The 109,355-nt window shown below is 37.3% G+C and carries 91 protein-coding genes and 1 pseudogene (1 of these 92 only partly in view); 45 read left to right on the forward strand and 47 right to left on the reverse strand.

Translation table 11 applies throughout. The annotated features are described in order from the left end of the window. Nucleotides 1-635: the start of a nucleobase:cation symporter-2 family protein gene (locus SP041_RS04170; protein WP_025564337.1), read on the reverse strand. It extends 802 nt beyond the left edge of the window; the window shows 635 of its 1,437 coding nt (coding positions 1-635); its start codon is at nucleotides 633-635; its stop codon lies beyond the left edge, outside the window. 366 nt (nucleotides 636-1,001) lie between these two features. Between SP041_RS04170 and SP041_RS04175 the strand changes: the two genes are divergently transcribed. Both SP041_RS04175 and puuE read left to right on the forward strand, forming a co-directional pair. After that, nucleotides 1,002-1,328 carry an aspartate/glutamate racemase family protein gene (locus SP041_RS04175; RefSeq protein WP_025564339.1) on the forward strand — a complete coding sequence of 109 codons (327 nt, stop codon included), beginning with the start codon at nucleotides 1,002-1,004 and terminating at the stop codon, nucleotides 1,326-1,328. Between the two features lie 75 nt (nucleotides 1,329-1,403). Further along, nucleotides 1,404-2,336, forward strand: a complete 933-nt coding sequence (puuE, locus tag SP041_RS04180) for an allantoinase PuuE (RefSeq protein WP_025564340.1) — start codon at nucleotides 1,404-1,406, stop codon at nucleotides 2,334-2,336. Nucleotides 2,337-2,486: 150 nt separating this feature from the next. Here the strand turns inward: puuE and SP041_RS04185 are convergent, their stop codons facing one another. From SP041_RS04185 to SP041_RS04210, 6 genes are read right to left on the reverse strand one after another with little or no spacing between them, the layout of a single operon-like run. After that, nucleotides 2,487-3,716, reverse strand: a complete 1,230-nt coding sequence (locus SP041_RS04185) for an allantoate amidohydrolase (protein WP_025564343.1) — start codon at nucleotides 3,714-3,716, stop codon at nucleotides 2,487-2,489. A gap of 11 nt (nucleotides 3,717-3,727) precedes the next feature. Further along, entirely contained in the window at nucleotides 3,728-4,960 is a 1,233-nt protein-coding gene (locus tag SP041_RS04190) for an alanine--glyoxylate aminotransferase family protein (protein ID WP_025564345.1), read from the reverse strand. Next, nucleotides 4,950-6,527 (reverse strand): gamma-glutamyltransferase family protein, encoded by a 1,578-nt coding sequence (locus SP041_RS04195; protein ID WP_025564346.1) that lies wholly within the window; start codon nucleotides 6,525-6,527, stop codon nucleotides 4,950-4,952. Before SP041_RS04195 ends, SP041_RS04190 begins: the two co-directional genes overlap by 11 nt. 3 nt (nucleotides 6,528-6,530) lie before the next feature. Beyond that, nucleotides 6,531-7,721 (reverse strand): amidase, encoded by a 1,191-nt coding sequence (locus SP041_RS04200; RefSeq protein WP_025564348.1) that lies wholly within the window; start codon nucleotides 7,719-7,721, stop codon nucleotides 6,531-6,533. A gap of 51 nt (nucleotides 7,722-7,772) precedes the next feature. Further along, the gene (locus tag SP041_RS04205) at nucleotides 7,773-8,777 is read right to left on the reverse strand and encodes a bile acid:sodium symporter family protein (RefSeq protein WP_240791418.1); all 1,005 of its coding nucleotides are present in this window, start codon (nucleotides 8,775-8,777) and stop codon (nucleotides 7,773-7,775) included. A gap of 41 nt (nucleotides 8,778-8,818) precedes the next feature. Next, nucleotides 8,819-9,637 carry a MurR/RpiR family transcriptional regulator gene (locus SP041_RS04210; RefSeq protein ID WP_025564353.1) on the reverse strand — a complete coding sequence of 273 codons (819 nt, stop codon included), beginning with the start codon at nucleotides 9,635-9,637 and terminating at the stop codon, nucleotides 8,819-8,821. 520 nt (nucleotides 9,638-10,157) lie between these two features. Here SP041_RS04210 and SP041_RS04215 point away from each other — a divergent pair. From SP041_RS04215 to SP041_RS04240, 6 genes are all read left to right on the forward strand, one after another. Further along, nucleotides 10,158-11,678 (forward strand): carbon-nitrogen hydrolase family protein, encoded by a 1,521-nt coding sequence (locus SP041_RS04215; RefSeq protein ID WP_025564355.1) that lies wholly within the window; start codon nucleotides 10,158-10,160, stop codon nucleotides 11,676-11,678. A gap of 1,138 nt (nucleotides 11,679-12,816) precedes the next feature. Next, nucleotides 12,817-13,872 carry an OmpA family protein gene (locus SP041_RS04220; RefSeq protein WP_025565021.1) on the forward strand — a complete coding sequence of 352 codons (1,056 nt, stop codon included), beginning with the start codon at nucleotides 12,817-12,819 and terminating at the stop codon, nucleotides 13,870-13,872. Nucleotides 13,873-14,292: 420 nt separating this feature from the next. Further along, on the forward strand, nucleotides 14,293-16,191 hold the full coding sequence (locus tag SP041_RS04225; protein ID WP_025565022.1) for a CHASE domain-containing protein: 1,899 nt from the start codon (nucleotides 14,293-14,295) through the stop codon (nucleotides 16,189-16,191). 33 nt (nucleotides 16,192-16,224) lie between these two features. After that, nucleotides 16,225-16,650 (forward strand): response regulator, encoded by a 426-nt coding sequence (locus SP041_RS04230; protein WP_025565024.1) that lies wholly within the window; start codon nucleotides 16,225-16,227, stop codon nucleotides 16,648-16,650. A 189-nt stretch (nucleotides 16,651-16,839) separates the two neighbouring features. Then, complete coding sequence (locus SP041_RS04235; protein WP_025565025.1) at nucleotides 16,840-19,437, forward strand: bifunctional diguanylate cyclase/phosphodiesterase; 2,598 nt, start codon at nucleotides 16,840-16,842, stop codon at nucleotides 19,435-19,437. A 69-nt stretch (nucleotides 19,438-19,506) separates the two neighbouring features. Beyond that, nucleotides 19,507-22,566 carry a CheR family methyltransferase gene (locus SP041_RS04240; RefSeq protein ID WP_025565026.1) on the forward strand — a complete coding sequence of 1,020 codons (3,060 nt, stop codon included), beginning with the start codon at nucleotides 19,507-19,509 and terminating at the stop codon, nucleotides 22,564-22,566. 294 nt (nucleotides 22,567-22,860) lie between these two features. On the opposite strand, the gene SP041_RS04245 is transcribed toward SP041_RS04240, so the two are convergent. Beyond that, a complete protein-coding gene (locus tag SP041_RS04245; protein WP_025565027.1) occupies nucleotides 22,861-24,687 on the reverse strand; it encodes a bifunctional diguanylate cyclase/phosphodiesterase in 1,827 nt (608 codons plus the stop codon). Nucleotides 24,688-24,702: 15 nt separating this feature from the next. Beyond that, nucleotides 24,703-25,812: an FIST C-terminal domain-containing protein gene (locus SP041_RS04250; RefSeq protein WP_205961163.1), complete on the reverse strand. Its 1,110-nt coding sequence runs from the start codon at nucleotides 25,810-25,812 to the stop codon at nucleotides 24,703-24,705. Between the two features lie 655 nt (nucleotides 25,813-26,467). On the opposite strand from SP041_RS04250, the gene SP041_RS04255 reads away from it, so the two are divergent. Continuing rightward, nucleotides 26,468-27,655: a potassium/proton antiporter gene (locus SP041_RS04255; RefSeq protein WP_025565029.1), complete on the forward strand. Its 1,188-nt coding sequence runs from the start codon at nucleotides 26,468-26,470 to the stop codon at nucleotides 27,653-27,655. A gap of 220 nt (nucleotides 27,656-27,875) precedes the next feature. Here SP041_RS04255 and SP041_RS04260 read toward each other — a convergent pair whose 3' ends face one another. The 7 genes from SP041_RS04260 to SP041_RS04290 all read right to left on the reverse strand — a co-directional run bounded on the left by SP041_RS04260 (nucleotide 27,876) and on the right by SP041_RS04290 (nucleotide 35,644). Then, nucleotides 27,876-29,369, reverse strand: a complete 1,494-nt coding sequence (locus SP041_RS04260; RefSeq protein ID WP_037049518.1) for a tripartite tricarboxylate transporter permease — start codon at nucleotides 29,367-29,369, stop codon at nucleotides 27,876-27,878. A 9-nt stretch (nucleotides 29,370-29,378) separates the two neighbouring features. Continuing rightward, complete coding sequence (locus SP041_RS04265) at nucleotides 29,379-29,825, reverse strand: tripartite tricarboxylate transporter TctB family protein (RefSeq protein WP_025565030.1); 447 nt, start codon at nucleotides 29,823-29,825, stop codon at nucleotides 29,379-29,381. A 100-nt stretch (nucleotides 29,826-29,925) separates the two neighbouring features. Continuing rightward, nucleotides 29,926-30,852 (reverse strand): tripartite tricarboxylate transporter substrate binding protein, encoded by a 927-nt coding sequence (locus tag SP041_RS04270; protein ID WP_025565031.1) that lies wholly within the window; start codon nucleotides 30,850-30,852, stop codon nucleotides 29,926-29,928. Nucleotides 30,853-31,281: 429 nt separating this feature from the next. Further along, entirely contained in the window at nucleotides 31,282-32,718 is a 1,437-nt protein-coding gene (locus SP041_RS04275) for a HAMP domain-containing sensor histidine kinase (protein ID WP_025565032.1), read from the reverse strand. Continuing rightward, nucleotides 32,718-33,392, reverse strand: a complete 675-nt coding sequence (locus tag SP041_RS04280) for a response regulator transcription factor (protein WP_025565033.1) — start codon at nucleotides 33,390-33,392, stop codon at nucleotides 32,718-32,720. The genes SP041_RS04275 and SP041_RS04280 overlap by 1 nt, the downstream gene beginning before the upstream one ends. Nucleotides 33,393-33,485: 93 nt before the next feature. Continuing rightward, a complete protein-coding gene (locus SP041_RS04285) occupies nucleotides 33,486-35,123 on the reverse strand; it encodes a phosphoethanolamine--lipid A transferase (protein WP_025565034.1) in 1,638 nt (545 codons plus the stop codon). A gap of 236 nt (nucleotides 35,124-35,359) precedes the next feature. After that, nucleotides 35,360-35,644, reverse strand: coding sequence for a YrhK family protein (locus SP041_RS04290; RefSeq protein WP_025565035.1), 285 nt, complete (start codon nucleotides 35,642-35,644; stop codon nucleotides 35,360-35,362). Nucleotides 35,645-35,946: 302 nt separating this feature from the next. On the opposite strand from SP041_RS04290, the gene SP041_RS04295 reads away from it, so the two are divergent. From SP041_RS04295 to SP041_RS04315, 5 genes are all read left to right on the forward strand, one after another. Beyond that, nucleotides 35,947-36,279, forward strand: coding sequence for a hypothetical protein (locus SP041_RS04295; protein ID WP_025565036.1), 333 nt, complete (start codon nucleotides 35,947-35,949; stop codon nucleotides 36,277-36,279). Nucleotides 36,280-36,373: 94 nt separating this feature from the next. Further along, nucleotides 36,374-37,633, forward strand: a complete 1,260-nt coding sequence (locus SP041_RS04300) for a TolC family protein (protein WP_025565037.1) — start codon at nucleotides 36,374-36,376, stop codon at nucleotides 37,631-37,633. A 10-nt stretch (nucleotides 37,634-37,643) separates the two neighbouring features. Then, entirely contained in the window at nucleotides 37,644-39,299 is a 1,656-nt protein-coding gene (locus SP041_RS04305) for an efflux RND transporter periplasmic adaptor subunit (RefSeq protein ID WP_025565038.1), read from the forward strand. Continuing rightward, entirely contained in the window at nucleotides 39,296-42,427 is a 3,132-nt protein-coding gene (locus SP041_RS04310) for an efflux RND transporter permease subunit (protein ID WP_025565039.1), read from the forward strand. Before SP041_RS04305 ends, SP041_RS04310 begins: the two co-directional genes overlap by 4 nt. A gap of 121 nt (nucleotides 42,428-42,548) precedes the next feature. Further along, nucleotides 42,549-43,052: a cytochrome b562 gene (locus SP041_RS04315; protein WP_025565040.1), complete on the forward strand. Its 504-nt coding sequence runs from the start codon at nucleotides 42,549-42,551 to the stop codon at nucleotides 43,050-43,052. A gap of 46 nt (nucleotides 43,053-43,098) precedes the next feature. On the opposite strand, the gene SP041_RS04320 is transcribed toward SP041_RS04315, so the two are convergent. The 4 genes from SP041_RS04320 to rimK form a co-directional block, all read right to left on the reverse strand. After that, nucleotides 43,099-44,007: a GGDEF domain-containing protein gene (locus tag SP041_RS04320; protein ID WP_025565042.1), complete on the reverse strand. Its 909-nt coding sequence runs from the start codon at nucleotides 44,005-44,007 to the stop codon at nucleotides 43,099-43,101. Between the two features lie 235 nt (nucleotides 44,008-44,242). Then, on the reverse strand, nucleotides 44,243-44,674 hold the full coding sequence (locus SP041_RS04325) for an ATP-dependent zinc protease (protein WP_137297431.1): 432 nt from the start codon (nucleotides 44,672-44,674) through the stop codon (nucleotides 44,243-44,245). A gap of 2 nt (nucleotides 44,675-44,676) precedes the next feature. Next, complete coding sequence (locus SP041_RS04330; RefSeq protein WP_137297432.1) at nucleotides 44,677-45,723, reverse strand: succinylglutamate desuccinylase/aspartoacylase family protein; 1,047 nt, start codon at nucleotides 45,721-45,723, stop codon at nucleotides 44,677-44,679. A 4-nt stretch (nucleotides 45,724-45,727) separates the two neighbouring features. Beyond that, on the reverse strand, nucleotides 45,728-46,633 hold the full coding sequence (rimK, locus tag SP041_RS04335; RefSeq protein WP_137297433.1) for a 30S ribosomal protein S6--L-glutamate ligase: 906 nt from the start codon (nucleotides 46,631-46,633) through the stop codon (nucleotides 45,728-45,730). Nucleotides 46,634-46,881: 248 nt separating this feature from the next. Here rimK and SP041_RS04340 point away from each other — a divergent pair, with 248 nt between their 5' ends. Then, nucleotides 46,882-47,730 carry a LysR family transcriptional regulator gene (locus SP041_RS04340; RefSeq protein ID WP_137297434.1) on the forward strand — a complete coding sequence of 283 codons (849 nt, stop codon included), beginning with the start codon at nucleotides 46,882-46,884 and terminating at the stop codon, nucleotides 47,728-47,730. 113 nt (nucleotides 47,731-47,843) lie between these two features. Here SP041_RS04340 and SP041_RS04345 read toward each other — a convergent pair whose 3' ends face one another. From SP041_RS04345 to SP041_RS04360, 4 genes are all read right to left on the reverse strand, one after another. Further along, nucleotides 47,844-49,190 (reverse strand): magnesium transporter, encoded by a 1,347-nt coding sequence (locus tag SP041_RS04345; protein ID WP_137297435.1) that lies wholly within the window; start codon nucleotides 49,188-49,190, stop codon nucleotides 47,844-47,846. Nucleotides 49,191-49,337: 147 nt separating this feature from the next. Next, a complete protein-coding gene (locus SP041_RS04350) occupies nucleotides 49,338-50,198 on the reverse strand; it encodes a mechanosensitive ion channel family protein (protein ID WP_137297436.1) in 861 nt (286 codons plus the stop codon). A 388-nt stretch (nucleotides 50,199-50,586) separates the two neighbouring features. Continuing rightward, nucleotides 50,587-51,444, reverse strand: coding sequence for a mechanosensitive ion channel domain-containing protein (locus SP041_RS04355; RefSeq protein WP_025565384.1), 858 nt, complete (start codon nucleotides 51,442-51,444; stop codon nucleotides 50,587-50,589). A gap of 286 nt (nucleotides 51,445-51,730) precedes the next feature. Then, nucleotides 51,731-52,786 carry a CNNM domain-containing protein gene (locus tag SP041_RS04360; protein ID WP_025565385.1) on the reverse strand — a complete coding sequence of 352 codons (1,056 nt, stop codon included), beginning with the start codon at nucleotides 52,784-52,786 and terminating at the stop codon, nucleotides 51,731-51,733. 195 nt (nucleotides 52,787-52,981) lie between these two features. Here SP041_RS04360 and SP041_RS04365 point away from each other — a divergent pair, with 195 nt between their 5' ends. Further along, entirely contained in the window at nucleotides 52,982-53,950 is a 969-nt protein-coding gene (locus SP041_RS04365; protein WP_025565386.1) for a magnesium transporter CorA family protein, read from the forward strand. Between the two features lie 290 nt (nucleotides 53,951-54,240). Then, on the forward strand, nucleotides 54,241-55,095 hold the full coding sequence (locus tag SP041_RS04370; RefSeq protein ID WP_025565387.1) for a universal stress protein: 855 nt from the start codon (nucleotides 54,241-54,243) through the stop codon (nucleotides 55,093-55,095). Nucleotides 55,096-55,219: 124 nt separating this feature from the next. Here the strand turns inward: SP041_RS04370 and SP041_RS04375 are convergent, their stop codons facing one another. After that, nucleotides 55,220-55,837, reverse strand: a complete 618-nt coding sequence (locus tag SP041_RS04375) for a LysE family translocator (protein WP_025565388.1) — start codon at nucleotides 55,835-55,837, stop codon at nucleotides 55,220-55,222. 7 nt (nucleotides 55,838-55,844) lie between these two features. After that, entirely contained in the window at nucleotides 55,845-56,177 is a 333-nt protein-coding gene (locus tag SP041_RS04380) for a hypothetical protein (protein ID WP_025565389.1), read from the reverse strand. Nucleotides 56,178-56,717: 540 nt separating this feature from the next. On the opposite strand from SP041_RS04380, the gene kduD reads away from it, so the two are divergent. The 3 genes and pseudogenes from kduD (at nucleotide 56,718) to SP041_RS04395 (ending at nucleotide 58,361) form a co-directional block, all read left to right on the forward strand. Beyond that, on the forward strand, nucleotides 56,718-57,479 hold the full coding sequence (gene kduD, locus SP041_RS04385) for a 2-dehydro-3-deoxy-D-gluconate 5-dehydrogenase KduD (protein WP_025565390.1): 762 nt from the start codon (nucleotides 56,718-56,720) through the stop codon (nucleotides 57,477-57,479). Between the two features lie 95 nt (nucleotides 57,480-57,574). Continuing rightward, the gene (locus SP041_RS04390; RefSeq protein ID WP_081695414.1) at nucleotides 57,575-57,733 is read left to right on the forward strand and encodes a YgjV family protein; all 159 of its coding nucleotides are present in this window, start codon (nucleotides 57,575-57,577) and stop codon (nucleotides 57,731-57,733) included. A 199-nt stretch (nucleotides 57,734-57,932) separates the two neighbouring features. Further along, nucleotides 57,933-58,361: pseudogene (locus SP041_RS04395) on the forward strand (YgjV family protein). Between the two features lie 42 nt (nucleotides 58,362-58,403). Here SP041_RS04395 and SP041_RS04400 read toward each other — a convergent pair. The 5 genes from SP041_RS04400 to SP041_RS04420 form a co-directional block, all read right to left on the reverse strand. Beyond that, a complete protein-coding gene (locus tag SP041_RS04400) occupies nucleotides 58,404-59,327 on the reverse strand; it encodes an ABC transporter substrate-binding protein (RefSeq protein WP_025565357.1) in 924 nt (307 codons plus the stop codon). 76 nt (nucleotides 59,328-59,403) lie between these two features. Next, nucleotides 59,404-60,438 (reverse strand): iron ABC transporter permease, encoded by a 1,035-nt coding sequence (locus tag SP041_RS04405; RefSeq protein WP_137297437.1) that lies wholly within the window; start codon nucleotides 60,436-60,438, stop codon nucleotides 59,404-59,406. Beyond that, nucleotides 60,438-61,436 carry an iron ABC transporter permease gene (locus SP041_RS04410; protein ID WP_025565359.1) on the reverse strand — a complete coding sequence of 333 codons (999 nt, stop codon included), beginning with the start codon at nucleotides 61,434-61,436 and terminating at the stop codon, nucleotides 60,438-60,440. The genes SP041_RS04405 and SP041_RS04410 overlap by 1 nt, the downstream gene beginning before the upstream one ends. After that, on the reverse strand, nucleotides 61,433-62,296 hold the full coding sequence (locus tag SP041_RS04415; RefSeq protein ID WP_025565360.1) for an ABC transporter ATP-binding protein: 864 nt from the start codon (nucleotides 62,294-62,296) through the stop codon (nucleotides 61,433-61,435). Before SP041_RS04415 ends, SP041_RS04410 begins: the two co-directional genes overlap by 4 nt. Nucleotides 62,297-62,321: 25 nt before the next feature. Next, the gene (locus tag SP041_RS04420) at nucleotides 62,322-63,080 is read right to left on the reverse strand and encodes a siderophore ferric iron reductase (protein ID WP_025565362.1); all 759 of its coding nucleotides are present in this window, start codon (nucleotides 63,078-63,080) and stop codon (nucleotides 62,322-62,324) included. 492 nt (nucleotides 63,081-63,572) lie between these two features. Here SP041_RS04420 and SP041_RS04425 point away from each other — a divergent pair, with 492 nt between their 5' ends. After that, nucleotides 63,573-64,463 carry an EamA family transporter gene (locus SP041_RS04425; protein WP_025565363.1) on the forward strand — a complete coding sequence of 297 codons (891 nt, stop codon included), beginning with the start codon at nucleotides 63,573-63,575 and terminating at the stop codon, nucleotides 64,461-64,463. A 219-nt stretch (nucleotides 64,464-64,682) separates the two neighbouring features. Here the strand turns inward: SP041_RS04425 and SP041_RS04430 are convergent, their stop codons facing one another. Continuing rightward, entirely contained in the window at nucleotides 64,683-65,516 is an 834-nt protein-coding gene (locus SP041_RS04430) for a helix-turn-helix domain-containing protein (RefSeq protein WP_025565364.1), read from the reverse strand. Between the two features lie 280 nt (nucleotides 65,517-65,796). On the opposite strand from SP041_RS04430, the gene SP041_RS04435 reads away from it, so the two are divergent. From SP041_RS04435 to SP041_RS04450, 4 genes are all read left to right on the forward strand, one after another. Further along, complete coding sequence (locus tag SP041_RS04435) at nucleotides 65,797-66,936, forward strand: tyramine oxidase subunit B (RefSeq protein ID WP_025565365.1); 1,140 nt, start codon at nucleotides 65,797-65,799, stop codon at nucleotides 66,934-66,936. An 83-nt stretch (nucleotides 66,937-67,019) separates the two neighbouring features. Then, nucleotides 67,020-67,451: a RidA family protein gene (locus SP041_RS04440; protein ID WP_205961164.1), complete on the forward strand. Its 432-nt coding sequence runs from the start codon at nucleotides 67,020-67,022 to the stop codon at nucleotides 67,449-67,451. 35 nt (nucleotides 67,452-67,486) lie between these two features. Beyond that, on the forward strand, nucleotides 67,487-68,779 hold the full coding sequence (locus tag SP041_RS04445; RefSeq protein WP_025565367.1) for an FAD-binding oxidoreductase: 1,293 nt from the start codon (nucleotides 67,487-67,489) through the stop codon (nucleotides 68,777-68,779). Between the two features lie 38 nt (nucleotides 68,780-68,817). Beyond that, the gene (locus SP041_RS04450; RefSeq protein ID WP_037049774.1) at nucleotides 68,818-70,215 is read left to right on the forward strand and encodes an APC family permease; all 1,398 of its coding nucleotides are present in this window, start codon (nucleotides 68,818-68,820) and stop codon (nucleotides 70,213-70,215) included. Nucleotides 70,216-70,296: 81 nt separating this feature from the next. Here SP041_RS04450 and SP041_RS04455 read toward each other — a convergent pair whose 3' ends face one another. After that, a complete protein-coding gene (locus SP041_RS04455; protein ID WP_025565369.1) occupies nucleotides 70,297-71,781 on the reverse strand; it encodes a PLP-dependent aminotransferase family protein in 1,485 nt (494 codons plus the stop codon). Nucleotides 71,782-72,049: 268 nt separating this feature from the next. On the opposite strand from SP041_RS04455, the gene tauA reads away from it, so the two are divergent. From tauA to SP041_RS04470, 3 genes are read left to right on the forward strand one after another with little or no spacing between them, the layout of a single operon-like run. Beyond that, nucleotides 72,050-73,057: a taurine ABC transporter substrate-binding protein gene (gene tauA, locus SP041_RS04460; RefSeq protein WP_025565370.1), complete on the forward strand. Its 1,008-nt coding sequence runs from the start codon at nucleotides 72,050-72,052 to the stop codon at nucleotides 73,055-73,057. A gap of 49 nt (nucleotides 73,058-73,106) precedes the next feature. Continuing rightward, nucleotides 73,107-73,946, forward strand: a complete 840-nt coding sequence (locus SP041_RS04465; protein WP_025565371.1) for a taurine ABC transporter ATP-binding protein — start codon at nucleotides 73,107-73,109, stop codon at nucleotides 73,944-73,946. 9 nt (nucleotides 73,947-73,955) lie between these two features. Continuing rightward, entirely contained in the window at nucleotides 73,956-74,942 is a 987-nt protein-coding gene (locus SP041_RS04470; protein WP_025565372.1) for an ABC transporter permease subunit, read from the forward strand. 686 nt (nucleotides 74,943-75,628) lie between these two features. Here SP041_RS04470 and SP041_RS04475 read toward each other — a convergent pair. Beyond that, complete coding sequence (locus SP041_RS04475; protein ID WP_025565373.1) at nucleotides 75,629-76,366, reverse strand: sulfite exporter TauE/SafE family protein; 738 nt, start codon at nucleotides 76,364-76,366, stop codon at nucleotides 75,629-75,631. Between the two features lie 228 nt (nucleotides 76,367-76,594). Here SP041_RS04475 and SP041_RS04480 point away from each other — a divergent pair, with 228 nt between their 5' ends. Together SP041_RS04480 and SP041_RS04485 are read left to right on the forward strand one after the other, a co-directional pair. Further along, nucleotides 76,595-77,983, forward strand: coding sequence for an aminotransferase class III-fold pyridoxal phosphate-dependent enzyme (locus SP041_RS04480; RefSeq protein ID WP_025565375.1), 1,389 nt, complete (start codon nucleotides 76,595-76,597; stop codon nucleotides 77,981-77,983). A 190-nt stretch (nucleotides 77,984-78,173) separates the two neighbouring features. Further along, nucleotides 78,174-78,941 carry an SDR family NAD(P)-dependent oxidoreductase gene (locus SP041_RS04485; protein WP_025565376.1) on the forward strand — a complete coding sequence of 256 codons (768 nt, stop codon included), beginning with the start codon at nucleotides 78,174-78,176 and terminating at the stop codon, nucleotides 78,939-78,941. 165 nt (nucleotides 78,942-79,106) lie between these two features. Here SP041_RS04485 and lrp read toward each other — a convergent pair whose 3' ends face one another. Continuing rightward, nucleotides 79,107-79,571: a leucine-responsive transcriptional regulator Lrp gene (lrp, locus tag SP041_RS04490; RefSeq protein ID WP_025565378.1), complete on the reverse strand. Its 465-nt coding sequence runs from the start codon at nucleotides 79,569-79,571 to the stop codon at nucleotides 79,107-79,109. Nucleotides 79,572-79,865: 294 nt separating this feature from the next. Between lrp and ald the strand changes: the two genes are divergently transcribed. Beyond that, complete coding sequence (gene ald / locus SP041_RS04495) at nucleotides 79,866-80,999, forward strand: alanine dehydrogenase (RefSeq protein ID WP_025565379.1); 1,134 nt, start codon at nucleotides 79,866-79,868, stop codon at nucleotides 80,997-80,999. Nucleotides 81,000-81,193: 194 nt separating this feature from the next. Here ald and SP041_RS04500 read toward each other — a convergent pair whose 3' ends face one another. The 11 genes from SP041_RS04500 to SP041_RS04550 all read right to left on the reverse strand — a co-directional run bounded on the left by SP041_RS04500 (nucleotide 81,194) and on the right by SP041_RS04550 (nucleotide 95,929). Continuing rightward, complete coding sequence (locus tag SP041_RS04500; RefSeq protein WP_025565381.1) at nucleotides 81,194-82,177, reverse strand: MDR family oxidoreductase; 984 nt, start codon at nucleotides 82,175-82,177, stop codon at nucleotides 81,194-81,196. A gap of 102 nt (nucleotides 82,178-82,279) precedes the next feature. Next, nucleotides 82,280-82,912 (reverse strand): TetR/AcrR family transcriptional regulator, encoded by a 633-nt coding sequence (locus SP041_RS04505; RefSeq protein WP_025565382.1) that lies wholly within the window; start codon nucleotides 82,910-82,912, stop codon nucleotides 82,280-82,282. 544 nt (nucleotides 82,913-83,456) lie between these two features. Continuing rightward, on the reverse strand, nucleotides 83,457-85,550 hold the full coding sequence (locus SP041_RS04510; protein ID WP_025566109.1) for a bifunctional diguanylate cyclase/phosphodiesterase: 2,094 nt from the start codon (nucleotides 85,548-85,550) through the stop codon (nucleotides 83,457-83,459). 667 nt (nucleotides 85,551-86,217) lie between these two features. After that, nucleotides 86,218-86,556 carry a hypothetical protein gene (locus tag SP041_RS04515; protein WP_025566110.1) on the reverse strand — a complete coding sequence of 113 codons (339 nt, stop codon included), beginning with the start codon at nucleotides 86,554-86,556 and terminating at the stop codon, nucleotides 86,218-86,220. Nucleotides 86,557-86,885: 329 nt separating this feature from the next. After that, a complete protein-coding gene (locus SP041_RS04520) occupies nucleotides 86,886-87,281 on the reverse strand; it encodes a hypothetical protein (RefSeq protein WP_025566111.1) in 396 nt (131 codons plus the stop codon). Nucleotides 87,282-87,380: 99 nt separating this feature from the next. Then, nucleotides 87,381-87,749, reverse strand: coding sequence for a MazG nucleotide pyrophosphohydrolase domain-containing protein (locus tag SP041_RS04525; RefSeq protein ID WP_025566112.1), 369 nt, complete (start codon nucleotides 87,747-87,749; stop codon nucleotides 87,381-87,383). 119 nt (nucleotides 87,750-87,868) lie between these two features. Beyond that, a complete protein-coding gene (locus SP041_RS04530; RefSeq protein ID WP_025566113.1) occupies nucleotides 87,869-88,195 on the reverse strand; it encodes a hypothetical protein in 327 nt (108 codons plus the stop codon). A 707-nt stretch (nucleotides 88,196-88,902) separates the two neighbouring features. After that, nucleotides 88,903-89,280 (reverse strand): hypothetical protein, encoded by a 378-nt coding sequence (locus tag SP041_RS04535; protein WP_025566115.1) that lies wholly within the window; start codon nucleotides 89,278-89,280, stop codon nucleotides 88,903-88,905. 279 nt (nucleotides 89,281-89,559) lie between these two features. Then, nucleotides 89,560-90,732: a hypothetical protein gene (locus SP041_RS04540; protein WP_025566116.1), complete on the reverse strand. Its 1,173-nt coding sequence runs from the start codon at nucleotides 90,730-90,732 to the stop codon at nucleotides 89,560-89,562. Between the two features lie 954 nt (nucleotides 90,733-91,686). Further along, entirely contained in the window at nucleotides 91,687-92,574 is an 888-nt protein-coding gene (locus SP041_RS04545) for a response regulator transcription factor (RefSeq protein ID WP_025566118.1), read from the reverse strand. Next, the gene (locus SP041_RS04550) at nucleotides 92,564-95,929 is read right to left on the reverse strand and encodes an ATP-binding protein (protein WP_025566119.1); all 3,366 of its coding nucleotides are present in this window, start codon (nucleotides 95,927-95,929) and stop codon (nucleotides 92,564-92,566) included. Before SP041_RS04550 ends, SP041_RS04545 begins: the two co-directional genes overlap by 11 nt. A 260-nt stretch (nucleotides 95,930-96,189) precedes the next feature. Here SP041_RS04550 and urtA point away from each other — a divergent pair, with 260 nt between their 5' ends. From urtA to SP041_RS04615, 13 genes are all read left to right on the forward strand, one after another. After that, nucleotides 96,190-97,473 carry an urea ABC transporter substrate-binding protein gene (urtA, locus tag SP041_RS04555; protein ID WP_025566120.1) on the forward strand — a complete coding sequence of 428 codons (1,284 nt, stop codon included), beginning with the start codon at nucleotides 96,190-96,192 and terminating at the stop codon, nucleotides 97,471-97,473. Between the two features lie 212 nt (nucleotides 97,474-97,685). Continuing rightward, a complete protein-coding gene (gene urtB, locus SP041_RS04560) occupies nucleotides 97,686-99,365 on the forward strand; it encodes an urea ABC transporter permease subunit UrtB (RefSeq protein WP_025566121.1) in 1,680 nt (559 codons plus the stop codon). Next, complete coding sequence (gene urtC / locus SP041_RS04565; protein WP_025566122.1) at nucleotides 99,365-100,585, forward strand: urea ABC transporter permease subunit UrtC; 1,221 nt, start codon at nucleotides 99,365-99,367, stop codon at nucleotides 100,583-100,585. The genes urtB and urtC overlap by 1 nt, the downstream gene beginning before the upstream one ends. Further along, nucleotides 100,585-101,394, forward strand: coding sequence for an urea ABC transporter ATP-binding protein UrtD (urtD, locus tag SP041_RS04570; RefSeq protein ID WP_025566123.1), 810 nt, complete (start codon nucleotides 100,585-100,587; stop codon nucleotides 101,392-101,394). Before urtC ends, urtD begins: the two co-directional genes overlap by 1 nt. 2 nt (nucleotides 101,395-101,396) lie before the next feature. Continuing rightward, on the forward strand, nucleotides 101,397-102,092 hold the full coding sequence (urtE, locus tag SP041_RS04575) for an urea ABC transporter ATP-binding subunit UrtE (RefSeq protein WP_025566124.1): 696 nt from the start codon (nucleotides 101,397-101,399) through the stop codon (nucleotides 102,090-102,092). A gap of 50 nt (nucleotides 102,093-102,142) precedes the next feature. Then, on the forward strand, nucleotides 102,143-103,075 hold the full coding sequence (locus SP041_RS04580; RefSeq protein WP_025566125.1) for an urease accessory protein UreD: 933 nt from the start codon (nucleotides 102,143-102,145) through the stop codon (nucleotides 103,073-103,075). 64 nt (nucleotides 103,076-103,139) lie between these two features. Next, a complete protein-coding gene (gene ureA, locus SP041_RS04585; protein ID WP_025566126.1) occupies nucleotides 103,140-103,442 on the forward strand; it encodes an urease subunit gamma in 303 nt (100 codons plus the stop codon). Nucleotides 103,443-103,453: 11 nt separating this feature from the next. After that, nucleotides 103,454-103,795 (forward strand): urease subunit beta, encoded by a 342-nt coding sequence (locus tag SP041_RS04590; RefSeq protein WP_025566127.1) that lies wholly within the window; start codon nucleotides 103,454-103,456, stop codon nucleotides 103,793-103,795. Nucleotides 103,796-103,797: 2 nt separating this feature from the next. Further along, the gene (gene ureC / locus SP041_RS04595) at nucleotides 103,798-105,501 is read left to right on the forward strand and encodes an urease subunit alpha (RefSeq protein WP_137297438.1); all 1,704 of its coding nucleotides are present in this window, start codon (nucleotides 103,798-103,800) and stop codon (nucleotides 105,499-105,501) included. 14 nt (nucleotides 105,502-105,515) lie between these two features. Beyond that, complete coding sequence (ureE, locus tag SP041_RS04600; protein ID WP_025566128.1) at nucleotides 105,516-105,992, forward strand: urease accessory protein UreE; 477 nt, start codon at nucleotides 105,516-105,518, stop codon at nucleotides 105,990-105,992. After that, nucleotides 105,982-106,677 carry an urease accessory protein UreF gene (locus tag SP041_RS04605; RefSeq protein WP_025566129.1) on the forward strand — a complete coding sequence of 232 codons (696 nt, stop codon included), beginning with the start codon at nucleotides 105,982-105,984 and terminating at the stop codon, nucleotides 106,675-106,677. The genes ureE and SP041_RS04605 overlap by 11 nt, the downstream gene beginning before the upstream one ends. 56 nt (nucleotides 106,678-106,733) lie before the next feature. Further along, a complete protein-coding gene (ureG, locus tag SP041_RS04610) occupies nucleotides 106,734-107,345 on the forward strand; it encodes an urease accessory protein UreG (protein ID WP_025566130.1) in 612 nt (203 codons plus the stop codon). A gap of 38 nt (nucleotides 107,346-107,383) precedes the next feature. After that, the gene (locus SP041_RS04615) at nucleotides 107,384-107,566 is read left to right on the forward strand and encodes a hypothetical protein (RefSeq protein WP_025566131.1); all 183 of its coding nucleotides are present in this window, start codon (nucleotides 107,384-107,386) and stop codon (nucleotides 107,564-107,566) included. Nucleotides 107,567-107,793: 227 nt separating this feature from the next. Here the strand turns inward: SP041_RS04615 and SP041_RS04620 are convergent, their stop codons facing one another. Further along, nucleotides 107,794-108,105: a DUF2007 domain-containing protein gene (locus SP041_RS04620; protein ID WP_205961165.1), complete on the reverse strand. Its 312-nt coding sequence runs from the start codon at nucleotides 108,103-108,105 to the stop codon at nucleotides 107,794-107,796. 298 nt (nucleotides 108,106-108,403) lie between these two features. On the opposite strand from SP041_RS04620, the gene SP041_RS04625 reads away from it, so the two are divergent. After that, nucleotides 108,404-108,610 (forward strand): cold-shock protein, encoded by a 207-nt coding sequence (locus SP041_RS04625; protein WP_025566132.1) that lies wholly within the window; start codon nucleotides 108,404-108,406, stop codon nucleotides 108,608-108,610. Nucleotides 108,611-109,355 lie beyond the last annotated feature (745 nt).

Below are 109,355 nucleotides of genomic sequence, written 5' to 3' on the forward strand. Positions count from 1 at the left end.
ATAATTGAAGATAAACGTATCCATTGATTGCCATATTTATGTGCAGCAATAATGCTGACCATTACTAGGGCACCTAAAAATAGATTATCAAAACTCGCAAAAAGCTCTGGTTTATTGGTTAATAACCACTGCCCGCCAGCTAAGTCAGTAAAACCTACTTTGATTAAACTAATGCCGATAATAGTAATTACCGTGCCCGTTACTACTGGCGTAATAACGCGTTTTAATTTATCAACAAACTGACTCACAAAAATTTCTACAAAAGCACCTAGAACACAAACACCAAAAATTAGTGCTAGGATTTCATCTGGGCCACCGCCATTCGCTTTAGCAATAAAACCTGCTGCTAATACTGAACTTAAAAATGCAAAGCTAGTACCTTGAACACATATCATGCCTGCACCAATACCCATTGGTCTTTTAGCTTGAATGATAGTACCAACACCTGAAACCATTAATGCCATCGATATTAAATAAGGAATTTCATCACCTAAGCCAAGTACACCGCCAATGATAAGTGTTGGTGTGATAACACCAATAAAGCTCGCTAATACATGTTGTATCGCAGCAAAAAATGACTCTTTGTTCGATGGGTTATCATCAAGTTTATAGATTAACTCAGATTCATCACTCATGTGTATTTCCTTATTTTTTACTGAAACGATTGCGGCTATATTAATTATTTTTGCAACGATCGTGCCATTTAATGAGAAACAATAAATGTTCATTTAAAACATATAGTTATTGTTTTTTTAAAATAAATTTGGAAGAGTTGTAATTTAAGTTGATTCTTTATTGGTGCAGTACTCGCACTTTAAGTGCGCAATAAATGGGGTCTATGAATGGTGCTTTAAAATATATTTAAAGTATTTATATATAAAAATTTATGTTAATTGTTATATATAAAAATATAAGAGAATAGCCTATGCAACTTATTATGGTTTTCCAATGTAGAGATTGTTTTTTAGGCGATTAACATTCAGTTAATCGTCGTTTTGAGTGTGAAGTGTGCCACTGATATCGGAGTACTTGACCTTGAGGATACAAGCGAGGATATTTATCTTGAGCTTAAAAGTAAATGTGAAAAATCGATTAAAATTGATGGTGCAGAAGCGATTGTATTAGGTTGTGCTGGCATGTCTGATTTAGCCGTAAGACTGGCTGAAGAGCTACAAGTGCCTGTTATTGATGGTGTATCAGCGGCTGTAAAGCTTGCTGAGTCTTTGCATCAACTTAGTCTGAAAACATCCCAAATAGGTCAATACGGTTTGCCATTTAACAAAGCATTTCATGGTCGTTATCAGCACTGGGATAACAGTAAAAAATAATAAAAGCTGATAATTAATAATAGAGTAATTAATTAAAAAGCAAACTAATCAAAAAGTAAATAAGGATAGTTAACAATGAATAGTGATAACCCACGTGATTATATTGGTTATGGTCGCGATAATGTACCCGATGCTAACTGGCCTAATAAAGCAAAAATAGCCGTTCAGTTTGTACTGAATTATGAAGAGGGTGGAGAGAATTGTGTTTTACATGGTGATGCACATTCAGAAACATTTTTATCTGAAATAGCGGGAGCAGAAGCTTACCCTGAACGACATATGAGTATGGAGTCATTATATGAATATGGCTCAAGAGCAGGTGTGTGGCGTATTCTTAATGAGTTTAAATTACGTGGCTTACCATTAACTGTTTTTGGCATTGCCACTGCTTTAGAGCGTAACCCTGAAGTCACTAAAGCAATTATTGAAGACGGTCATGAAATTGCTTGTCATGGTTTAAAGTGGATCCATTATCAGCATATGCCAATTGAAGAAGAGCGTGAGCACATGCATCAGGCGTTAGATATTATTGAAAAACTAACGGGTACTCGTCCAACAGGTTGGTATACAGGTCGCGATTCTCCTAATACACGAACATTGGTTGGAGAGCAGCGCGGTTTAACTTACGATTCAGATTATTACGGCGATGATTTACCTTTTTGGTCACAAGTACCAAGCTGTGAAGATGGCGAAGATATGCGTCCGCATTTAGTCATTCCTTACACGCTAGATAATAACGACATGCGCTTTTCATCACCTTATGGTTTCAGCCATGGCGATGAATTTTTCCAGTATTTAAAAGACAGTTTCGACTGTCTTTATACTGAAGGAAGTGACAAACCTAAAATGATGTCAATTGGTTTACATTGCCGTGTTATTGGCAAACCAAGTCGTTTTATGGCGCTTAAAAAGTTCTTAGATTACGTACAGTCACATGATGATGTATGGATTGCACGCCGAGATGAGATTGCAAAACATTGGATAGAAAATCATCCTTACTCGGAGTGATTTTTAATTAATTCAAATAGCTTTTTGTTTGGTGTACTCACATAAAAACGGCGCTTAAATACATTATTTAAGCGCCGTTTTTGTCCGTTTTTTTGAACGTTATTTTAAAAGCTATTTTCAAGCACATTTACTGACTATTGTAATGCTTTTTTATACTGCTAGCTTTCTGATCATGTCAGTTAAACAGTCCAAAGCAACGGCAACGTCAGACTCAATCACTTGTTCTCTTGGGTTATGGCTGATGCCTTTTTCACAGCGAACAAATAACATGCCGATATCAGTAATATTGGTCATGACCATCGCATCATGTCCTGCGCCACTGGATAGAAAACACGGTTCTTTGTGAGTATATTGCTCAACGACTTCACCCCATTTCTGTTGTAAATCATCACTACATAAAACCGCTTCAGCTTGATACAGCTTTTCATGCTGTAAGGTTAGTTGACGCGCTTCAGCGATATCGCTTAATTGCTGTAATAGTAGTTTGCAGCAGTTTTCTAATGTTGATTGAGATTGACTGCGAATATCCACTGTGAAATGAACTTCACCTGCGATGACATTCACTGCACCAGGGAAAACATCACAACGGCCAACCGTTGCTACAATTTGATGTTCAAAGGCAAATTTTTCGATAGCACTGATCATTTGTGCTGCACCAGACATCGCATCTCGTCGCAAAGCTAAAGGCACTGTACCAGCATGGCCAGCCATCCCTTTAAGCTTGAATTGATAGCGTTTTGCACCGGCAATACCAGTCACGACGCCTACTGGTAAATCGAGATCTTCTAATACTGGGCCTTGTTCAATATGCACTTCTAAATAGGCTAGGGTATCTTCTTTGGTTTTTTGATCTTGACCTGCTAACGCTGGATCTAAACCAAAGTCACGCATCGCTTGGGCCATGCTAATACCTTGGCTATCTTGTATCGCTAACCAGTCTTGTTGAAAGCAACCTGCCACTGCACTTGAGCCAATTAATGTGGTGTTAAAGCGCGTTCCTTCTTCGTCGGCAAAAGCCACGATATCGACATGGAAGGGCAGTTCTTCACCAACTAATTGAAACATCGCTTCAATCGCTAATAATACCCCTAAGTTACCGTCATACTTACCTGCATTTGCTACGGTATCGCTGTGAGAGCCGATTAACAGTGTCGGTAATGTTGGGTTCGATGATACTTTTCGGCCCCATTGATTACCTACGCTGTCTTCCCACGTTTGTAGTCCAGCTTGTTGCATCCACTCTTCAATTTGTTGGTGCGCTAATTGATGCTCAGGTGTTAAATAAGCGCGAAGTAGACCGCCTTCCATTGCCGTGAAAGTAGCGAGGTGATCTGCCCACTGCATAATTTTAGTGGCTGCTTCATTACTATTTTGTGGCATGAATTCTCCTTTTAAACAGTGTAATACTGCATTGCAGTAGTCACTGCTTGACCCGGTTGAATATGTGCTTTGTATTTCAATAGAACAGATTCAAGTGCCGCTAAGGTTGTTAACACACATTCTTGTCGTGCGTTAAAGCCCATTGTGCCAATACGCCAAATTTTACCGTGTAATGGGCCGAACGAAGTACCGATCTCAATACCAAAACAAAGCAGTAATTCTTCACGCACTTTATCGCCATCGACTTCATCTGGGATATACACGCCAACCACGTTATTCATTTTGTATTGTTGATTACCGAATAGTTTTAAACCCATTGCTTTTAAGCCCATTGCCATCGCATCACCAGCTTGTTTATGGCGAGCAATTACATTTTCGCTGCCTTCTTCAAGATAAATACGAGCACATTCACGTGCTGCATATAACATGCTAGTCGCTTCAGTGTGGTGGTTTAAACGCTCTGGGCCCCAGTAATCCATGACCATTGCTAAATCAAAATAGTTAGATTGGATTCTTATATCGGCACCCGCTGTATGATGTTCTGCTTTAATGCCTGCTTCGACATGTTTACGGCGGTTAATCACTTCTGCACATTGATCGCTTAAGCTGATTGGCGCACTACCTGATGGGCCACCTAGACATTTTTGTAATCCAACAGAAACCGCATCTAAGTGCCATTCATCCATTTTTAATTCGTTGCCAGCTATAGAAGCGGTTGCATCACAGTAGAATAAAACGCCGTGACGTTGACAAATTTCGCCGATTTCAGCAAGAGGTTGGTTCATGGTGGTCGAAGTATCACCTTGTACCGTAGCTAATAGTTTTGGTTGGAACTCTTTGATCGCTTTTTCTACTAACTCTGGCGGGCAAACTTCACCCCATTCGATATCAATGGTTTTAACCACGGCACCAACACGTTGTGCAATTTCACATAACAAGTGACCAAAGCGTCCAATCACTGGGATTAACACTTTATCGCCTGGTTGTAGAATTGAAACTAATACTGCCTCGATGCCTGCTCGTGCAGTGCCATCAACCAACATAGTTTGTTTATTATTCGTCTCAAGCACACCACGATAAAGTGATTGCACTTGATTCATGTAACCTGTCATCACTGGGTCGTATTGACCGATTAAGGCAGATGAAATCGCTTGATGCACACGTGGATACGCGTTGATTGGGCCTGGTCCCATTAATAGACGAACAGGTGGGTTAAGCGTTTCAAATAAAGTCTTAGTTGTCATTGTTTTCTCCGAGTAAACTTTGCCCATCGCTACGTGGGTCGCTAGTTGCAACTACTTTCCCGTATTGATCGAGCATAATGGCACCAGCGTGCCCCATTAATTCATTGTTATCTGTCACTGTGGTGATGTCGTGACCAAGCGCTTTAAGTGTTGCGCCATGTTGTTGATAAAGCTGATTTTCTAAACGTAAATTATTGGTGCTGTCACCCCAAGTTCGACCTAATAACCAACGTGGAGAAGCCACTGCATCTGATAAATTCATCCCTTGATAGATATAACGGCTAAATAAGCAGGCTTGAGTTTGTGGTTGTCCTTCGCCACCCATTGAACCGTAAACGAGTCGACGGCCATCATTAAATTCAGCATAGGCAGGGTTTAGGGTATGGAATGGTTTTTTGCCTGCCGCAAGCACATTGTGATGGTTGGCATCTAACGTGAAGCTTTTACCGCGAATGTTCCAAGTAATACCACTCGTCGGTAGCACAACACCTGAACCAAACTCCCAATAAATACTTTGTATGAAACTGACCATGGTGCCGTATTGATCCGTTGCCCCCATCCACACGGTATCGCCTGGTTTAGCTAAATGTGGCCAAGGTAAGGCTTTTTGAAAAGAGATGTTCGCAGCACACTGTGTAATAACATCGTCGCTTAACCACTCTTGTAATGGTTTTTGTAAATAAGCAGGATCTGTAATTTGTTGGTCACGAATAATAAAAGCTTGTTTACTGGCTTCTACGAGTAAGTGAATATGTTCAACCTCAGAAGTGACTTGATCAACGAGACGATCGTAAATCGCTAAAATTAATAATGAAGCTAAGCCTTGAGTTGGTGCATCTAAGTTATACAAACTGCCTTTTGAAATATCGACGGTCAAGGGGGTTGATACTGTTGCTTGGTACTGATGAAAATCTTCTAAGGTTAATGGGCTACCTGCTTCAATTAGTTCATCGGCCATTTGTTGCGCTAGTTCACCACGATAGAAATCATCTAAACCTGCTTTTGCTAAGTGTTTAAAGGTATCTGCTAACGGTTGGTTAGTCAGTTTTTCGCCCACTTTTAATACTTCACCTTGATTCAAAAAACGTTCTGCAAAAGCGCTTAAATGGCTTAAACGAGAGAAGGTTTTGTCACTGGCATCGACTAGACTTTGCGTTATTTCAATACCTTTTTCAGCGGCATCAATAGCAGGTTGAAGTAGTGAGTTTAGTGTGTGATCACCTGAATTTAAGGTGAGTGCTTGTTGCCAACCCGCAATGGTACCTGCCATGGTTAATGCTGCATTACCGCCACTTTCTGGTAACTCATCTGCTTGTTGGCGATAGCTTTCAATATCTATATTCAATGCTGCTGCACCGCAAGCATCAATTGCGATTGGTTTTTCACCTGCTTTACAAATTAGCCAGAATCCATCACCACCAATACTGTTCATGTGTGGATATTGCACCGTTATCATTGCCGCCGCTGCAACCATTGCCTCACTAGCGGTTCCACCTGCGTCTAATATCGCTTGCCCAGCTTGTGCTGCTTTATAATGAGGTGCGGTAAATGAAGTTTGAAATGCCATTTGTTACTCTCCTTGCCATAAGCTAAGACCAGTTTCGATTAAATCTGCTTCTTTATCTGCAATACTCATTAACGAGAAACCACAAGGACCTTCCGTTAGACCTTGCATCGGTAGATGTAATTGTGGAAAACCAGCTAAACCTGCAATACTGGTCAATCCCATTAATTGTGAGCGATATTCAGCTAATTCATCGCCTACCATTGTCAATGCTGGTGGACCACCTGGTGTCGTCGGTAATATCCATAATCCGTGCATCTCATCAAATAGAGACAAGAGCTTTTGTTGGAATGTATGTTGTTGTGCTTTCGCTTCAATATATTGTTGCTGAGTGATGCTGCGAGCCCAAATGACGCGCTGCATAATAGAGGGGTCTAATGAATCGCCATGCTCTGTTAGCCAAGTATCGTGACCTTCAATAATTTCAAAGCCTTGGATAGTGCGGAATAATAAACTTAAGTCATTCAGAGTTTGTTCTGTATCGGCTAATAGGTTACAGCTTAATAATTCGATATTCGCTTCTACACACCACTGTTTGAGTCCACTTAACCTCTGTGGGCTAAGTTGATTTGCTAAGGTGCTATCAAGGTAAAGTGTTGTCGATTTTTGCCCTGGCTGTTTTTGCTCTGCCAATACGTTAAACACAGTGGATAATATGGTTAAGTCATGACTAAATATGCCTGCTGTATCAAAACTCTTTGCCAGTTCAAAAGTATTGTCTAAGGCTAATTTCCCAAGTGTCGGGCGCAAACCAAACAAACCACAATAACTCGCCGGAACACGTACCGAACCACCGGTATCAGTACCGATTGAGAAGTCAGCTTCACCGTTAGCAACGGCAACCGCGCTGCCACTTGACGACCCGCCGGGTAAACAACCAGGTGTAAGAGGGTTCACTGGCGTACCGTAATGAATATTTTGACCATTTAAGCTATAGGCTAATTCATCGGTTTGCACTCGCCCTACACAATTAGCTCCTTGCGCTAATAGTTTTTTAATTACACTTGCCGTTTGTTGTGCTGGCTCATGGCTTGTTAACCAAGCTGGGTTGCCAGCTCCTGTGGCATAACCTTTCACATCAAATAGGTCTTTAAATACAAATGTTAATTCACTAAGCACACCTTCAGCCGTTGCAGCTAAGTTACTTGGGCCTTGTATGCAATAAACACGAGTGTCTTTAGCGGTTGTTTCATTCATATTTAAAGTTCCTTTTATATAATATTATTGATATTTAGCGCGTCTAAATGACTAATTATTTGAAGCCGGGGTCACTTGTTCACTTTGTGCTGCATAGCGGCTAGCTAATATTGCACAATAGAAGATCTGAATTGGGTGATACAACATGATAGGTAACAAGATCATCCCAAGATCTGGGTTACTACCAAAAATAACAGTGGCCATTGGAATACCAGCAGCAAGGGTTTTTTTAGTTGCGCAGAAAACAACAGCGACTTCATCAGCTCGTTCGAATTTACTGCGGCGTGCTCCCCATTGAATAAGGTGCACCATACAGAGCAAGACAACGATACAAATAACGATTGAGGTAATCAGCATTTCTATTGTGAATGTGCTCCATATACCGTTTGCCACAGAATCACAAAAAGCGTTATAAACAATTAACAAGATGACGTATTTATCAACTTTACTAACTACTGATTTATGTTTTTGAGCAAACTTCAATAATAATGGGCGTGCTAATTGACCAAGAATCATTGGTAATAATAATAATTTTGAAATAGAAATAATCGACGCCATTAAGTCTAGCTCTACACCTTCAAATCCCATAAATGCTTGGATTAACAATGGCGTAATAAAGATACCCAAAATACTTGAAAGCGATGCGTTAAAGATGGCGCCAGGAACATTACCTTTACCGACACTGGTCATCGCCACTGAAGAGGAGATCGTACTTGGTAAAACAAATAGATAACAAAAACCAAACGCTAAAGCCGCTGGCATATAATTTAAGAAAATATCCCCAAAAATAACCCAAAGTAGTGGGTAAGCCACAAAGGTCGCTAGCTGGATATAAATATGCATGCGCCAGTTACTGATACCCGCTTTAATAGCAGAAGGTGATAGGCCTAAACCATGTAAGAAAAATACAATCGCGACGCCAATACCTGTTATTTTATCGAGATGAATTAACCCACCACTTTTTCCAACATCAGCACTAATAGCAGCTAACGCAATCGCTACGACCATACCCACTAAAAACCATTCTTTTTTAAGCTTACTTATCATATTTATCATCTATTTATTTACTCTTTCGATCCGTTTTATAATTTAATTAACTACTCTAACTCATTGAGTTTTGAGTAATTGACACTTATTTTGCTACTAACTTTAGTGGCGTTCCCTTTTAATACTTGATAAGTATTATTAACCAAATGAGAAATTAAACTCATTGGGACTGAATAACTATCGAGTGGTGTTTCATTATTCATGTGGCATATCAACAGGTGGCTCGCACTCGGTGCATATTTTTGCCCTGATTGATCAGTGATCAATAATGTTTTATTACCTTGTAACTGTTCAATCATTTTAGAAAAATGACTGACTCGTCGACGGATCCCTATCACAATCACAAAATCAGTGTCTTCAATAGCGGCTAAATCCTCCCCGATTGTTTGCCCGGGTAAAGGCAGTAGCTCTACGTTTCCGCGACATTGCATTAACTGTTGTCTAAAATGCATCGCTAGTGGATAACTATTGCGGTAACCAATAATTTTAATGCGCGGTGCGTTAGCGAGGCTATCAATAAGAGGACCAAGATCTGTGCTATTAATTTGCTCTCGTAAAAGTTCTAGCGCTTGAATCTCTTGATGAAAATCACAATTTTCCAATGACTTGGTTAATACCGGCTCACCGCTTTCTCGCACTTGTAAGAGTTCGTTACGTAATGACAAATGATCTGCATAACCTAAACGGCGAATAAAACGACTAACGCTGGTTTTAGAAACAGAACAAACTTCAGCTATTTCATTGGTTGACATGATCAATATTTTCTCTGGGTTAAGCAGTAAATAGTCAGCTAAACGACGACTATTCGCTGTTAATTCAGAATAATGATGATTAATACGATCGGTTAATGAGTGGCTATTGTGTGTCATTTCCCATTCCTTTTCCTTTCACTGTCGGTCCTTTTATTTTTTATATTATTTCAAAGACGTCAGAAAATTTACTGTGCTTCTGTTTCAGAGATAATGCTTTATGTCTTAGCTTATTTCTCATAAGTGATTTAGGTCGATACTTACTTAGTCAAAGCTGACTAGCATTTGAGATTATATATTTATACCGGTCAAAGTGAAACGATCGAAACTTTATTTGTTATTTTTGCAACGAACGTGCCATATTTTTTTTGGATAAAATTTTATATAAAACAATAGGTTATTTTTTTTAATTAAATGTTAGATAAATTTTTAACGTTATTTTTTCTTTCTTAGTGCAAAACATGCACTGTAAAAGAGCAGTCTATTTAAGCTTTTTCGTGAAGAGTAATGATTTATAGGGTGTTTATGTTTGGTTATATATACCGATAAGACTGTTCTTGTTTTTTATATTCTTATTCCTTGTAAACAAATGAAAAACTAAAATATACTCAGACCTTTATACTCACTGTAGGTTTTTTTAATGCAAAACATAGAGAATGTAGAATTATCATTTTTAAGTCTTGATGACTATCAAGAACTGAAAGCCGCCATGATTGACGCTTATACCAGCCTTGCAGACCCATATTGGGAAGAACACCAGATTGAAACCTTGATTAATAAGTTTCCCGAAGGACAAATCGTTATTAAAGTGAATGACCATATTGCTGGTTGCGCGCTGTCTATTCGAGTTGATTATGATGCTTTTGAAGAAGCGCATACTTATAACGAGATCACTGGTAACGATACGTTTAATACACATACTTCCTATGGCGATACGTTATACGGTATTGATGTTTTCATTAAAGCAGAGTTTCGTGGTTTAAGACTTGGACGACGTCTTTACGATTACCGTAAAGAGTTGTGTGAAAGATTAAATTTAAAAGGCATTACTTTCGGTGGACGTATTCCAAATTATCATAAATATGCCGATAAAATCTCGCCTAAAGAATACATTGAAAAAGTAAAACGCAAAGAGATCCACGATCCTGTTTTAAACTTTCAAATTTCTAACGACTTTCATCCTGCGAGAATTTTAAAGGGGTACCTTGAAGGTGATAATGGTTCTAATGATTATGCTGTATTGCTTAAATGGAGCAATATTTATTATGAGAAACCAAATAAAGAAACGGTTCCGACTAAGAAGTTAGTGCGTCTTGGCTTAATACAATGGCAAATGCGTTCATACAAAAATCTTGATGAGTTAATGGAGCAAGTTGAGTATTTCGTTGATGCTGTTGCTGGTTATCGTTCTGATTTTGCCTTATTCCCTGAATTCTTTAATGCCCCTTTAATGGCTGAAAATAACCATATCAGTGAACCTCAAGCGATTCGTGAGTTGGCGAAGCATACAGAGGTGATTGTACAAAAGTTTACTGACTTGGCGATCAGTTACAATATCAATATCATCACGGGCAGCATGCCTGAAATCGTTGATGATCGTTTATATAACGTTGGTTATTTATGTCGTAGAGATGGGACTAAAGAGCGCTTTGAAAAACTCCATGTAACACCTGATGAAGTTAAAGTGTGGGGAATGGAAGGTGGGACTCAACTCAAAGCCTTTGATACCGACTGTGGAAAAATTGGTGTATTGGTCTGTTATGACTCAGAATTTCCTGAGTTAAGCCGAATTTTGGCAGATGACGGAATGGATATTTTATTTGTGCCGTTCTTAACAGATACACAAAATGGTTATTCGCGTGTAAGAGCTTGCTCACAAGCAAGGGCGATTGAAAACGAATGTTATGTGGCGATTGCAGGCGGGGTAGGTAACTTACCTAAAGTGCATAATATGGACATACAATATGCACAGTCTGCTGTATTTACACCTTGTGATTTTGCTTTCCCTGCTAATGGCGTTAAAGCTGAAGCAACACCTAACACTGAAATGATATTGATTGCGGATGTCGATCTTTATTTATTAAAAGAGTTGCATCAGTTTGGTAGTGTGAAAAATCTGAAAGATAGACGAACTGATTTATTTGAATTAAGAAAACGTTAGTACTAATACCAAAAGAATTAATGAGGTGATCATTCTTGCTGGTTAAAATCACCCCTAACTGCGTTGTGATTTTTGAAGTGAGAACAACTATCTCCTACAACTCACGCCTTATTAGTGTTGATTTTTACTGCGCAATCTCTGATCACTTATTTAATTCCATTGGTATAAATTTGTATGAGGTGATGCTTATGTAAGTATGGACTCATATAAGAATAAGCGAGTTTATTTACTTTGGTATCAATAAATCAGCTCATATAAATTAGCTGCGCCTTTAAATTTAAATCAAAATAGTGAACAATATTTTGACATTATATTGTTTGCTATTATTGCTAATCCTCATAGGGTAAAACGATTTTTTGACTGTTATTCATAATATGTACATATTAATTCCCTTCAAAAAAAATTTATAAAAAAATAAACTTTATAACAAACGCTAACCTAACTCGATTTTTTAGTAAGTCGTGCTTGTAAATACCTTCCTCTAAAAATCAATGATATTTTGATACTGATTAAATGAGAGTATAAAAATATTTTTTTATTTCACAAAAAAACTGATATTAATCAATCTAATATCTAACTTTAAAATTATTTTAAATTCAATAGTGATCTTATCTAATCTCATTTACGTACTGGTTGTTAGATAATCTTATTGTTCTTTGGTAGCTGCCCTTTTATAGACTTTAATTTTAGTTACTTTAAAAATTCTAAGTAGAGATATAACAAAGTATTATACGTTTATTAAATTTGCTTTATAATAGACCGTTCTTAGAATTTTTATCCTATACTTGGGCATGCTAGTTATTTTATTTGTCATTATTTTTATATCGCATTAAATAATGAATAGTAAAATATTTATACCACTAGTGAGATGTTTTTATGTTTTACTTTGTTTTTAATTTGACTTTAAATTGGTTTTTTACTAATTAAGTTTATTAAATACATTGGTAATAAAGGACAGTTTTTTGAAGAACCTTTGGGAAGTGTTTATATTATTAACCTTTCCAACATTTAATTTGCAAATTAAATATCAGAATGATATTTTTTGCTAAAATTATTATTTTTTATTGCGTTTTTTAAGTGTTTATATATAAAGATAATCACTTTTTTACTCAATTAACTAATCAAATGGAATACCGATATGATGAAACATAAAACCTCACTTCTTGTTAGCACATTATTACTTACTCAGTTTTCTGCAGCTAATGCAGCTCAACCAGATGCTGAAATACTAGTAGGTAATGTTTACGGTGGTTTACACGGCGCTTACTTAGAAGCTGATAGCGATCGTTTAAACACTAGCTCATTTAACCGTGCAGGTGGTTACGGTGCTGAATTAGGTTACCGTCTTTCTGCTCCTGTAGAACTTCGTTTATCTTACACTCGCTTTGAAGCTGAACTTAAGCGTGGTAGTAATATTCAAGGTATTAATAAATACGGCTTAGATGCACTTTTCTTCCCTACAGAGAAAAACCTTTACCTATTAGGTGGTGTTAACGCTCTAGATTTTAGTGCTGATACTGAAGCTGCTCTTAATGTTGGTCTTGGTTATCGTCAATACTTCACTGACCAATTTGCTGGTTACGTTGAAGGTAAAGGAAACTTCCAATTTGATGGTAACTACGCTGATGCTATCGCTCAAGTAGGTATTGTTTACTTCTTTGATAAAAATGAAAAAGCGGTTCCAGTTAAACCACAACCAGTTGCTTATGTTGCACCAGTTGCAATTGATACTGATAAAGATGGCGTTGTTGATGGTAAAGACCAATGTGCGTCTACACCAATGAATGATAAAGTTGATGAAGTAGGTTGTACTATTTTTGAAAAAGAACGTCTTTCTTACCGTTTATTAGTTAACTTTGATAACAACAAAGCTGTTGTAAAATCTGAGTACTACTCTGAACTAGCTAAAGTTTCTGCTTTCCTTAAGCAATACCCACACGTAAACATTACTGTTGATGGTTATACTTCTGCAGTAGGTAAAGCTAGCTACAACCAAAAGCTATCGCAAAAACGTGCTAATGCAATCACTACTTTGTTAACATCTGAATACGGTGTTAACTCAAAACGTCTAACTGCTATTGGCCACGGCGAAACAAACTTACTTGATACAAGTAACACTGCTGCAGCAAGCCAAAAGAATCGTCGTATTGAAATCAATATCGAAGAAACTCGTAAAGTAGCTGTTGAACGTTAATATTACTTTATAATTTCCACACCCCTAATACGTTAGGGGTGTTTTTTTACTTAAAAAATCCATTATCAATATAACTATTATTTAATCGCCTTCTAAAGCTTTACTTTCCTTGTAAATTTTAAAAACTATCCCACACTAAGTAGACTTATTTTATTCAATTATTTTACAATATAAAAAATACATTTTTACATCAAATAAATATTTATATCATAACTATATTTACTTATTAATTAAAACTAGAATAAATAATATGAAAGAAATGATCGATAAATAAAAGTATACCGCTCTTATTAAAAATAATTATTTATATTAAAAGTGCATAGGTCATTTTCATTCGATATAACTTCTCTTTCATGTTGCCTTACCGTTAGTAATTGGCATGGTGGATATAAAAAATATGTACTTTAAAGGATTCTAAACGTGAACTCACTTTCCATTAAGTCTTTAATATTAGCGATTATTATAAGCTGTGTAGGTATTTTAAGTACTTATTCGATTTCGCTAAAAGTTGCGAGTCAATTAAAAACAGAAAGCTATTTAAAAATAGAAAATATTGCAGAGCAGATTTCTATTCGTTTTCAGGATGCAATTGATAAGTCAGTTAATGATTTACAAGGCCTACAAGCTTTTTATAGTGCAAATAAAGAACATCTATCTCAATATCAATTTAATCAGTACATGAAAGTGTTAAACATAAAGGAGCGTGATTATATTCAAGCACTTAGTTGGGTACCTTTAGTTAGAGGTAATGAGAGAGAGGAGTTTGAAGCATTATTAAAAATTCAAACGAAAAACTTTAGAATTACAGAGAAGACTGATGATGGCGGGTTGGCTGCTAGCCAAGTTAAACCTTATTACACACCCGTTTCTTATGTTAGCCCTTACAGTTTTAATAATAAAGCCATTGGATTTGATTTAAACAGTAATGATATTCGCCGCCGTTCTCTGGAGTTAGCTCGAAATAGTGGGAAGATGGTAACAACAGCCAAAATTCAATTGGTACAACAATCAGTTGATTCAGCTGGCATTTTAATTATTGCTCCTATTTATAAACAAGGTTTTCCTACTAATAGTATTGAGCAACGCATTGACGCTCTATTGGGTTATGCAACAGGAGTCTTCAGAATAGCAACCTTGATGGAAAAAGCCAAAGCACGTGCAGACACAGAGGGGTTAGAATTAACATTATTAGATATCAATAAAGAAAACGGTAGTTTGCTTTATGGGCAGGAAGATAATAAACATTTGTTTAGTTTTGATTTAACTATCCCTGACCGAAAATGGCAGTTAAACATAACATTGAATGACAATTTATTAAAAAGTATAGAGTCTCCTTCAGTTATTAAATGGATTTTAGCAAGTGGTATCATCATTAGTTTATTATTAGCATTTGCTGTTTACGCTTTACAAGTTGCTATCCTTAGAGCTAAAAATATAACGATTTTAAGTAATGAATTACAAGATCAAAATAATCGATTAGAAAAGAAGGTTGTTAATAGAACACAATCTTTAGCTGATAAAAATACAGAGCTGAAAGCGAATGTTGTTGAGTTAAAATCACAGAGAGTATTACTGTCTCGTTTAATGAAAGAAGCAGAAAGTGCTAAAATATTAGCAGAGCAACGTTCTATCGATCTTGCTCGTTCAAATAAAGATCTAGATGACTTTGCCTACGTCGCATCACATGATTTAAAAGCACCGTTACGTGGTATTGACCAGTTAGCAACGTGGGTGGTTGAAGATATCGAGGAGGGTAATTTAGAAGAAATACCTGATCACCTTAAAATGATGCGAAGTCGCATAGGACGCTTAGAAACATTATTAAGCGACTTGTTAATATACTCACAAGCTAATTATCAAAAAAATAGTTTCTCTGACATTAACACCCATGTGTTGGTGAATGATTTGTTTATGTTAGTGGCCCCATTAAATGGCTTTACTCTAACGATTCATGGTCAGCTACCTACGTTTTCAACATTCAGAGCTCCTTTTGAGCAGGTAGTAAGAAACTTATTAAGTAATGCTATTAAACATCATCATAAAGATGAAGGATGCATCGAGATCGGTTGTGTCGATGCTGGGTTATTTTACCGATTCAGTATTAAAGATGATGGGCCTGGTATTTCATTACAATACCAAGAAGACATATTCAAAATGTTTAAAACCTTAAGGCCTCGCGATGAGGCTGAAGGAAGCGGTATGGGACTTGCGTTGATCAAAAAAATTGTTGAACACTATTCAGGTCACGTCGACATAGAGTCTAATGAAGGTCAGGGTTGTACTTTTTATTTTACTTGGCCAAAAGAAATGAAAGAATAGCGCTATCATTAACAAAGACAGAGGTTAAACATAATGAGCAAAAATTATAATGAAGTCAGTATCTTGTTAGTAGAAGATGATGATGTTGATGCTAAAGCGGTTGAAAGAGGCTTTAAGAAGCTTAAGTTAGCCAACCCAATTGTCAGAACAAAAAATGGGTTAGAAGCCCTAGAGCTGTTGCGTGATCCAGATTCAGTACAACGCCCTTATCTCATTTTATTAGATCTGAATATGCCAATCATGGGCGGAATAGAGTTTCTAAAAATTATACGTCAAGATGAAGATTTAAAAAACACGATCATTTTTGTTCTCACTACATCATCAGCAGACGAAGACTTGGTCGCTGCATATAATGAAAATATAGCGGGATATATTGTTAAATCTGATGTGAAAGGTGGGTTCGATCGAGTGATTCAATTACTTGATTGTTATTGGCGAGTTGTGATGTTGCCTAAGTAATTTCTTTAGTCAATTTTGAATAATTTTTATAATAAAAATTATCATAAAAAATGAACTTTTTAATAATAAAACGGATCTAAAGTGGATCTATTCACCAATATGACTTTTAATTAAATCATCATGTAATTTTATTACAATATACTTTTCTGTTAAAGACATTAACAATCAACTTAATATTTTCGAGGTAGTGTGAAATCACAACAAATAAGCAAATCAGATAACTATATACTTGAACATTGTGTTGATAAGTTAGCAAGAATTAATAATTCAGACTATGCGTTAGGTTTTTTAGTTGACGGTGACTCATCACCTTATTTAATTAATGTTGACTCTCAAACGGTTTCAGCGCCTGAATTGCTATTTGAACCTATCAAAAATAAATTGAATAAAGATTTAATCGATTATTTTTCAGATAAGCCGTGTTTATTAAAAGATCTTTTTTGTTATGAAGGGCATGAAAGTGACTACGATGACTTATTGAATAATGAGTACATTGATAACTTACGTTATATCCCTATTGGTGAAGGTAGTGAGCTATATGCGATTGTTATTTTAATCAATATAGAGCTTTCGGTGCGTTCCAAAGATCTTATTGATGTGACTCCTTTTTTATTAGCCACTATTACCTTACTTAAAAATAAAAAACGCGCTACAAAAATGTTGCCAATTAAAGCGCGTAATGATCTCACATCAAAGAAGTTTCAAGATCAAGGTCAAAAGATCTTAGACTCTATGTTAAAAAATACATTCCACCCCGCGTTTCTTTTTAATGATGAATTTCAAGTTTTAAAGTCAAATCTGGCTGCTCATCGTTTATTTAATTCAAATTTAGAACGTGGTTGGCCAGTGATGGATAAATTGATTAACAGTACATTACCTGGTATTGCATTTCGTTTATTAACCTCGATCAGTAAAATGTCTTTTTTAGGGCATCTTGATAAACAACAATGGCAAAATGTTACGTTAGTTTTAAATTCATATCAGTCTGTTACGGTAGATATCCATTTGTTTGATATCGTTTACTTTGGCCGTCAATGTTTTGGTTTAATGATTAACGAAAAAACAGAAGTTGATGTTAATCATGAAGTATATAACGCAAGTTTACAGCGGTTTAATGCTTTAACGAGCGTTGTACCAATGGCTATATTACAAATGGATAAAGACTTTAATTGTTCGTATGTTAATAAAACCTGGGCTAAATATACCAATCAAAATACTCAACAATCTTTAGGTAAAGGGTGGTTATCATCTATAAAAACCTTAGATACTGATGAGATATTATCTGAAGTTATCCGAGCTATTTCTCACTCAAATAGCTTTAAAGGTGAAATTGAATTAACGACTGTTGCAGGGCAAGGGCTGTGGGTTTCCATGAACGCAGTTGGGTTGTTTAATGATCGCTTTGAGTTAACGGGGTTAATTTTGACCATGTCTGATATTTCGGATGAACGTTCAAACTCTCAAAAATTACAAAAAATGGCTAATTATGACCATTTAACTGGGTTATCTAATCGTGCCTTTTTTACTGATAGATTAACCTTAGCGTTAGCTCGAGTCCCACGTCATGGTATTACTGCTTTGATGTTTTTAGATTTAGACCGATTTAAAAATATTAATGATACATTAGGGCACCATGTTGGCGACATCGTTATTCAAGAAGTAGCGGAACGTTTAAAGTCAGTGGTTCGCGATGAAGATTCAATTGCACGATTAGGTGGTGATGAGTTCGCTATCATCTTTACCGATATTACAGCGGAGAACGTTGTTGCTCTCATTGCCAATAAAATAGTGAGCGCGATTAATTTACCTTTTACTATTGAAGGTAAAGTGATGGCTTTATCTTGTAGTATTGGTGTTTCAATTGCAACAGAGCATAACGTATCCCCTATCGATATATTAAGAAAAGCTGATTTAGCGTTATACAAAGCCAAAGATTTAGGGCGTAATCAATTTTGTTTTTATGATCCGATTCTTGAGAAGGATTTATCCCTTTTACATTACTTGACTGATGATCTAAACCACCCACAAAAAAGTGGATTTTTCTTTGTGTTCCAGCCTTTAATGAATGCAAGTAATGGCAGTGTGATGGGCTTTGAAGTATTAGCTCGATGGTCAAATTCAGAAATGGGAATGATAGGACCAGATATTTTTATTAAAACTATGGAAGAAAATGGCTTAATACAAGATTTTTCAGAATGGTTATTTTATGAAGTTATTCTGCAAGTTAAGTTGTGGGTTTCTGAAGGTTTATTGGTTGCACCACAAAAAGTCGCTATTAATTTATCGGTTAAACAATTGCACTTAATTGAGTTCGCCGATTCTGTACTTGCTCTGTTTAAAAAAGAAAAAATTGATCCGTCTTGGTTTACTCTTGAAGTCACTGAAACTGCTTTCATACAAGACCCTGCTATAGCAGGACAAAATTTACGAGCTTTAAAAAAAGCGGGTTTTTTAATTGCTCTTGATGATTTTGGTACAGGATATTCCTCACTGGGGTTATTACGCCAAATGCCGCTTAACTATATAAAAATAGATCGCAGTTTTATACAAGATATTTTACAAGATTCTGAAGCGGAAAAAATCGTCTTAGCTATTATTAGTTTAGGTCAAATGCTCGATTTAGGTTTAATTGCTGAGGGGGTCGAAGATATAGAAACAAAGGAGTGGTTAGTCGCTCAAGGTTGTATTTGTCACCAAGGTTATTATTTCCATAAACCTTTACTCATAAATAGAGCAAGTGAGCTGCTTAAAACTCATCAAAACATCGAATTTTTGCCAAATTTATAGTACTATTCGTCATTGAAAGTGCATTTTTCATAAAATTATTTAATTTAAATTATTCATAGTGAGAAACATGTGACCCAAACTGAAAAAAAAGAAAATTTAGCTCCTTCACATGTTGTTGGTATTGGTACTTCAGCAGGTGGTTTAGAAGCATTACAAGATTTTTTTGGTAATTTACCAAGTGATACTGGTGCGACTTACATTGTTGTTCAACACCTTTCTCCTGACTATAAAAGCATGATGTCTGAATTATTAATAAAATTTACTGATATGCCTATTTTCGAAGTGACAGACAGTATTACTATTGAAGCTAATGCAATCTATTTAATGCCGCCTCGTAAAAATATGTTGATTACTGAAGGTAAGTTATTGCTCTCAGAGCAAATGCCCGATCGGTTACCGCACTTATCAATTGATGTGTTTTTACGTTCTTTAGCAGAAGACCAACAGCATAAAGGTATTGGTATTGTTTTATCCGGTACTGGAACAGATGGCACCCGTGGTATTCGTGCAATGAAAGAAGCTGGCGGATTAGTCGTCATACAAAAACCTGATTCAGCTAAATTTGATGGTATGCCTACAAGCGCATATCAAACAGGTTTAGCTGATATGGTGTTACGTCCAAGTGAAATGGGGAAAAGCTTAGTTAATTTTATGAATCATCCTTCAATAAAAGGGGACTTACCTGTTAGCTCTTTTATTGCTTCTGATGGTGATAATGATGCATTAGCAGAAATTTTTAAAATATTAAAAAACCAATCCTCTATTAATTTTGCACAATATAAACCCTCAACCGTTTCGCGTCGAATTGAAAGGCGTTTAGGCATCAATCAATTAAAAACATTAGATGCTTATTTACGTTTGCTTAATAACTCGCCTCGTGAAGTGTCTATTTTAAGCAAAGAGTTATTAATTAACGTGACTCGTTTTTTCAGAGACGATGAAGCATTTGATAAATTAACTACAGTCGCGATACACAAAGTACTAACCTCTGGTAATGGCACCGATCCTATTCGTCTTTGGATTGCAGGTTGCTCATCCGGTGAAGAGGCTTATTCAATTGCAATACTTTTTGATGAAGCAAAAGAAAAATATCAAATAGATAGACGCGTAAAAATATTTGCAACCGATGTCGATGAAGATGCTATTGCTGAAGCAAGCACAGGTGTGTATGCCGCTGAAATTGTTCAAGATATATCAAAAGAGAGAATAGATAACTATTTTGAACGTACTGGTAATGCTTATGTTGTATCGGCTAAATTACGTAAAATGGTTATTTTTGCCCAACATAATATGATTGAAGATCCACCGTTTTCAAATATTAACTTATTAAGTTGCCGAAATGCATTAATTTACTTTCAACATACTGCACAACAAAAAGTGTTCTTATCTTTTTATTTTGCATTACAACAACATGGGTTTTTATTTTTAGGTAACTCCGAATCTTTGGGAGAAATGGCAGCACATTTTGAAGTTGTTGATGAACGCACTCGTATTTTTCAAAAGGCCAGTGCTGCAAGGTTACCGATGAAGCAACCATCATCTATTAAACAGAATATTATTAGTCCTATGGTTTCAACGGTTTCATCGACAAGTGGTCACCCTAGTCGAATGGTTATTAATAATAAATATAATACGGTAATGGAACGCCTTATTGAACACTACGCACCAGATAGTATTGTCTTGAATGATAGTTTTGATGCGGTACATGTGTATGGTGATGTGACTCGTTACACTAAAGGTTTAGGGCGAGGTAAGGTAAGCATCAACATTAAAGATATGATTTGTAATGACTTGGCTATTGCTGTGTCTACTGCATTATATCGTAGTGAGAAAAATGAAGAAGATGTCTTTTATAGTGATGTCGCTTGCACATTTGATGGTGTCGCTACGTTTATTGACCTTGCTGTATTTATGGTTAAACAAAGTGACCATCAAACTTCTCCTCGTTCGTATATCCTTCAATTCATTATTCATGAAGAAGGAGAAATGGTTAAGAAATCTCCTAAATCAATTACCTTTGACGGAGGCGAACAGTCGCTTCAACGTATTTACGATTTAGAGCAAGAGTTAATTAAGAAACAAGAGCATTTGCAAGTTACGGTCGAAGAGTTAGAAACAACAAACGAAGAGTTACAATCGGCAAATGAAGAATTAATGTCTTCAAATGAAGAATTACAAAGTACCAATGAAGAATTACAGTCCGTTAATGAAGAGTTATATACCGTCAATAGCGAGTATCAAGAAAAAATAACTCAGCTAACTGAAGCTAATACGGATTTAGATAATGTTATTAATTCTACCAATATAGGTATTATTTTCTTAGATGAGCATTTAACTATTCGTAAATATACGCCTCATTCCGCTAATTATATTAATTTACGTACATCAGATATTGGACGTCCTATTCACCATATTTCTCATGAACTAGATTACAGTAATTTCTTGACTGAAATAGAGAAAGTCAGTACGAAAGGTGAAATTATAGAGCAAGATATTTTAACTAAGTCAGGTGAAGCTGCTTTAATCCGTATGGCGCCTTACACTACTAATGATGATATGTCGGCTTCTCAACAAGGGGTATTAATCACCATTACTAATATTTCTCAATTAAAGTTTGTTGAAAATGCATTAATGAAAGCACAAGAGCAGTTTAAAACGTTATTACTTAATCGTTCTAAACGCTTACATCATCGTATAGAAATGAATCAACATGTTACCGTGATGGTTGTTGATGATGATGCCATTGATCGCTTACGAGTACAAAGGTACTTCAAAGAGTCTGAAGATCGCTCATATACGATTGTAGAAGCTAAAACATTAGAAGAAGCAATAGAACTGGCTGGAAGAATGAAAGTTGATGTGTGCTTATTAGATTATCAATTAGGTGCGAATACTGCTGAAGACTTTGTTAAAGCAATGAAAGATAAAAATGTAGATACGCCTATTATATTATTATCTGGTCAAAATGAATCGATAATGGATAAAGAGTTTTTATCAAATGAAATTATTGATGTGATTAGTAAAGACGATTTATCAAAACCGTTATTAATTCGTAGTATTGACTATGTGTTAGAGCGTAAAGAAATTAAAGATATTGTACAAAAATTTGAAGTGCCGAAAGATAAATGAATTTAATTCATTAATTGAGTTCTATTAATTTAATATTAGGTTTAATACTTTTGTAAGTAGATTCAAAAAAAGCGATGAGATTATTCTCATCGCTTTTTTTATGTGTAATACCAATGACAATAAACAGCTTATTTATTTTACTTGGCAGATTCAACCTTGAAGTGCATAACAGCCCACTTCCTCGTTGTAAATTTCGTAAAGGGAACAGCCATTTACGCCTTGAATTGAACTATTTTTACAGCGAAAAATTTAGATAACATATTTAATCTCTTAGGTTTAATAAAGGGAGTTGGATTATGGTTCGAAACACTGGACTAGCTTATTAAAAGTTAAAGGGCGACTAAAATAGAACCCTTGATATTGATAACACCCTAAAGCGATTAAAGAGTCTAGCTCTTGTTTCGTTTCTACTCCTTCTGCAATCACTTCCATATTTAAACTGTTTGCCAGCTTTATCACCATATTTGCAATGGCTTGGTTACTTGGATCTTTATGGATATCAGTGACAAACGAACGATCAATTTTAAGCAGACTAGCGGGTAAGCGTTTTAAATAAGCGAGAGAGGAATAACCAGTACCAAAATCATCAATGGCGCATTCAACACCGACGTCATGCAGTTTTTCTAAACATGCGATTGATAATTCTATATCGCTCATCATCATACTTTCTGTTATCTCTATTTTTAAATTCAAAGGAGATATTTGATTCTTTTTGATGGCTAAAATTATCGTATCGGCAAAATCATGCTTCGCTAATTGTTTCGCACTGATATTAATCGACACTTGTTTAAAGGAGCTTGGTAAAGGAAGTTGTTGTAATTTTTTAATATCTTCACATGCTTGTTGTAAGACGTAACTACTGATCTGCATAATCAGATCACTTTCTTCGGCGATAGGAATATAAACAGCAGGGGATTCATAACCTCTTAAAGGATTATTCCAACGTAATAAAGCTTCAGCACCAATCATGTTGTTTAAATGGTCGTACTGAGGCTGATAATGCAATTCAAATTCATTAAATGCTAAGGCTTGCTTTATTTCCCTGGTGTAACTGATATGGTCATTCAATTGCTTTGACATGACTTCGTTGTAAGGTAATGCTTTATCTTTTCCTCTTTTAAAGGCTTCATAGACCGCTATGCTGGCATTTTTAAGGATATCTTGAACTCCCTTTGATGCATTATTAAAAGTCTCATAACCAATGAAGCAAGATAAAGAAAATCGACCTTCAATGAATTCAAAAGGAATTTCCATTGCATAAATAATATCCGCAATGACATCATTGATGATTGGTTGAACGGTACTTTTATTAACAGGTAAGCCTCTTAGCAATATAATAAATTCATGTCCGTTAAATCTGGCGACGATCCCCATGTCTTTGATTAATACCTTGAGCCTAATCGCTGCTTGTTGTAATACTTCATCTCCCACATGGTAGCCCATTACATCATTGATATTTTTAAACCCTGCTAAGTTAATCAATAATATGGCACCAGTTTGTTTTTGGAGTATACAATCGTCAATTGCACTCGCTAAAAATTCTTGTATTTTCATCCTATTGTAAAGGCCAGTAAGAAAATCATGAGAGGCTTGATAGCTGATTTTTTCTTCTACACGTTGACGTGTTTTTATTTCAATAACAAGAGAATGATGGTTAATGGCGGCAATGGTGCTAATGGCGAGCTTATTTAATACTGGGGAAAGGGCATTTCGAATCGCTTGATCTAAACTTTTTTCTCGTTCAATTATTAATACGCCAAAATCACCTATCTTAAAAAAATGATATAACGTGGAGCCAACTTTTTGTTCTTGTTCATCGTAATTATTTTGAAAAAACGGATTAACTAAGCCTGATAATTCTGTATCTTCATTCGATAATAATCCATTTTTTTTCATTGGAAAGCTGACATAATGTTTTAATTGTATTTCATGGTTTATATCTAATTGGTATGTCGGATTATTGTTTTTGTCTTTTATAAGAAAGATATGACAATTCGTTGAATTTAAAGAAAGACTACAAAGACTTAAGAAGTGATGTAACATTTTTTTTAAGTCTGGATCTTTGTCTATTGCCAATACTAATTGATGCTGAATCGACATAATATGCATCGCTATATTCATAAATTTCCCTGCTGTTTAAAAGGAGCCAAGCACTGTTGATTTATTGAGTAAACGAATTGATCCGTTAGTCGTATTCGCTATTTCTCCTAGGGCCATTACTCCTACTAAGCTGGTATTAGGGAAAGGGCGTTGTATTACTTCAAGTTCATCGCCAATATTTTCACCGAATAGTAGGTCGCGAGTAACGCAGTCAAATAATAAAAGAGTGTTTGCAATACCTTTTCTGGCTACTTCTTGAGCTACTTTTTCACTGGCAAGCGTCATTTTATGTAGATCGCTGTGTAATAAGTAAATCATTGAATTCACAGGGACGTTGCCTACACATTCTAAATAAGCACCATTTGTTTGTAATGAATCTCTGACTAATATATCCCCATCTAATGACATAATGCCTAAAGGGAAGCGCTTGGAATATTCATTAAAAAAATCATCTTCTAAAGGTGAGTCTATTTTGTTTTGGATAATTTCTTTGTATAACTCAAAAGTAGGTCGGTAATTTAATGAGTGGACATAATGTCCTTCAGAAGAGGTGACTAAATAAGGTCCCTCTAAAATCTCCCAACCGTGCCCAATGTTATTGGTTATAGGGCAAGGAAGTGCAACGACTTGCGTTGTATTATTCACTAACCCCTGGTTTGTAAAAATAACAGGATAGGATAATAAATCCATAGAGCCTGCTCCACCCCCAATCGCTGAAATACCAGAACCCATATAATCATAAAAATGGTCGGTAAAGTTTTCGCATTGATTACAAAATGCATCGGAAATGATGATGAAGTTTTGGTAGTGTTCTATTTGTTTACTTTCAGTTTGAATATAGTTTTTTAGATGAGTATCTGAATCAGTGAGCATTGAGTAGTTCACGACTTTACTGCTTACCATTAAACCTAAAACAATTGCGCCGTGTGAATAGCTTTTATTTTTATAGATGACTTTAGGAAAGACAGCTCCGCATAACGGGAGAGTACACGTTTTTAATATTTGCTCTGTTTCATCTAGGTCATAATTATTATCAATACAAGTTAACAATAAGACCGTTTTAGCGCCTTCTTCAATAACGCTATTAATTGATTTGCTTAATTCACTTAAAGACGGGCTTTCTGTAAATTTTATGATAGAAGCCATTGTCATAACATCTATTCCTAAGTTTATAGTGCTAATTTTATGACATTTAATATAATTAAATGATAAATTAATGAATTAAAGGTATATATGACTATATCCAATTTTAAGTATTAATAATACAAACCCATGACTTTACTTGTTCGTTTGTGATTAATCGCACTCCCAATTATTAAAAAATTTGATAAGAAACGTTATTTTTTAAAGCCGTCATAAAGAGGTTAACGCCATGCTGGTATTTATCGGGTTATATACATTATCTTTTGATGAAGAGGTTAATTAATAGGCGTAGAGTGTGTTTAATATTTACGTTAAATAAATAAAATAATGAGTTTATTAACTTATTGTTTTTTATAGACTAAAGTTTTTTCATGTAAGTGAATTCTGCTTAAATAAAGCACTTTATAAATATAAGTTAATTTAATATTATGTATAATAAATTTGCTCTGTGTCACTGTTTAGTTTTAACTTTCCTCCGCGCTATTTAAGCGTCTAGATCATATTGCCGACGTTATATTTATTACAATAAATTTAGTCATATCGTGAATGAAAACGAATTAAGAAAGTTGTTAATAAAAACGTTAATAAAAAAGAGTAGAAAATAAACCGTTAATAAATATCCAGTAAGTATCTAACAAATAAGGAAAATAAAGAAATAATGTCATATCAACTTATACTAATTTGTATCGCCGCTTTGATTGGAATTGGTATTCTTTTACATCATCCATCGCGGACTTTTGGTATTCCATCTTTACTCATTTTCATGGGGGTTGGTCTATTATTTGGTAATGGGGAATTTAATTTTGTATATGATAATTTTGCTTTAACTTCTTTAGTCGGCAGTATTGCACTTAATATTATAGTTTTTGTTGGTGGTTTAAATACGTCCAAAGAAAGTGTCCGAGTGGCCTATCGAGAAGGTGGTGTCTTATCGACATTAGGGGTGTTATTCACGACGTTATTTTTCTCCGTGCTACTCTCTTATACTTTAGATTTTTCCTTTATTCATTGTTTGTTATTTGCTGCGATTGTTTCCTCCACGGATGCCGCTGCTGTGTTTTCAATTCTTCAATCTAAAAAAATTAAATTGAAAGAACAAACGGATACCGTTTTAGAGTTTGAATCAGCAACAAATGACCCTGTTGCGTTGATTTTAGTTGTGTTGTTAACGCAGCTTGCACTTGCCCCTGAGAACGGCGTTTCTGCTAGTCAAATTAGCATTGAACTCGTTACACAAATATTCAGTGCTCTCGTTGTTGCGTATGTTGTTGGGCGTGTTGCGGTATGGCTACTTAATCATATTAAGCTTGAAGAATATGGCTTAATTCCTGTGTTTGTTTTAGCCAGCTTTGTCTTAGCCACTTACGGCAGTGAGTTTATTGGCGGTAATATATTATTAGCATCTTATGTTGTTGGTGTTGTGATGGGTAATGGTATTAAACGTGGAAAGGAGATGACAAAACACTTTTTTAATAGCTTGTCATGGCTAGCCCAAGCACTCATGTTCATCGCACTTGGGTTACAAATATTCCCTCATCATTTGTTTGAGGTGTTGTATTCTTCGTTGTTACCTGCGGCTTTACTGATCTTTGTTGCAAGGCCTTTGGCGGTGCAAATTTGTTATTTATTCTTTCCCAAAGCAAGTTGGAAAAAGCGTTTATTTATCTCCTCTATTGGCCTTAAAGGGGCAACACCTATCGTGTTCGCTTTGATACCTGCAGCTGCTGGAGTGAGCGGTTCATTAGAAATAGTTAATATGGTGTTCTTTATTGTACTTATCTCCGTTTTCTTTCAAGGGGCGGCTATTGAACCTCTTTCAAAGAAATTAAAGCTCAATATTGAGTAATAATCTGGTTTGATTAAGTTTATAGATGAATGTTTACAAACTTTTTTATAAAGGCTTTGCCACAAAGAAATAAGTACTTAGAGGCTTAATTTTATCGGTATTAATTGTATTAGGACTAAATGGATTGGAGTTAATAGGATTGAGGTCGCTAAGTGGATACAAAAAGGGTCATTGTGATAATGACCCTTTTAAAGTTTTAATCATGTAAATAAGGGAAAGGTTACTTTTTCTCTTCTGCTAAACGCTCTTTCTTTTTCAGTTTAATTGTTGAATAAACAGAGAAAACTGCGAATAGAATAAAGGCGAGTGCAATCGGACGATCATACAAGAACGACCAACTACCTTCATACAAGATCAAGGATTTCCTTAAGTTTGTTTCTGCCATTGGGCCTAATATTATTGCTAGTAAAATAGGTGACGATGGGATGTCTAATTTATTTAATATAAAGCCTAATAAACCAAATGTAATCGCAATACCTACATCAAACATAGAGTTATTAATTGCGTAAGCACCAATAACAGATAGGAAGATAATAATAGGGATCATAATTATTTTTGGTACTTCTATAATACGACAGAAGAATCTAATACCTAAAAATCCAATAATCAACATCACAATGTTTGCGACGATCATCGAACTAAAAATACCATAAACAATTTCAGGATTTTGAGTAAACAATAACGGACCCGGAGTTAAACCTTGAACAATTAAAGCCCCTAGCAATACTGCTGAAACCGCATCACCCGGTACACCTAATGTTAACAGTGGTACTAATGAACCACCGGTTACACCATTGTTGCCTGATTCGGCTGCTGCTAAACCATGCATTGAACCATTGCCAAATTCTTCTGGATTTTTAGCAACGCGTTTTGCTTCGTTGTAACAAGCAAAAGCTGAAATGTCAGCCCCTGCACCCGGCACTGAACCAATTGAAGTACCTATTAAGCCGCTTTTGATAGTGGTAGGTAAAATTTTCTTAAAGTCTGAAAAACTCAGTAGTTTATAGTCAAATTTAGGTGGGATATCTTGTTTATCACTCGATAATTTCTCTAATTGATTTAAACCTTCTGAAATGGCAAATAAACCGATTAATACAGGGATGATATTAATACCACTGTATAGATCTAATATGCCAAAAGTAAAGCGAGGTACACTACTGATTGGGTCTAAACCAACCATCGATACTAATAAACCGATCGTACCAGCGAGCAAACCTTTCATTATGTTTTTAGCTGAAACACTGGCAATGATAGTTAAGCCAAACAACGCAAGCGCAAAGTATTCTGGTGCATTAAATCGTAATGCAAAATCAGCTAATATTGGTGCAATCGCAATTAACACAATGGTACTAATTAAACCGCCAATGAATGACGCCACGGCTGCGATACTTAACGCTTTTGCTGCAAGACCTTTAATTGCCATTGTATGACCATCAAGTACGGTTGCTGCTGAAGCTGGCGTACCAGGTGTTTTTAATAAAATAGCGGCAATTGAGCCCCCATAAATACCACCAATATAAACACCAATTAACATAACAAGTGCAGGGGTAGGCGCCATACCAAAAGTGAAAGGCAATAATATTGCTACGCCCATCGTTGCTGTTAAACCAGGTAATGCACCTAAAATAACACCGCCTAATACACCCAAAACTAATACAGGGAAGACAGCCATACTAAAAGCATCTGCAAACCCATTAAGTAAATATTCCATCATAATAATAACCTAGAAAAAGAGTAGACCTTCCGGTAGCGAAATAATAAAAACTTCACTAAAAAGAAAATAAATGGCGAATACAAATATCCACGCGGTAACGTAATAAAGCGGTTTTTTCACGCGATAAAAAAGAAGGTAATAAGTGAAGCCAATAAGACTTGCAGGTAAGTAACCAACAAGCGTAATCAGCACTGCGTAACCAATTAAAAAAGTGAATCCAAAGATAGAGTGGCTTGATATCAATGTCACTTCTTTCTGTGGTTTTTGTTTTTTCTTGTATTGAATGATTAAAACGCTACATATTATGATTTGAATAATAGCGATGACGGCAGGAAAGAAACCAGCACCGACAGGTGCATCTTGGTACCTAGGTTCTTCGAATTGCGAAATAAGCACTAAAAAAACGAGGCTCAAAAATATCACTAGGCTTGGAAAGAAAATGTTGCGGTTGAGCATAATAAACTCTCTAATAAACACAAATTTGTTAAGTAATATGAAACGGTAAAAGCCAAGGGGGTTACCTTGGCTTTTATTAATACGGTTTAACTAATTAAGCCTATTTAATAAACTTACCAAGTAATTCAGTATCTTGTTTTACAAAGTCAGTGAATTCTTGTGCTTTAAGAGGGTGAATAGTCATTGCACCTTTAGCCATAAAGTCTTTAAATTCAGCTGAAGCCATTGCTTGGTCAAATGCATTTCCTAAGATTTCAATGATCTCATCTGGCGTATCTTTAGGTGCGCCAATGCCACGCCATGTACCCGTTGTTACATTAAGACCTTGTTCTTTTAATGTTGGTACATCTGGGATGTAAGAAATACGTTCTTCTGACATAACACCTAATGCTTTAAGTTGACCAGAACGTAATTGAGCAATTGCTTCACCCGGCGTTACCATTGTTACTTGTGTGTGATGACCTAATACTGAAGGAATAGCTTCTGAAGAACCGTTGTATGGCACTGCATTAAGTTTGATATCTTGGTCTTGTTCTAGTGCCATTAAGTAGAAGTTTGGCGCAGCAGTTGAAGCAAATTTAACTTTACCAGGCATTTTTTTAGCTTCTGCGATTAAATCATTCACTGTATTAAATGGGCTATCTGCTGGTACTAAAATAACTGCTGGGTCTAAGTTAACCATACGAATTAGTTTGAAATCGTCTGCTGTGTTTTGCATTAGTCCCATTTGCGGTAATGAAGCAATTTCACGTGTTACTACTGTCAGTGTGTAACCATCAGCACGTTGACGTGCACCAAAACTCATTCCTACTGCACCAGCACCACCCGTTCTATTCATTACTGAAATGCTTGTACCTAGAATATCCTTAGCGCTGTTTGCTAATGTACGACCAACTGCATCTGTACCACCACCTGCACCAAATGGCACAATTAAACGTATGTTTTTTGAAGGGTAATCAGCTGCAAAAGAACTTGCTGACATAAGTAAGCCTGCGCTAATTAATGCAGTTTTAAGTAGTTTTTTCATCGTTACATTCCTTTTTAGGGACTAAAAATTAGTTGCTTAGATTTAGCTTTATCTTTTTATAATGACGAATCACTTTAAGTGTTTATGAAAAGGCACTGTTAGTTGACTCAATATTATTGATAGAACTTAAATTGTTACGTTAAAGTTTTTGTTTTGTTAAAACTTTAGTAAGCAAAGAATAAAGGAACAAAAAAATTATTAGCATTACATAGGTCACGAAAGCTGGGGATAAAATGTGTGCTTGATCGTGTAATTGGTTTTTTTTCGCTATTTTTGAGACTATTTTTCAAAATAAATCTCATATAGTCTTATTTTATACTTTTATTGGTGATTGTTTTTTGAGCTAATTAGGCTGTTTTAGCATCTGGTTTTCTTGTTTTTATTAAAAAAAGGCGAATTGGTAAACCAAGGATTTAAGAGAAATAATATTTAACTGAGTTCAATTTTATTAAGTGTGAGGCTAAATTCAATTATTTCAGGTGTAGGTAGTGTAGCATTAATCTTATGATGGTTAATTAAACAAAGTTTTTCAACAATAGCGAGACCTAATCCATAATGCTCATTCTCAGTTCGAGCTGAATCTATTTGATAAAGTGGCTTAAATATTTTATTTAACTGCGCTTCTGATATTAAATTGGTTAACCTGTTTTGTAGTATTATATAAATATTTCCTTGGTTTGTGTTTGTTATCTCTAAATTAATATCTGAGTGTTCTGGGCTATAGAAAAGTGCGTTGTTTATTAAGTTAGTCATAATAATATTAAAGCTAACAATATCTAAATTAACAGTGGTTTTTGGAATCGTATTTTTTATTTTTATTCTTTCGTAAGCATTAGTTTGATTGCTTTGAATAAACGAAAGGATACCATTGATCTCTTCGCTTAATACGACAGTTTCATTTTGTCGTTTTAATAAGTATTCATCACTTTGGTTTAACATCATCAGGTTATTCACAATGTGTTTCATACGCTGCGCGATGGATAACATATCTTGGGAGTAGCTATCTGTGATGCGATGGTCATCAGGGTATTGAATATGTAACTCACTCAGACTAATGATTTCTGCAATTGGTGTTTTAAGTTCATGTGCAATATCAGCCGATAAGCGTTGCTCTTCCTGCAAGGTTTGTTGTGATAGTTCAATGAAGCGCAATAACTCTGCCCGAATCGGCGCTATCTCTATATGTTCATCGGTTAGCTTTCTCAGAGATGATGTCGATTTATCTACTTTTAAATGCGCTATTTCTTCATTGAGTAATAGCAGAGGCTTTAAACCTTTATCTATTTGAGAAATAACGAGATAACGGATGCCAACAATAAAAGTAATAAAAACCAGCCAGAATACAATATCCAATGCGAGTAATGCCCAAGAAAAATCTTCATCGGACACCGTGACAGTAAAGAAAGCGGTATGTTGAAAGGGTACAACACTTCCTCTTAATCTACTCGGTACTTGTGGGTGAAAGTAGCTCATGATCGAACGGCCCGTTCGTCCGTCGGGTAATTCAACATTAATTATTTTATAGGTGTTAATCGACAGTTGTTGCTTAGTAAGTTGTTCTTCTGGGTAGTTAGCTAACGATTTAGATCGTTCAAAAGGTTTATCATCGACCCATAATTGAAAATATTGTGTACTTTTAGCATCGACAAATTCAGGCATAAACTGGTCTGAGAAATCAAACTCAACCCCTTTAGGATAAACTTCTATTAAGGTTTTTAAATAATTTGATTTAGTGATTAATGATTCATCAAACTTGTCATTTACCCAATCATCTAACACAATATCAATTGCTATAAATATAGTGAACAAGATAATCGCAGGAATAATCGTAATGGCGCGGACAATATCCTTTTTAATCGATTTCATTATGATTGCTCAACTAAATAACCAAAACCACGTCTATTTTTAACGGGTAATCTCCCGCCTACTTGTTTGGCTTTTCTTCTTACCGATGAAAGGTGCGCTTCAATACTATTTTTAGACAGTTCATCAAAGTGACCCACCACAGATTCACTTATTTTACTGGTGCTAACCACGTTACCTTTAGCACTAAATATCACTTCAATAATTTTGAATTCGTTTTTAGTCAGGTCAATTAAGTTGTCTTGGTAAGCAAAGCTTTTTTGTTGGGTATCAAGGACAAAATCATTCTGTTTGATGACATTATTAAAGTGCGATATTTCACCTCTTTTTTGGATACTCATGATACGAGCATGCAGTTCATCAAAAGAAAAGGGTTTAACTAAGTAATCATCAGCACCTGCTAATAACCCATTAACTCGGTCATCTACCGTAACTCGGGCTGAAAGAATAATGACTTTACTGTGTATATTTTCTTGGCGAATGGTTTTTAATAGCGTCATACCATCAATGTTAGGTAACATAAGATCTAAAATAATCAGGTCAAATTGGTTATAAAGTGCAAGGTTTAACCCCTCACTTCCATCTCCAGTGGCTTCGACGGTAAAACCTAAATTACTTAACCCTACCACTAAACTTCTGCGTAGATGTTGGGAATCTTCAACCACTAAAATTTTCATTTTTTATCTCTATTGATTAACCACTATTCATTAAGCTATATTTTTTAATCGATGTTTTTTAATTTATACTTTTATAACTTCTGTTTTTATAATTTATGCCTTACAAGAGTAGGTAATATCTAAGTCTTTATTCTTTTGTTTTGTCTTTACACCGTAAAAGCCTAATAAAGTATGAAATAAATTATCATGTGATACAAAATCATTTGCTGCTTTTTGTTCTAAACATGCTTTATTAAGGCTTTTATTAGTAAAGTAAGCCTCATTAGCCCACATAAACCAAGGTACATGAGTTTGTTGATCAGGTGCAACGACATAAGGCGTCCCGTGTAGATATAAGCCATTTTCACCTAACGATTCACCATGGTCAGATAAGTAAAAAAGTGCCACGTTATATTCTTCTTGATACTGCTTCAGTAAGGTAATGGTTTCAGCTAAGACATAGTCAGTATAAGCGATGCTATTATCATAAACATTAACGATTTCTTGGTCGCTACAATTTTCAATATCACTGCGTTCACAAGCAGGTTTAAACAATGTTTTGTCTTGTGGGTAACGTTGATAATAGGTAGGGCCGTGGCTCCCTATTAAATGCAATGCAAACAGCTTGTCTTTACCAGGTTGCTTTGCGATTAAACGAGGAAGTTGTCGTAATAATACTTGATCATAACAACTATGTTTATTGCATAAGTCGCGATTATCGTTTTTGTTGATGTCAATTTTATCAAGGTTTTTCGCGACTTGTTTATCACCTCCATCGTTATCTATCCAATGAACGTCAACACCTGCATGACTGAGTATATCTAACACATTATCCTGATTGTTCGCTTTTTGTTTGTTGTAATCCGTACGGTTCATATTTGAAAATAAGCAAGGTAACGATACCGCTGTTGCTGTGCCACAGGTTTGAACATACTTAAATGAAATGAGGCCCATATTTTCTGTATAAGGATTGGTGTTTCGATGATAGCCGTTATAAGCAATATTTTGCGAGCGTGCTGTTTCACCGACAACAAATACCATTAATGTTGGTTTGCTGTTTTTGGCTGATATGATGGTCGCATCTTGCCCTAACAATGAATAAGGCATTGCTTTATTGAAGTAGTTTTTCTTAATGTATTTGTAAGTATTATAAACATGAGCTGGATTGATCATTTTATTTAAGTAAGCATTATTACGACCAATAGAGGCGTAATCTTTATAGTAAAAAATGGCAATTAATAAGATAACAAGCACACTGCTGCACAAGAAGACGGCTTTCATAAATAGCATTTTTAATAGACTACCGTTGTACGTTATTTTTGTTTTTAATAGCAATAAAGCAGGTAATAAACCAAGCACAATAAACCAACTAACAGAGCTGATATTAATATAAGAAACACTTTCATTGCTGTTTGTCTCAAAAATGTTTTCAATCATGGTGTAATCAAACATTACGTTATATTTATTGCTTGCATAAAATGCCAATGCAGAGGAAAGCACTAATGGGATGAAGATAATTTTAAATACATAAGGCCAAGCTAATAAGCTAAAAATAATGACAAAAGCGGCCAACAGTAAAAGATGGCTTATAAAATATAAAGGCAGGTCATAACCAGATAAAACATACACCTTTTGAATAATAGGTTGGTTAAAGAGTGCTGCAAAATAGGTGGCAAGTAACAACACCACTGTATTCACATTTAAAGAGGGTTGATGTAAAAAGGTAAGGCTTTTAAGGTGGCTAATGTTCATAGATATTTCCGCACTATAAGATAATACGGAAATATTATGTTTCGAAGCTTAAGAACCGCTGAAGGTAAACTGAAAGTTTACTGAGAATTAATTATTGGAAGTTTACTGAAAATTAATTAAGCGTGCTAAAGCTCACTATATACTTAAACTGTTATTGAATTTTATTTAAGCTCGCCTAAACAGAAACTATTAAGGATTGAGTTGTTTGACGTTTCACTGTGTTATTTATTCTGATTTTAATTTTTTTGGGAATTCTGTTTTTGTTTTTGGTCATAAATTTTCTTTACATGTACCAAGCTAATTAGTTTTAATACAGGCTTAATCAAGAGTTGAGCACTACCAACAATAAATAACCAGGTACCACTTTCAACAAGAGAGTCAGAAAGGAAGAAAAAGCTGCCAATTAAAAACCACACTGCAATTAAAAAATCATTTATTGCCCCTAAAGCTTCATATCTTCGTTGTGTAATAATGTGTTTTTGTCCCAGATCTAATTCCATAGGGTTATTCTCTGAATTCATAGTTTTCCATTAATGTTTAATTTGAATGAGATGATAGAAGAATTGTTTGCATTTTTTTGTTATTGAATACCGAATTTATTGTAAATAAATGCAATCAATAAAGTATATTGTTGACTAGAGTGAATCAATACCAATAGAAATCAACCTTTTTAAGATAACACTCTATTTTTAAAGTTATTGTTTGACCTTACCCCTAGGGGAAGCTTTATCTTTAATAATTAATAAAGTCATATTTTTCGTTATGGCTATTATAAATTTAGACACTTAATAATCACTGATAGATAAAGAGCAGCATTGAGTTAATGAAAAAGCTTATCACTTTACTTTTAATATTGACGATTCAAATTACTTTTATGCAAAAGGTAATGGCTTCCGCCGCGCTGTCTAAAGGTGAAACTCAATCAGCTAGTTACTGCAAAATGATGATGGATTCTGGTCATTGCAATACTGAGATGATGAGCATGAATGATTGTCAAAATGATTGTGACTTAATGAGTGTTGTTTCTGTGACTCATTTTATCGAAAACAATCAAATTTTATCATTGGCTTACAGCCAATTTAATTACCCATCTTTTAATATTTCACCTCTTCATTCCCAACCTTCAAGTCTTTTCCGTCCTCCTTTATTTAGTTAATTTTTTAAGCCGCGATCTATTTTTTTTGAGATGGCGCAATTCAGTATTTTAAAAGATTAATTAGTTATCCATTCATTGGGTAAAAGGAAAACAGATGAAAATCTTTAATCTATCTGTGCTGTTATGCACAGTGGTTACATTGCATGTTTCTGCGTTGTCATTACAAGATGCACAGCAAATCGCATTACAAGACGATCCAGGACAACAAGTTTATGAAGCACAACAAGCCTCATTAATTGCAAAGGGTAATAGCAGTGCAACATTAGCTGACCCTACAATAAAACTAGGGGTCGCCAATTTACCAACAGATAGTTTTTCGCTCGATAATGAGCCAATGACACAGTTAACGGTGGGTATCGCTCAACAATTTAGCCGAGGTGATTCATTAGCTATCTCTAAACAAGGTTTTTATTTACAATCGGAAACGGTTGTTTTTCAAGGATCAGAGCGCCGCTTATTAGTGAAAAAGACAGTACGTGATTTATGGTTAAACATCCTTTTTATTGAAAAATCTATTCAATTAGTCAATCAAAATAAACAGCTATTTAACAGCCTTTATCAAGACTTAGAGTCACAGTATTCATTAGGTCTTATTGAAAATGAAGATCTTATTAATGCAGATATTGAACTGGGATTATTAGATGAAAAATTAGCTAAATTATCACAGCATTCATTGACCTATCGTAGTTTATTAAGTGAATGGATAGGGCAATTAGCTTATCAAGAATTACCAACCACTATACCAGCTTGGGCTGATACCTTAACTTATATCAAGGCTAGTGAAACACGTAATATAGAGCATTATGAATTATTAACTAAGCATCCTAAGGTATTAGCATTAAAACAAAATATTTTAGTGGCTGACAGCGGTGTTGATTTAGCAAAGCAGAGTTATAAGCCAAGCTTTAAAGTTGAATTGGGTTATGGACATCGTTTGTCTGAGTTTGATAACGGCAGCGCTCGCCCTGATTTACTGAGTGGTTTTGTTTCTATGGACTTGCCAATTTTTACTGATCAACGCCAAGATCAGCAAATGATTGCTGCAGTACATAACAAAGGTCAAAAACAAGCGGAACATCGCCTTTTAATACGTCAACTCAATGCTCAACTTAAAGCTGAAATTGTTAATTATCAGCAGCTTGCTTCGCGTCAATTACGTTATAAAAATAGCTTATTAAAGCAAGCTAAGTCACGTGCTGAGGCTTTAGTACAAAGCTATCAATCAAATACTCGTCCCTTTATTGACGTCATTCAAGCTTATATGGATGAATTGAATCTCTCTATTGAATATCAACAACTCTATTTTGATGGCCTGAAAAGCCTTTCTAAAATTCGTTATTTTCAGGCACTTTAAGGAATAAATTATGCGCACTATATTATTACTGATCGCAGTTTTATCAGCAGGATTCGGCATTGGTTTTTTTGTAAACCAAAGTGGGATATTACATTTAGGAATGAGTAGCACAACATCAAATGAACAACCTGAAATTCTATATTGGGTTGCACCAATGGATGCAAACTATCGTCGTGACAAACCAGGTCAATCGCCAATGGGCATGGATTTAGTGCCTGTTTACGCTGAAAAAAAGAAAGCTGAGTCTAAAGCAGAACCAAAAATTAAATACTGGGTTGCACCAATGGATGCAAACTACCGTCGAGATAAGCCTGGTCAGTCTCCAATGGGTATGGATTTAGTCCCCGTTTATGAAGAGCAGGAAAAAGCAGAACCAAAGATTAAATATTGGGTTGCACCAATGGATGCAAATTACCGTCGAGATAAGCCTGGCCAGTCTCCAATGGGTATGGATTTAGTACCCGTGTATGAAGAAGCTAATGGTAATAGTGAAGAAGGAACTGTAACCATTTCTCCTGTCGTAGAAAATAACCTTGGCGTACGTACTGCGATAGTAAAAAAAGGCCAGTTTGATTTAAATATTAAAAGCTTAGGCAGCGTGCAAGCGAATCAAGATGCGTTATGGCAAATCAATAGTCGTGTATCAGGTTGGATAGAGAAATTATACGTTAAGTCGGTTGGTATTGAAGTAAAAGAAGGGCAAAAGCTGTATTCACTTTATTCGCCTGAATTAGTGAAAGCACAAGAATCTTTATTGAATGCCGTTAAATTGAATCGCAGTGTATTAATTGGTTCATCAAAAGCGCGTTTAAAGGTATTAGGTATTAGTACTTGGCAGATTAACCAACTGATAAGATCTAGAAAAGTAGCACAACGTATTGATATTTACGCACCTAATAAAGGCACTATTACCGACTTAAACGTAAATGAAGGTGCATTTATTTCGCCTTCTACCACGGTTATTACTGCCGTTAATTTAGATACCGTTTGGGTCGATGTTGAAGTGTTCGCCGCGCAAGTCTCTTTGATCAAGTTAGGTGATATGGCGAGTATGACATTAGATTATTTCCCGGGTAAAGAGTGGGTAGGGAAAGTAGGATTTATCTATCCTGAAATGAGCGAAAGTAATCGTACGCTTCGTGTCAGATTACAGTTTGATAACCCTAATCAAATGCTTAAACCTAATATGTTTTCATCGGTTGTTATCACGCCTAAAATGGATGAAGAACGTTTATACATACCACGTGAAGCAGTGATTTATGCAGGTAATATGAATCGAGTTGTATTAGCGATGGGCGACGGTAAGTTTAGGTCTGTACTGGTTAAAGTCGGTATTGAGAATCAACAAACTATCGAAATATTATCTGGTCTTGAAGTTGGGCAAAAAATAGTGACTTCGGCACAATTTTTATTGGATAGTGAATCGAGTATCAGTGCTGATTTTGATCGTATGTTAGAAGAGCAAAATGAGATGGATCAGAAGGCGATGCGTCTTAAAGAAACATCTGATTACTTAAATGGAGAAGATGATTCTGACGACCTAGATAGCTCAGAAGATTTGAATAGCACAGAAGATTTGAATAGCACAGAAGATTTAGATTCAATAGAAGTAGGTGCGCTACAAACATCTCCTTTGTACACTAGCGAAAGGGTGATGACATTATGATTGCTCACGTTATTAATTGGTCGATAAAAAACCGCATCATGGTGTTGTTGATGACCGCTGTGATTGTCGCTTATGGTGTTTTCTCATTACAAAAAACACCGATTGATGCTTTACCCGATTTATCCGATGTACAAGTGATCATTAAAACAACTTACCCAGGTCAAGTGCCACAAGTGGTTGAAGATCAAGTAACTTATCCATTAACCACCGCGATGTTAAGTGTGCCCGGTGCAGTGACTGTACGGGGGTATTCATTCTTCGGTGATTCTTATGTTTATATCATTTTTGATGACGATACAGATATCTATTGGGCACGTTCACGAGTGCTTGAATACTTGTCACAAGTTGCACCGAATTTACCACCACAAGCAAGGTCAGCGTTAGGACCTGATGCAACGGGTGTGGGTTGGATATTTAGTTATGCGTTAGTTGATAAAACCGGACAACACGATTTAAGCGAATTACGTAGTTTACAAGATTGGTTCTTAAAATTTGAACTACAAACCGTCGCGGGTGTGTCTGAAGTCGCAACGGTCGGTGGTATGGTGAAACAGTATCAAGTCCGTGTTGACCCTAACAAACTACGTGCTTACAACTTATCGTTAACGACGATTAGCAACGCGATTAAAAGTGCTAACCAAGAATCAGGCGCCAGTGTAATAGAAATGGCCGAAGCTGAGTATATGGTGCGGACTTCTGGTTATATTTCCTCTATTGATGACCTTAAAGTTATCCCTTTACGGGTGAATGATAACGGCACACCTTTGTTATTAGGTGATGTTGCTGAAATTCGTTTAGGGCCACAAATGCGCCGTGGTATTACTGAGCTTAATGGCGAAGGTGAAGTTGTCAGTGGTGTAGTGGTGATGCGCTTTGGTGAAAATGCCCAAGGGGTAATCGAAGCGGTTAAAGATAAGTTGAATGAGCTACAAAAAGGCTTGCCAGATGGAGTAGAAATTATTCCAACTTATGATCGTTCTGAATTGATTAATTCAGCGGTAGAAAACCTTTACGATAAGCTGCTTGAAGAGTTCATTGTAGTGGTATTAGTGTGTGCTGCTTTCTTATTTCACTTTCGTTCGTCGCTGGTGGTTTTACTCAGTTTACCTGTGGGTATTTTTGTCGCGTTTATTATTATGTCGTGGCAAGGCATTAACGCCAATATCATGTCTTTAGGGGGGATTGCGATTGCGATCGGTGCGATGGTCGATGGTGCGATTGTGATGATTGAAAATGTGCATAAACACATGGAAAAAACGGAACTGACCGATGACAATCGTTGGCAGGTTATTGCTAAAGCGGCAACGGAAGTCGGGCCTGCTTTATTCTTTTCATTATTAATTATTACCTTCAGTTTCTTACCTGTTTTTGCATTAGAAGGGCAATCAGGCAAGATGTTTTCACCGCTCGCTTTTACTAAAACCTACGCAATGGCAGCATCCGCTGGTTTAGCGATTACTTTGATTCCTGTCTTAATGGGTTATTTCATTCGCGGTAAAGTACTCCCTGAACATAAAAATCCTTTAAACCGTTTAGTGGTCGCGATTTATAAACCATTTTTAACTTTTGGTTTACGTTTTCCTAAGTTATTGATTATTTTTGCTTTGTGTTTATTAGCAGTCGGTTTCTACCCGGTAAATAAAATTGGTAGTGAATTTATACCGCCGTTAGATGAAGGCGATTTAATGTATATGCCAACTACTTACCCAGGTGTGTCGGTGGGTAAAGCGCGTCAAATATTGCAGCAAACTAATAAGCTAATTAAAACCGTACCAGAAGTTAAAACCGTATGGGGGAAAATTGGCCGTGCAGAAACCGCAACCGATCCTGCGCCGTTAACCATGATTGAAACGACGATTCAATTTAAGCCTAAAAGTGAATGGCGAGCAGGCATGACTAAAGACAAGTTAAAACAGGAACTCGATAGTTTAATTCAGTTCCCAGGGTTAACCAATGCTTGGGTAATGCCAATTAAAACACGTATCGATATGTTAGCAACGGGTATTAAAACGCCTATTGGTATCAAAATCGCTGGTGGAGATTTAGCTGAAATTGAAAAAATAGGTAAACAAGTCGAGCAGATCTTAAAAGACGTCCCTGGCACAGCTTCTGTGTATGCTGAACGTGTTAGTGGTGGACGTTATGTGAAAGTGGATATTGACCGTGAAAAAGCAGGGCGTTATGGACTTAATATTGCTGAAATTCAGCAGCTAGTCGCTGTTGCGATTGGCGGTCAAAATATTACTGAAACCATTGAAGGGTTAGAACGTTACCCTGTTAATTTACGTTACCCTAATGATTATCGTGATTCCGTTTCTGCGCTTAAATCATTGCCTATTATTACCCCTTCAAAAATGACCATTAGCTTAAATGATGTCGCTAGGGTTTATATTGAATCGGGTGCACCGATGATAAAAACAGAAAACGCACGTTTAAACGGTTGGATTTTTGTTGATATTGAAGGTCGTGATTTGGGCTCTTATGTTAATGAAGCACGTGATATTGTGAACGACCAAGTTAGTTTACCAGCGGGTTATTCATTACTTTGGTCTGGTCAATATGAGTACATGGAAAAAGCTAATGCGCGTTTAGCGAAGGTGATTCCTATTACTGTTTTGATCATTATTATTTTGCTTTATTTAGCCTTTAGACGTGTTGGTGAAGTCTTATTGATTTTATCTACCTTACCTTTTGCATTAATGGGGGGGATTTGGTTGATGTTCATACTCGGATTTAACTTCTCGATTGCGGTTGGTGTTGGTTTCATTGCTTTGGCTGGCGTATCGATTGAGATAGGTGTGATCATGTTATTATATTTAAACCAATCGTTAGCAACTAAAAGATCGGAACGTCTTGAACAGTTTTCTGTTGTAGATTTAAAGGATGCTGTTATGGAAGGCGCTGGTTTACGTGTCCGTCCAGTGATGATGACGGTAGCAACCGTTGTGATTGGTTTAGTGCCTATTATGTACGGTGACGGTACTGGCTCTGAAGTGATGCAACGAATTGCAACACCGATGATTGGCGGTATGGTCAGTGCAGTTATTTTAACGCTATTGATTTTACCTGCTGTATATTTCCAATGGAAAAAAGTAAGCTTACGTCATCAGCTATATATTAAAGACTGAGTGATTACTTAAATTGGTATTTTAAGTTGAAGTTAATTGTTAATCATTAGCTTCAACTTGTAGTTTCCCCCATGATTAAGCCGACTTACTGACAATACATATTTTACAGGACATGACTAACATGATTAAAACTGCGATGACTAGCACTACGACAATTAAAAGAAACAAACTCGCTTTATCTCTAGCGGCAACATTATTTTTATCACTACCAATGAGCCAAGCTTTTGCTCATGAAGAACATTGTGAGATTAAAGATACCGAGCTAGGCGATATGATGAAGTACATGAAAAGTGAGCTAAGAGCGTATAACAAAAGCTTTAATTCTGAAGACCAAGCAGAGATGAAAGAGCATGCGAATGAGTTATTAAAACTCAGCGCAAAGGCAGAGCAGTTGACACCCGTTGTTATTTCTAAAGCAAGTCATCATGATGCTGATAGCAAAGGTGAAGTAAGTGCAGATCAAAAAGTAAAATTCGCTCTGTATCAAAAAGAGATGCAGGATTTGAACGCAACTTTTAAAGCACTGAGCGAAACCAATGATAAAGTTGAAATTGAAGCTCTGTTAGCTAAAGTAAAGCAACAACAGAAACAAGGTCACAATGCATTTCGTCAGAACTGTAAATAATTAACGTCAGTCATCAATGTTAAAAAGTGAGTGTTATTAAAACACACTAAATAGTCTCTAATACCAAATGTGTTTCTGAGGTTTTCTTTGCTTCATAAACACATTTATCTGCTATTTTTAAAATCTCTTTAGGGCTTAATAAACTGATACTTTGGTTTTGAATATTAACGCCACCTATTGCTGATTGAATATGTAACTGCATGCCTAAGTTTATTAAAGGTGTTGAAAATGCTGCTTTAACTCTGTCTACAAGCTTTAATAAACTAGATTGATCGGTGTTAGGTAATAACATACAAAACTCATCGCCACCGAGCCTCGCCAAGGTATCTGTTTCTCTTCTGACTTTATTAAGCTGTGAGACAAAATGCTTAAGTAATAAATCACCCACCTCATGCCCATAATTATCATTTACTGACTTAAAACCATTAAGGTCAAAGAATAACAATGAGAAAGCTTGTTTTTCTCGCTTAGCCTTCTTCAACGCTTCCGACATTCTGTCATCAAATAAATAACGGTTAGCCGCCCCTGTTAACGAATCATAGTGAGCGAGTCTTTTAAGTCTTTGCGTTAATTTATAGTCTTTTAATAAAGAGCAAATAGCATGTTCTAAAGAGTGGATAGATAAGCTTGGTTTTACGATAGTATCAATAATCGCGAAAGCATTAATTTTGCTCATGGTATTGTTATAAGCTTCGGTAACCACTAATAATGGCAATTCATGCTCAATAGAGGAAAAAGTTTGACTTATTTTCGTGAAGTGTTTTGAATAGATTTTATCTTCAATGATCAGCAGTTGGTCGCTATCACTAATGACTTTTATATCTGAAATAGCATTAACAGCCACTTGGCTTATTGTTTCGATGGTAAGGTTTGAAACTCGGATAGTTGAAGCTATCCAATGGAAAAAATCATTATCATTAGTGACAACAATTAAATGTAAACGCTTATCTGCCATGGGCTGTTTTCTACTCAATAAAATGATTAAAGAATGCTTATTATGCAGGTTATCCTCATTATAATCATGTTAATGTGCATTTTTATTCATGCATGTTTCTTATAAATATTGTTTATAGAGGTTACTCATAGGTATTTTTTATAGTGGTCGTTTCTCAATAAAAAAGAGGTTTATATAAATTAATATAAACCTCTCTGATCAATCTTTGTTTTATTTTCTTCGTAACAATAAACGTTTATTTCGCTAGAAATACCTTTGATGGGTCCACTAACAAGCGCTTACCAATTGCTTCACGGCCAAATAACATTAAGTAGTTCATGTCAGCACGGTCAGTTAAAGTGATCTCAATAGGCCACGTCTCCTTTCCTAAGGTCATCGCAGTTTCTATCACATAGCGTTCTTCAGAGGTTCCGTTAGATGACTTGATCTTACGAATATCACTGAGTACTGCTTTACATGAAATAAGCTTTTTCACGTTATGGATATCAGGGTGAATATCAAACTTCACCCAAGGTGTGCCAGACTCCATATATTTCACAATATTATCAACATGTAACGATGATGTTTTAGCGCCAGTATCAACGCGTACTTGCATCTCTTTAATGCCTAACTCTGGTAATGCAATCGACTCTAAGCGGCCAATAATCATTTTATCTTTAGATTGCATTATTACTTGCCTCCAATTATATGCTGAGGGTTATGTGCATCTTCTGGGCGCAAGAAATCTTGCACCGACTCAATGTGTTCATACACAGCTTCATCATCTTCTTTAAAGTAGGCAATATGGAACATTGCTTCACCTTCTTGTACTAAAGGTATGTTTTGCTGACCGATTAAAATCCCCGATCTAGTTGCTTTAACAACCCCTAAGATCTCACCATAAGGACTGCCGATCTCCGCAAGTTTATCGCCAGTCGTTACACGGTCACCTAACTCCACTAAATGCTTTACAACACCGCTTGCATTAGCACGTAACCAACCGCTGCTATTAGCAATATACGGTTCTTTTAATTTTCGTTTCGAGGTCACTTTACGCATCATATTGAGATGACGTAAAACATTTTCTATCCCTTTAATACCCGCATGGATAGAGAAATCATCAAAACGTAACGCTTCACCTGCTTCGTACAACAAGACTTTAGTGCCATTATCTACAGCGGATTCACGTAAAGAACCGTCCACTACATTTGAGTGTAAAATCACAGGCACCGCAAAGACTTGTGCTAGCTCTTTGGTTTCTGCGTCATTCATATCACCGCGAATTTGAGGCAAGTTAGAACGATGAATTGCACCGGTATGTAAATCAATGCCGTAATCACAATGCTTAACAATTTGCGTTAAGAATATATGGGCAACTCGCGCCGCTAATGATCCTTTTGCCGAGCCAGGAAAGCAGCGATTTAAATCACGACGATCTGGCATATAACGACTTTGATTCACTACACCGTAAACATTGACCATTGGCACCGCGATCACGGTACCTCGAATAATTTTAAAGTTAGGTTTATTAATTAAACGTCTAATAATTTCAATGCCGTTTAATTCATCACCGTGTACTGCTGCGCTAATAAAAATGGTTGGACCATCTTTGGTGCCGCGAATAATTTGTACCGGTAATGAAACATCTGCATCGGTATATAACTTTGCTACAGGCAGTTCAATTTTACATTGAGTGCCTGGTAAAATGTCAAAATCGCCTATGCGTAATGCTTTCATCTATTTATCCTTTACCACGAGTTTTATTAGTAATTGTTTTTGGTCTTTTCTCAATAAAATCAAATACCATTCCAGCAATGTCCATACCTGTTGCTTTCTCAATACCTTCAAGGCCTGGTGATGAATTTACTTCCATGACCATTGGACCATTTTCCGAACGTAACAAGTCAACACCACAGAAATTTAAGCCCATGATTTTAGCTGCATTAACCGCTGTTTCGCGCTCTTCTTTTGTTAATTTAACCACAACAGCTGAACCACCACGGTGTAAATTAGAACGGAATTCACCTTCTGCACCTTGACGTTTCATTGCAGCAACAACACGACCACCGATCACTAAACAACGGATATCTGCACCGCCAGCTTCTTTGATGAACTCTTGTACTAAAATATTTGCTTTCAAACCCATGAATGCTTCAATGATACTTTCAGCGGCTTTAGCGGTGTCAGCTAGTACTACGCCAATGCCTTGCGTGCCTTCAAGTAACTTGATAACAACCGGTGCGCCACCGACATTTTTAATTAAATCTTTAATGTTATCTGGTTTGTTTGCAAAACCAGTACGCGGCATGCCAATGCCTTTTCTAGACAATAATTGCATTGAACGTAACTTGTCACGTGAACGGCTAATCGCCACTGATTCATTGATATTAAAAGTGCCCATCATTTCAAATTGACGCGCTACCGCTGTACCATAGAAAGTCACTGACGCACCAATACGTGGAATAATCGCATCGTATTGTGGTAATTCTTCACCGTGGTAACGGACAGTAGGGCGGCTACTTGTGATGTCCATATAACAATGTAATGTATCAATAATGTCGACTTCATGACCTTGTGCTTCGCCCGCTTCTTTTAAACGACGAGTAGAATATAGCTTCGGGTTTCTAGATAAGATTGCAATTTTCATCAATATAATTCCTGTGTATGTATCACTAATATGGGGCGATGAAAGCCATCAAGGCAACTATCGCAAATACCGAGCAACCTGAGTTTAATAAAGATCTGTGCGATAAAGCACAGCCGCTATATTCACTTTTTAAGGTGTCTTTAATCCGAACTCAAATTAAGTGCGTGGAGTGTATAAACAAAACGATATATAATAAAATTAATTGTTTTGTGGTCTTTGATTAAAATTTTTGATTAGTGGGTAAGTGCATGAAAATAGAGTTATTAAAAACCTTTTTAGAAGTAAGCCGTTCATTACATTTTCGTATTGCTTCAGAAAATCTATTTATAACTCAATCAGCAGTAAGCGCGCGTATTAAATTGTTGGAAGAAGACTTAGGTGTATTATTATTTGACCGCAGTAAAAAACACTTAAAGCTAACGCCAGAAGGGCATCGCTTGATTAAGCATGCTAATGAATTAATCTTTATGTGGCAAAAAACTAAACAAGATGTTGGTATAACCGCACAACATTCAATGCAATTAGTAGTGGGTGCAAAAAGCACCATTTGGGATATTGTCCTGCAAAACTGGTTACATAAAATCCATCTTAATATCGAAGATGTTAGCTTATTAACCAGTACTTATAGTGCATCTGAACTAAGAAAAAGTTTGTTAAACCGCGTTATTGATATCGCTTTTTTGTTTGATCCGACTTTTGTTGGTGAAATTGTGTCAGAAAAAGTCGCCACCGTCCCTTTACACCTTGTTACGACTAACCCAGATCATGTTGATAGTTCTGCTGCATTAACGGACTTTATTATGGTGGATTATGGGGAATCGATTACTGCACAGTATTTGAGAGAGTTTCAAGATGCACCTGAAGCTAAACACTTTATGAGCCAGCCTAGAATTGCGCTTAATTTTATCTTAGATGCTGGTGGCGCTGCATATTTACCACGACAAATCACCTTTGAATACCTTAAAAATAATCAGCTCTTTCTGGTTGATGAAGCGCCTGTGTTTAAGCGTGAAATCTATGCAAGTTACCTTGCGAAGAATCAGAAAATAGAGATGATTGAACAAGTTTTACAGTTGTTTCCACATGTAAGAACTTAGCCTATAACAGCCCTAATATGAGTCTCTTTTATAACACTTAATTTAAATAATTAAGCGTTATGTGAGGTTATATTAGGGCTTCTCACATTCTTTAAAGGCTGTTTATCGCTTTTCTATAGCAGCAATAAGCTACCTAATCCTAAGAACACAATAAACCCAAAAATATCCGTGACAGTGGTTAACACCACAGAGCCAGATAAAGCAGGGTCAATATTAAATTTACTTAACATCCAAGGTACCCATACCCCAGAGAGTGAAGCGATCAGGATATTACCTAAAATAGAAATAAAGATAGTGAGTGATAGTAATGGATTATCAAACCAGACAAAGGTGATAGCGCCAATGACAATCGCCCACAACACTCCATTGATGGCACCCACCTTCAGCTCTTTGGCAATAATGTTTTTCTTGTTGGCATCATTGATTTGGCCTAATGCTAACCCTCGGATAATCAGCGTAATCGTTTGGCTACCTGATATCCCGCCCATCGATGCAACCACTGGCATCAATACGGCTAACGCTACTACTTGTTGAATGGTTGCTTCAAATAAACCAATGAACCATGAAGCTAAAAAGGCGGTCACTAAGTTAATGCCTAACCAAACGGCACGGTTTTTAGAGCTTTGCCATACATTACCAAATAGATCTTCTTCTTCCACTAAACCCGCTGCTTGAATCAATTGTGTTTCAGCGATTTGTTCTCTGTAACGATAGGCTGTCGGTAAGTCTAAACGACCTGTTAAGCAACGGTTTTCATCAATAACCGGTAATGCAGAAGTATCTGAATCAATTAACTTATCCGATGCGATCGCAATATCATCATTACTAGAAATATATTCAATATCAGTGTTAATGAAGCTTTTATATTCTTCTTCATTCTCTGCTTTAAAGATGGCATTAAGTGCTATTTCGCCGATTAGAACGGCATTATCGTCGACAATATAAATAACATCAGTAAAGGTCGGTAAGTTTTTGCTACATACCTTTTTGACGGCTGAAAGTTTCAACTGTTGTGGAATTTGAACTTCCGTAAAATTTTGCCAATGACCCACTTCATCTAATGCATAATCACATGATTTTTTATAAAGACTGCGCTGCTTCGCTGTCATTTTACTAACAGCGTAATCGATAAATCGATCATTTAAACTTTCAGATAGTTCTAATAAATCAACCGCATCTAATTTGGTTAAAAGCGGGAAGCAAAGCTCATCATCACAAGCATCTAATAGTAATTCCCTCGACTCAGGTTTCATTTCAATAAACACGTTTTGTTGTGTTTCATCACTGAAAGAAAGCCATATCTCTATTCTGAGTTTAATAGGAAATGATTCTAATAAAAGAGCTATCTGTTCGTCGGATAATTCTTGCTCGACTTCAACGATGACTCCTTTAATATCCGTTTCATTTTCAAAATTGTTATTAATTTTTTCAATATAATCGGGTAGTAATTCTAATGACATAAACCCTCCTTTTTATTGTTTTAAGCTGTAAATTAGGCTATCGATTGAAACTATAAAGCAGCCATTTGTATTTATTTTAAATATTCTGTTGGTTTTATTACGCTGTCTTAATGACTTTGTTCTATTGCTGTTTTAAACATTTTTACATTAACCGTTCTGCTTTATCAGTTGCTGTTGTTCAAACCACAGCCTCATAAAATCACCCGTTAAACATTGCTCAATTTCTAATGCACGCTCAGTGGGACAGAAAATAGTAAATATGAGTTGTGTATCACCAATGTCAGAAGTAGCAACCTGTATGTGCGGCTCTGGGCCTGCAATATGAACATCTAAGCGATTTTCAATTAGTTGGTTATAACGTATTGCTACTTCATTAAAGTCAGCGCAATAACCGTGTGCTTTTTCATATAATTCATCTAAAAAGATAAACGGATTAACACTGCCATCTCGTGTGATAGTGAAGTGGTGCATCGCATAACGTTTTAAGAAGTTTAAGTTTTTAATCGACGACGTAATCAACTTACTGTTAGGCACGTAAAGCGTTTTACCTGTGTATTCATAGGAATCAATATTCACTTCTAATAAGGTTAATTTAGCCCAATCAATTGAATGCACTTCACCATAATAATCACCGACTTGTATCCAATCCCCAATACGGAAAGGGCGGCTGGAAACTATATATAAAAAGCCGATAAAACATTGAATAAATTCTCTCGTCGCAATCACAATCGCCACTACAAAAGCGGCAATGGAGATGGCAAATTCATGGAATTCATCAGCCCAAATATTAAAAATGCCAATAAAAATCAGGATAGTAATAGTGTTATTTACAATGTTGATTTTTAAGCGTTTATTGGATTTCCCTTTTTGTTGCAGTAACTTTAAAATATAAATTTTACTGCCCATTAATACTAAAATAAGGGCGATAGTTAAAACACTATTACTGTGGATAAGCGCTTGAAAAAAGGCGTTAGTGGTTAAATCGATTGATGATATTTTTTCAAACATAATGGGGTATCCGCTTAATTTTTTCTGTTATTTTTTATCTAGTGACTGTTAATTTAACTCGCCACTTTTATCTAGCTGTTTTTATTTTGCTAATTTTAACAACAACTTACTTTATTACTACCTGTACTTAACCATATCGTTAAATGAGGCTTAATTAATAAGGCAATTTGGGTCAATTAAATCGAGCGTATTAATACCAATCTAAGTCATTATCTAGTCATTTATGCTTGTTAAAATGAATGCTAGCTTCGTTGTTGATTTTGTAATGAGAATACTAGTTACTGCAATCAACGCCTTGCTACCATCCATTTTCACTAACGCCTAAATAGACCATTTATTTATCCAGATTGGTATAACTCAAATTTGCTTATTGTTAATTATTTTTTATTTATTTATTGAGTGTCAGTGAACCATCGATGTGAATATCTCTTTGCGGGTAAGCAACAATAATATCGTTCTCTTCAAATAGTTCTTCAAGGCGAAAACGAATGTTACTACGCATCACTCTTAAGCCACCTTCAGCACTAGAGTCTAACCAAAAAGTGACTTCGAACATTAATGCATTATCACCAAAGTCTTCAAAAGTAACGACAGGAGCAGGACTTTCTACTATTCTTTTCTGATCTGTTGTTGCTTGCATAATAAGCTCTGCTACTTTTTTAACGGGTGAGCCATAAGCAACACCAACAGTGACTGATGTCCTGACTAAACTATCAATTAATGTCCAATTGACGACAGTATTTTCTAATAATTTACTATTAGGAATCAATAAATGAACACCATCGACACGACGTATACGTGTTGAACGTGTATTAATTTCTTCAACGACACCTTTTGCAGATTCGACTTCTAAAAAATCTCCAATGCGTATTGGACGTTCCCACATTAAAATCCAGCCACTGATGAAGTTGTTAATAATGTTTTGCGCACCAAAACCCACACCAATAGCTATTGCACCTGATAAAAAGGCAAATGCAGTAATCGGTACGTTAATCAGTTCTAATGTTGTTACTAATAGAATCGCCATTGCTATTACATAAAACACGCGTAGTAATAAATGAATGACATTAGGATCGACTCTTTTAGAAATTAAACGTTTAGTGATTAATTTAGCCACCCATCGCGTTAAGAGAATACCTATCAATATAACGGTAGGGATGAGTAAAATATGGGACAAGGTAATCGCTTGGCCTGAGATGGTAATGAGTTTGTAAGATAGTATTTCGTTAATTTGTGATAAGTCCATGTAATGTCCCTTTAAGCTCTTTTTATTCGCCAACCAGTTAATTGTATTAGATTGCGGAAGTCTTTTGTTATTTTTAGAACATTGAGTAGTGCTTTAAAGTTTGCCATCTCATTGTTACTGATACGAATATTGGTATTGGTATTGGTATTGGTATTGGTCTGGTATTGCTATGTTAGCTTATAAGTCGTTAATCTCTGTTTTTATTGGTGCGAGGTGTTAACTCAAAACGTAATAGACATGTGATTGGTTGTTACACATGACTATTTATTCATATCAATAACGCGAGTTAGGCTTTTATCGCCGATATTATATTGTTCTGTAATACTTGTGGTTGGATACCTTTTAATAATAGGCCAAATATATCTGCACCGGTGATGATGCGTTTATTTTCACCCCAAATAAGTAAGACGTCTCGCTCTATTGCGCCATCAAAGCTTTTGTCTACCGACTCACCCATTTTCATTCTAATTATGGCATCGTTTAACATGGTTGATTCATCGGTAATAATGGTCGGACGATGGCAATGTTTATACGGGTCAAAGTTTTCAGTGTCAAAAAATACATCGCGTAAAAAACTATCTGAATCAACCACTACTAATGGGTCACCTTCTAAGTTGGTTAACACAACCCAACGATGTCCTGATTTATTCATTAGTTTTAAAAACTCATTATTAGGTGCTGATGTGATGTCAGGAATAATAGGTAAATCGAGTTTGGTTGGTAGTGCGATAATAGAGAAAGGATCAATGACCTCTCCCTCTTCAATCACTGATATTTTATCAAGCTTGAAGAAGTTTAAAGCGCCAATGCCTTCTACATGATTAATGTCTGTTTCTTCTGCTTCAATATGTTTACGGATAATACTGCTGAGCTCGCTTTCAGCTAAATAGGTAATGCCTTCTTTACCTAACCAAGCGTCTAATATCAATGCGGTAGGTTTTGCTACTGGATAGAATATCACTTGATAAAAACGTATCACGGGAGATAGGAAAGCACCCATCTTTAATGCGTTTCTAGAAAAGTAAGCTTGCGGCGTAATTTCACCAATAATGGTAATAGCAATCGTCGAAAAGAGGAAAGAGCTAATGCCTGCTAACGCAGAATCTGACAATAAAGTTAGCAAAACGTTGATACCAACATTTCCCCACAAAATAGTGGTTAATAAAAAGTTAGAATCATTACGCAGTCTTAATACTTTTTTAGCTTCTATATTGCCTTTGGTAGATTCTACTTCAAGCTGTAATCTGCTCAGTGAAAATAAGGCTATATTTAAACCTGAAAAAATAGCTGATTGTGAAATACACAATACAATGGCTATCCAAATAATAATATCTACCGACATATTTCACCGAATTAATGTTATAAAATTGGAATAAAGTCTATAACCTTTATTGAAGCAAAGGAATTTATATTTATCGCTACTTAAGGGTTATTACAAAGAGTATGAAAAAGACAATTAAAAGGTGACTAAAAGCCAAAGCTAGATCACTATACGCCGAGTGTTAAGCGCTATTTTAATCATAGAAAGAGAAAAATTATGATCAGATGTATGTTATTAAAATCAGATAAGTCATGTACTTATGGTGATGAGTCTTTAATTGAAATATGGAAGCAAAATCCAAGTGATTCATTATGGGTCGATTTTGATTCTCATGATCAAACTGAAGAACGCGTCTTATTGAAAAGTTTGGGTTGTCATTCTTTGGCAATAAGTGATGCGCAACGAGATCGCCATCCTCCAAAAATTGAATTATTTGATGAATATATTTTCATGCTTTATCGCGGGATCTACCATCCAGGTGATGACTTAGTCTTTGATCATTTACAAATTGGTATGTTTGTTGGTACGAATATCGTGATTACGACACATGCTAAAAAGTCGATTTCTATTGATAAGTTATTTAGTGATGAAGGTGAAAAATATTTAGTCAAAAGCCCTATCACATTAGCCTTAAGAATATTCCATTATAGCTGTGGTATTTATCTGCAAAAGCTTTTTGAATTTGAAGAAAAGTTAGAATCAATCGAAGATAAATTTCAAATGGGCGGTGATGATAAAATGATGCAAGAAATTACCTTGTATCGTTCACGTTTAACCAAGTTAAAACGGACATTTAATTACCACAGTAATATTGGCAGCGAGTTGAAGATTCTAGTCACAGATGAAACGCCTATGATTAACCAAGCGGATCTTCATACTGTAACTGATGTGCATGAACGTATTGAGCGCTTATTGAGTTTGTCACAGATGCATTATGATATTTGTAGTGACTTGGTCAACGGTTACCTTTCTGTCGCTTCTCATCAACTAAATGCAACGATGCGCGTGTTGACGGTGATCACTGCGATCTTCATTCCATTGGGCTTTTTAGCGGGTCTTTACGGCATGAACTTCGAGTATATTCCTGAGTTAAAAGTTGCTAATGGCTATTATTATCTATTGAGCTTTATGGGCTTAATTTCAATAAGCTTAGTGATGTTATTTAAGAAAAAACGCTGGCTGTAAGCTTATCGTTCGTTAGCGTTAGTTAAATATGTTTAGATTTTATTCGCTATGTCGTGAGCATTTTATTCGTTCAATAAAAACATAAAAGTAGGTCGTAATAATCAGCTATCTACTTTTTTATTCTCAAGTCGATTTTTGTATTTTTTCGTATCAATAGCATTTCAATTGTAACCCTATGTCATCCTATAACGAGTTAAATCATTACGTTTGGAGATGAACATAATGCATAAATTGTAATGGTAAGGTCGGTACCATATACTCGATTAACCCTTTTCTATGTGGATTTATATATGATTACAGAACAATTTATTTGGTTCATTGACAGTCGATTTTATTATCAAACAACGTCATTGGATAAAATAGTTCATCTTATCCCGCCTCATCAAAAGTCGATTAAGATCATTATTGATGCAAGTGCGCAGTTAAAAGGACGTGGTTATTGGTATTTATTTAATGACAAACAACTGTTATCTGATGAGTTAATGCAAAAAATTGAGACTAAAAAAGAACAGTTAATTAAATTTTTTACCATGAATGCTATGGATGTCGAAATTACTATCAATTCATCTGCTGATTATCTGAAAGTACTTAATACTGAAGTTAATAATAATCAAAATAGCTTAGTGGTAATTGAAGATAACGTCGTCGAAAAAAGGCACTCTATTTTCCAACGATTAACTGATATCAATGCACCTGTTTTATTGCTTAATAAGCAAGCTTGGAAACACCCATTAAGCGTGATTGGCGCTGTTGACCCTTTGCATGAACATGCAAGAATTACGACGATTGATGAACATATTGCGACTTTAAGTGAAAGTTGGGCTAGACAGTTAAAAGCCAGTTGGTTAGTGGCTCACTGTTATCATGTGACGTCAGTATTGGTTAAATATAAAAGTAAAATATTGTCCATGCATCGTGATGGATTAGCTGACTTTGCTAAGAGGCATCGTATTCCTGCAGGCAAGACTATTTTGTTGGAAGGTGTCCCTGAAGTTGCGTTAACGTCTTATATCAAAAAGAATAGCAGCAATATATTAGTGATGGGCTTAGTGACAAGAAACAAGCTTGAACAGTTTTGGATAGGCAGTACAACGACTGCATTATTAACGGAATTACCTTGCGACATTTTACTCGTTAAAAAATAAAAGAGCCTCAGCGAGTAGCATGACTATGAATATCGTCATTAGTACGGCGATTAATACGCTTATTTATATCATCATTAATACGACCACTACAGATAACGTGAGTGGTCGTGAATCAATAAGCGTTTTATGCGCGACTAGTTAACGCTAATGCGCCAGACGCACCTACCAAAATACCACCACTCACTCGATTGATAATATGCAATTTGGCTTTTCCTGTTGTTAACACCTTGTTTGCTGAAAAGGCATACAGCATGACTAAGGTGAAATCTAATAAGGCCATCGTCGGACACATAATCGCCATTTGTGGAAAGAGTGGTTGGCTGGTATCGATAAATTGAGGGAAGAACGCAGTAAAGAATACAATCGCTTTAGGGTTGCCAGCGGCGACCATAAACCCTGAAATATATAGACGAAGGTTGGACACTTTTTCTAAATCATCTTTTTTATCAACGCTTTTAGCGGGTGCAAGTAACATCTTGATCCCCATGTAAAACAAAGTCGCTGCCCCTAGCCATTTGATAATATCAAAAGCAAATTCAGAGTTTGCGATAACCAAACCTAAACCAATCGACACTAATATCATTTGTATAAAATTAGCGCTGATATCACCGAGTACGGTAAATATTGTTCTTTTTAAACCGTAGTTAATAGAGTGGACAATACCCAGAAAAATACTCGGTCCTGGTGTGGCGGTTAAGACTAAACAAGCAACAACATACGTTAACCAAACTTCAAATTCCATCTTCATTTTATCCTTTTGTTTTACGAGTGACCCTATAAACATCTAATACACTGATGATCCAAACTGCTAGCATGATATAGGTATAAGTATCGAATGTTTGCATATCTGAACTCGTCATTAGTGAGTTTGAAATAGCTGTGACATCTAAAGCAAGATTCCCATGTTGAATTTGCTCTACCATTTGATTGGTTTTAGCCAACATTCCTTGCACTAGCAATAATAAAGGAATTGAAAAGCTAGCAATGAAGGCAAGACCAACAGCGTATTTTTTAAATACAAAATGCCCTAAACCGGGGTAGATTAAAGCCGACACTAGTATTGCTTTTAATGATTTATTCATACTGTCATCCTATCTTATAGCCGTTACCGTTCAAGGTGCAAAACTCAACAAGTGGTGAAGTGAACAGATGCTAGGCTAGAAAGAGGCAGATCTAACGAGTTAAATCGACACTGTCTAACAACGAAGCTGTTTACTTCATAGTTTGCCCTCTTGGGCGTTAGTTTGAAAATCAACTCAGCGTGCAACCTTCGAACATAACTCGTCATTGTCATCATGTTACGCCTTGATTTGGAGTCCAAGCTAATGACTGAACAAAGCACCCTGAACGGTAATGGGTATAATGCTGTCTGTTTCAGAGCGTTAACTGCTTGTATAAGATAGGTATTTTGCGCTCTTATATTAATTAATCAACATAATAGAAGTGATATTTTTGTTGTTAAAACCTATCAATAATCTCTGTTTTTATATTTGGGGAGTTTGATTTCAGTTTTTATACACTGTAATCATAATTATGAAACAGCGTTTCAATTGTAATTGATGGTGTTTGCTTTTTTGTGTATATTGATTTTGATATTTATGCATTCTGAGCGAGGACTTAATATGATTTTAGATTCGTTTCATTTGAAAGATAAAGTGGCCATTGTCACTGGTTGCAATACCGGATTAGGCCAAGCGATGGCCATTGGTTTAGCCGAAGCAGGTTGTAAAGTAGTCGGTGTCAACCGAACACCAGCCATAGAAACTGCTGAACAAATGCATGCTGGTGGTCACTCGTTTATTGATTATCGTGCTGACTTACTTAAGCAAGATGATATTCCTGGCATCATTCAGCAAACTATCGATGCATTTGGTCGTATTGATATTTTAGTGAATAACGCAGGTATTATTCGTCGAGAAGATGCGCTTGATTTTTCTGAGCAAAATTGGGATGACGTGATGAATATTAATAGCAAAACAGCTTTTTTCATGTCGCAAGCAGTAGCGAAGCAATTTATCGAGCAAGGTCAGGGTGGAAAAATTATTAATATTGCTTCAATGCTTTCTTTTCAAGGCGGGATTCGAGTGCCATCTTATACGGCATCAAAAAGTGCCTTAATGGGGATTACTCGCGCAATGGCAAATGAATGGGCTAAGTTTAATATCAACGTTAATGCCATCGCACCGGGTTACATGGAAACAAACAATACGACTGCACTGAGGGAAGATGAAGATCGTAATGCTGCAATATTAGAGCGTATCCCTGCGCAACGTTGGGGATTACCTCGTGATATTGCAGGACCTTGTGTCTTCTTAGCGTCTGATGCGGCTAATTATATTAATGGTTACACGATTGCCGTTGATGGTGGTTGGTTAGCACGTTAGCCACATAGATACTATAGATGGAATAGGTACGATGAATGGAATAGATACGGTTTACTTTCAGCATTCTAATGATAAAACCAATATAAGATAATCAGATGATAGATCAGCAAGTTGTCGCTCAAATACTGGGCTTTTTAAGTTTTGCTTTAGGTATTTATACCTTCTATCAAAAAGACGATAAGAAGTTAAAAATTATCATGGTGGTGTTTAGTCTAAACCACATGATTCATTTTAGATTATACCGATTACATTAAATATGTTATCTAAATTTTGCGCTGGAAAAACAGTTCAATTCAAGGCGTAAATTGAGCCTTTCGAAGATTAACTTCGTTAATCGTCTATCGGAGAATTAACCAAAAGATGTTAATTCTTTAATGGCTGTTCCCTTTACGAAATTTATAACGAGGAAGTGGGCTGTTTTAACAAGTAAAATAGATAAGCTATTTATTGTGATTGGTATTATTAGGCTCTATCGTATCGGCGTTAAGCGCTTTACTCTCTGCGATAAGAACTACAACGTCTATTTATATTTCTTCTAGCAAAGTAGCTGTTTTATTCATTATCTTAGGCTTGTGCAGTGGCTTTTATTTAGCAGATAGCATCTGGGATCTTTGGGCTGTGTTAGGAATGAGTTTTGGCACTTATGCTGTGTTTGTATTAAAAGGTATTAAAAGGTATTAAAAGGTATTAAAAGGTATTCAAATGCGCATTGGTTTTTTATTAGGTGCGATGTGCTGGTTAATCAACAATATACTGGTTGGCTCAATAGGCGGTGCATTATTAGAGGCAACACTTATTACCGTTAATGTTACTACCATTATTCGACTATTACGTGATAACCGCCTCGCTGTTGAACTCAAAGAAAAGGCGGTTGAGCTTTAAATCGTTAATATTGCTCTTTCAAGCTTAGACAAATCACATTGATTATTGGGCGGTAACCTCTGCTAACTCAGGAACCATTTCATCTAATAAGTATTGTATCGAAAGGTAGCTGAAGAATGAGAATGCACCACCGACCACGTCACCAGTAAAGTATTCTTTTTTATTTTTGTAGAAGGGCATACGCGTTCTAAATACTGCAGTACTTGCGTTCTCAATGGTTTCTTTTGAAGCTAACCAAACCACCATATCATTGTTCAAAATATCCAATCGCTCTTCGCTAAACGATGCATAAAAAGCATCACCGGCTATTTGGTCTATTTCACTTGGAATAATAAAACCAAGGTCGATTAAAAATTGCGAGCGAAGATCTTTAGTCGCGTAAGCTCCAGGTTGTTTATTATAATAAAAAGCAACGGCTGCCGTTTTATTATGAAACTCCGGATGTTGTGCTTTTGTCTTCGCTAATTTCTCTTGTAAAGAGGTGACATGTTGCTTTGCTAATGCCGAAAAACCTAGTGCTTTACCAATAATTAAATGGCGAACATGCCAAGGAATTGTCCAATCTTCATATTTTGCTGGTGGCGCAAGCGTGGGAGCAATCGCATTTAACTTTTGGTACTCTTTTTTATTTATTGCTGAAGAAACACCAATAATGAGATCAGGTTTTAAAGCCGCTATTGCTTCGTAATCTAATATTCTTGGTTCGAGTAATATAGGTTTAGCATCGCCTAATTGCGCTTGCGCCCAAGGCCAAACACCATAAGGCTGACTACCATACCAATCACGGATGGCTAATGGTTTTACACCAAAAGATAAAATATCATCGTGGTCTACATGCCCTACGGAAACAATACGTAGCGGTTGGTTATCAACTGTCAACGTACCGTATTTATGTTCTAACACGACCGGGAAAGCGATAGCAGTCACGCTAACCCAAAGACTTAATAAACCGATTATCCATTTCATACTGATGCCTTATTTTGTGATTTATTGGCTGTTCTTTTTAATACTGCTTCATAACAATCTAGGTTGAATCGCCGCTTTATGATGGCTTTCTAATTAATAGATAAGCAAACAATGGCGCACCAATTAATGATGTCACTAATCCTGCGGCTAATTGAGTTGGAGCAAATAGTGTTTTACCAATAATATCCGCTGCTAATACCAAAATGGCACCAACCAATGCCGTTAATAACAAGTGATTAGCTGCTCCACTACGAGTTATTCTACGTGCAAGATGTGGTGCTAATAATCCAATAAAGCCAAGCGGACCAACAACGGCTGTCGCAATCGCGGCGGCACCGACTGATATAGTGAGTTGTAAATACATCACTTTTTTTAAGTTGATCCCTAAACCAATCGCAACTTCATCCCCTAAGCTAATCCCTGACATGGTTCTTGCTTGATAAACCGCAAGGCAAATAAAGACAACAAAGGCTATGGATAGAGTATTTACATCATGCCAACCTGTTGCATGAGTACTACCAGCAAGCCATGATAATGCGGTCATCGCCGATTGTAGATTGCCGTAAGTCAGTAAAGTAGAAATAATTGCACTGATAAAAGCGGCGACACCAATCCCTAATAGAATGAACTTAAGAGGGTGGCCTTTACCACGCAATAATTGAATGATCGCAGCGATCAATACGGCGCCTACAAAGGCTGATATTTCTCGATAGCCATCGATATAAGATGGAAATAAAATCGTTAATATCACGACCGCTAATGCCGCGCCTTGGCTAATACCCACTAAGCTTGGATCGGAGAGGGGATTACGCGTCATATTCTGTAATAGTGCACCGGATAAACCAAATAAAGCACCACTTAATGCGGCTACTAAACTTCTTGGTAAACGAAACTCCCAAATAATAAGTGAAGCTTGCGGATCGTTAAGCCACTGATCTTGTTTTAATAAGCTAAAAAAGCTGTCATGTAATGATAATGAATAACTGCCAGTGCTGGTTGCAAGTGTCATCACGGCTAATAAAAGTAATGACAAAAAAACTGAATATAAAAGTGCAGATTTAACAAAGCGCATCGAGAATCGTTGTTCAAATAAGCGTATGGTTAACGGCATTAACGTACCCTCATTTTAACTAACCATATAAAAATAGGTGCGCCAATCAGGATGGTTATAAGACCTGTTGCGACTTCTTGAGGTTGAATAATCCATCGAGCCAATGTATCGATAAATAATAGATAAATAGCGCCAAGCAAAATACAATAAAGCACTATCCAACGATAATCTGCGCCTACCCAAAAACGTACAACATGTGGAATTACTAAACCAATAAAACCTAATGGCCCTGCTAGTGCGACTGCAACTGAGGTTAGTATTACCACACAAGCTAATAGCTGCCATTTACGGCGACGAATATTAATGCCTAACCCTGTTGCAACTTCTTCTCCCATCGATAAAGCCGTGACGCTCGGAGCAAGCGCAATTGCACCACCTAATCCAATAATAATCCAAGGAAGACACCAATATAAAACGTTAATATCACTGGCTAATAAAGATCCTACTAACCAAGTGCGCATCTCTTGAAAGGTTTGTTCGTCAAGTAAATGATGTATTGCTAATAATGCCGCAGAAAAAGCAGTAAACGCCGAACCCGCTAGAATCAGGTTAAGAGGCGTGGTACCGCCTGGTGCTCTGGAAGCAATGCCCCAAACAATCACTGCGCTGATTAATGCGCCAATAGCGGCAACGAGGGGTAACCAAACTAATGATTCAGCATTAACAAACGTTGACCAATAAACCACCGCCAATGCGCCACCTGTTAACATGCCTAATAAACCAGGATCAGCTAAAGGATTACGGGTAACCCCTTGCATTAACGCGCCGGAAACCGCTAAACATGCACCAACACATATCGCAATAATGGCACGAGGAAGGCGTAACTCTTGGATCACTAAGTGATTAAAATTGTCTTCATCAAAGGCATAAAAAGAGTGTGTTAAGTCAGTCAGTGAAATGGTTTTTGTACCAATCGATAAATGCCATATCAAGGCTAATACCAGTAATACAAGCATCACTATTACGCCAGTAGAGCTTAACCATTGTTGGCGGTTCATATCTCTACCTTATTCGTCTCATTTAATGCTTGGTTTGGCTTTTGTGTTTGTTTTTTCTTTTGAATAGGCACGCAAATCAGTGAATCAGATTCAGCATCTTTAATAACCTTTGAAGATAGGCCAAATACCGCTTTTAAATTGTCTGCATTAAATATTTTTTCAGGTGAGCCTTGAGCATAAATTTTGCCTTCTTTCATCATAATGAGATGGTCGGCATAAGCGGCCGCAAGGTTCAATTCATGTAAAACAATGACGAGGGTTCGATTGTGCTGATGTGCCATGTCACTTAACAGGTCAAGCAAGTCTACTTGTACTTTTAAATCGAGGTAGGTAGTCGGTTCATCTAACAAAATAATATCGGTTTGCTGAGCGAGTACCATCGCAATCCAGCAACGTTGTCTTTGTCCACCTGATAAATCGGCAATAGCACGATCCGCTAAGGCTTCTACATTAGCTTGTTGCATTGCCAGTGTTACTGCATCTTCATCTTCGGTGCTCCATTGCTTTAAAAAGCTTTGGTGTGGATAACGACCTTGCGCCACTAATTCTTTGACTGATAAACCTTCTGGTGCTATCGGTCCTTGTGGTAATAAAGCCATTCTTTTTGCAACCTGTTTGGCAGGCAGTGAATGGATACTTTTATTATCCAGTAACACTTCGCCATCAAGCGGTGACAATACTCGAGCTAAACATTTTAATAATGTTGATTTACCACAACCATTTGAGCCGATTAATATACTAATTTTTCCCTGCTCAATATTAAGATCGACTCCTTTAACAATCGGCGTTGAATAACCTACCACAAGGTTATTCGTGCGTAAGCTAATAGCCGAGGTATTTATGTTTTGTTTTGTTGTCATGTTTAGCTGAGTCTTATAATGGCTGTTATTTATGTGCTTTAGGGCAGGTTGAGCAAAGCTTGCTATTCACTTTATAAGCGAGACAGCAGCTTGTTCGTACGAAGTCGATTGTTTGCCCATCTTTTACTTTTAAAGATTTAAGTAATTTCTCAGGTAACCCCATCGCTTTAATCCATATTTGTGCATGTTTTAATACATCTTGATCGCTAAAATCAGGGACTAGGTTTTTCACTTTAAGTAAATTACCTAATATTAAATCAGCAATAAAACGGCCTGAATAACCCGGTCTACATCGTTGTAATGAATCTAATTGCGTTCGGTAATGTTCAAGTAAAGGAGCTAATTGAGAGGCCGCTAATGGGATTAACTGTTCGGCCTGCCCACTGACTATTTTATCGCTGTGGAATGTAAAGCCGACAATAGCTGCATGCTGACGTTGTTGCTTAAAACGAGTAAAGTCGGGCAATTGTTTTAAGCCATAGATACTTATAAAAGCGATATAAATAGGTTGCCAACAGAGGAGGTGCCAAGTTCTTGCTTTAAAGTATGAATGGCCTGCATCAGGATTACTTTTTTCTAAATCATCAATTAACGCTTGGATAGTTAATTGGTCTTGTTGCTCACCGATAAGCCAATCAATATTCTGCTTTTCTGGTAACTGATTTTGTTGTGTTACCGCAACAGGATCTTCAAGTTTTCCATCTAAATAAGAAATAACATGTCTGCATAAATCAAACATTGGGGTAAGTGCATCATGTTGTAATGTTGAATGATACATAGTCATTAAAGCAGCCTACTTAGATTACATATTATTGGGTTTTATATCGAAGAGTCTTGCCCAAGAAATAAGTAATGATTGTTATTAGTGTTTATCATTGATAATCATTATCGATAATTAATGAGGGAAGATATTATATGACCTGTATTTCTATTGCAATAAAAACGGGGAGTAGCGCTGAATCAATAACGGTAAGCTGATCGAATAGGAGATCATTTTTATAAAAAGTATTAACCATAAAAACCGATGTTATTTATGGGGTACCTTAAATATTAAATAGTTAAGAAGCGCGTTGTAAAAGATGACTTAAAGTGAATATTAATTAAATTAGAAAGGTCGTTATGATATTGCTTTTTTGCATAAGCTTCGCATGATAGTCTCGCTTAAAAGCATATTCCATGAATAGCTTATTTGGGCTTAATTCAAACTAAATACAATTGTTTATTAAGCATTATTGGCTAAGTATACGGAAATCAAATAAATAATATCGGAGACGACATGAATAGAGCTTACATCAGTGCATTACTCACCATTTTAATGTGGTCTTCTTTAGCGGTATTAACCGTGACGATTACACATATCCCATCATTGCTTTCAGTAGGGTTAGTGCTGATTTTCGCCTCAATTCCTGGTTTGAAATATTGGCGTCAATGGAAGTTACCGTGGAAAGTGTGGTTAAGTGCAGTTATTGGTATGTTTGGTTACCACTTTTTATTGTTTGATGCTTTTTCTCGCTCTCCGGCGATGAGCGTTAATATGATTCAATACCTGTGGCCACTATTTATTGTGTTGGGGACGCCATTATTTAGCCAATCTCGTCTTAACTTCGGTCATGTTATTGGCGCTACTTTAGGATTTGGCGGGGTATTGCTGACGCTTGCTCAAGAACCGATCGCCTTTAATGTTGCTGACCTACTTGGTTATGGCGAAGCCTTTATTGCGGCCTTATTATGGGCTTTTTATACATTATCTAATCGTCGTTATACTAAAATGCCAATGTCAGCAGTGGCTGGGTTTTGTTTATTCTCGGGCATTTTAGCGTTAACCAGTTATGCATTAACAGCAGACATTCAAGCGGTGATCCCGTCAGGCAATGACTTATTAGTCATTGGTTTGTTAGGGCTTGGGCCAATGGGGCTAAGCTTCTATACTTGGGATTATGCTATTCGTCACGGTGATACACGGGTGATTGGCGCGCTTGCTTATTTAGCGCCTTTATTGTCGGTTATTTGGATGGCGATATTTATTCCAGAAGTTACCTTAAAGCCTGTTCACCTTGTTACCTTAATCTTAATTATTGGTGGCGCATCACTAGGTCAGTATGTTGAGAAGCGTAAACTAGCTGCTTTATTGGTGGTTAATAGCGGTGAGCCTGCTGTTAAAGGTTAAATAATAGAAAAACAGTAAGATCATTTCATCGCGTTATCGTTTATGCTCGCATAAATTGGTTAGCGCAAATAAATGTCGGGTTTATTTAAGTTGTTATTTATTTTTTATTTAATCTAAAACGCTTAATTGTTTTATAGAAATTGCCTCTAAATAGTTAGGGGTAAACGGAGTGGAAGCACAGCCTTAGTGCACAAAATATAACCAATGCACTTTTATTGATCATAAATATTGTATGCTTTCTAAATAATTTTGATGCTTTACTCGGTTTAAATAATCCAATGGTGTGACATTAACAAGCTTTTTAAACTCTCTCAAAAAATGTGATTGATCGCTAAAACCTAAATCACAAGCTAAGTCAGAAAAAGTGACTTTTTCACGGTGATTAAGTCCATAAACAGCAGACTGACAACGAATAATACGACAAAAAGCTTTGGGAGACATGCCCATATCAGCTCCAAACTGTCGCTGTAAAGTACGCGCACTGTATCCCGTTTTATCTTCTAATTCATTAATACGAACCGACCCCTCACTATCATAAATATTACGTAAGACTTGCGCCGTTAACATTGATGGTTTTCGTTCATTTTGCGTTTCAATAAATTGCCCAAAAACCGCTACTTGTTGAGAGAAATCGGTACTATTAACAATTTCATTAAATAATTGATTTGCTTGAGGAACAACATCTAACAGATCGTAATGACGTCCTATTAATTCAGCGGCAGATAAATCTAAAAAATCTGGCATCACGCCAGATACAAATCGCGCGCCAAAATATCGATGATCCTTATTTAATTCAATGGTTATTGCTTCCAACGGGGTTCCAAAAACAGCTGCATTGGGGTTGCTCCCATCACAATCAAAGAGTATATCGACACAACCATCTGGAATCGCAAAAGTCTGCTCTACGGACGCTTTCGGCTGAAAACTATAGAAATGAGAAATCGATTTGTGATTAGACCCAGATACCGAAAATTTCTCTGCTGCATTCATCACTAACCAAGGTTGTTTAGAGCGAATTCGAGCGAGATGACTAACAAGTGAATTGGTTGACATGTATAAATTCCATTTATTAAAAATGCCTAAGATATCCCTCCTATCTGCAAACCTAATGCCAATTAAATTCACTCCTAGTAACAACAGAACGATTATTAACCCCGTAAAAAAACCGTGTCGTAAAAGTTCAATACGCACAAATTTTAGAGGTCTAGGATAAAAATCACTTGCTGCTCATCAAGCGTTAATCCACTGATAAAGATATGTCATTGGATGTAATGAGACAGACGTAAAAATAAATTTTGTAAGTAATCCTACTCCAAGAAATTAAGGTGATGTTATGTCAGAAAATACTCAAATCGATTTTATATATCTTTCAGAACCAGACATGATCAAAGCAGGTGTTAAGAATATGCCTGGCTGTGTTGATGCAATGGAAGAGATGTTCGGACTACTCCATAAAGGCGATTATCGTATGGCTGGCGCAAATAATGATTCTCATGGCGCCATGGTTACTTTCCCTGAAAATCCAGAAATAGCGACGATGCCTCGTCACACTCCAGACCGTCGTTTAATGGCAATGCCAGCTTACCTTGGCGGTGATTATCAAACATGTGGCGTGAAATGGTATGGCTCTAACATTGCTAACCGTGAAAAAGGACTGCCGCGTTCAATCTTAATGTTCACACTTAACGATACTGATACTGGTGCTCCGTTAGCACACATGTCTGCAAACCTACTTTCTGCCTATCGCACTGGTGCTGTTCCTGGGGTGGGTGCGCGTCATTTAGCACGTAAAGATTCAAAGGTGGTTGGTCTCCTAGGACCTGGTGTTATGGGTAAAACATCAATTGCTGCTTTCATGGCTGTATGCCCACAAATCGACACGCTTAAAATTAAAGGCCGAGGTCAAAAAAGTTTAGATAGTTTTCTTAGCTGGGTGAAAGAGAGTTTCCCTCAAATCACTAATGTACAAGTCGTCGATACCTTGGAAGATGTTGTACGAGATGCTGATATCGTTACTTACTGTAATTCAGGAGAAACCGGTGATATTTCTTCATATCCAGTCATAAAACGTGAATGGGTCAAACCTGGCGCTTTCATTTCAATGCCTGCTTACTGTCGATTAGATCAAGGCTTAGAAGAAAGTGATGTCAGAAAAGTCATGGACAACATCGGACTTTATGAAGCTTGGCATGATGAAGTACCAAAACCTGCACACATGTACATTCCAATTATTGGCTGTCGTTTCATGGACATGATTGACGAAGGGTTAATGACCAAAGATCAACTTGAAGATCTTGGTTCGATTGTCACAGCGACAAGTCCTGGGCGACAAAACGATCAAGAAATTATTGTGTTATCGGTAGGTGGCTTACCTACTGAAGATGTCGCTTGGGCAACCAAAATTTACCACAACGCAATGAAACATAATATCGGTGTAAAACTCAATCTCTGGGAAACGCCAGAGCTGAGCTAGTCGTTATAACCATCATTATAAAAAAGCGTGAACACCAATAAAGGTCAATTCACGCATGCTTTACTTTAACGTGGAAAACTCACATGACACAAACTCATATAGCAAAGATAGTAAAAGTAAAAACAGGTTCAAAATTTGAAGAGATAGGCAGTTATTCTCGTTTGGTTTCTGTTGATAATTGGATTTACGTTTCAAATACAGCAGGGCGAAACCCTGAAACCAAAGTGATACCTGAAGATGCTTTAGAGCAAACTGAGCAAGTCTTTAGCAATATTGAAGCCGCATTAGAAGCCGTTGGCTCAAGTTTAGCTGACGTCGTTTTTTCTCGTGTATTTATTCAAGATCCTGAAGACGTTCATGCTGTTATGCAATTAATCGGCGAAAAATTCAAAGGTATTAACCCTGCGACAACAGTCACTTGTCCGCCATTAGGCTCAACCGTTTATAAAATGGAATTAGAAGTAACCGCTTATCGTGGTGCGGCAACTGCAGATATCCAAGAGATCACTATTTAAAATAGAAATGCTTACAACGTGTAGGAAACAAGCTCATGACAAAAACACTTGATGCAATAAATACAACGGACGTTCTTCCAGAGTCCACAACGGTTGTCATTATTGGTGGAGGCATTATAGGCGTGACAGCCGCACTGACATTAGCTGAACGTAATATCAAAGTGGTGCTGCTAGAAAAAGGCCATATTGCTGGAGAGCAGTCTTCACGTAATTTAGGTTGGATCCGCAAAACAAGTCGACATGCTGAGGATGTTCCACTCGCAATGGCTGCAGATCGCTTATGGGCTGAAATGCCACAGCGCATTGGTCAAAGTGTTGGTTACAAACAGGCGGGCATTATCTTTTTAGCCAAAACAGAGCAGCAATTGGCAATGCATGAAGCATGGTTAAAGTCTGTTAGCGCATTGTCTTTAGATTCAAAAATGATGACGGCTCAAGAAATTGATCAAACGGCACCCGGCGGTAAAGGTGATTGGAAAGGCGGCATTTATACGCCTTCCGATGGTCGAGCTGAACCGGCTATCGCAGCAACGAATATTGCTAAAGCGGCGATAGAAAAAGGCGCCATCATGTTACAAAACTGCGCAGTACGTACGCTTTCAACATCAGGTGGAAAAGTATGTGGCGTGGTGACAGAACAAGGAGAGATACGTTGCGATCAAGTCTTACTGGCTGGTGGTGCTTGGTCGAGGCGCTTTTTAAGTAACGTAGGGGTTTCATTACCGACACTGCCACTTAAATGTTCTGTGCTTCGTACTAAACCGATGGAAGGACCAACTGATATTGCAGTAGGTGGTCCTGACTTTTCTTTCAGAAAGCATCAAGATGGTGGTTTCATTATCACGCAGCGCTCAGCATTAGATGCGCCACTTACCTTGGATCATTTATTAATTGGCTGGCGTTATTTTGAACAACTACGTACACAACATCGTTTTTTACGTCCTGCTTTAGGGCGAGAATTCTTCAAAGATCTTTCATTGGGCCGTCGCTGGAAAAGCGATAGACGCTCTCCTTTTGAAGAAATTCGCACCAACGATCCTGAACATTCGTTAGCTATCAATCAAGAAGCACTCGCTAACTTAAGTGCAGCTTGGCCAGTTTTTAATAAAGCAGAAATTGAAGAAGAGTGGGCTGGCATTATCGATGTCACGCCCGATTCAAATCCAGTCATTGACCGTATCAAAGCTATTCCTGGTTTAACCATTGCAACAGGGTTTTCAGGCCACGGTTTTGGTACTGGGCCCGCGGCTGGTCAGTTAGCGGCAGATATTGTTTGTAATACCCCTCCACTCGTTGATCCAAGCCCTTATCGCTTCGACCGACTTTAACATCATAAAAACGTTTTACTCAAAAGAGGAACAGAAACATGATAGCTATAACAGATTCAGATAACGTCAATATGGCTGCGAAACCGGCTGCTCATAAAATGACAAAATTAGGATTACCAACAATGATGGCGATATGTATCGGCTTAGTCATTGTTCAAGGTGCTATGATCTCCGCACTTCAAGGCTTAGGCATTGGTGGGATGGGGTTTATTGCCGCGATGGTTGTTGCGCTTATTTTAGCGCAATTTAATGCGATGAGTTTCTCTGAATTATCGCTGATGTTTCCTCAGGCTGGGACTTTAGCGACTTATACACAAAAAGCTATTGGTCACTTTCCTGCTATCGTCGCTGTGTTTGCTGGCTATGTTGTTGTAGCTGTCTTAGCCTTACCCGTTGAGATGTTTTTAGTTGATGCTATGTTAGGCGAATTACTGCCGGGGGTATTACCTGAAAAAGTCGTTCCAATGATTATTTTAGTTATTTTTACTGTCACTAATCTGATTGGGACAGATGTGTTTGCTAAAGCACAAAATTTCTTAGCATTTGTATTAGTGAGTGCATTAGTACTGACTGGGTTTGTGGCTATTACTGGTGCGAGTCAACCTCATCCTGAGTTAGTTGGTACCACTGTCGATTGGGGTTTTTCAGGTATAATGGATGGTAGCTTTATCGGTTTAGTTGGCTTGGCATTATGGACAATGGTTGGCGTAGAATATATCTGCCCAATGATCAATGAAGTTAAGAATCCTCATAAAAACATTCCACGAGCAATGCACTTGTCATTATTTATGATCTTTTGTATTTTCTTAGCGTTTATCTATGGTGCAAGTTTATTTTTAAATGTTGAAAGTTTAGTGAGTTCACCACTTCCATTTTTAGATTATGCCAATGCGGTATTCGGCAAAAGTGGTTTAGTGATTGCGACTATTATGGCCTTAGCTGCAACTTGCAGTACTATGAATACGATATTAGCGGCAGTACCAAGAATGTTACAAGGCATGGCAGAGCAGAAACAAGCTTTCCCTCAACTTAAAGCAACCAATAAACACAACGCACCTTGGGTAGGTATCCTGATGATCGCGGTACTAACCACAATCCCTTTCCTATCATTAGGTATTGATTCTTTAATCGTGTTAATTATTGCTGCAACAACCAGTTTTTTATTAGCTTATAGCGTAGCGCATATCAATGTCATGGTATTACGTAAACGCATGCCAAATCACCCTCGACCATACCGCACACCTTTCTTTCCTGTGCCACAAATATTAGGTTTAATCGCAATGTTATTTGTTGCTTTAAACAACTCACCAAGCCCAGAAATGACACAACTTGTGTACAGCATCACTGGTGGAATATTAGTGGTCTTAAGTATTATTGGTGCGTTATGGGTGAAGTTTTATATGAAACGTAACTTATTTGAACCAGATATGAGTTAACGCAACAAGTTTACATAAATAATAATAAAGCCATTTATGTTTCAAATGCCAACATTCAGAAATGATGTTGGCATTTTATGTTTATGATTTTTTTAATTGTTTAACTAATCCACCAAGTATAGCCAACCCTTCTAATATCTTATCGATATTGATCGCTGAAAATCCCAGTCTAATATAATTTTTAGGGCCATCTTTTTGCATAAATAACGTATCACCAGATTCGATTAAAATGCCTTCTTGTGCCGCTTCTTTACGTAATTGATGGCTAGTAATGCCAACGGGTAAACCTATCCAAAAACAAAAACTGCCAGCAGTTGAGTGAATCTCACAATCAGATAGGTGTTGTTCAATACCTTGTTGCATTTGTAACCATTTCTTTTCATAGGTACGTCGCATACGCCGTACATGGCTATCGTAATAACCTTGGCTAATAAACAAAGCTGCGATTCGTTGATTGTTTGAAGGTGGGTGGCGGTAATGTAAAATACGTAATTGACGCAACTCGGCTACCAATGAACTATCTGCGACTAAATAGCCGATGCGGATACCCGGTGTCAGTGATTTAGATAAACTGCCAACATAGACAACGCGTCCATCTTGATCAAAACTTTTCAGTGCCGGTAAAGGCTCTGCGATAAAGTTAACCTCACTTTCATAGTCATCTTCAATCACGATAAAGTCGTCTTTACAAGCTTGCTCAAGTAAGGCTTTACGGCGTTCAATGGTCATGGTCACTGTAGTAGGGTATTGATGGCTTGGCGTCACACAGACGTAATCACAATGGCTAAGTTGTTCGCCTATCTGAACACCTTCATTATCAATTTCAAGTGGGCTGACTGGACTATCACATAATGAAATGACATGGCGCAAATTGGCATAACCTGGATTTTCTACACCAAAGGTTATGTCTTTACCTGCTAATAAAGAGGTTAATAAAAATAATGAATTCTGAGTGCCAAGTGTGATCAGAATTTCTTCTGGTTTAGCACTGATACCTCGTTTTGAAAGGATTTGTTGGCGAATTTGAGAAACCAGTTGTGGGTCATCAATATCGATGAAGCCTTCAACCCATTCATGTAGTTTACCTTTGCTTTCTGCTATTCGAGAACATTCTCGCCATTGATATAACGGAAATTCATTAACGTCGATATGACCATAAATAAAAGGGTAAGGATATTTTAACCAATTCTCATCTTTGTTAAGTGTTGATAACTGGCTGGGTTTTTTTTGTAATCGTTGAGACCAGTTTGGTTGATTATTATTTTGTGAATCAGCGACCTTAGTAGGTTGCACCGAATTGGGGAGTCGTTGCACTGTAAGTAAGTCCGGATGCACGAAGAAACCACTACGTTTACGCGCAACTAAAAAACCTTCATCCACTAAACTTTCATACACAAGTACCACTGTATTTCTTGATACTTTTAATAACTGCGCCATTTTTCTACCAGAAGGTAAAGCCTTGCCACCAAAGGCATCTTGCTCGATTAGTTCGACTAATTTTTCACGGATCTGCTGCTGATAAGTACTGTTTTGATGCAGTTCAATATTCATTAAAAAATCAACCATGTGGCACCTGCTTAAAAGTTGGAGCGAATTTTGTTTATAAGTTTATATGCACTTAGCAAACGTAGTATTTTCTGTCTGTTTACTTCTACTTTTAAAAGGCAATTTTTGAGCCAACCTGTTGTTGTGAAGATGAGCTTAGAAGATCGAATGGATAATAATGGACCACGAATTTAAAAAACTGGCTCTGTATCTTATTTTTTGCACCGCGTAGTTTAAATAACGAAACCAACGTCACATCAACAGCATCAGTTAAATAAGGAATTTTAAGATGAGAAAGTGTAAATCAATAAAACTAATGACAGCTATGGCCGCGCTATTTTTTGCATCAACAGTGAGTGCAAAAGATGTCACGATTGGTTATATGGGGATGAATAATCCTTGGAAGCATGCCATTAATGAGAAATTAATTGAGAAAGAAACGGGTTATAACGTGAAATGGAGACGTTTTGACTCAGGTGCAAAAGTGATCACGGCAATGGCTTCTGGTTCAATTGATATTGCTTCTGCTGGATCTAGCCCAATTGCTGCCGCGGTAAGCCGTGGTATCAACATTGAATTAGTTTGGATTTTAGAAAATATTGCTGATGCTGAAGCATTAGTGGTACGTAATGATAGTGGTATTACTGCACCCTCTGACCTAAAAGGTAAGCGCATTGCAGTACCGTTTGTATCAACTACACACTTTCATGCACTGTTTGCATTAGAACAATTTGGCTTATCAGATAAAGACGTAAAACTCACTAATATGCAACCTAATACTATTAATGCTGCATGGCAACGAGGTGATATTGATGGGGCGTTCATCTGGGATCCTGTATTAGGTAAGATTAAAAAAGATGGCCATGTACTAATTACTTCAAAAACGCTAAGTTCGTGGGGTAAACCTACTTTTGATGGTTTAGTAGTTGATAAAGAATTCGGTAAAGAAAATGCTGAGTTTATGGCTAAAATCCTAAAAATAGCAGGTGACCTTGACCAGCAATATCGTAGTAGCAAAGACACCTTTGATGCTTCTCATCCCATCGCAAAATCAATTGCAAAAATATCTGGCGGTGACATTAACCAAGTTGCAAGTGTATTAGACCTTTATGAATTCCCTGATTTTACTCAGCAATTATCATGTAATTGGCTTGGTTGTGGTGTCGATGGTGGCGCTGCTAAGTCATTAAAATCAACGTCAGAGTTCTTGAAAAAAGAAAAGAAAATTAACGATTTAATGCCTGATTATAGTGTCTTTGTTAATCCTGAATATGCGTTAGCAGCATCAAAGTTATAATTCGTCATTTACCTAATTAACTTAAGCAAAGCTATCTAGGAGCGTTGTAATGAACACATTGAAAGTTTGTGAAGTATCAGTTGTCTATCCGGGCTCAGACGGCGGTGAATCAGTAACTGCCTTATCTGAAGTTAATTTAACAATGGAACAGGGCGATTTAGTGGTTGCTTTAGGAGCCTCTGGTTGTGGCAAAACAACGTTACTGAACCTGATTGCTGGTTTTATTTCTCCAAGCAAAGGTTACTTGACCTTAGGTAGCAGCACAGTAAAAGGTTATCCAAGGGTGTTGTGTGGCAAGGATATTGGCGATGAAGTGACAGGACCAGATGCCGATCGAGGTGTTGTATTTCAAAAACATGCGCTACTACCTTGGTTAAATGTCATCGAAAATACTGAGTTTGGCTTAAAGTTACAAGGTGTCGATAAACATACGCGTCGCGAACGTGCCGCAGAATATTTGAAACTGGTTGGTTTAGAAGACTTCCATCAACATAAAGTGTATCAACTTTCCGGTGGTATGCAGCAACGTGTCGGGATTGCTCGCGCGTTAACTAACGATCCTAAAATGTTGTTGCTGGATGAACCGCTAGGTGCATTGGATGCGCTAACACGTGAATCATTACAAGAATTATTGTTAGATGTTTGGCGTAAAACCAACAAGATGATGTTCTTTATTACCCATAGTGTTGATGAAGCCTTATTGTTGGCAACGCGATTAGTGGTTATGTCACCTAGACCGGGCCGTATCACGCATCAATTTGATTTAAACTTTAATCAACAATTCTTAGATTGCAGGGATGCAAGAAAAGTTAAATCTAGCCCAGAATTTATAGCAATGCGTGAACAAGTGTTAGCAATCATTCATGGCGACGAGTTGGCGGTAGCCTAAGGAACTATTATGACCAGTATGACGAAATCAATGAATGCAAGCTCGACAGGTTCACCTAATAAAAAAGGAGCGGATAGTAAACCTGATGCTGAACCGCAAATGGTGGATAGTAAAGAAGAGCGTGAAAGTGCAGCAGCTTCGGTTTCATTGCTAGATAAACTACAACTTAACATTAAGAAAATGACTGCGCCAAGTGCAGTGCAAAGTGGTGAATACTTTGGAACGCCTGGGGCGGGAGATAGCCGTTTAATTGGTGTTTGTTCAACCTTATTCTTTATTGCTCTTTGGGCTATCGCCACTGAAGGTGGATTTATTAAACCTATCTTTTTACCGTCACCTTTGGACGTGGTGCAACGTTTAATCGATATCACGGTTGATGGTTTTGCAGGGGCAACATTAGTAGAACATCTCAATGCGAGTTTAGTGCGTATCTTTGGTGCCTTTATACTTGCTTGTTTGATCGGGATCCCACTGGGGATCACCATTGGCTGTAACCGAGTTTTTCGTGGTATTTTTGATCCTTTAATTGAATTCTATCGCCCACTTCCTCCATTAGCTTATTTACCGCTGATTATCATTTGGTTAGGCATTGATGAATCGAGTAAAGTAACATTGATTTTCTTAGCGATGCTATCGCCGATTGTGTTAAGTGCGCGTGCTGGTGTAACGTCAGTGCGTATTGAACAGATTCAAGTGGCTTACTCAATGGGGGCAACACCTTGGCAAGTGATCACTCAAGTCATCGCTCGAGGTGCAATGCCGGACATTATGACTGGTATGCGTATCGCAATAGGCTTTGGTTGGACAACGTTAGTGGCCGCTGAAATGGTTGCTGCAGAACGTGGTATCGGCTTTATGGTACTTAATGCCTCTGAGTTTTTAGTGACTGATGTGGTGATTGCAGGGATTATTGTGATTGGCATTATCGCTTATTGTTTTGATCTCTTGATGCGTTACTTAGAAGCGAAGCTTATTCCTTGGAAGGGTTATAATTAAACGTATATTTCATTGATAAATGGCTTCCATTTAGCTGTTAAAATGTAGATATTTAGACACAAAAAGCCCGCTATTATATTGTAATAGCCGGCTTTTTATTGGCTGTTATAAAGTAAATTAGACGTCAACTACATTAAGAATCGTTTTTAAATACTTCTAAGGTTTCAGGTAGAAAGTGGTCGCTAGATACATTGCTAGGTGCATTGATTGCTCAAGCCATAAATAAGAAGCATTACAGCACTGTCACAAAGCCTGATTTACAGGGTCTGATACCAATCACACTAATTAACTGCTCTTTGTCTCTTCGCATACTGCTTAACACTCTACCTTCTAAGCTGCTTATTCGCTTACTAAGCGATTAAACTAGTTCACTCGTAGCAAAAACTGTGGCTTAGTATTAAGTACTCTTTTAATAAATTGAAAGCTTTATCAGCAATAGTTTAAATAAGTTTAAATAAGTTTGAATAGCTTGGTTCAGTAATTAGCAGCATACAACTTCAACTAAGTTGGCTGGTGGCATAAAGGTCATCAAAAGAGTCCATAATATTACGAGTGGTTAATTGAAAGGGGGGTATGATTGGGGGGTGAATAAACTAGGGATAAATAAACTGGGAATGAATAAAAAGGATGACGCTTTGAATAAAGACTCACCCTGAAATGTCTAACTTAGATCGCTAGTTAAAAGGTTATGTTAATAAGGTATGCGTTGAGTTTGCGATACCCAGTAAAGCCACTACCACCATAATAGGCAATGCAAAACTTTTTAATGATTGAGGTGGTTTTCGATTAAACAAGTATTGTCCATAATAGACGGCTAATAACGTTGGAATAGTCAGTATTAATAAAGCGTTAAGTAAAGTGTCATCGACTAACCCTCCGCTAATCAGCGTGATCACCGCTAGTGCTTCACTTGCGATAAAAAACAAGATCATCGTGGCCCGTTGGCTACTCGTTGGTAAATTACTTGATAACATATAATACACAATCATCGGCCCACCAATTGATGCACTCGCCGTGCCAGCACCAGAGGCTAAACCGAAACCTACTTTAGTAATACTTTTCTCGGCATCGAAGGGTCTATAGCTTGAGAAGAGTAAAGCAGCTAATGATAAAATCCCTAAACATATTAATAACTTTAGCGTCTCTGCTGGAATTAAAAGCAAAAAACTATATCCAATAGGGATGCCTAATATAGAGCCTAGAATTAGTTTCTTTAATGCAGGGAAATGAGCTTGCTTAACTGCTTGTCGCCATAAATTTAAGCTACAAATAAGATCCAACGACAATACAATGGCAACACTCTGTTGCGGCTCAAAAAAGAAATTTAAACCGACTACCGCAATCACTGCAAAACCAAATCCACTATATCCACGCACCACTGCCGCAAACATGACGACAGGTAATACATACCAAATTTGCTCCACGGATCTTCCTTAGATTTATCGAATATTGGCCACACTATTGCAATATTAACAATCAATTTATAGAGCCAAAAATGAGTGATTGTGGTTCCACTGGCCTTGCAAATTAAGAAATGCTTTAAAAGTGATTACTGGCTCTATCGAATAAAATGGCTGGTGCTAAAGGAGAGGCTAATTTGTAAGTTAGTGTAGTTCATCGAAAATCGATACTTAACTAAGGAGAAGACCATAATGGACTCACAAACAGCGCAGTTAATTGAAAAAGATCGCAATCATGTATGGCACCATTTGAGTCAGCACAGTGTTTTAAAGCAACAAGATGCTTTAAAACAACAAGATCCGATGATCATGGTAAAAGGTGAGGGATCCCATGTTTGGGATGCTAAAGGCAATAGTTATCTTGATGCTTCTTCTGGTGGTGTATGGTGTGTGAATGTTGGTTATGGGCGTACAGAAATTGCTAATGCAGTACGTGATCAAATAGAGAAGCTTAACTTCTTTGCTAGTACCGCAGGAACAGAGCCCGGTGCAGAGTTCGCTGAAAAGTTATTAGAGAAAATGCCAGGAATGAGCCGTGTGTATTACGCAAGTTCGGGATCTGAAGCGAATGAAAAAGCGTTTAAAATAGTGCGTCAGATTTCTCAGCAAAAATACGGTGGTCAAAAAAATAAAATTTTATACCGTGAGCGAGATTACCATGGCACAACGATGGGTGCTTTAAGTGCAACAGGCCAAGAAGAACGTCGTTTACATTACGGCCCGTTCTTATCTGGTTTTGTTGAGTTTCCACATTGTTGTGAGTATCGAAGCCAGTTTGGCGAGGTAAAAGATTACGGTATTTTAGCGGCTAAAGAATTAGAAAAAGTGATTTTACGAGAAGGACCAGATACCGTTGGCGCGGTTATTTTTGAACCGATTACTGCTGGTGGAGGCGTGATTACCCCACCTGAAGGTTACTGGCCTGCTGTAGCTGAAATATGTAAAAAATATAATGTATTAATCCATATCGATGAAGTCGTTTGTGGCATGGGTAGAACAGGAAAATGGTTTGGTTATCAGCATTACGGTATTAAACCAGATATTGTCACCTTAGCAAAAGGCGTCGCATCAAGTTATGCCGCTATCTCTTGTGTTGTTACCACGGAAGCAATATTTGATGAATTCCTTGCTGATAGTAGCGACCGTGATGCTTATTTTAGAGATGTTAGTACTTACGCGGGTTGTACTGCTGGGCCTGCCGCTGCATTAGCTAATTTAGCGATATTAGAGCGAGAAGATCTTATTAATAATAGTGCGATCATGGGAGAGTATTTATTAGAAAAATTCCATGATTTAAAAAGCAAACATGAGATTATTGGTGATGTTCGTGGGCAAGGATTGTTATTAGGCATTGAACTGGTCAGTGATCGCGAAGCTAAAACACCTGTAGCAGAAACTGAGACGATGAAAGTCGCTGGATTATGCATGAAAAAAGGGCTCATTATTGGGCGCACAAACCGCTCTTTTAAACTATTTAATAATACGCTCTGTTTCTGTCCAATGTTAACGTTAACTCATAAAGAAGCTGACTTTATTGTAGCAATATTAGATCACGTTTTTACAGAGTTAGCTGATGGTTAATTGATAGCTAGTTAATAGTGGCTATTCGCGCGTTAATCGTTTGGTTAATCGTTAATTGACTGTATTACTAATGCCTCTTTCAGATTGAGAGAGGTGATTAATCAAATATTATTATTTCAGTGCTCCTCAATTCGCATAATAAATGGCATATTAGTAAAACTTACCATATTACTTTTCAAAGGAATATTTTATGACAGCTCATCAACACCCTGTAGTTTTAATTACTGGCGCAACGTCTGGATTTGGTTTGGCAACGGCAAAAAAGTTTGCAGAGCATGGTTATCCACTGATTTTAACAGGTCGAAGAGAAGAGCGTTTACAAGCTTTAAGTAGCGAATTATCACCACTGACTGACGTTCATTATTCTGTGTTAGATGTCAGAGATAGTGAAGCGGTTACCGCGTTTACTCATAACCTTCCTGAGCGCTTTAAACAGGTCGCTATTTTAGTCAATAATGCAGGGCTAGCATTAGGCGCAGAATCAGCCGATAAAGCCAAGTTATCAGACTGGCATACGATGATCGACACTAATGTCACTGGCTTAGTTAACGTCACACACAGTTTATTGCCCGTGCTGAAAGCACAACAGTCTTCAACGATTATCAACCTTGCAAGTATTGCGGGTAATTGGCCTTATCCGGGTAGCCATGTTTATGGTGCGAGTAAAGCCTTTGTTGCACAGTTTTCTAGAAATTTACGCAGTGATTTTGCGGGTACAGGTGTTCGAGTGACCAGCTTAGAACCGGGTTTATCAGAGAGTGAATTTAGCCTGGTAAGATTTAATGGCGATCAAGATAAATACGATTCAATTTATGAAGGCACTAATGCTATACAACCTGAAGATATCGCTAATATTATCTTCTGGATTGCTGAGCAACCAGCACATATCAACATTAATAGTTTAGAAGTCATGCCAACATCTCAAGCATGGGATAGCTTTAAAGTCGTTAAGCAGTAGGGTGTAGCGAAGCAGTAGAATGAAGCTAAGTAGTAGGATGTTAGATTGAAATTAGACCACACCGACTAACCGATAATGCAAAAGAAGCGCGAAACAAGGTTGATATATCGAAGATGGATATATCAACCTCATTAAAAATAGCTTCTTTTAGTAAAACCTTAACAATTAATTTGGAATATTAATCGATGTTAAGTATTTCACTTCTTCCATCACCACATAGGTTTTAGAGCTTTTTATATCAGGCAACGAAAGAAACGTTTCACTAAGCACCTTACGGTATGCAGACATATCAGCGACACGCGTTTTCAATAAATAATCAAAATCACCCGATACAAGATGACATTCTAATATCGAATCAAGTTTTTTTGCTGCTTCATTAAAACGGTCAAATACATCAGCAGTAGAGCGCTTAAGTGTTAGCTCAATATAAACTAATAACGACGCATCTAAGTATTGAGGATCAAGTAACGCAGTATACGACTTAATTATTTTCTGTTTTTCTAAACGCTTTACCCTTTCTAAACAAGGTGTAGGGCTAAGTCCTACTTTATGAGAAAGCTCAACATTAGAAATTCTGCCATTCTTTTGCAACTCTCGTAATATATTACGATCAATTCTATCTAGTGACATCGACTGCGCCTAAACTCTATTCCAGAGTAATTAACTGCTATAAGACTAAAAGTTAGTATTATAATCTATAAATTTTAAAATTAATAAATAAATAGTGTAAATAAAACTATTTATTAATACCTATACTGTTTCTGTAGGCTATTTGTTGAACGATAAAAGTCTGATAAATGAGCAATTTTGTTGTTTGCACAGTAACGCTTTGTAATCGTATTTTCATATTAATAAATTAGAGAATTTTAACAAGCCTAAACAAACTATAACCTAAACATTACACAACATTACAAGGAGCAGTATATGATTATCGGTGTACCTAAAGAGATCAAAGTTCATGAGTATCGTGTAGGGATGACCCCAGCAAGTGTTAAAGAATTAACATCGGCAGGTCATACTGTTTATATCGAACAGTCCGCTGGTGAAGGAATAGCGTGTAGTGATCAAGAGTATGTTGATGCGGGTGGAAGTATTTTAAAAACTGCAGAAGAAGTATTTGCAACAGCGGAAATGATCGTAAAAGTGAAAGAGCCACTTGCCGTAGAACGTGCCTTACTTCGTCCTGACCAACTATTGTTTACCTATCTCCATTTAGCGCCTGATATGGCACAAACAGAAGATCTCATTAAGAGCAAAGCCGTTTGTATTGCTTATGAAACCGTTACAGGATCAAATGGTGGACTACCATTATTAGCGCCGATGTCCGAAGTGGCTGGTCGCATGTCTATTCAAGCGGGTGCGGCATGTTTAGAAAAATCTAACGGTGGTGTTGGTTTGTTGTTAGGTGGTGTAGCCGGCGTTGCTCCTGCAAAAGTGGTTATTATTGGTGGTGGTGTGGTGGGGTGTAATGCGGCCCAAATGGCTATCGGTCTGGGCGCAGATACAACGATTGTCGATAATAACATCGATACATTACGTAAAGTAAACGCACAGTTTGGTTCAAGTATTAAAACCGCTTATTCTAATAAATACAATTTAGCATCATTAGTATTAGATGCTGATTTAGTGATTGGTGGTGTACTGATTCCAGGTGCCGCTGCACCTAAATTGGTTAGCGCTGAAATGATTAAAAATATGCGTCCTGGTTCTGCAGTGGTGGATGTGGCAATTGACCAAGGTGGTTGTTTTGCAACATCAAAAGCAACAACGCATGATCAGCCAACTTATATCGTTGACGACGTTGTACATTATTGTGTTGCAAACATGCCCGGAGCGGTAGCAAGAACCTCTGCTTTTGCATTAAATAACGCAACGTTGCCTTACATTTTACGACTAGCAAACTTAGGTTACAAAAAAGCATTATTGGCCGATGCACACTTGAAAAACGGCTTAAACGTTATTCACGGTAAAGTGACCAATGCTAGCGTCTCTGAAAGCTTGAACATTCCCTTTGTATGTCCTGATGAAGCATTAGCAACGCCTTACGTGGCAGCTTAAATTTAGTTGCTAATTGTTAGTAAGGTAGCATTTAGTAAAAAGGCCATTTAATGCATCATTAAATGGCCTTTTTTATAGGCGTATAATACCAATCACACCGGCAACCAAAAGGATCTTGTTTAATAGAAAATAGTATTTATAAACCGAATAACAGTTCAGCAATAACAGTTCAGTAATAACCAGGCAGTAATAGTCTAGCCAGTAATATTGACCACAACACGACCGCGTACTTTACCTGAGATCAGTTTTTCTGCGGTTTCAATCGCTTCATCTAAGGTGATTTCTTTAGCGATATCATCAAAAACAGCGGGTTCTAAAATAGTCGCAAGGCGTTCCCATGCTTCAATTCTATCTGCAGTAGGGCGCATAACACTATCAATACCTGCTAACGTCACACCTCGTAAAATGAATGGCATAACCGTTGTTGGTAAATCCATACCTTGTGCTAAACCACAAGCGGCAACCACGCCACCGTACTTTAGACTTGCACAGACATTCGCAAGGGTATGACTGCCAGCTGAATCAACCGCTGCTGCCCAACGTTCTTTTCCTAACGGACGTCCTGGCTCTGTTAATGTTGCTCGGTCAATGACTTCTGTCGCACCTAGTTTTTTAAGGTATTCCGATTCTTCAAGGCGACCTGTTGATGCGACAACGTTGTAACCTAGTTTAGCTAATATCGTAATAGCAAAACTACCTACGCCACCATTGGCACCGGTGACTAAAATATCGCCTTTGTCTGGTGTGATACCATTTTTTTCTAATGCAATCACACATAACATCGCCGTATAACCTGCTGTCCCAATAGACATCGCTTGGCGGGCTGAAAAGGCTTTAGGTAAAGGGATTAACCATTCGCTTTTTAAACGCGCTTTCTCTGCTAAACCACCGCAATGCGTTTCGCCAACGCCAAAGCCATTTAATAAAACGTGATCACCTACTTTAAATTTCTCGTTGTCACTTTGTTCAACGGTACCAACTAAGTCAATCCCTGGCACCATTGGGAAGCTGCGAACGACAGGACCTTTACCTGTAATAGCAAGAGCATCTTTATAATTTAACGTGCTATAAGCGACTTGAATAGTGACATCACCTTCAGGTAACACACTGTCATCGATGTCTTTTACTGCAGATCTGTAACCCTGTTCATCTTTCTCGATTAAAATACCTTTGAACATATTTTCTCCTTTTAGACCGACCGTCTATTAATGATTAAATATGATTTAATTAAACTGAATTAATCAAATACATAAAGTTAAAATGTTAAAAACTGCGCTTTCTCATCGAGGTAATCCTGCGATGAAGTGATTTAAATAATTATCTAGTGGTGTGCTGCTTTGCACTAATCGTGTACGACTCACCGCACCTTCCCAACCTATCCAAAAACACTCAGATAATTGGTCACAATCTGCAGTTGTTGATAAGTCACCATGAGTTTGCGCTAACTTAAAACATTGGCTTACACGTAACTGCCAAGCGTCGAATATATCTATTAATATTTGCCTAAAGCTTTCTGGTAATAAATCAACTTCTTGCCCTAAATTACCCACTAAACAGCCACGTTTAAAATGATGACGTTCTAACCCTGCTTTAGCATTATCTGCAAAGTTTTTAATGCGCATAAGTGGCGGATAGCTTTCGTCTAATAAGTAAGTATCTAATTTATTAGCGAAGTAATTTGCATAACTTTCAATTACTGCCAAACCAAAAGCTTCTTTGCTTGAAAAGTAATGATAAAAAGACCCTTTAGGCACGCCGACTCTTTTTAAAATAGGATCGATACCTGAAGAGGCAAAGCCACTTTCTGTTAATTGCTCAAGACCACTGCGGATTAATTCAGCCTTAGTATCACGATTTTCCTGTGCACTTTTTAATGGTCTACCACGTCGTGGTTTTGTTGTTATTAATGTCATAAAACGATAGTAAATAGTGTCATGTAATCATAATAGACCGATCGTCTAATTAAATGCAATGGCTTTGTAAATAGTAATGAATTTAATGTAATAAGAATTGATTTAATACAAGATAAATGGATTTATACCAATGGAATCAAATAAGTGATCAGAGATTGCGCAGGAAAAATTAACACTAATAAGGCGTGAGTTGTAGGAGATAGTTGTTCTCACTTCAAAACTCACAACGCAGTTAGGGGTGATTTTAACCAGCAAGAATGATCACCTTATTAATTCTTTTGGTATTAGCATGATAGAAATAGGGGGGCGTTAGAAAGTGATTTAACGAAAAAGACATAAATATCGGGTAGTTTAAGGGGAGTTTAAGTTAATGGAGAGAGACTAAGTATTATCGAATTTTGTATAATCAAACATGAAATGATTAACCTATCAGTAACCTAACTAAAGGTTAATGAATAGGTTATTGAAAGGTATTGAGTGCGTATTAGAGATTTTTTAATATATGTAAGTAAGAAGGGTAATTACACAGAATTATTTACAGAGTCTACGTTTCATTCATTTTTTTATAATGGCTTGAAAAATCAATAAACTGTCCAGCAGGCATCGGTTTACTAAAGTAATAACCTTGCACATAATCACAATCTAATTCTTTCAAGATAGCCAGTTGCTCGGTGACTTCAACGCCTTCAGCCACCACGTCTAGACCTAAGCTATGTGCAATGGCAATACTTGCTTTAACCAAGTCGCGATCTTCTTTATTTTGAGTAATACCATTGATAAAGCTTCGATCAATTTTTAACACATCAAAGTCATATTGACGTAAATAACTAAGTGAAGAATAGCCTGTACCAAAGTCATCCATTGAAAGTTTAACACCCAACTTTTGCAATGCTTGTAACGCATCTGCAATATAAGATTGGCCAGTCATTAATACGCCTTCAGTAATTTCTAACTCTAAACTACCTGCTCCAATATTGGCGTCGTTCAATGAATCCCTAATAAAAGGGATCAAGTTTTTATCTCTAAATTGACGAGGTGATAAATTAACCGCAATAGTATATTGCTCACCTTCAATTTGTTGCCATCGGCTTAAAAAGTTAAGCGCTTGTTTAACAACGTATTGTCCAATGACCACAATCAACCCAGTATGTTCTGCAATCGGGATAAATTCATCGGGTGTTATATTACCTAACGCTGCACTATGCCAACGTAGTAACGCTTCTGCGCCAATGGTTTTGTTATTTTTAACATCAAACTGAGGTTGGTAATAAACTTCAAATTCATTACGTTCGAGTGCGCCATGCATCTGCTCTTCAATTTCAAAGCGACGTATCATTGCAATATTCATTTCTTTGGTAAAAAACGAATAAGCATTACGTCCTAATGACTTAGCTTGATACATCGCGGTATCGGCATTACGTAATAAATCCGATACCGTATGACCGTTTTCAGGCGAGACAGCAATACCAATACTCAAAGTAAGAATGAGTTCTCTACCGTCAATTTGGAAAGGTTCTCTGAACACTTTTAATAAGTTTTCAGCTATTTCGAGTGGATCATTTTGCTTATCTAAACCTTTAGATAATACAATGAACTCATCACCACCTAATCGACCTATTGTATCTTCTTTACGCATTGTTCTGCTTAATCTAAGCGCAGATTCAATCAGTACTTTATCGCCTACTTCATGACCTAGTGAATCATTCACTTTTTTAAAGTCATCTAAATCAAGAAAAAATACCGCGATACGTTCATGACTTTTTTTAGAGTCTTCAAGCATTTTTGATAAACGGTCAAGTGCTAAAAAGCGATTTGGCAGTAGTGTTAACGCGTCATAATAAGCATGTCTGCGTATCACTTCAGAAGATTTATATTGTTCGGTAATATCTCGAACAATTGTTAGTATTTGTTCATATTGTGGTAAATAGCTCATACGAGCTTCAAAGTAAGTCACACCATGCGGTAGTGTTAATTCATACTCAAAGGTTAATGCGCCTGTATGATGTCTTACTTTTTCAATATAACGACTAAATACTTTCGATATATCTGTAGGTAATGTTTCGCTAATGGATTTGCCTACAAATTCTTCGGGGGTGACGAATAAGTTTTTATGGTTACTGGCATAGTAATCGATGATAGTGCCATTTTTTTCCATCAAGAAAAATAAGTCTGGCGTGGCTTCAAAAATGGTTTCAAGCATGTGCTCTTTAAAGACAACTTGAGCTTGAGCATGTCGAATATCAGTTAGATTGATATCAATACAATACATCTGTCTTTTATTAAATTGATTGGTAAACATGACATGGCTTGAAAACACATTAACATCATTGCCATCTTTGTCGCATAAAGTGATTTCTGAAGCAGGAATTTCTATATCTTTTTTTACCCAATCTCGATGTGCAGCAATAACAAATTCAGACATCGGCTCAGGAATAATCAGCTTTTCTATTTTTGCGCCTAAAGCATCTTCTTTGCTAAAGCCATAAAGCTTTTCGCTTCCTGTATTCCAATATATAACACGACGATCTTCATCGTAACCTTGAACTGAAATAGCATCCACAGCATCAAACAACTGATGTAAAGTATCATTAGTTGTATTTTGGTTAGCAAATAGGTTACTGATTTCTATCGATCTCATATTGGAACTCATATTAGATTTAATAAAAGATGAGGTTATATACATTCTATATCTTAATAGCTATTTTTTCATTAATAAATTATATTTCTATGATCATGAACAAGGCTATTTTAGATAGTTTGTGGTGAGTTAAATACCTAGCTAAATGGTTTTATGTGATGACGGCATGTAATGAAGATCTTAAACTTACTGATCGGAGCTTTTAGATGTTTTTTTTGGGGGGTAGTTTGCCTGTCCGCGTTGAGGCTTTGTTAAACATTGTTGTTCGGTATTTCGCTTTGTTGACGATTTTACTTTTTGAATTTTTTGAAACTTTACCCATAGCATGCAAAAACTGGTACCGCTCTATTTATGCATCACTTCATACGGCGCGTTCATGTGCCGAATGAAGTTACAGCAAACATCCTGTTTGCTGTTGCAGAAAGAGCTTCATCGCTTGGGAAAGCTCAACGGCGGGTAGTCGTAGCCACATTGAGTATCGAACTTTATTGTTAACTGTTTGAGTTTGTTAACAACCATTGGATGTCCCGTACTTTACTAGATCGCAAAACCATATTTAGATTCCTTAGTCACGTCTTGCCAGCAGGGAAGAAATACTGTTAAAAATATGACACGCTATTTTCTAACATTTATCGAAAATAAAAGCATGCGGTTAGAGCAAAATAACTTAACTATCATTAAAATACAAAATACAACCAGAGATGAAAAACATTGAAACGGTAAGTACAAGTAACAATGCTAAATACCAATCAAGCTTTCTGGTATGTTTAAGGATTGCTTTATTATCAACCATTATACTTGAATAACCTTTTCCGATTAGAATTGCCATCGCATAGACAATTGCTCTGCCCCCAATTCCTTTATCCCAGTCAGGTATAGCAGTGCCTTCTTTAACCATTTTCTTTTCAATATAAGGTAAAGAAATACGTCCAAATGCAAAACTTGCAATAGCTAATAATAAAAAGTTTATAAATGCAATCCAAAATACCCAATCTTCAAAAGACAAACTTTACTCCCCATAAAATCACTAAGCATTGATCCACCAAAACCAGCTGCCAATACAGCACCAGCTTAGAGGCGTAGTTGTTAAAGTAGCGCCTATAGCGGTTGTAAAAAGATGTTTTAACATTAAAAAATGCATAATAAAATGACCCAATGGCAGTCTTTTTGGTTATTGATAAATATAGACTTCTCTACTGGCTGAGAGAAAGCAAAGCCGCCACAGGGGTGAAACACCAAGTTACAATGATTAAGAAAGCTTCAATAAGCGCAAACGAAAAAGATTATTAAGATCAACCATTGGATGTCCCGTACTTTATCTACCGTACTTTATCTTTATTTATTTAACATTCCTTTCAACTCGGAGAATTGACCTGCCAGTAATTGATCTTTACTCATAAGGTTTTTGCCATCAATAAGTTTTACGAGTCTGCCACCTGCGCCTAATCCTGCTTCAGTAAAAGCTTTGCATTCAACATTGGTATAGCCTCCCTCATTTATATCCAATAAATGGATATATAAAATAGGTGGAGTACTAAGGCGTTTTTTAGGGCATAACTCAGTCACAATCTTTTTAAAGCATTGTTCTACGATAAAAAAGTCACCCATTAATGTTCGTGGATGAGTTAAACCTGAACAAGTAGATTCTGTAGAGCGCTCCGAATGTAATTCCGTTGCTTTTACTTTACCGTCGTAAACTTCAAGATATAAAGCGTATTTAATAAAAAACATGTCAAGACCTTAGGTGTATGAGGTTGCATAAAAGGTGAAAAATGATTGGTTAACATGTAAGAAAAAGTAAAGTAACGTCTTTGCGTTTTTGAATACTTGCTATGACTTAGAAGCATGCTCAACGGCTAAATCTATTTTTTGCTTTTCTTTAATATCAGACCACTTGTTACCCGTTTCAATGCCTGAGACTCTTTCTTCATATTTACGACAGGCTCTTGCTAAAACGGCTTTGGTATCAATACCTATTTCTTTTTCTAAGGCAGTTAGAATATTGAGGTAGTCCCAAAGAATATCCCCTAGCTCATCTTCTAAATAACACTTTCTGGATTTAGGGAGCTCTTCTATAACTTCATCTACTTCATTTTTAATTTCAGAAAGATAAGTCTCAGCACCATTTGACCATGTGCTGGTTTCATCAAAAACAGTTTTACGCTTCGCAATACCAAGTAATTTATCGAACTCTTTCATGAAACCTCTTTGGCAAATAATATATATTAAATGGAACACTTATCGTCTCAAGTTATTCTCTAAAGTTATCATATAAAACTATCGTCAGTAATGTGATGTAGTGGGGCAATGATATCGACTTACCAATAGTACATTTTAAAATAAGATAACAATAAGAATATAGCTAACCAAAATATACCAGCCAACCACATAATTATCTTTTTCTCTTGGGTTGGGTACTCGTCTGTATACAGCACAACGGCATAACAACACACAGGAAAGAGCTCAAAAAGCTGCCCTGCATATCGGTTATTCATGCCCATAAAAGGGGGAACATAAAAATAGATGACACCATAAATAGCAATCAAAATAGTGGTTAATATTCGTCTAAAATTGAATGGCTCACAACCTTCCGTCACATAAGAAAAAAACGCTAATGCACAGAGAACTAATACTAGAAATATCAATGTAATACCTTAATGTGAACATTTTGAGTGAAGCTGTATTTATAGGTCATTATGCACCAACGTAAGGGGACAATTAATTAATTGTTCGGGAAAACTCAACGGTGGGGGAGATGTAGCCACATTTGCTAATGTCTTAAGCTTAGGTGTTGTTGGTTTGTCTATGCTCATCGAGGCTTTATTAATAATTGTTGCTGGGTGTTTCGCCTTGTCGGCGACTTTACTTTTTTGAACAGCAAAGAAAACCATTTTTATAAAAAACAATGTTTATAAAAAGCCAAAGAAAGCTGTCACCGATCGCTTTCTTATCCAATCAATGAAGCTCTTTCTTTATGCACCACTTCATACGGTGCGTCCATGCGCCGAATGAAGTTATAGCAAACGTCCTGTTTGCCGTTGCAGAAATAGCGTCATCGCTTGGAAAAGCTCAACGGCGGGTAGTCGTAACCACATTGAGTATCGATATTTATTGTTAACTATTTAATATTATTAAGAGCAACCATTGGATGTCCCGTACTTTCCTTCGAGAAAAAAAAGTATTTTTGAAATTGAATAATCAAATAAAACAATAATTTAAAAATTGTAATTTATCATAACTTTACAAAAACGAGTTATTCTACAACCTCAACTTAAGCGGACTAATATGGTAGATTATAATGTGTAGCGAAGCAGATCCCAACCCACTGTTTTAGTTGCGTTTAAAACTCTTATTATGTGTTTGTAATACATCTGTTTGCATCATCAATCGTTTGTTTAACTATGCTATAGCTAACATTACATTCTTTTTTAGACACTCTCAAATTCAGAACCTTGCCTTTAGTTAATGACTTTCTAAAATGTCTAACTAGTTTACAGCGAAGTTCTTCCGCCTCGTCTGCATTTAGATTTGAGGCAATAACAGTATTCTTTGAAGCGCCCTTAAACTCGTATGTAGTAGATACCAATGGACGATTCCCATGTCCAGATTGAATTTCACCTTTAGCCCATTCATACGACAAGACTGCGTCTTCCGGTGGATTACCAATTTCACGAGCAGTGAAAAATACTGATGAATCAGGAAAAACTGCTACGTAAACACAATGCGACATAAAAACTCCAAATATATTTATTAATGACAGATAAAAAAACTGTCAAAATTTGTTCTATTGACTCTATAACATAACGTTTGAGTAACAAATTATACTCGAAGATACATAACGAGGCTGTAGAATTTCTTTCTTTTAAAGAAAAACAGCTATTTTTAAAACTTAATAATCAAATGAAATAACAAGTTAAAAATTTATGTTTTTATGAATTTACAAAAAAACGAGTTATTCTATAACCTCAATGCCTGCTTAAACGGATTGAAATGTGTAGCAAAACGAATCCTAACCCACTGTTTTATTTGTGTTTAAAGCTCTTGTTAGCTTTTCATCATCAATTAACCAATTATCAATTATATTAATAAAATCATTCAGTTTTTGGTTCTGAGTATGGCAACTTTTTAACGTAGAATCCCAATATTCGATATCAGATTGGTCATGAAATTGTGGATGAATGTCATCATTTTCGAAAACCATAAAGTTTAATTGATTGTTAAAATATACATCTTGAAATATTACAATTTCCACAATGTGTTTGTAGTAACTTTTAAGGTCAAAAAAGTCATTATAAATAAAGCCAAATATATTTGGGACAATTTGCCTCTCCACTTCAACAGTCTTAATTCCTAATGTATTTCCAAGTGCTCTTATGTGGTGATGTTCTCCCGCTTGAGTACTTTTGTATAGAACATCATAATATTTAGAGCCTATTAATAAAGGTTTTGTTATATCTTTAAACCATTCGACTATGTCAGCTCTTTTATCCGTTTCTACAGGCAAACATTTATATGAGTGCACCTCTTCACCAATTAATGTGAAATTCTCTTGACTGAAAGCCTTCTCGCTTAAAGCAGAAAACTTACGTTTATATGATGGTAATAATAATGCAGGAGAGATCGCTTCAATAACTAGTTCACTTAACAACTCTAATTTATTTTTTAAAGATCGAGATTTTTCAAGTGATTCTGACACTTCTTTTTTTATTTTAGCTATATAGACGACTTGATCTTTACTCAGTCGAGAACTAGAAATAAAATCATCTAATTCAACTTTTAATAGCTGTTTGAACAAAATTTTCAGAACATCAATATACTCGAGCAAATGCGAACTATGAACAGCTAACCCGTTCCCTTGGTGATAGAGTTTATTTCGTATTCCATGAAAAAATTCTACTCTAGCTAAATCCTTAACACTAATACCTTGCCTACTATTTTTTACACCCTCGACCACATCATGAAATCCCTTACGAGTGATATTATATCGTTCATCTTCAGATGTAATAGCTCCTGTTATTTTTTTAGGCAAACCGAGATATGTTTTAAAAAGCATTTCAGCCCCTACATCCAACAACAAAAATGCGATTAAATTATCCTCTTCATTTTTATTCTTAGAATGCTTTATAGCTTCTAAGACTATTTTTACTGGTGCTTTTTGCCATGCTTCTAGATTAATATTCATTCTGCGTACCCAAAATCCTTAGATAAGAAAGCTGACAGTTCATTAAACCGAAAAATTCCATATTTCAGGTGGAAATATGGAATACATTAATTTGGTAAATTTTTTCAACAGTACGCTACTGTAACGGTAAATCAAACGTTTAAAGTTATCTTTAACCTTAAATCAAATATTAATCATGTAGATAGGTGGAATTATTCCGCATTAACCACGGAAAGACTGAATGAGGTTTATTGTTTATATTTAACAGGGGGTTTATTTTATTACTGGAGTAATAAGAAACTCTATATGGCTGCATCAATTTCCCATTTTCGTTTTTCTGAATCAATTACTACCTTTAGCAAGCTAAGGCATGGAGTGATTTATGCGATAGCATAGTTTATGAGCGGGCTAAGCTCTGCGTGCCCTTTGCCGTTGCTAGCTCAGTTCGCCACACGGACGTGGCGTATGAGCGGTGCGTTAAGAAGGCTGTTATTATTATATTTTCAAAAGAGTAGATTCAAAAACGATATGGGCGAGTTTTTTTTGGTTCTGTTTTCTTTGTTCGTATAAAGAATTTTGCTTATTTAGAGTGTTAATAAAAATCAAACAGCCTCAACGAGCGCAGCGAAACATTACCCAATGTGGCTACAATTCCCCGCCGTTAAGCTTTCCCAAGTAATCCATTCATTTTTAGTAAAGCCAAACAGGATGTTTGGATTAGTTGAGGCTAGTGCATGGATGCACGTTCGAAACGGTACGATAAAAATGAGTGGATTACTTGGATCAGAAAGCGATCCGGTGCCAGTCTCTTTGGTTCTTTGTAAACATAGGTTTCTCTGCTGGCAGAGAGAAAGTAAAGTCGCCGAAAGGGCGAAATACCAAGTTACAATTATTAATAAAGCCACAACGAGCGGAGACGAACCTAAAGCACAAGAAAAAGGATCACCCAGCAATCCCTTGCTGCTAAATAAACGACTACCCCTCTAGGATCCTAATCGAAATCGCCGCCGCCGACGTCCTATTATCCACCCCTAACTTCTTATAAATTTGCTCTAAATGTTTATTCACCGTACGTGGGCTCATCTCTAAAATCTGTGAAATTTCCCAACTGGTTTTACCGTAAGACACCCAATACAAAACCTCTGATTCACGTTTGGTGATCGGGAGATTATCTTTCAAATCCTGTGGTGATTTTTGTGTTTTAGTTTGTACGATGCGTAACAAATGCATTTGCTGCTGTTGACGCTCGTAAGCAATGCTCATTTTCTCTGAAAAACAGTCCACTTTCAGCTCTTTGCTGGTATCACCCAATAGCCAACTTTCAATTAAAGTCGCTAAGGTAGCCCACGGGCTAGCGTCGCCTTTCGAAATATCATCGACTAACTCATGTACGTGTGGTGTTGCCCAAGATAATCGACCTAATTGGCTGACACAAAATACGGTTTTACCTGCGTGGTCTAAGGCATCCTGCGCACTTAATGCGAGTTTGGCGGTTTCAACGTGGCGTTTGATCCGCACAATCACTTCGTCGGGTGAAATGGGTTTAGTGACATAGTCCACGCCACCTGCTTCAATACCTTTCACAATGTCTTCGACGTCAGTTAATCCGGTCATGAAAATAATCGGGGTGTTAGGTAAGAGTTCTTTTAAACGTCGACAAGTTTCAAAGCCATCCATCTCTGGCATCATCGCGTCTAATAACACCACATCTGGTGGTACTTTCTCTGCGATGGCGAGTGCTTGTTGTCCGCTTAAGGCCACTAATGCGGTATAACCTTGACTGTTCAGTGCCACATTGAGCATGCCTAATGATTCTGGTGAATCATCGACAACCAATACAACATCACTGCTTTTATGATCCATGGTTTAACTCGTTTAAATATTCAATAATTTTAGGGAAATTACAGACTTCAACATACTCAAGTATCTGCGATGCACTGTCTTCTGGGTAGTGATATTCTGTTTGTATTTCTTCAAACTTGTTCTTAAAACCAGATAGATAACCAATCTCTGCGAGGGCGATTAAAGCTTGGTATTGCTCTCTGCTGACACTGGGATTATTACTCTTATTAGTATCGTTAGACGTTATGTTATCAGTATTTTTATATTGCCATTGTAAGTTTAATAATTGTGCAATTTTACCTAATAATGCATCTAAATTAAGAGGTTTGGCAATATAACCATTATGGTAACCTTCGGCTTGTAGATTGTATTCTGCATCACGTGCATTGGCTGACACCATTAATACGGGCATTTGATAATGCTGTTCGCGTAGATTTTTTACCATTTGCCAGCCGTTAATGTCTGGCATTTGCACATCCATTAGCACTAAGTCGATATCATTATCCTGTAGTAATTCAAAACCTTGTTGTGCATGCTCGGCCAATAACACCTTAAAGCCAATGGGGGCTAATAAGCTGAACATCAGATCGCGTTGATTTTTATTATCGTCGACCACTAATACGGTTTGTGTTTCACCGTTATAACCTACGGCTTCTGATTTAGTCAGTTCTGGTTCTTTAGGATCTTTGTTGAGTTTAAATAACATGAGCTTAAAGTTGAAGGTCGAGCCTTGGCCAACGCTACTCGTTAAGCTTATTTCACCTCCCATCAGTTCAGCTAATGAACGTGAGATGGTTAACCCTAATCCTGTTCCACCGATAGATTGAGTATGGGTATTGCGAATTTGTTCAAAAGGTTTAAATATTAAATCTTGGTTACTTTTAGCGATGCCTGCACCAGTATCGATAATACTAAAGTTAGCGACTTCGCTCCGGTAGGTGACTTTAAAAGTCACTGAGCCTTTTTCAGTATATTTAATGGCGTTAGAGATCAAGTTGATCAGTATTTGTCTAAAGCGCTGTTTATCTGTGGCTACGTAATCGGGTAGGTTGGCGCTGGCGATATAATGAAATTTAATGCCTTTTTTACTGGCTTGCATTTGGAACATATCCACCAACTGCTGCAAAATAGCTTTGAGATTAAACTCATCACGTTGCAAGGTCACTCGTCCCGCTTCAATCTTAGAGACTTCTAATAGGCTTTCAATTAGGTCGGCGAGATGCTCTCCGTTACGTCTCACAATGGCAATGCTTTCACGCTGTTTTGGCGGTAATACTTGATCGCGCATTAACAGTTGTGCATAACCTAGCAGTACATTAAGCGGCGTGCGTAACTCATGACTTAACGCGGCAAGATAACGACTTTTAGCTTCATTGGCAGACTCTGCTACTTCTTTTGCGCTTTGTAATGCCTCTGAAGTTTGTTCGTGCGCATCCACTTCTTTGGCTAAGGCTTTAGTTTGTGAACGTAACTCTTTTAATGCACTTTGGTTGCCATTACGCGCGAGGATAAATAACCAACTGACAATGCCGATGATGATCATTAATAGGAAGAATATTTTAATTAAGGTGCTGGCAAACACTTGTTTTACTTCTACTTCATCCAGCGGAACTTGTAGATACACCAACACTAAGATCCCCGCTCCGACAAAGCTTAACCCTAAGGTGAGGGCAATAAATTGCATCAATGGTGTGGTTAATACTTTAAGTACTTTGGCACTTAAAAAACGCGTGAAAAAATCATGCGCTTGTTGCGAAAGTGTCGCGTCTGGCCTGCATTGATCTGAGCAACGTACATCGAGGCTACAACATAATGAACAAATGGCTTTGCCATAAGCAGGGCAGAAAGTGATGTCTTCATGGTCAAAGCTATTTTCGCAAATATGGCATTGCGTAAAGGTTTTAATTTCAGGTTGTTGGTTGGCCGCTAAATAGTATTTTCCGTTGGTTAACCAGCCAATTAAAGGCACCGTTATAAAAGGTAAAAAACAGGCAATGAAAGACGCTAATGCTTCAACGGTTTCACCATAAATACCCATGTGTGCGGTAAAGCCTGCTACTGATGCAATCAACATGGAACCAACACCAACTGGGTTAATATCATAAAGGTGAGAGCGTTTAAATTCGATGTGGCGAGGACTGATACCTAACGGTTTATTAATGATGAGGTCTGCCACAACTGAGCTTAACCAAGCCAGTACAATCACCGAGTAAACTGACAACATACTGGCGATGGTTTGGTAAATGCCCAGTTCCATTAGTAATAGGGCAATGGCCACATTAAACACCATCCACACTACGCGTCCTGGATGATTGTGTGTGACGCGAGAAAAGAAGTTAGACCATGCTAATGAACCTGCATAGGCATTGGCAACGTTAATTTTTAACTGTGATAGCACTACAAAAGTACAGGCTACAAAGACACTAATCGACGGGTTATCAAACACATAACTGTAAGCAAGTTGATACATGTGAGCAGGGTCGCTGGCGAGATGTGGTGCAACACCTTGCTTTAATGCAAAGTAGGCTAAGAAAGATCCTAAAAATAGTTTAAGCGCGCCGAATAACATCCAACCTGGACCACCTGCAATCAGTGCTAACCACCAACGCCAAGCGCCTTTTTTGGGCTTTTCAGGTAAGAACCTCAGGAAGTCGACTTGTTCACCGATTTGCGCGACTAACGCTAATAAAACGGCTGAAGCGCCACCAAATAATAATAGATTAAATGAACGGCCTGATTCGCCAGCTTCACCGGTAAAGTTGATCCAATCGCTGAATTGCGTATCGTTGTGAGTAAATACAAAGAACAAAGGCAACAATTGTAGCGCTACCCAAATTGGTGATGTCCATACTTGAAAACGACTGATGTAGGTAATGCCGTGGGTCACTAAAGGGATAATTAATAAGGTACTGACGATATACCCAGCGGGTAAGGGCAAGCCAAATAGTATTTTTAATGCCATCGCCATAATCGCGGCTTCAAGCGCAAAAAAGATAAAGGTAAAGGAGGCGTAGACAAGTGAGGCGATACTGGAGCCAATATAACCAAAGCCAGCGCCTCGGCTAAGTAAATCAATATCGACACCATATTTGGCGGCGTAATAACTAATAGGTAGACCGGTTAAGAATACAATTAAGGTGACCGCTAAAATCGCCCAAGCGGCATTTTCAAAGCCATATTGAAGGGTGATTGCACCGCCAATCGCTTCTAAAACAAGAAACGAAACTATCCCAAGCGCCGTCATTGAGATGCGGTTTAATGACCACTTTCTTGCACGTTTAGCGGTAAAGCGCAGCGCAAAATCTTCCATCATCTCATTGGCAACAAGCTTGTTATAAGTTCTTCGTGCTTTAATTATTTTTTGGTTTGATTGCATGACCGCTTCTTTCGCTATTTATTGGCTATCCGTACCCGTACTAATAACTACTTAGCTCTTAGCATATCGTGCGCGCGTACCTTACTTCAATAGTTGTTGTTTTTATATGCGCATAATTACGTAGTCCATTGCGCGCTTTTGCGCATTTAATGCTTGCTCTAATTACTGGATACTAATCCCACTTGAAATAGGTTGGGATTGAGATTTTTATTCCGTTAAAAAGATTAATCATTGGATACTAAAAGGGAAAGGAACTATCTATGAAACTGAAGAAACTAATTGTTGCAAGTTCGATTGTTGCAACTGGCTTAATGACTAACTTTGCTTATGCTGCTGATAGCATCAAAGTCGGTGTTTTACATTCTTTATCAGGCACAATGGCAATTAGTGAAACAACACTAAAAGACACTGTATTGATGATGATTGAAGATCAAAATGCAAAGGGCGGTTTGTTAGGTAAGAAAATTGAGCCTGTGGTGGTTGACCCTGCGTCAAACTGGCCATTATTTGCAGAGAAAGGCCGTGAATTATTAGCAAAAGATAAAGTAGATGTTATTTTTGGTAGCTGGACTTCAGTTTCTCGTAAATCAGTATTGCCTGTGCTTGAAGAGCTTAATGGCTTAATGTTTTACCCTGTTCAGTACGAAGGCGAAGAGTCGTCTAAAAACGTATTCTATACGGGTGCTGCACCAAACCAACAAGCGATTCCTGCGGTTGATTACTTGATTAATGATCTTGGTGCTGAGCGCTTTGTCTTGTTAGGTACTGATTATGTTTATCCACGTACTACTAACAAAATATTAGAAGCATACTTGATGTCTAAAGGCATAAAGTCTGAAGATATCATGATTAACTACACGCCATTTGGTCATTCAGATTGGCAAAATATTGTAGCTGAAGTAAAACGCTTTGGCTCTGAAGGCAAACAAACCGCTGTAGTTTCAACAGTAAACGGTGATGCAAATATCCCATTCTACAAAGAGTTAGGTAACCAAGGTATTTCTGCTGAAGATATCCCTGTTATTGCGTTCTCTGTTGGTGAAGAAGAGCTATCTGGTTTTGATACTAAACCGTTAGTAGGTCATTTAGCCGCTTGGAACTATTTCCAAAGTGTTGAAACAGAAGAGAATGAAGCGTTTATCGCACAATGGAAAAAATACATTGGTGATGACAAACGTGTAACAAATGACCCAATGGAAGCAACTTACATTGGTTTCAAAATGTGGGTTAAGGCTGTTGAGAAAGCCGGTACTACTGATGTTGATGCAGTTGAACAAGCAATGATCGGTATCGCTGTACCTAACTTAACGGGCGGTATTGCGGTAATGAACCCTAACCACCATTTATCTAAGCCTGTATTAATTGGTGAAATCCAAGAAGACGGTCAGTTTGAAGTGGTTTGGTCTACGCCTGATACCGTGATTGGTGATGCATGGTCAGATTTCTTACCAAGCTCGAAAAACCTAGTCTCTGATTGGACTGCTCCAATCAAATGCGGCAACTTTGATGTCACTACTGCAAAATGTTCTGGTCAACAATTTTAGTCATAACGTTCTAACTTACTAATTTAAATTATTTAACTTATTTAACTTATTTAACTTATTTAATAAATTCATGTAGTTAAGTTCATGTAGTTAAGTTCATATAGTTAAGCTCATATAGTTAAGTTCATGTAGCTAAATGTAAGAACGATTAGATGGGAGGCTCAGCCCTCCCATTTTTATGCACTGAAGAAATCAATATTAAGGAACAGCCCATGTTGCGTCTATTTCCCCTTTTACTTTTCTTTGTTATGTCATTCAACGCCTCAGCCGCTGTTAGTGAAACACAACAATCAGCTCTTCCTGCATTAGTAGAGCAGTTACCAAATACTAAATTAAACAAAATGGCGTCACTGATTGAGCAAATCGCGGCGACATCAACACCACAAGTCAGCGATATTTTACAACCTTTGATGGACGGCGATCTGTATTACCTTAAAGCCGATAAACGTGTTGTCTCTGTCTTTAAAAACCAACAAAAACAATATGAACTGATGGATGTGTTAACTGCTGAAGTGTTACCTGCGGTTGGTAAATCAGCGATTAAAAAAGTAAGAACCAATAACCGTTTACGTAGCCAAATTCGTGACTTATTAGCCAACCTTGATTTAACAAGTACTGATGCCGATACCCGTATTACCGCTTTAAAACAATTATTAGATAACCCAAACCAAACCGGTTTGACTGCGGTTAATAAATTAATCAAAAGCGAGAAAGATGATGATGCTCGTGAATTGATGTCAGTTATCTTATTAGTTGATCAATTAGAAACGGGTTCTACGTCGGAGAAATTGTCTGCGGCTAAACAACTGTCAGATCGTTTAGAACCGACGGTTAAGAATGCATTAGTTAAAGAGTTAGATAGGATCTCTGTCGATTCAGCTTCTACTAGTTCAACATCTACTGACACTGAATCTAGCAGCGTAGAAGTACAAAGCGCAGAAACAAAAGAACTTAAAACAGTATTAACCAATGCCATAAGCAGCATTGAACAACAAGCGAGTGTGTTTAGCTTAGCTGAAAATTTATTTTTTGGGTTAAGTCTTGGATCCGTCTTATTACTGGCGGCGATTGGTCTTGCTATCACCTTTGGTGTGATGGGTGTTATCAATATGGCGCACGGTGAAATGATGATGCTAGGTGCTTATACCACTTATGTAATTCAGCAAACTTTCCCTCATTTAATTGAATACTCGTTATTAATGGCCGTACCTGCTGCATTCCTTGTATCTGGTTTTGTGGGTGTATTAATTGAACGTGGTGTGATTCGTTTCTTAAAAGGCCGCCCATTAGAAACCTTACTGGCCACTTTTGGTATCAGCTTAATCTTACAGCAGTTAGTACGTAGTGTGTTCTCTCCACTTAACCGCCAAGTTGAAGCACCACAATGGATGAGTGGTTCGTTAGAAATTAACCCTATCTTGTCGTTAACCTATAACCGTTTATACATCATCTTATTTTCGTTAATGGTGTTCTTCTCACTGTTAATGATTTTGAAAAATTCTTCATTAGGGTTACACGTTCGCGCTGTTTCTCAAAACCGAGATATGGCAAGGGCATTGAGTGTTAAAAGCTCATGGGTTGATGCGATTACCTTTGGTTTAGGTTCAGGTATTGCAGGTGTCGCAGGTGTGGCATTAAGTCAGTTGACTAATGTTGGACCGAACTTAGGACAAGCTTATATCATCGATTCATTCTTAGTCGTGGTATTCGGTGGTGTAGGTAACTTATGGGGCACGTTAGTAGCAGCAATGACCATGGGAACATTTAACAAAATACTAGAACCATCAATGGGGCCAGTGCTTGCCAATATTATTGTTTTAGTCAGTTTAGTGTTGTTCATTCAAAAGCGACCTAAAGGACTGTTTCCGCAAAAAGGGAGATCTGCAGAATAATGAATACTTTACTGAATTCACCTAGCGTGAAAAACATAACTAAAAAAATGAGTAGTTTGCATTTTGTTATTGCGATCTTATTTGTCTCAACATTGTATGTCAGCGTGTGTAACTTGATGTTTGCCGAGGGTTCACTACTGCATGTGAGTGATTACACGGTTAGCTTATTAGGTAAGTATCTTTGTTATGCCTTACTCGCTTTAGCAGTTGATTTGGTATGGGGGTATTGCGGTATTTTAAGCTTAGGCCACGGTGCATTCTTTGCCTTAGGTGGCTACGCGATGGGTATGTACCTGATGCGCCAAATTGGTGACCGTGGCGTTTACGGTAACCCAGAACTGCCCGATTTTATGGTGTTCTTGAACTGGACTGAATTACCTTGGTATTGGGCGGGATCTGATAACGCCTTGGTGATGATTTTATTAGTCTTTGCTGGCCCTGGTTTATTAGCTTTCATCTTTGGTACGTTAGCATTCCGTTCACGTGTAAGTGGTGTGTACTTATCCATCATGACACAAGCGATGACTTATGCATTGCTACTGTCTTTTTTCCGTAATGAAATGGGATTTGGTGGTAACAATGGTTTAACGGATTTTAAAGAGATCTTTGGATTCTCATTACAGTCACCGAATACTAAGCTGGCTTTATTTGTAGCGACAGCTGTGATGTTAGCCATTGGTTATGCGATCAGTCACTTTATTGTTAATTCAAAAATGGGCCGTGTGGTCACTGCGATTCGTGATTCAGAAGATCGTGTGCGTTTTGTAGGTTATAAACCGCAACATTATAAAGTATGGATCTTCGTAGTATCAGCAATGTTAGCGGGTGTAGCGGGTGCGCTTTATGTACCACAAGTGGGCATTATTAATCCGGGTGAATTCTCTCCATTAAACTCCATTGAGATTGTTATTTGGGTGGCAATTGGTGGACGAGGTACTTTATACGGTGCATTAGTGGGCGCGATTGTGGTGAGTTATGCTAAGACGCGTTTTACTGCGATTATGCCAGAAGCATGGCTATTTGGATTAGGTGGTTTGTTTGTATTGGTGACGTTGTTACTACCAAAAGGCCTTGCAGGGTTAGTGACAAACTTAATGGATAAAATAGATCCACCAGCAACAGAAAAGAAACCGAGCAGCTCTGATAAGAATGACTCTGATAAAAACGACTTTAATAAAAGTAAGTCGGATGATGCAACACTAGCAGCGGAGAATAAATAATGATTGTAGATAAACATGGTTCACCGCTGTCATCAGTTGATAATTTAAAGCCAGATACACGCCACGGTATGATTTTATACGTGGAAGATGTCAGTGTGAGTTTTGATGGTTTTAAAGCGTTAAATGACCTTAATCTTTATATTGGTGATGGTGAGTTACGTTGTTTAATCGGTGCAAACGGCGCAGGTAAAACCACGCTAATGGACGTTATTACTGGTAAAACGCGTCCTGACAAAGGGAAGGTAGATTTTGGTCAACAAATTGACTTATTAACACTCGATGAATCTGAAATAGCACGTGCAGGTATCGGCCGTAAATTTCAGAAACCAACGGTATTTGAAGCACTCAGTGTCTTTGAAAATATCGAGTTAAGTTTGTCTGGCGATAAAGGTATTTGGAGTGCGTTGTTTCATAAATTGAGTGGCGAACAACAAGATAAAATCGATGAAGTCTTACAAACCATTGGTTTAACAGTCGAGCAGCATTATCCAGCAGGGCGTTTATCTCATGGCCAAAAACAATGGCTAGAAATTGGTATGTTATTAGCCGCTGAGCCGCGTTTATTGTTAGTTGATGAACCTGTTGCGGGTATGACGGCACAAGAGACTGAGCGTACGGCAGAGCTATTAATATCATTAGCTGGTAAGCATTCAGTCGTTGTGGTTGAGCATGATATGGCTTTTGTAAGATCGATTGCGCGTAAGGTAACGGTATTACATCAAGGGACCGTATTAGCGGAAGGGTCGATGGATGAAATCCAAGCAAATAAAGATGTACGTGAAGTTTATTTAGGTGAGGAGCAAGCTTAATCATGATTGAATTAACCGCAGTAAATCAAAAATATGGTGGCACACAGATCCTATGGGATCTCGACCTTAAGATTAAGAAAGGCTCTCGTACTTGCATCATGGGGCGTAACGGTGTGGGTAAAACCACGTTATTAAAAACCATTATGGGATTATTGCCTATTAGCTCAGGTAATCTTGTAATTAATGACAAAGATATGAGTAAAAGCAGTGTTGAGCAACGCCCTGAGATTGGCGTTGGGTATGTGCCACAGGGGCGTCATATCTTTCCGCAATTGACGGTTGAAGAAAATCTAAAAATCAGTTTAAATTGCTCAAGACAAAAAAGTAAAACAATTCCAAATCATATCTTTAAGCTTTTTCCTGTACTGGAAGAAATGTTGCATCGCCGTGGTGGTGACCTGTCTGGTGGCCAACAACAGCAGTTAGCGATTGGACGTGCTTTAGTACTGAATCCGGATATCTTGATATTAGATGAGCCCAATGAAGGTATTCAACCTAATATTGTGCAATTAATTCGAGATGTGTTATTAAAGTTAAATAAAGAACAAGGCATGACCATTATTTTAGTGGAGCAGAAGTTACCTTTTGCTCGCGCAGTAGGAGAAAACTTCCACTTAATGGAAAAAGGCCAAGTAATAGCATCGGGTCCAATGGATGAACTTGATGATGAATTAGTCAGTAAGTATCTCGCCGTTTAAAACGGTGAAGCTGAATCGCTAATGTCAATATAAGTTAAAATAAGGGAACAATGATTACAACCGTGCCACTCTCTTCAGCCGCTACCGTAGCGACGAATATCAACGCTAGCAAGCCAGTGAAAAATCACTGGCTTGCTCATTTGCTCTTAGAATTCAGCAATACTCCCGTCGGAACACAATTGACTCGTACACAACGTAAAGGGCCGCTTTCAGTTCAAAAAGCCTTTTACCCAGAAGGACGAGATTGTGCGCATATTTACTTGTTACATCCGCCTGCTGGCATTGTATCTGGTGATGAATTACGTATTAGTGTGGCAGTGAAAGAAGATGCTCATTTACTGTTTACCACACCTGGAGCAGGGCGCTTTTATCGTGCTCGAACCAACCTTGATATCGGCGATACAAAACAAGCACAAATCACTCAGTTAACCTTAGAGGCTAACGCTAAGTGTGAAAACTTCCCGCAGGAAACCATTGTTTACGAAGGAGCCGATGGTTTTAATACTGTTGATATCAAGCTCACTAGCAGCAGTGTTTACCTTGGTTGGGATATTACTTGCCTTGGATTACCTGATTCAGATGAACCCTTTGTAGACGGAAAATACTGTCAATTAAATCGCTTATATTGCGATGACATCTTAATTTACCATGACCGCATTGCGTTATCTCCCGCTAATCAACTTTTAACGCATCCCGCTGGGTTAGCCAACAACAGCGTATTTGCGACTTTTTTAGCTTATGCGCCGCAAACATTAAAACAACCACAGCAACGTGCCGAGTTGGTGGCCTTATTACGTGGCACAGTAACGGAACAAAACGCACAGTCATTGATCAGCATTAGTGATATTGATGGTTTATTAGTAATCCGCTATCTGGGTGCTCATGCACAACAATGCAAACAATTATTCATTAGTTTATGGGAAGTATTACGGCCTTTGTTGATCGATAAAGTCGCGATACAACCGAGAATCTGGCATACCTAAAAAAACTTTTGTATAAAGAAGAGAGCTTATTAATAGCTTGGCCTAAATTAAAAGAGAAAATGATATGGATTTATTACCAAGAGAAAAAGACAAATTACTGCTTTTTACTGCCGCATTGCTAGCAGAGCGTCGTTTAAAACGTGGTGTAAAACTAAATTATCCTGAAGCGATGGCTTACATCTCTATGGAAATCATGGAAGGTGCACGTGACGGAAAAACCGTGGCTGAAATGATGGATTACGGGCGTACGTTATTAACCCGTGACCAAGTGATGGATGGCATTGCTGAGTTGCTTCCTGAAGTACAAGTTGAAGCAACCTTCCCGGACGGGACGAAGTTAGTCACTATCCATAACCCAATTATTTAATGGAGTAGCTTATGATCCCCGGCGAAATAAAAACGGATAGCGGTAATAGAGAACTCAATGTTGGCCGTGAGCAGTTAAAAGTGACGGTTGCAAATTCAGGTGACAGACCGATTCAAGTTGGCTCGCATTATCACTTTTATGAGGTAAACAGAGCGTTGGTTTTTGATCGTGAAATCACTAAAGGTTATCGTTTAGATATTACCTCAAGTACTGCGGTTCGTTTTGAACCGGGACAAAAGCGAGACGTTACGCTGATACCTTATCGCGGTAAGCGCCGTGTATTTGGTTTCCGTGGTGATATTCAAGGCGACCTTCAAGTCGAGACTAAAAGTAGCATTGAGGGAGAACAATAATCATGGCTAGCATTGATAAACATTCTTACGCACATATGTTCGGTCCAACGGTCGGCGATCGTATTCGTTTAGCTGATACAGACTTATGGATAGAAGTCGAAAAAGATTTTACTGAATACGGTGAAGAGGTCACTTTTGGTGGCGGAAAAGTGATTCGTGATGGAATGGGACAAAGCCAAGCAGCTTGTTCTGAGACCGTTGATCTTGTGATCACTAATGCCTTGATCCTTGATCATTGGGGTATTGTAAAAGCGGATGTGGGTATTAAAGACGGCCGTATCGCTATTATCGGTAAAACCGGTAACCCTGATATTCAAGACAATATTGATATCGAAATTGGTGCAGGTACAGAAGTCATTGCAGGCGAAGGCCAAATCTTAACGGCTGGTGGCATAGACGCACATATCCATTTTATTTGCCCACAGCAAATTGAAGAAGCACAAATGTCAGGCGTCACGACCATGATCGGTGGTGGAACTGGCCCTGCGACAGGTACCAAAGCGACTACCTGTACTCCTGGCCCTTGGAATATCCATAAAATGCTGCAAGCAACTAATGACTTCGCAATGAATTTTGGGTTCTTAGGCAAAGGTAACGTCAGCTTACCGAAAGCATTAGAAGAACAAATTGAAGCGGGGGTGTGTGGTTTAAAACTGCATGAAGATTGGGGCACAACACCAGCTGCGATTGATAACTGTTTGTCGGTTGCTGAGCGTTATGATGTACAAGTTGCGATTCATACTGATACGTTAAATGAGTCAGGTTTTTTAGAAGATACATTAGGCGCATTTAAAGGTCGCACTATTCATACTTACCATACTGAAGGTGCTGGTGGCGGTCATTCTCCTGATATTATCCGTGCTTGTGGTGAGCCCAATGTATTGCCTTCATCAACTAACCCAACGCGCCCGTATACAGTTAATACCATTGATGAACATTTAGATATGTTGATGGTATGTCATCATCTCAATCCATCCATTCCTGAAGATGTTGCCTTTGCTGATTCTCGTATTCGTAAAGAGAGTATCGCGGCAGAAGACATCATGCATGATTTAGGTGCAATCAGTATGATTTCCTCTGACTCGCAAGCGATGGGACGTGTTGGTGAAATGATCACACGCACTTGGCAAACAGCCCATAAGATGAAACAACAACGTGGTCCGTTAGCACCTGATACAGAGCGCAATGATAACTTCCGTGCTAAGCGTTACATTGCCAAATACACAATCAACCCAGCAATAAGCCATGGTATTAGCCATGAAGTAGGGTCGATTGAAATAGGAAAAATGGCTGATTTAGTGTTATGGAAACCAGCCTTCTTTGGTATTAAACCTTCGATGATTTTAAAATCTGGCTTTATAGCGGCAGCACCGATGGGTGATGCGAATGCCTCAATTCCAACGCCGCAGCCTGTTTATTATCGCCCAATGTTTGGTTCATTTGGCAGCGCAGCAGCACAAACGTCAATGACCTTTTTATCGCAAGCGGCGATTGATAAAAATGTACCTGAAATAGCGGGAATGACACGTTTAGTTGGTGTGTGTAAAAACACCCGTAATATTGGCAAGAAAGACATGATCCATAATGATTGGATGCCGAATATTGAAGTGGACTCTCAAACCTATGAAGTGCGTGCAAACGGTGAGTTATTGACGTGTGAGCCGGCTACTGAACTACCGTTAACACAACGTTATTGTTTGTTTTAAGTTAGGAAAAAACAATGTTACAAGTATTTGAAAGGTTGGATCATACGCATGATGAAATCAGTGATTCGATCACACTAGATCATGACACGCGTAAGAAATCACGCATTAAAGGGGCCACTGACAAAGGTGCTGATATTGGTATTTTTGTAGAGCGTGGGCATCCTTTGTTAGTCGGCGAAATATTAAAAACAGAATGTGGTTTATTGATTGAAGTAAAAGGACAAGCTGAAGCCGTTTCAACCGCGCTTGGTAGTGATTGGTTAACCTTCAGCAAAGTCTGCTATCACTTAGGAAATCGCCATACGACGTTACAAGTCGGTGAGTTATGGGTGCGTTTTAAACCGGATCACGTATTAGAAGAGCTTGCTGAAAACTATGGCTTAACAATCGATAAAGCACCTGCCGTTTTTGCACCTGAAAATGGCGCTTATGGTAAACGTAGTGGGCATTCGCATTCTCATGCACATTCAGAGCATAGCCATGAACATTAATATGGCGAGTCCGATTAAGCTTAATCGACTGCTACAATTATGTAGTGCGAATTTACCAGTTGGTGGATTTTCATTTTCACAAGGGTTGGAATACGCGATTGAAATGGGCTGGATAAACAATCAAAAAACGACTTTTGAGTGGATTGAGTTAAATCTCAATGAATCCATTGCCCGTACTGATTTAGCCTTATTAAAACGATTGTATCTCGCCTTAGAAAATAATGATTTTGAAAGCTTTAAAGAGCATAACCAACATTTAATTGCTTGTCGTGAGAGTAGCGAATTACGCCTTGCTGATGTCGCAATGGGTAAAGCATTGATTCGTTTATTAAAACAATTAGATACTGTGGATAGCGAACCTTATAGCGAATTATTCAAGGAGGCTGAAAGCAGTTTTGTCAGTGTTTTTGCGATTGCAGCGTACCTTTTTCAGTTAGATTTAATCTCAGCACAAAGTGGTTATTGCTGGACGTATCTTGATAACCAAGTAGCGGCAGCCACTAAATTGGTGCCATTAGGGCAAACTCAAGCACAAAATTTACTGTTTGAATTAAGCAATAAAGTGGAAGGGGCTATCAATGTTGCCAACCAAATTGAAGATGATGATATCGGCGCAAGTTTACCGCGTTTAGCGATGGCAAGTGCCTGGCATGAAACGCAATACACCCGCTTGTTCAGATCTTAAAAAGCAGATTCGATTTAAGTACAGACAAATTATTTTAGAAATATGAGAGAAAGATAATGAGAAAAAAACAACTATTACGTATCGGTGTCGGTGGCCCAGTCGGCTCAGGTAAAACCGCTTTATTAAGCCAATTATGTTTAGCACTACGCAACAAATATGAAATGGCTGTCGTCACCAACGATATCTACACACATGAAGATGCACAATTTTTAACACGTAATGATGCATTAACGGCTGACCGTATTATTGGCGTAGAAACGGGTGGTTGTCCGCATACGGCAATCCGTGAAGATGCCTCAATGAACCTAGCGGCCATTGATGAATTGCATGAACGTCACCCTGATTTAGATTTTGTATTAGTGGAAAGCGGCGGCGATAACTTAAGTGCAACATTCAGCCCTGAACTATCAGACTTAACTTTATACGTGATTGATGTGTCTGCAGGTGATAAAATTCCGCGTAAGGGTGGCCCAGGTATTACTAAGTCTGATTTGTTGATTATTAATAAAATTGATGTTGCTGATTTGGTTGGTGCATCATTGGACGTAATGGATCGAGACGCGAAGAAGATGCGCGGTGATAAACCATTTATTTTCAGTAATATGAAAACACAACAAGGGTTAGCTGAAATCATCGAGTTTATTGAAACGCAAGGTATGCTCAAATAAGCACTATTTATATATTATTATGTTGGAAAGGAATAACCATGAAATTTTTTACTTTAATTTTTACCTTGTTACTAAGCACGCAAGCTTTTGCTCATACTGACCATGCACTAGGCGAAGGCGCAATACACTTACTTTACCATGCTGTTTTCTGGGGATTATTTGCTGTTGTCGCAGTAAAAGGTGTGCTTTATTTCAAAAATAAGAAAAAGTCTAAGCAATAGAATATTGTTTAATTAGTCTTTTATTGACGAGGCAATGTCGTCATTCTTGATATTGCCTCGCCTACTTATCGGTGAGTTGTTTTCTATTATTCACTTTATGAGCTTAGTATTGGCCCATCTGCGCTTATTACGCTTTTTTAAACCACCCACAGTCCGTGCATTTTCTACCGTGTTTATAAAAAAATAACGGAAATCCTAAGAATATAAAAAGAATGAAAGCTGGCTTTTTACCTTTGGTGTAGTTGGTAGTAGTTGACTAAATTAGTACTTTTACATTGCGTGCAGTGTTCAGGTACGGCTTCGAAAGCAGAATCTACATCCTCTGAAAAGTTTAATGCTAAAGTCGCTTTTGCTTCAACTTCAAACTCCTCTTGAACGTATAACCTAACTCCCCCTATAGCATCAGAATAAAGCCACTGCATATTAACAGTGTGCTCATCAGCTATATGCGCAGGAATACCTTCACCCTCTAAACTTGCTTTAGCGATATGTGCATCCAAAGGAAATGAATATTTAGATATGACTACAAACCGACTCATAACGCTCTATAACTTTATTGATAGTGGGGTGACTAGCTTAGTTGAAATAGTCAGTAGATAAAGCAACTTATATAAATCGAGTATATCTGATCTTTAATGCTTTTTATCTTAATGATCTATTGACTTAATCTAGGAATTCTATAGTATTGAACTCAGCAGAAATAAAGCCTATTGTTTACATTCTCCATTACGTTGTCTTATTAATAATACCTCGTCTGAAGTTTTTAAGTTCCAGTCTAATTTTACGCTATTCAAGCCTATTGAAGGCAATTTTTATTAAATTTTACAGGATATTATTATGTCTAAAGTTCAAGGTACGGTTAAGTGGTTTAACGAGTCTAAAGGTTTTGGTTTCATCGAGCAAGCGTCTGGTCCAGACGTATTCGCACATTTCAGTGCAATTGCAAGCGAAGGTTTCAAAACTTTAGCTGAAGGCCAAAAAGTAGAATTCACTGTAAGCCAAGGTCCTAAAGGCCCGCAAGCAGAAAATATCGTAGCTCTATAAGCTCTGATATTTTAGTGCCTTAAAGCACTAATAATTCTAAGAGAATGGTGAATCTGAAAAGATTCGCCATTTTTTTTTGCTTTAAAAAAAGTGAACATATAGATCACCAATCAACTGCTGTTAACCGTTTAAACTAACTTCTGAGTATATTGAGGTAGAGACTGTATAGATGGTATTTTCTAGGTGATATTAATACCAAAAGAATTAATAAGGTGATCATTCTTGCCGGTTAAAATTACCCCTAACTGCGTTGTGAGTTTTGAAGTGAGAACAACTATCTCCTACAACTCACGCCTTATTAGTGTTAATTTTTCCTGCGCAATCTCTGATCACTTATTTAATTCCATTGGTATAATCATCAACATGAAGAGCTGTTCAATTTATAGATTTTAGATTTAGACGATTTGTAGGTTTAGATATTTGTAGATTTGTAGATTTGTAGATTTGTAGATTTGTAGATTTGTAGATTTGTAGATTTGTAGATTTAGAGGTTTAGATATTTGTAGGTTTAGATATTTGTAGGTTTGTAGGTTTGTAGATTTAGAGGTTTAGATATTTGTTGGTTTAGAATATTTAGGACTTTAGAAATTGGAGGCTTTATAGGTTTTAAACAATGTTATACCATTTCCGATAAATATGTGATCTAATTAAGTTTCTTACAAAGGAGCTAATATGAGTCACAATTTTGCTGAATTAATTAATGCGACAACCAATGCGAGACAACGATTAAAACTACTCGCTGTCT

Origin of the sequence: Psychromonas sp. SP041, from assembly GCF_000470315.2 — a bacterium.
Taxonomy (GTDB): Bacteria; Pseudomonadota; Gammaproteobacteria; order Enterobacterales; family Psychromonadaceae; genus Psychromonas.

Coding starts and splice junctions, on each gene's coding strand:
- puuE (WP_025564340.1), top strand. CDS start 1,404: ATGAATAGTGATAACCCACGTGATTATATTGGTTATGGTCGCGATAAT.
- SP041_RS04185 (WP_025564343.1), bottom strand. CDS start 3,716: ATGCCACAAAATAGTAATGAAGCAGCCACTAAAATTATGCAGTGGGCA.
- SP041_RS04190 (WP_025564345.1), bottom strand. CDS start 4,960: ATGACAACTAAGACTTTATTTGAAACGCTTAACCCACCTGTTCGTCTA.
- SP041_RS04195 (WP_025564346.1), bottom strand. CDS start 6,527: ATGGCATTTCAAACTTCATTTACCGCACCTCATTATAAAGCAGCACAA.
- SP041_RS04200 (WP_025564348.1), bottom strand. CDS start 7,721: ATGAATGAAACAACCGCTAAAGACACTCGTGTTTATTGCATACAAGGC.
- SP041_RS04205 (WP_240791418.1), bottom strand. CDS start 8,777: ATGATAAATATGATAAGTAAGCTTAAAAAAGAATGGTTTTTAGTGGGT.
- SP041_RS04210 (WP_025564353.1), bottom strand. CDS start 9,637: ATGACACACAATAGCCACTCATTAACCGATCGTATTAATCATCATTAT.
- SP041_RS04215 (WP_025564355.1), top strand. CDS start 10,158: ATGCAAAACATAGAGAATGTAGAATTATCATTTTTAAGTCTTGATGAC.
- SP041_RS04220 (WP_025565021.1), top strand. CDS start 12,817: ATGATGAAACATAAAACCTCACTTCTTGTTAGCACATTATTACTTACT.
- SP041_RS04230 (WP_025565024.1), top strand. CDS start 16,225: ATGAGCAAAAATTATAATGAAGTCAGTATCTTGTTAGTAGAAGATGAT.
- SP041_RS04245 (WP_025565027.1), bottom strand. CDS start 24,687: ATGAATATAGCGATGCATATTATGTCGATTCAGCATCAATTAGTATTG.
- SP041_RS04250 (WP_205961163.1), bottom strand. CDS start 25,812: ATGGCTTCTATCATAAAATTTACAGAAAGCCCGTCTTTAAGTGAATTA.
- SP041_RS04255 (WP_025565029.1), top strand. CDS start 26,468: ATGTCATATCAACTTATACTAATTTGTATCGCCGCTTTGATTGGAATT.
- SP041_RS04260 (WP_037049518.1), bottom strand. CDS start 29,369: ATGATGGAATATTTACTTAATGGGTTTGCAGATGCTTTTAGTATGGCT.
- SP041_RS04265 (WP_025565030.1), bottom strand. CDS start 29,825: ATGCTCAACCGCAACATTTTCTTTCCAAGCCTAGTGATATTTTTGAGC.
- SP041_RS04270 (WP_025565031.1), bottom strand. CDS start 30,852: ATGAAAAAACTACTTAAAACTGCATTAATTAGCGCAGGCTTACTTATG.
- SP041_RS04275 (WP_025565032.1), bottom strand. CDS start 32,718: ATGAAATCGATTAAAAAGGATATTGTCCGCGCCATTACGATTATTCCT.
- SP041_RS04280 (WP_025565033.1), bottom strand. CDS start 33,392: ATGAAAATTTTAGTGGTTGAAGATTCCCAACATCTACGCAGAAGTTTA.
- SP041_RS04285 (WP_025565034.1), bottom strand. CDS start 35,123: ATGAACATTAGCCACCTTAAAAGCCTTACCTTTTTACATCAACCCTCT.
- SP041_RS04290 (WP_025565035.1), bottom strand. CDS start 35,644: ATGAATTCAGAGAATAACCCTATGGAATTAGATCTGGGACAAAAACAC.
- SP041_RS04295 (WP_025565036.1), top strand. CDS start 35,947: ATGAAAAAGCTTATCACTTTACTTTTAATATTGACGATTCAAATTACT.
- SP041_RS04300 (WP_025565037.1), top strand. CDS start 36,374: ATGAAAATCTTTAATCTATCTGTGCTGTTATGCACAGTGGTTACATTG.
- SP041_RS04305 (WP_025565038.1), top strand. CDS start 37,644: ATGCGCACTATATTATTACTGATCGCAGTTTTATCAGCAGGATTCGGC.
- SP041_RS04310 (WP_025565039.1), top strand. CDS start 39,296: ATGATTGCTCACGTTATTAATTGGTCGATAAAAAACCGCATCATGGTG.
- SP041_RS04315 (WP_025565040.1), top strand. CDS start 42,549: ATGATTAAAACTGCGATGACTAGCACTACGACAATTAAAAGAAACAAA.
- SP041_RS04320 (WP_025565042.1), bottom strand. CDS start 44,007: ATGGCAGATAAGCGTTTACATTTAATTGTTGTCACTAATGATAATGAT.
- SP041_RS04325 (WP_137297431.1), bottom strand. CDS start 44,674: ATGCAATCTAAAGATAAAATGATTATTGGCCGCTTAGAGTCGATTGCA.
- SP041_RS04330 (WP_137297432.1), bottom strand. CDS start 45,723: ATGAAAGCATTACGCATAGGCGATTTTGACATTTTACCAGGCACTCAA.
- rimK (WP_137297433.1), bottom strand. CDS start 46,633: ATGAAAATTGCAATCTTATCTAGAAACCCGAAGCTATATTCTACTCGT.
- SP041_RS04340 (WP_137297434.1), top strand. CDS start 46,882: ATGAAAATAGAGTTATTAAAAACCTTTTTAGAAGTAAGCCGTTCATTA.
- SP041_RS04345 (WP_137297435.1), bottom strand. CDS start 49,190: ATGTCATTAGAATTACTACCCGATTATATTGAAAAAATTAATAACAAT.
- SP041_RS04350 (WP_137297436.1), bottom strand. CDS start 50,198: ATGTTTGAAAAAATATCATCAATCGATTTAACCACTAACGCCTTTTTT.
- SP041_RS04355 (WP_025565384.1), bottom strand. CDS start 51,444: ATGGACTTATCACAAATTAACGAAATACTATCTTACAAACTCATTACC.
- SP041_RS04360 (WP_025565385.1), bottom strand. CDS start 52,786: ATGTCGGTAGATATTATTATTTGGATAGCCATTGTATTGTGTATTTCA.
- SP041_RS04365 (WP_025565386.1), top strand. CDS start 52,982: ATGATCAGATGTATGTTATTAAAATCAGATAAGTCATGTACTTATGGT.
- SP041_RS04370 (WP_025565387.1), top strand. CDS start 54,241: ATGATTACAGAACAATTTATTTGGTTCATTGACAGTCGATTTTATTAT.
- SP041_RS04375 (WP_025565388.1), bottom strand. CDS start 55,837: ATGGAATTTGAAGTTTGGTTAACGTATGTTGTTGCTTGTTTAGTCTTA.
- SP041_RS04380 (WP_025565389.1), bottom strand. CDS start 56,177: ATGAATAAATCATTAAAAGCAATACTAGTGTCGGCTTTAATCTACCCC.
- kduD (WP_025565390.1), top strand. CDS start 56,718: ATGATTTTAGATTCGTTTCATTTGAAAGATAAAGTGGCCATTGTCACT.
- SP041_RS04390 (WP_081695414.1), top strand. CDS start 57,575: ATGATAGATCAGCAAGTTGTCGCTCAAATACTGGGCTTTTTAAGTTTT.
- SP041_RS04400 (WP_025565357.1), bottom strand. CDS start 59,327: ATGAAATGGATAATCGGTTTATTAAGTCTTTGGGTTAGCGTGACTGCT.
- SP041_RS04405 (WP_137297437.1), bottom strand. CDS start 60,438: ATGCCGTTAACCATACGCTTATTTGAACAACGATTCTCGATGCGCTTT.
- SP041_RS04410 (WP_025565359.1), bottom strand. CDS start 61,436: ATGAACCGCCAACAATGGTTAAGCTCTACTGGCGTAATAGTGATGCTT.
- SP041_RS04415 (WP_025565360.1), bottom strand. CDS start 62,296: ATGACAACAAAACAAAACATAAATACCTCGGCTATTAGCTTACGCACG.
- SP041_RS04420 (WP_025565362.1), bottom strand. CDS start 63,080: ATGACTATGTATCATTCAACATTACAACATGATGCACTTACCCCAATG.
- SP041_RS04425 (WP_025565363.1), top strand. CDS start 63,573: ATGAATAGAGCTTACATCAGTGCATTACTCACCATTTTAATGTGGTCT.
- SP041_RS04430 (WP_025565364.1), bottom strand. CDS start 65,516: ATGTCAACCAATTCACTTGTTAGTCATCTCGCTCGAATTCGCTCTAAA.
- SP041_RS04435 (WP_025565365.1), top strand. CDS start 65,797: ATGTCAGAAAATACTCAAATCGATTTTATATATCTTTCAGAACCAGAC.
- SP041_RS04440 (WP_205961164.1), top strand. CDS start 67,020: ATGACACAAACTCATATAGCAAAGATAGTAAAAGTAAAAACAGGTTCA.
- SP041_RS04445 (WP_025565367.1), top strand. CDS start 67,487: ATGACAAAAACACTTGATGCAATAAATACAACGGACGTTCTTCCAGAG.
- SP041_RS04450 (WP_037049774.1), top strand. CDS start 68,818: ATGATAGCTATAACAGATTCAGATAACGTCAATATGGCTGCGAAACCG.
- SP041_RS04455 (WP_025565369.1), bottom strand. CDS start 71,781: ATGGTTGATTTTTTAATGAATATTGAACTGCATCAAAACAGTACTTAT.
- tauA (WP_025565370.1), top strand. CDS start 72,050: ATGAGAAAGTGTAAATCAATAAAACTAATGACAGCTATGGCCGCGCTA.
- SP041_RS04465 (WP_025565371.1), top strand. CDS start 73,107: ATGAACACATTGAAAGTTTGTGAAGTATCAGTTGTCTATCCGGGCTCA.
- SP041_RS04470 (WP_025565372.1), top strand. CDS start 73,956: ATGACCAGTATGACGAAATCAATGAATGCAAGCTCGACAGGTTCACCT.
- SP041_RS04480 (WP_025565375.1), top strand. CDS start 76,595: ATGGACTCACAAACAGCGCAGTTAATTGAAAAAGATCGCAATCATGTA.
- SP041_RS04485 (WP_025565376.1), top strand. CDS start 78,174: ATGACAGCTCATCAACACCCTGTAGTTTTAATTACTGGCGCAACGTCT.
- lrp (WP_025565378.1), bottom strand. CDS start 79,571: ATGTCACTAGATAGAATTGATCGTAATATATTACGAGAGTTGCAAAAG.
- ald (WP_025565379.1), top strand. CDS start 79,866: ATGATTATCGGTGTACCTAAAGAGATCAAAGTTCATGAGTATCGTGTA.
- SP041_RS04500 (WP_025565381.1), bottom strand. CDS start 82,177: ATGTTCAAAGGTATTTTAATCGAGAAAGATGAACAGGGTTACAGATCT.
- SP041_RS04505 (WP_025565382.1), bottom strand. CDS start 82,912: ATGACATTAATAACAACAAAACCACGACGTGGTAGACCATTAAAAAGT.
- SP041_RS04510 (WP_025566109.1), bottom strand. CDS start 85,550: ATGAGATCGATAGAAATCAGTAACCTATTTGCTAACCAAAATACAACT.
- SP041_RS04520 (WP_025566111.1), bottom strand. CDS start 87,281: ATGTTTTTTATTAAATACGCTTTATATCTTGAAGTTTACGACGGTAAA.
- SP041_RS04525 (WP_025566112.1), bottom strand. CDS start 87,749: ATGAAAGAGTTCGATAAATTACTTGGTATTGCGAAGCGTAAAACTGTT.
- SP041_RS04535 (WP_025566115.1), bottom strand. CDS start 89,280: ATGTCGCATTGTGTTTACGTAGCAGTTTTTCCTGATTCATCAGTATTT.
- SP041_RS04540 (WP_025566116.1), bottom strand. CDS start 90,732: ATGAATATTAATCTAGAAGCATGGCAAAAAGCACCAGTAAAAATAGTC.
- SP041_RS04545 (WP_025566118.1), bottom strand. CDS start 92,574: ATGGATCATAAAAGCAGTGATGTTGTATTGGTTGTCGATGATTCACCA.
- SP041_RS04550 (WP_025566119.1), bottom strand. CDS start 95,929: ATGCAATCAAACCAAAAAATAATTAAAGCACGAAGAACTTATAACAAG.
- urtA (WP_025566120.1), top strand. CDS start 96,190: ATGAAACTGAAGAAACTAATTGTTGCAAGTTCGATTGTTGCAACTGGC.
- urtB (WP_025566121.1), top strand. CDS start 97,686: ATGTTGCGTCTATTTCCCCTTTTACTTTTCTTTGTTATGTCATTCAAC.
- urtC (WP_025566122.1), top strand. CDS start 99,365: ATGAATACTTTACTGAATTCACCTAGCGTGAAAAACATAACTAAAAAA.
- urtD (WP_025566123.1), top strand. CDS start 100,585: ATGATTGTAGATAAACATGGTTCACCGCTGTCATCAGTTGATAATTTA.
- urtE (WP_025566124.1), top strand. CDS start 101,397: ATGATTGAATTAACCGCAGTAAATCAAAAATATGGTGGCACACAGATC.
- SP041_RS04580 (WP_025566125.1), top strand. CDS start 102,143: ATGATTACAACCGTGCCACTCTCTTCAGCCGCTACCGTAGCGACGAAT.
- ureA (WP_025566126.1), top strand. CDS start 103,140: ATGGATTTATTACCAAGAGAAAAAGACAAATTACTGCTTTTTACTGCC.
- SP041_RS04590 (WP_025566127.1), top strand. CDS start 103,454: ATGATCCCCGGCGAAATAAAAACGGATAGCGGTAATAGAGAACTCAAT.
- ureC (WP_137297438.1), top strand. CDS start 103,798: ATGGCTAGCATTGATAAACATTCTTACGCACATATGTTCGGTCCAACG.
- ureE (WP_025566128.1), top strand. CDS start 105,516: ATGTTACAAGTATTTGAAAGGTTGGATCATACGCATGATGAAATCAGT.
- SP041_RS04605 (WP_025566129.1), top strand. CDS start 105,982: ATGAACATTAATATGGCGAGTCCGATTAAGCTTAATCGACTGCTACAA.
- ureG (WP_025566130.1), top strand. CDS start 106,734: ATGAGAAAAAAACAACTATTACGTATCGGTGTCGGTGGCCCAGTCGGC.
- SP041_RS04615 (WP_025566131.1), top strand. CDS start 107,384: ATGAAATTTTTTACTTTAATTTTTACCTTGTTACTAAGCACGCAAGCT.
- SP041_RS04620 (WP_205961165.1), bottom strand. CDS start 108,105: ATGAGTCGGTTTGTAGTCATATCTAAATATTCATTTCCTTTGGATGCA.
- SP041_RS04625 (WP_025566132.1), top strand. CDS start 108,404: ATGTCTAAAGTTCAAGGTACGGTTAAGTGGTTTAACGAGTCTAAAGGT.